General features: G+C 59.5%; 111 protein-coding genes and 4 pseudogenes (2 of these 115 cut by a window edge). 38 read left to right on the top strand and 77 right to left on the bottom strand.

Annotation, left to right across the window (positions count from 1 at the left end):
* Positions 1-101 carry the 3' end of a SufE family protein gene (locus ACIGHL_RS04775; protein WP_128119405.1) on the top strand. The gene continues 313 nt to the left of window position 1, outside the view, so 101 of the gene's 414 nt are visible here — the last part of the coding sequence; its start codon lies off the left edge, out of view; it ends in the stop codon at positions 99-101.
* A 33-nt stretch (positions 102-134) separates the two neighbouring features.
* Here the strand turns inward: ACIGHL_RS04775 and tcdA are convergent, their stop codons facing one another.
* Positions 135-941, bottom strand: coding sequence for a tRNA cyclic N6-threonylcarbamoyladenosine(37) synthase TcdA (gene tcdA / locus ACIGHL_RS04770; protein WP_128119406.1), 807 nt, complete (start codon positions 939-941; stop codon positions 135-137).
* Between the two features lie 160 nt (positions 942-1,101).
* On the opposite strand from tcdA, the gene dapE reads away from it, so the two are divergent.
* The 3 genes from dapE (at position 1,102) to ACIGHL_RS04755 (ending at position 3,539) form a co-directional block, all read left to right on the top strand.
* Positions 1,102-2,250, top strand: coding sequence for a succinyl-diaminopimelate desuccinylase (gene dapE / locus ACIGHL_RS04765; protein ID WP_128119407.1), 1,149 nt, complete (start codon positions 1,102-1,104; stop codon positions 2,248-2,250).
* Positions 2,244-3,047: a putative RNA methyltransferase gene (locus tag ACIGHL_RS04760; protein ID WP_128119408.1), complete on the top strand. Its 804-nt coding sequence runs from the start codon at positions 2,244-2,246 to the stop codon at positions 3,045-3,047. Before dapE ends, ACIGHL_RS04760 begins: the two co-directional genes overlap by 7 nt.
* Positions 3,048-3,167: 120 nt before the next feature.
* The gene (locus ACIGHL_RS04755) at positions 3,168-3,539 is read left to right on the top strand and encodes a hypothetical protein (RefSeq protein ID WP_128119409.1); all 372 of its coding nucleotides are present in this window, start codon (positions 3,168-3,170) and stop codon (positions 3,537-3,539) included.
* A gap of 60 nt (positions 3,540-3,599) precedes the next feature.
* On the opposite strand, the gene ACIGHL_RS04750 is transcribed toward ACIGHL_RS04755, so the two are convergent.
* Both ACIGHL_RS04750 and ACIGHL_RS04745 read right to left on the bottom strand, forming a co-directional pair.
* The gene (locus tag ACIGHL_RS04750) at positions 3,600-4,166 is read right to left on the bottom strand and encodes a DUF1285 domain-containing protein (RefSeq protein ID WP_128119410.1); all 567 of its coding nucleotides are present in this window, start codon (positions 4,164-4,166) and stop codon (positions 3,600-3,602) included.
* A 9-nt stretch (positions 4,167-4,175) separates the two neighbouring features.
* Positions 4,176-4,778, bottom strand: a complete 603-nt coding sequence (locus ACIGHL_RS04745) for a DUF4823 domain-containing protein (protein WP_045428803.1) — start codon at positions 4,776-4,778, stop codon at positions 4,176-4,178.
* 435 nt (positions 4,779-5,213) lie between these two features.
* On the opposite strand from ACIGHL_RS04745, the gene ACIGHL_RS04740 reads away from it, so the two are divergent.
* From ACIGHL_RS04740 to ACIGHL_RS04730, 3 genes and pseudogenes are all read left to right on the top strand, one after another.
* Positions 5,214-5,648, top strand: a complete 435-nt coding sequence (locus tag ACIGHL_RS04740) for a hypothetical protein (RefSeq protein WP_181689957.1) — start codon at positions 5,214-5,216, stop codon at positions 5,646-5,648.
* Positions 5,645-7,106 (top strand): annotated as a pseudogene (locus ACIGHL_RS04735) (ATPase domain-containing protein). The gene ACIGHL_RS04740 and the pseudogene ACIGHL_RS04735 overlap by 4 nt, the downstream one beginning before the upstream one ends.
* A gap of 43 nt (positions 7,107-7,149) precedes the next feature.
* Positions 7,150-8,160: a sensor histidine kinase gene (locus ACIGHL_RS04730; protein WP_128119411.1), complete on the top strand. Its 1,011-nt coding sequence runs from the start codon at positions 7,150-7,152 to the stop codon at positions 8,158-8,160.
* A 196-nt stretch (positions 8,161-8,356) separates the two neighbouring features.
* Here the strand turns inward: ACIGHL_RS04730 and ACIGHL_RS04725 are convergent, their stop codons facing one another.
* On the bottom strand, positions 8,357-8,977 hold the full coding sequence (locus ACIGHL_RS04725; protein ID WP_045428807.1) for a TetR/AcrR family transcriptional regulator: 621 nt from the start codon (positions 8,975-8,977) through the stop codon (positions 8,357-8,359).
* A gap of 73 nt (positions 8,978-9,050) precedes the next feature.
* Between ACIGHL_RS04725 and ACIGHL_RS04720 the strand changes: the two genes are divergently transcribed.
* The gene (locus ACIGHL_RS04720) at positions 9,051-10,184 is read left to right on the top strand and encodes an aminotransferase class V-fold PLP-dependent enzyme (protein WP_128119412.1); all 1,134 of its coding nucleotides are present in this window, start codon (positions 9,051-9,053) and stop codon (positions 10,182-10,184) included.
* 225 nt (positions 10,185-10,409) lie between these two features.
* On the opposite strand, the gene ACIGHL_RS04715 is transcribed toward ACIGHL_RS04720, so the two are convergent.
* The 14 genes from ACIGHL_RS04715 to ACIGHL_RS04650 all read right to left on the bottom strand — a co-directional run bounded on the left by ACIGHL_RS04715 (position 10,410) and on the right by ACIGHL_RS04650 (position 22,196).
* Positions 10,410-11,807 (bottom strand): amino acid permease, encoded by a 1,398-nt coding sequence (locus tag ACIGHL_RS04715; protein ID WP_128119413.1) that lies wholly within the window; start codon positions 11,805-11,807, stop codon positions 10,410-10,412.
* A 188-nt stretch (positions 11,808-11,995) separates the two neighbouring features.
* Positions 11,996-12,781: a TatD family hydrolase gene (locus ACIGHL_RS04710; protein WP_128119414.1), complete on the bottom strand. Its 786-nt coding sequence runs from the start codon at positions 12,779-12,781 to the stop codon at positions 11,996-11,998.
* Between the two features lie 124 nt (positions 12,782-12,905).
* Positions 12,906-13,262 carry a PilZ domain-containing protein gene (locus ACIGHL_RS04705; protein WP_025241024.1) on the bottom strand — a complete coding sequence of 119 codons (357 nt, stop codon included), beginning with the start codon at positions 13,260-13,262 and terminating at the stop codon, positions 12,906-12,908.
* A gap of 34 nt (positions 13,263-13,296) precedes the next feature.
* Positions 13,297-14,286, bottom strand: coding sequence for a DNA polymerase III subunit delta' (locus tag ACIGHL_RS04700; protein WP_128119571.1), 990 nt, complete (start codon positions 14,284-14,286; stop codon positions 13,297-13,299).
* Positions 14,279-14,911 (bottom strand): dTMP kinase, encoded by a 633-nt coding sequence (gene tmk, locus ACIGHL_RS04695; protein WP_128119415.1) that lies wholly within the window; start codon positions 14,909-14,911, stop codon positions 14,279-14,281. Before tmk ends, ACIGHL_RS04700 begins: the two co-directional genes overlap by 8 nt.
* Positions 14,908-15,975: an endolytic transglycosylase MltG gene (gene mltG / locus ACIGHL_RS04690; protein ID WP_128119416.1), complete on the bottom strand. Its 1,068-nt coding sequence runs from the start codon at positions 15,973-15,975 to the stop codon at positions 14,908-14,910. Before mltG ends, tmk begins: the two co-directional genes overlap by 4 nt.
* Positions 15,972-16,787 (bottom strand): aminodeoxychorismate lyase, encoded by an 816-nt coding sequence (gene pabC, locus ACIGHL_RS04685; RefSeq protein ID WP_128119572.1) that lies wholly within the window; start codon positions 16,785-16,787, stop codon positions 15,972-15,974. The genes mltG and pabC overlap by 4 nt, the downstream gene beginning before the upstream one ends.
* 2 nt (positions 16,788-16,789) lie before the next feature.
* Positions 16,790-18,034 (bottom strand): beta-ketoacyl-ACP synthase II, encoded by a 1,245-nt coding sequence (gene fabF, locus ACIGHL_RS04680; RefSeq protein WP_216706881.1) that lies wholly within the window; start codon positions 18,032-18,034, stop codon positions 16,790-16,792.
* 178 nt (positions 18,035-18,212) lie between these two features.
* Positions 18,213-18,449: an acyl carrier protein gene (gene acpP, locus ACIGHL_RS04675; protein ID WP_003283670.1), complete on the bottom strand. Its 237-nt coding sequence runs from the start codon at positions 18,447-18,449 to the stop codon at positions 18,213-18,215.
* 191 nt (positions 18,450-18,640) lie between these two features.
* Complete coding sequence (fabG, locus tag ACIGHL_RS04670; protein ID WP_045428830.1) at positions 18,641-19,384, bottom strand: 3-oxoacyl-ACP reductase FabG; 744 nt, start codon at positions 19,382-19,384, stop codon at positions 18,641-18,643.
* A 14-nt stretch (positions 19,385-19,398) separates the two neighbouring features.
* Entirely contained in the window at positions 19,399-20,337 is a 939-nt protein-coding gene (gene fabD, locus ACIGHL_RS04665; RefSeq protein WP_128119417.1) for an ACP S-malonyltransferase, read from the bottom strand.
* Positions 20,338-20,399: 62 nt separating this feature from the next.
* Positions 20,400-21,470, bottom strand: coding sequence for a phosphate acyltransferase PlsX (gene plsX / locus ACIGHL_RS04660; RefSeq protein WP_128119418.1), 1,071 nt, complete (start codon positions 21,468-21,470; stop codon positions 20,400-20,402).
* Positions 21,471-21,473: 3 nt separating this feature from the next.
* Complete coding sequence (rpmF, locus tag ACIGHL_RS04655) at positions 21,474-21,656, bottom strand: 50S ribosomal protein L32 (protein ID WP_019342480.1); 183 nt, start codon at positions 21,654-21,656, stop codon at positions 21,474-21,476.
* A gap of 12 nt (positions 21,657-21,668) precedes the next feature.
* Entirely contained in the window at positions 21,669-22,196 is a 528-nt protein-coding gene (locus ACIGHL_RS04650) for a YceD family protein (protein ID WP_128119419.1), read from the bottom strand.
* Positions 22,197-22,300: 104 nt separating this feature from the next.
* On the opposite strand from ACIGHL_RS04650, the gene ACIGHL_RS04645 reads away from it, so the two are divergent.
* Entirely contained in the window at positions 22,301-22,879 is a 579-nt protein-coding gene (locus tag ACIGHL_RS04645) for a Maf family protein (protein ID WP_128119420.1), read from the top strand.
* A gap of 7 nt (positions 22,880-22,886) precedes the next feature.
* Here ACIGHL_RS04645 and sppA read toward each other — a convergent pair whose 3' ends face one another.
* From sppA to rluC, 3 genes are read right to left on the bottom strand one after another with little or no spacing between them, the layout of a single operon-like run.
* Positions 22,887-23,870, bottom strand: coding sequence for a signal peptide peptidase SppA (sppA, locus tag ACIGHL_RS04640; protein WP_128119421.1), 984 nt, complete (start codon positions 23,868-23,870; stop codon positions 22,887-22,889).
* Positions 23,860-24,549 (bottom strand): HAD-IA family hydrolase, encoded by a 690-nt coding sequence (locus ACIGHL_RS04635; RefSeq protein ID WP_128119422.1) that lies wholly within the window; start codon positions 24,547-24,549, stop codon positions 23,860-23,862. Before ACIGHL_RS04635 ends, sppA begins: the two co-directional genes overlap by 11 nt.
* Positions 24,542-25,495, bottom strand: a complete 954-nt coding sequence (gene rluC, locus ACIGHL_RS04630; RefSeq protein WP_046161970.1) for a 23S rRNA pseudouridine(955/2504/2580) synthase RluC — start codon at positions 25,493-25,495, stop codon at positions 24,542-24,544. The genes ACIGHL_RS04635 and rluC overlap by 8 nt, the downstream gene beginning before the upstream one ends.
* 550 nt (positions 25,496-26,045) lie before the next feature.
* Between rluC and rne the strand changes: the two genes are divergently transcribed.
* Positions 26,046-29,189, top strand: a complete 3,144-nt coding sequence (gene rne / locus ACIGHL_RS04625) for a ribonuclease E (RefSeq protein WP_196240437.1) — start codon at positions 26,046-26,048, stop codon at positions 29,187-29,189.
* A gap of 225 nt (positions 29,190-29,414) precedes the next feature.
* Here the strand turns inward: rne and murB are convergent, their stop codons facing one another.
* The 8 genes from murB to ACIGHL_RS04585 form a co-directional block, all read right to left on the bottom strand.
* Positions 29,415-30,434 carry a UDP-N-acetylmuramate dehydrogenase gene (gene murB / locus ACIGHL_RS04620; RefSeq protein WP_128119423.1) on the bottom strand — a complete coding sequence of 340 codons (1,020 nt, stop codon included), beginning with the start codon at positions 30,432-30,434 and terminating at the stop codon, positions 29,415-29,417.
* Complete coding sequence (locus tag ACIGHL_RS04615; protein ID WP_128119424.1) at positions 30,431-30,895, bottom strand: low molecular weight protein-tyrosine-phosphatase; 465 nt, start codon at positions 30,893-30,895, stop codon at positions 30,431-30,433. The genes murB and ACIGHL_RS04615 overlap by 4 nt, the downstream gene beginning before the upstream one ends.
* Before the next feature lie 2 nt (positions 30,896-30,897).
* Positions 30,898-31,662 (bottom strand): 3-deoxy-manno-octulosonate cytidylyltransferase, encoded by a 765-nt coding sequence (gene kdsB, locus ACIGHL_RS04610; protein WP_128119425.1) that lies wholly within the window; start codon positions 31,660-31,662, stop codon positions 30,898-30,900.
* On the bottom strand, positions 31,659-31,844 hold the full coding sequence (locus tag ACIGHL_RS04605; RefSeq protein ID WP_128119426.1) for a Trm112 family protein: 186 nt from the start codon (positions 31,842-31,844) through the stop codon (positions 31,659-31,661). Before ACIGHL_RS04605 ends, kdsB begins: the two co-directional genes overlap by 4 nt.
* A gap of 49 nt (positions 31,845-31,893) precedes the next feature.
* Positions 31,894-32,898 (bottom strand): tetraacyldisaccharide 4'-kinase, encoded by a 1,005-nt coding sequence (lpxK, locus tag ACIGHL_RS04600; protein ID WP_216706882.1) that lies wholly within the window; start codon positions 32,896-32,898, stop codon positions 31,894-31,896.
* A complete protein-coding gene (gene pocB / locus ACIGHL_RS04595; RefSeq protein ID WP_045428858.1) occupies positions 32,898-33,326 on the bottom strand; it encodes a flagellar polar localization protein PocB in 429 nt (142 codons plus the stop codon). Before pocB ends, lpxK begins: the two co-directional genes overlap by 1 nt.
* Positions 33,323-33,955 (bottom strand): flagellar polar localization protein PocA, encoded by a 633-nt coding sequence (gene pocA / locus ACIGHL_RS04590; protein ID WP_045428860.1) that lies wholly within the window; start codon positions 33,953-33,955, stop codon positions 33,323-33,325. The genes pocB and pocA overlap by 4 nt, the downstream gene beginning before the upstream one ends.
* Before the next feature lie 71 nt (positions 33,956-34,026).
* Entirely contained in the window at positions 34,027-36,252 is a 2,226-nt protein-coding gene (locus ACIGHL_RS04585) for a DNA internalization-related competence protein ComEC/Rec2 (RefSeq protein WP_216706883.1), read from the bottom strand.
* A gap of 180 nt (positions 36,253-36,432) precedes the next feature.
* On the opposite strand from ACIGHL_RS04585, the gene ACIGHL_RS04580 reads away from it, so the two are divergent.
* A complete protein-coding gene (locus ACIGHL_RS04580; protein WP_045428862.1) occupies positions 36,433-36,948 on the top strand; it encodes a DUF2062 domain-containing protein in 516 nt (171 codons plus the stop codon).
* A gap of 8 nt (positions 36,949-36,956) precedes the next feature.
* Here ACIGHL_RS04580 and ACIGHL_RS04575 read toward each other — a convergent pair whose 3' ends face one another.
* Genes ACIGHL_RS04575 through ACIGHL_RS04565 form a run of 3 tightly spaced genes read right to left on the bottom strand, consistent with a single transcriptional unit; the run spans position 36,957 to position 40,157 of the window.
* A complete protein-coding gene (locus ACIGHL_RS04575) occupies positions 36,957-38,204 on the bottom strand; it encodes a lipoprotein-releasing ABC transporter permease subunit (RefSeq protein ID WP_128119427.1) in 1,248 nt (415 codons plus the stop codon).
* Positions 38,204-38,902, bottom strand: a complete 699-nt coding sequence (gene lolD, locus ACIGHL_RS04570; protein WP_128119574.1) for a lipoprotein-releasing ABC transporter ATP-binding protein LolD — start codon at positions 38,900-38,902, stop codon at positions 38,204-38,206. Before lolD ends, ACIGHL_RS04575 begins: the two co-directional genes overlap by 1 nt.
* Before the next feature lie 7 nt (positions 38,903-38,909).
* The gene (locus ACIGHL_RS04565) at positions 38,910-40,157 is read right to left on the bottom strand and encodes a lipoprotein-releasing ABC transporter permease subunit (protein ID WP_128119428.1); all 1,248 of its coding nucleotides are present in this window, start codon (positions 40,155-40,157) and stop codon (positions 38,910-38,912) included.
* A 100-nt stretch (positions 40,158-40,257) separates the two neighbouring features.
* Between ACIGHL_RS04565 and ACIGHL_RS04560 the strand changes: the two genes are divergently transcribed.
* Genes ACIGHL_RS04560 through ACIGHL_RS04550 form a run of 3 tightly spaced genes read left to right on the top strand, consistent with a single transcriptional unit; the run spans position 40,258 to position 41,858 of the window.
* Positions 40,258-40,830 (top strand): PilZ domain-containing protein, encoded by a 573-nt coding sequence (locus ACIGHL_RS04560; RefSeq protein ID WP_128119429.1) that lies wholly within the window; start codon positions 40,258-40,260, stop codon positions 40,828-40,830.
* Positions 40,831-40,833: 3 nt separating this feature from the next.
* The gene (locus ACIGHL_RS04555) at positions 40,834-41,139 is read left to right on the top strand and encodes a hypothetical protein (protein WP_046161980.1); all 306 of its coding nucleotides are present in this window, start codon (positions 40,834-40,836) and stop codon (positions 41,137-41,139) included.
* On the top strand, positions 41,136-41,858 hold the full coding sequence (locus ACIGHL_RS04550; RefSeq protein ID WP_128119430.1) for a glycerophosphodiester phosphodiesterase: 723 nt from the start codon (positions 41,136-41,138) through the stop codon (positions 41,856-41,858). The genes ACIGHL_RS04555 and ACIGHL_RS04550 overlap by 4 nt, the downstream gene beginning before the upstream one ends.
* 113 nt (positions 41,859-41,971) lie before the next feature.
* Here the strand turns inward: ACIGHL_RS04550 and sthA are convergent, their stop codons facing one another.
* The 10 genes from sthA to ACIGHL_RS04500 form a co-directional block, all read right to left on the bottom strand.
* Positions 41,972-43,366 (bottom strand): Si-specific NAD(P)(+) transhydrogenase, encoded by a 1,395-nt coding sequence (gene sthA, locus ACIGHL_RS04545; protein WP_045428875.1) that lies wholly within the window; start codon positions 43,364-43,366, stop codon positions 41,972-41,974.
* A 190-nt stretch (positions 43,367-43,556) separates the two neighbouring features.
* On the bottom strand, positions 43,557-43,787 hold the full coding sequence (gene nqrM / locus ACIGHL_RS04540; protein WP_045428877.1) for a (Na+)-NQR maturation NqrM: 231 nt from the start codon (positions 43,785-43,787) through the stop codon (positions 43,557-43,559).
* A complete protein-coding gene (locus tag ACIGHL_RS04535; RefSeq protein ID WP_128119431.1) occupies positions 43,784-44,809 on the bottom strand; it encodes an FAD:protein FMN transferase in 1,026 nt (341 codons plus the stop codon). Before ACIGHL_RS04535 ends, nqrM begins: the two co-directional genes overlap by 4 nt.
* Position 44,810: 1 nt before the next feature.
* The gene (nqrF, locus tag ACIGHL_RS04530; protein WP_181689967.1) at positions 44,811-46,037 is read right to left on the bottom strand and encodes an NADH:ubiquinone reductase (Na(+)-transporting) subunit F; all 1,227 of its coding nucleotides are present in this window, start codon (positions 46,035-46,037) and stop codon (positions 44,811-44,813) included.
* A 12-nt stretch (positions 46,038-46,049) separates the two neighbouring features.
* Positions 46,050-46,658 (bottom strand): NADH:ubiquinone reductase (Na(+)-transporting) subunit E, encoded by a 609-nt coding sequence (gene nqrE / locus ACIGHL_RS04525; protein WP_045428883.1) that lies wholly within the window; start codon positions 46,656-46,658, stop codon positions 46,050-46,052.
* Entirely contained in the window at positions 46,658-47,332 is a 675-nt protein-coding gene (locus ACIGHL_RS04520; protein ID WP_181689958.1) for an NADH:ubiquinone reductase (Na(+)-transporting) subunit D, read from the bottom strand. The genes nqrE and ACIGHL_RS04520 overlap by 1 nt, the downstream gene beginning before the upstream one ends.
* On the bottom strand, positions 47,329-48,117 hold the full coding sequence (locus ACIGHL_RS04515; protein ID WP_045428887.1) for a Na(+)-translocating NADH-quinone reductase subunit C: 789 nt from the start codon (positions 48,115-48,117) through the stop codon (positions 47,329-47,331). The genes ACIGHL_RS04520 and ACIGHL_RS04515 overlap by 4 nt, the downstream gene beginning before the upstream one ends.
* The gene (locus ACIGHL_RS04510) at positions 48,110-49,321 is read right to left on the bottom strand and encodes an NADH:ubiquinone reductase (Na(+)-transporting) subunit B (RefSeq protein WP_045428889.1); all 1,212 of its coding nucleotides are present in this window, start codon (positions 49,319-49,321) and stop codon (positions 48,110-48,112) included. The genes ACIGHL_RS04515 and ACIGHL_RS04510 overlap by 8 nt, the downstream gene beginning before the upstream one ends.
* 3 nt (positions 49,322-49,324) lie before the next feature.
* Positions 49,325-50,662, bottom strand: coding sequence for a Na(+)-translocating NADH-quinone reductase subunit A (locus tag ACIGHL_RS04505; RefSeq protein WP_128119433.1), 1,338 nt, complete (start codon positions 50,660-50,662; stop codon positions 49,325-49,327).
* 321 nt (positions 50,663-50,983) lie between these two features.
* Complete coding sequence (locus ACIGHL_RS04500; RefSeq protein ID WP_046161987.1) at positions 50,984-52,435, bottom strand: glyceraldehyde-3-phosphate dehydrogenase; 1,452 nt, start codon at positions 52,433-52,435, stop codon at positions 50,984-50,986.
* 159 nt (positions 52,436-52,594) lie between these two features.
* Between ACIGHL_RS04500 and mfd the strand changes: the two genes are divergently transcribed.
* Genes mfd through ACIGHL_RS04485 form a run of 3 tightly spaced genes read left to right on the top strand, consistent with a single transcriptional unit; the run spans position 52,595 to position 59,861 of the window.
* The gene (gene mfd / locus ACIGHL_RS04495; RefSeq protein WP_128119434.1) at positions 52,595-56,041 is read left to right on the top strand and encodes a transcription-repair coupling factor; all 3,447 of its coding nucleotides are present in this window, start codon (positions 52,595-52,597) and stop codon (positions 56,039-56,041) included.
* Between the two features lie 39 nt (positions 56,042-56,080).
* Positions 56,081-59,365: a DEAD/DEAH box helicase gene (locus ACIGHL_RS04490; protein ID WP_241509021.1), complete on the top strand. Its 3,285-nt coding sequence runs from the start codon at positions 56,081-56,083 to the stop codon at positions 59,363-59,365.
* Positions 59,366-59,375: 10 nt separating this feature from the next.
* Positions 59,376-59,861, top strand: coding sequence for a GNAT family N-acetyltransferase (locus ACIGHL_RS04485; RefSeq protein ID WP_128119435.1), 486 nt, complete (start codon positions 59,376-59,378; stop codon positions 59,859-59,861).
* A gap of 58 nt (positions 59,862-59,919) precedes the next feature.
* Here the strand turns inward: ACIGHL_RS04485 and wrbA are convergent, their stop codons facing one another.
* The 5 genes from wrbA to ACIGHL_RS04460 all read right to left on the bottom strand — a co-directional run bounded on the left by wrbA (position 59,920) and on the right by ACIGHL_RS04460 (position 63,453).
* The gene (gene wrbA, locus ACIGHL_RS04480; RefSeq protein ID WP_128119436.1) at positions 59,920-60,519 is read right to left on the bottom strand and encodes an NAD(P)H:quinone oxidoreductase; all 600 of its coding nucleotides are present in this window, start codon (positions 60,517-60,519) and stop codon (positions 59,920-59,922) included.
* 56 nt (positions 60,520-60,575) lie between these two features.
* Positions 60,576-61,274: a pirin family protein gene (locus tag ACIGHL_RS04475; protein WP_216706884.1), complete on the bottom strand. Its 699-nt coding sequence runs from the start codon at positions 61,272-61,274 to the stop codon at positions 60,576-60,578.
* A gap of 151 nt (positions 61,275-61,425) precedes the next feature.
* Positions 61,426-62,301, bottom strand: coding sequence for an alpha/beta fold hydrolase (locus ACIGHL_RS04470; protein WP_128119437.1), 876 nt, complete (start codon positions 62,299-62,301; stop codon positions 61,426-61,428).
* Positions 62,302-62,380: 79 nt separating this feature from the next.
* Complete coding sequence (locus tag ACIGHL_RS04465) at positions 62,381-63,091, bottom strand: LrgB family protein (RefSeq protein ID WP_128119438.1); 711 nt, start codon at positions 63,089-63,091, stop codon at positions 62,381-62,383.
* Positions 63,088-63,453: a CidA/LrgA family protein gene (locus ACIGHL_RS04460; protein ID WP_045428905.1), complete on the bottom strand. Its 366-nt coding sequence runs from the start codon at positions 63,451-63,453 to the stop codon at positions 63,088-63,090. The genes ACIGHL_RS04465 and ACIGHL_RS04460 overlap by 4 nt, the downstream gene beginning before the upstream one ends.
* A 390-nt stretch (positions 63,454-63,843) precedes the next feature.
* Here ACIGHL_RS04460 and ccoG point away from each other — a divergent pair, with 390 nt between their 5' ends.
* Both ccoG and mapR read left to right on the top strand, forming a co-directional pair.
* Entirely contained in the window at positions 63,844-65,253 is a 1,410-nt protein-coding gene (gene ccoG / locus ACIGHL_RS04455) for a cytochrome c oxidase accessory protein CcoG (RefSeq protein WP_128119439.1), read from the top strand.
* A 69-nt stretch (positions 65,254-65,322) separates the two neighbouring features.
* Positions 65,323-66,732, top strand: coding sequence for a GntR family transcriptional regulator MpaR (gene mapR, locus ACIGHL_RS04450; RefSeq protein ID WP_128119576.1), 1,410 nt, complete (start codon positions 65,323-65,325; stop codon positions 66,730-66,732).
* A 57-nt stretch (positions 66,733-66,789) separates the two neighbouring features.
* Here the strand turns inward: mapR and ACIGHL_RS04445 are convergent, their stop codons facing one another.
* The 4 genes from ACIGHL_RS04445 to ACIGHL_RS04430 all read right to left on the bottom strand — a co-directional run bounded on the left by ACIGHL_RS04445 (position 66,790) and on the right by ACIGHL_RS04430 (position 75,448).
* Positions 66,790-67,569 (bottom strand): PhzF family phenazine biosynthesis protein, encoded by a 780-nt coding sequence (locus ACIGHL_RS04445; protein ID WP_128119577.1) that lies wholly within the window; start codon positions 67,567-67,569, stop codon positions 66,790-66,792.
* 153 nt (positions 67,570-67,722) lie between these two features.
* The gene (locus ACIGHL_RS04440) at positions 67,723-70,845 is read right to left on the bottom strand and encodes a transglycosylase domain-containing protein (protein ID WP_128119440.1); all 3,123 of its coding nucleotides are present in this window, start codon (positions 70,843-70,845) and stop codon (positions 67,723-67,725) included.
* 425 nt (positions 70,846-71,270) lie between these two features.
* Complete coding sequence (locus tag ACIGHL_RS04435) at positions 71,271-74,345, bottom strand: efflux RND transporter permease subunit (RefSeq protein ID WP_128119441.1); 3,075 nt, start codon at positions 74,343-74,345, stop codon at positions 71,271-71,273.
* Positions 74,346-74,350: 5 nt separating this feature from the next.
* Positions 74,351-75,448 (bottom strand): efflux RND transporter periplasmic adaptor subunit, encoded by a 1,098-nt coding sequence (locus tag ACIGHL_RS04430; RefSeq protein ID WP_128119442.1) that lies wholly within the window; start codon positions 75,446-75,448, stop codon positions 74,351-74,353.
* A gap of 95 nt (positions 75,449-75,543) precedes the next feature.
* Between ACIGHL_RS04430 and ACIGHL_RS04425 the strand changes: the two genes are divergently transcribed.
* Positions 75,544-76,209, top strand: coding sequence for a TetR/AcrR family transcriptional regulator (locus tag ACIGHL_RS04425; RefSeq protein ID WP_128119443.1), 666 nt, complete (start codon positions 75,544-75,546; stop codon positions 76,207-76,209).
* Positions 76,210-76,278: 69 nt separating this feature from the next.
* Here the strand turns inward: ACIGHL_RS04425 and ACIGHL_RS04420 are convergent, their stop codons facing one another.
* Together ACIGHL_RS04420 and dgt are read right to left on the bottom strand one after the other, a co-directional pair.
* Positions 76,279-77,487, bottom strand: coding sequence for an ammonium transporter (locus tag ACIGHL_RS04420; protein ID WP_128119444.1), 1,209 nt, complete (start codon positions 77,485-77,487; stop codon positions 76,279-76,281).
* Positions 77,488-77,833: 346 nt separating this feature from the next.
* The gene (gene dgt, locus ACIGHL_RS04415) at positions 77,834-79,330 is read right to left on the bottom strand and encodes a dGTPase (protein WP_128119445.1); all 1,497 of its coding nucleotides are present in this window, start codon (positions 79,328-79,330) and stop codon (positions 77,834-77,836) included.
* 119 nt (positions 79,331-79,449) lie between these two features.
* Here dgt and ACIGHL_RS04410 point away from each other — a divergent pair, with 119 nt between their 5' ends.
* From ACIGHL_RS04410 to ACIGHL_RS04390, 5 genes and pseudogenes are all read left to right on the top strand, one after another.
* Positions 79,450-79,638 (top strand): hypothetical protein, encoded by a 189-nt coding sequence (locus ACIGHL_RS04410; protein WP_128119446.1) that lies wholly within the window; start codon positions 79,450-79,452, stop codon positions 79,636-79,638.
* A 38-nt stretch (positions 79,639-79,676) separates the two neighbouring features.
* Positions 79,677-80,354, top strand: a complete 678-nt coding sequence (locus ACIGHL_RS04405) for an MOSC domain-containing protein (RefSeq protein WP_128119447.1) — start codon at positions 79,677-79,679, stop codon at positions 80,352-80,354.
* 145 nt (positions 80,355-80,499) lie between these two features.
* Positions 80,500-80,820, top strand: a complete 321-nt coding sequence (locus ACIGHL_RS04400; protein WP_128119448.1) for a DUF2025 family protein — start codon at positions 80,500-80,502, stop codon at positions 80,818-80,820.
* 124 nt (positions 80,821-80,944) lie between these two features.
* Positions 80,945-82,009, top strand: a pseudogene (locus ACIGHL_RS04395) (methyl-accepting chemotaxis protein); the annotation flags it as partial.
* A 144-nt stretch (positions 82,010-82,153) separates the two neighbouring features.
* Positions 82,154-82,867: a methyl-accepting chemotaxis protein gene (locus ACIGHL_RS04390; RefSeq protein ID WP_486052051.1), complete on the top strand. Its 714-nt coding sequence runs from the start codon at positions 82,154-82,156 to the stop codon at positions 82,865-82,867.
* Positions 82,868-83,231: 364 nt separating this feature from the next.
* On the opposite strand, the gene ACIGHL_RS04385 is transcribed toward ACIGHL_RS04390, so the two are convergent.
* Positions 83,232-84,128, bottom strand: a complete 897-nt coding sequence (locus ACIGHL_RS04385) for an EamA family transporter (RefSeq protein WP_127838775.1) — start codon at positions 84,126-84,128, stop codon at positions 83,232-83,234.
* Between the two features lie 214 nt (positions 84,129-84,342).
* Here ACIGHL_RS04385 and ACIGHL_RS04380 point away from each other — a divergent pair, with 214 nt between their 5' ends.
* Together ACIGHL_RS04380 and ACIGHL_RS04375 are read left to right on the top strand one after the other, a co-directional pair.
* Positions 84,343-85,047 (top strand): YebC/PmpR family DNA-binding transcriptional regulator, encoded by a 705-nt coding sequence (locus ACIGHL_RS04380; protein ID WP_127838774.1) that lies wholly within the window; start codon positions 84,343-84,345, stop codon positions 85,045-85,047.
* Between the two features lie 32 nt (positions 85,048-85,079).
* Complete coding sequence (locus tag ACIGHL_RS04375) at positions 85,080-85,424, top strand: YajD family HNH nuclease (protein WP_064481893.1); 345 nt, start codon at positions 85,080-85,082, stop codon at positions 85,422-85,424.
* Between the two features lie 21 nt (positions 85,425-85,445).
* Here ACIGHL_RS04375 and ACIGHL_RS04370 read toward each other — a convergent pair whose 3' ends face one another.
* The gene (locus ACIGHL_RS04370; RefSeq protein WP_045428948.1) at positions 85,446-85,877 is read right to left on the bottom strand and encodes a universal stress protein; all 432 of its coding nucleotides are present in this window, start codon (positions 85,875-85,877) and stop codon (positions 85,446-85,448) included.
* A gap of 124 nt (positions 85,878-86,001) precedes the next feature.
* Here ACIGHL_RS04370 and ACIGHL_RS04365 point away from each other — a divergent pair, with 124 nt between their 5' ends.
* From ACIGHL_RS04365 to ACIGHL_RS04355, 3 genes and pseudogenes are all read left to right on the top strand, one after another.
* A complete protein-coding gene (locus ACIGHL_RS04365) occupies positions 86,002-86,445 on the top strand; it encodes a group II truncated hemoglobin (protein WP_128119450.1) in 444 nt (147 codons plus the stop codon).
* Positions 86,446-86,572: 127 nt separating this feature from the next.
* The gene (locus tag ACIGHL_RS04360) at positions 86,573-87,121 is read left to right on the top strand and encodes a non-canonical purine NTP pyrophosphatase (protein ID WP_128119451.1); all 549 of its coding nucleotides are present in this window, start codon (positions 86,573-86,575) and stop codon (positions 87,119-87,121) included.
* 8 nt (positions 87,122-87,129) lie between these two features.
* Positions 87,130-87,920: pseudogene (locus tag ACIGHL_RS04355) on the top strand (SIR2 family protein).
* Between the two features lie 82 nt (positions 87,921-88,002).
* On the opposite strand, the gene ACIGHL_RS04350 reads toward ACIGHL_RS04355, so the two are convergent.
* Both ACIGHL_RS04350 and ACIGHL_RS04345 read right to left on the bottom strand, forming a co-directional pair.
* Entirely contained in the window at positions 88,003-88,518 is a 516-nt protein-coding gene (locus ACIGHL_RS04350; protein ID WP_164863195.1) for a hypothetical protein, read from the bottom strand.
* A gap of 232 nt (positions 88,519-88,750) precedes the next feature.
* Positions 88,751-90,691, bottom strand: coding sequence for a sodium:solute symporter family protein (locus tag ACIGHL_RS04345; protein WP_128119452.1), 1,941 nt, complete (start codon positions 90,689-90,691; stop codon positions 88,751-88,753).
* A gap of 164 nt (positions 90,692-90,855) precedes the next feature.
* Between ACIGHL_RS04345 and ACIGHL_RS04340 the strand changes: the two genes are divergently transcribed.
* Positions 90,856-91,278 carry a GNAT family N-acetyltransferase gene (locus tag ACIGHL_RS04340; protein WP_181689960.1) on the top strand — a complete coding sequence of 141 codons (423 nt, stop codon included), beginning with the start codon at positions 90,856-90,858 and terminating at the stop codon, positions 91,276-91,278.
* Positions 91,275-91,688, top strand: a complete 414-nt coding sequence (locus ACIGHL_RS04335) for an NUDIX hydrolase (protein ID WP_181689961.1) — start codon at positions 91,275-91,277, stop codon at positions 91,686-91,688. The genes ACIGHL_RS04340 and ACIGHL_RS04335 overlap by 4 nt, the downstream gene beginning before the upstream one ends.
* 21 nt (positions 91,689-91,709) lie before the next feature.
* Here the strand turns inward: ACIGHL_RS04335 and ACIGHL_RS04330 are convergent, their stop codons facing one another.
* From ACIGHL_RS04330 to ispF, 8 genes are all read right to left on the bottom strand, one after another.
* The gene (locus ACIGHL_RS04330) at positions 91,710-91,856 is read right to left on the bottom strand and encodes a hypothetical protein (RefSeq protein WP_164863192.1); all 147 of its coding nucleotides are present in this window, start codon (positions 91,854-91,856) and stop codon (positions 91,710-91,712) included.
* Between the two features lie 551 nt (positions 91,857-92,407).
* Entirely contained in the window at positions 92,408-93,406 is a 999-nt protein-coding gene (gene rpoS, locus ACIGHL_RS04325; protein ID WP_128119453.1) for an RNA polymerase sigma factor RpoS, read from the bottom strand.
* Positions 93,407-93,504: 98 nt separating this feature from the next.
* Positions 93,505-94,347 (bottom strand): peptidoglycan DD-metalloendopeptidase family protein, encoded by an 843-nt coding sequence (locus ACIGHL_RS04320; protein WP_413818136.1) that lies wholly within the window; start codon positions 94,345-94,347, stop codon positions 93,505-93,507.
* A 29-nt stretch (positions 94,348-94,376) separates the two neighbouring features.
* Positions 94,377-95,312: a polyprenyl-phosphate transporter gene (locus ACIGHL_RS04315; RefSeq protein WP_128119454.1), complete on the bottom strand. Its 936-nt coding sequence runs from the start codon at positions 95,310-95,312 to the stop codon at positions 94,377-94,379.
* A gap of 17 nt (positions 95,313-95,329) precedes the next feature.
* Positions 95,330-95,965, bottom strand: coding sequence for a protein-L-isoaspartate(D-aspartate) O-methyltransferase (locus ACIGHL_RS04310; RefSeq protein WP_029404859.1), 636 nt, complete (start codon positions 95,963-95,965; stop codon positions 95,330-95,332).
* 38 nt (positions 95,966-96,003) lie between these two features.
* Complete coding sequence (gene surE / locus ACIGHL_RS04305) at positions 96,004-96,753, bottom strand: 5'/3'-nucleotidase SurE (RefSeq protein WP_046162016.1); 750 nt, start codon at positions 96,751-96,753, stop codon at positions 96,004-96,006.
* Positions 96,753-97,793, bottom strand: coding sequence for a tRNA pseudouridine(13) synthase TruD (truD, locus tag ACIGHL_RS04300; protein ID WP_046162017.1), 1,041 nt, complete (start codon positions 97,791-97,793; stop codon positions 96,753-96,755). The genes surE and truD overlap by 1 nt, the downstream gene beginning before the upstream one ends.
* Entirely contained in the window at positions 97,790-98,263 is a 474-nt protein-coding gene (ispF, locus tag ACIGHL_RS04295) for a 2-C-methyl-D-erythritol 2,4-cyclodiphosphate synthase (protein ID WP_046162129.1), read from the bottom strand. Before ispF ends, truD begins: the two co-directional genes overlap by 4 nt.
* Positions 98,264-98,448: 185 nt before the next feature.
* Between ispF and ACIGHL_RS04290 the strand changes: the two genes are divergently transcribed.
* Together ACIGHL_RS04290 and ACIGHL_RS04285 are read left to right on the top strand one after the other, a co-directional pair.
* Positions 98,449-98,751, top strand: a complete 303-nt coding sequence (locus ACIGHL_RS04290; RefSeq protein ID WP_128119455.1) for an ArsR/SmtB family transcription factor — start codon at positions 98,449-98,451, stop codon at positions 98,749-98,751.
* 38 nt (positions 98,752-98,789) lie between these two features.
* Positions 98,790-99,839, top strand: coding sequence for an alkene reductase (locus ACIGHL_RS04285; RefSeq protein WP_128119456.1), 1,050 nt, complete (start codon positions 98,790-98,792; stop codon positions 99,837-99,839).
* Between the two features lie 163 nt (positions 99,840-100,002).
* On the opposite strand, the gene fghA is transcribed toward ACIGHL_RS04285, so the two are convergent.
* Positions 100,003-100,848 (bottom strand): S-formylglutathione hydrolase, encoded by an 846-nt coding sequence (gene fghA, locus ACIGHL_RS04280; RefSeq protein WP_128119457.1) that lies wholly within the window; start codon positions 100,846-100,848, stop codon positions 100,003-100,005.
* A gap of 69 nt (positions 100,849-100,917) precedes the next feature.
* Entirely contained in the window at positions 100,918-102,033 is a 1,116-nt protein-coding gene (locus ACIGHL_RS04275) for an S-(hydroxymethyl)glutathione dehydrogenase/class III alcohol dehydrogenase (protein WP_128119458.1), read from the bottom strand.
* A gap of 143 nt (positions 102,034-102,176) precedes the next feature.
* Between ACIGHL_RS04275 and ACIGHL_RS04270 the strand changes: the two genes are divergently transcribed.
* From ACIGHL_RS04270 to ACIGHL_RS04260, 3 genes and pseudogenes are all read left to right on the top strand, one after another.
* Entirely contained in the window at positions 102,177-103,076 is a 900-nt protein-coding gene (locus ACIGHL_RS04270) for a LysR family transcriptional regulator (protein WP_128119459.1), read from the top strand.
* Positions 103,077-103,207: 131 nt separating this feature from the next.
* A pseudogene (gene hpf, locus ACIGHL_RS04265) lies at positions 103,208-103,507 on the top strand (ribosome hibernation-promoting factor, HPF/YfiA family); the annotation flags it as partial.
* 99 nt (positions 103,508-103,606) lie between these two features.
* On the top strand, positions 103,607-104,773 hold the full coding sequence (locus ACIGHL_RS04260) for a baeRF3 domain-containing protein (protein WP_128119460.1): 1,167 nt from the start codon (positions 103,607-103,609) through the stop codon (positions 104,771-104,773).
* A 70-nt stretch (positions 104,774-104,843) separates the two neighbouring features.
* Here the strand turns inward: ACIGHL_RS04260 and ispD are convergent, their stop codons facing one another.
* The 7 genes from ispD to ACIGHL_RS04225 all read right to left on the bottom strand — a co-directional run bounded on the left by ispD (position 104,844) and on the right by ACIGHL_RS04225 (position 111,855).
* Complete coding sequence (ispD, locus tag ACIGHL_RS04255) at positions 104,844-105,548, bottom strand: 2-C-methyl-D-erythritol 4-phosphate cytidylyltransferase (RefSeq protein ID WP_128119461.1); 705 nt, start codon at positions 105,546-105,548, stop codon at positions 104,844-104,846.
* Positions 105,545-105,832, bottom strand: coding sequence for a cell division protein FtsB (gene ftsB / locus ACIGHL_RS04250; RefSeq protein WP_181689968.1), 288 nt, complete (start codon positions 105,830-105,832; stop codon positions 105,545-105,547). The genes ispD and ftsB overlap by 4 nt, the downstream gene beginning before the upstream one ends.
* Before the next feature lie 167 nt (positions 105,833-105,999).
* Positions 106,000-107,289 (bottom strand): phosphopyruvate hydratase, encoded by a 1,290-nt coding sequence (gene eno / locus ACIGHL_RS04245; RefSeq protein ID WP_046162024.1) that lies wholly within the window; start codon positions 107,287-107,289, stop codon positions 106,000-106,002.
* Positions 107,290-107,322: 33 nt separating this feature from the next.
* The gene (gene kdsA / locus ACIGHL_RS04240) at positions 107,323-108,168 is read right to left on the bottom strand and encodes a 3-deoxy-8-phosphooctulonate synthase (protein WP_102834878.1); all 846 of its coding nucleotides are present in this window, start codon (positions 108,166-108,168) and stop codon (positions 107,323-107,325) included.
* Positions 108,165-109,796, bottom strand: coding sequence for a CTP synthase (gene pyrG / locus ACIGHL_RS04235; RefSeq protein WP_128119462.1), 1,632 nt, complete (start codon positions 109,794-109,796; stop codon positions 108,165-108,167). The genes kdsA and pyrG overlap by 4 nt, the downstream gene beginning before the upstream one ends.
* A gap of 140 nt (positions 109,797-109,936) precedes the next feature.
* Positions 109,937-111,256 carry a tRNA lysidine(34) synthetase TilS gene (tilS, locus tag ACIGHL_RS04230; protein WP_216706885.1) on the bottom strand — a complete coding sequence of 440 codons (1,320 nt, stop codon included), beginning with the start codon at positions 111,254-111,256 and terminating at the stop codon, positions 109,937-109,939.
* 74 nt (positions 111,257-111,330) lie between these two features.
* Complete coding sequence (locus ACIGHL_RS04225) at positions 111,331-111,855, bottom strand: PAS domain-containing protein (protein ID WP_181689962.1); 525 nt, start codon at positions 111,853-111,855, stop codon at positions 111,331-111,333.
* Between ACIGHL_RS04225 and ACIGHL_RS04220 the strand changes: the two genes are divergently transcribed.
* Positions 111,854-112,246, top strand: a complete 393-nt coding sequence (locus tag ACIGHL_RS04220; RefSeq protein ID WP_128119464.1) for a hypothetical protein — start codon at positions 111,854-111,856, stop codon at positions 112,244-112,246. The two genes, ACIGHL_RS04225 and ACIGHL_RS04220, sit on opposite strands and share 2 nt — an antisense overlap.
* Here ACIGHL_RS04220 and ACIGHL_RS04215 read toward each other — a convergent pair.
* The 3 genes from ACIGHL_RS04215 to ACIGHL_RS04205 form a co-directional block, all read right to left on the bottom strand.
* Entirely contained in the window at positions 112,227-112,385 is a 159-nt protein-coding gene (locus tag ACIGHL_RS04215; RefSeq protein ID WP_181689963.1) for a hypothetical protein, read from the bottom strand. The two genes, ACIGHL_RS04220 and ACIGHL_RS04215, sit on opposite strands and share 20 nt — an antisense overlap.
* A 211-nt stretch (positions 112,386-112,596) precedes the next feature.
* Positions 112,597-112,821, bottom strand: coding sequence for a hypothetical protein (locus tag ACIGHL_RS04210; RefSeq protein ID WP_128119465.1), 225 nt, complete (start codon positions 112,819-112,821; stop codon positions 112,597-112,599).
* A gap of 284 nt (positions 112,822-113,105) precedes the next feature.
* Positions 113,106-113,339 carry the 3' portion of a hypothetical protein gene (locus ACIGHL_RS04205; protein ID WP_241509025.1) on the bottom strand. The gene runs 108 nt beyond the window's last position, so only the last 234 of its 342 coding nucleotides appear in the window; its start codon lies beyond the right edge, outside the window — the gene reads right to left on this strand; the stop codon is at positions 113,106-113,108.

Genomic DNA, 113,339 nt, shown 5'->3' with positions numbered 1-113,339 from the left:
GGTTCAGCCAGCTTGGCCTCTCACGGCAGCTTTCGCCATCACGCGCCAATGGGATGAATGCCGTTATTGGCAGAATGCGTGAGCTGGCAGAGGCTACCTGACCGGCGCTAACAGAGGCCAGACAAACGCCGCTATCAGGTTTTCAGACGCTCCGCCGGCCGCCGAGCCCCGGCGACCAGCTTGTCTACTGCCTTAGCCGCCGCGACCAGACCGAAACTGGCCGTCACCATCATCGACGCGCCGAACCCGCCAGCACAATCGAGCTTCACCCCTTCACCGACGAAGCTTTTGCTTTGACAGACGCCACCATCTGGCTTGGGGTAGCGCAGCTGCTCGGTGGAAAACACACAAGGCACGCTGTAGGTACGCCCAGGGGTTCGAGAGAAATTGTATTCACGCCGTAATAGCGAACGCGCTTTCGCCGCGAGGGGGTCGTTGAACGTTTTGTTCAAATCGGCGACCTGTATCTGCGTGGGGTCCACCTGTCCGCCCGCGCCGCCAGTGGCGATGATCTGGATCTTGCGACGTTTGCACCAGGCGATGAGCGCGGCCTTGGCCGGCACGCTGTCGATGCAGTCAATAACGCAATCCAACTGCTCGGTGATGTAGTCGGCCATGGTTTCGCGAGTCACGAAGTCGGCCACGGCGTGAACCACACACGCCGGGTTGATCGCCTTTATCCGCGCCGACATTTCATCCACCTTTGGCTTGCCCACCGCACCCTCTAGCGCATGAACCTGCCGATTGGTGTTGGTGATGCAGACATCATCGAGATCGAACAAACTGATTTCACCGACGCCACTGCGCGCCAGCGCTTCGGCCGCCCAGGAGCCAACCCCGCCGATACCGACCACCGCGACATGCGCAGCCGCTAAACGCTGCAGCCCCTCGGAGCCGTACAGACGGGCAATGCCGCCGAAACGTTGATCGTCGATAGACATGTCATACCTCAAACAAGACGTTAGCCGATTATAGGCCCGAGCCCCACGTCGTCCCAGCCAGGCATACCGAGGCGTTTCGAAAACGGGTCTTTCCGGCCCGCTGCTGCCCTCATTTTTAATTTAATATGGCGCCCTTTCCCCGCCTTGCCCCGGAGCTGTGATGATCGCCGCCGCCCTCTCACCGACCCTCGAACTCGCCTGCGAGCTGATCAATCGGCCATCGGTCACGCCGCTGGATGAGGGCTGTCAGCAACTGATGAGTGAGCGCCTCGCCGCCTGCGGCTTTGCCATCGAGCCGATGCACATTGAGGACGTCGAGAACTTCTGGGCGATCCACGGCAGCGAAGGTCCCGTGCTGTGCTTCGCCGGCCATACCGACGTGGTCCCTACCGGCCCGGTACAGGCGTGGCAGAATCCTCCGTTTGCCGCGCGAATCGACGAAAACGGCATGCTTCACGGCCGTGGCGCTGCCGACATGAAAGGCAGCCTGGCGTCGATGATTGTCGCGGTCGAGCGCTTTACCGCTGAGCATCCGGACCACAAAGGCCAGATCGCTTTCCTCATCACCAGCGACGAGGAAGGCCCTGCGCACCACGGCACAAAGGCTGTGGTAGAGCGCTTGCGTGAGCGCGGCCAGCGGCTTGACTGGTGCATCGTTGGTGAGCCATCGAGCACTACGCTTGTCGGCGACGTGGTCAAAAACGGCCGCCGCGGCTCGCTCGGTGGCACGCTTACGGTTCGCGGCCAACAGGGCCATGTGGCTTACCCACATCTTGCCAAGAACCCGATCCATCTGGCGGCACCGGCACTGGCCGAACTGGCAGGTGAACACTGGGACGATGGCAATGACTTCTTCCCGCCGACCAGCTTCCAGATCTCCAATCTGAATTCGGGCACAGGCGCCACCAACGTCATCCCCGGCACGCTGGAGGCGGTGTTCAATTTCCGTTTTTCCACCGAATCCACCGTCGAAGGGTTGCAGCAACGCACTGCGGCGATTCTCGATAAACACGGTCTCGACTGGAACGTCGACTGGGCCCTTTCGGGCCTACCCTTCCTGACTGAACCCGGTGATCTGCTCGACGGTGTGGCTGCGGCAATCCGCAGCGTCACCGGCCGCGAGACCACGCCGTCCACCAGTGGCGGCACCTCGGACGGGCGTTTCATCGCGACTTTGGGCACCCAGGTCGTCGAGCTGGGCCCGGTCAACGCAACGATTCATCAGGTGGATGAGCATATCCTCGCCAGCGACCTCGACCTGCTCACCGAGATCTACTACCAGACCCTGGTCAACCTGCTCGCATGCTGACCTGTCCTATCTGCCACGCCGAGCTCAGCGCGGCAAACAACGGCGTCGCCTGCCCGGCGAATCACCGATTCGATCGGGCCCGCCAGGGCTATCTCAACCTGCTGCCAGTGCAGCACAAGAACAGCCGCGACCCGGGCGACAACCAGGCCATGGTCGAGGCGCGGCGGCGCTTCCTCGAGGGGGGTTACTACGCGCCGCTGGCGACGCGACTGGCACAGCTGGCAGCCGAACGCTCACCAAATCGCTGGCTGGATATCGGCTGTGGCGAAGGTTATTACACGGCGCAGATTGCTCAGGCTTTGCCCGATGCGGACGGCTACGCGCTGGACATTTCCCGTGAAGCAGTCAAACGCGCCTGTAAGCGCGCGCCGCAGATCGAGTGGCTGGTTGCAAGCATGGCACGGGTGCCACTGGCTGATGCCAGCTGCGATCTGCTGGCCAGTGTATTCAGCCCGCTGGACTGGACCGAAGCACGGCGTCTGCTAGCACCCGGCGGCGGTCTGCTGCGCATGGGTCCGACTCGCGAGCACTTATGGGAATTGCGAGGTCTGCTGTACGACGAAGTCCGCGACTACGACGATCAGAAGCATCTTTCGCTGATCCCCGAAGGCATGCACCTCGCTCACAGCGAGACATTGTCCTTCGAGCTGCAACTGGATGATCCACAAGCTCGTGCTGATCTACTGGCGATGACCCCGCACGGTTGGCGCGCCAGCGCCGAACGCCGCGCAGCAGTCATCCAAGCGCCATTGCACGTACGGGTTGCGATACGCTATGACTGGATTCAGCGAGACTGATCAGGTTATCCAAACGAATACGGCATCGGCTTTTGGTCGATCCGATGCGTCTGATGCAGCCTTCTAGGCTTCAACAGTCAACATCAACCGGCTGCAACATCAGCCAGACAAGGTCATCCCATGCGTCAACCGGATATCGAAATTTACCTAAGGGACGCGAGCCAGGACGCCGTCACTGAGTGGCTGAACCAGGCGGTCGGAAGCTGCTCTGCCTGGCAAGCCAAGGGTAAAACCTTCAAGTGCAGAGCCGGCGACATTCCAGTGACCTGGCTGCCGAAGGCCGTCGGAAAGTGGCACAGCCTATTGCTCGAAAGCGACGCGACACCCTGGGAAGATGACGTCGCCTGCGCCCGCGACGCCTATCAGGCAATCGGAGTAGAGATTCGCTGCGCGCCTGGGGGTTGGCAGGAAGAAGAAACGGTGGAAGACGCCGACCGCTGGATCAGCGTCAGCGAGCGCGGCGAAGCGGAAATCCTCTGGCGGACCGACTGACCCCCCTTTGGCACAGCACGCACGATACGGCTTCCTTCTGTAGCGACACGCTCTATCGAACTACTCGGAGCGGCCGATCGGGAAAAACTGGCCTTGGCTCCAGACCCCCAGCCAGTCGGCTCCATCGATCTCACGCGGCACGGCCAATTCAACCAACTGGTAGAACACGTTGCGATGAATCAGCGCTTCGAGGTTGGCCCGCACATGAACGTAGGGTGCTGGCTCCTGAGTATCCGGATCTAGCTCGACCCGAATTGGGTGCTCTGCTCCCGCTTCGGTTTCGTCTCCGACATTGGTGATAAAGCGGAGCACCTGAGCTTCTCCGCTTCCCTCTGCCACCAGTTCAACCGCCACGAACGGCGCATCATCGACCTTGATGCCGACCTTCTCGACGGGGGTCACCAGGAAGTAATCATCGCCGTCTCGCCGGATAACCGTGGAAAACAGTCGCACCATAGCAGGCCGCCCGATTGGCGTGCCCTGGTAGAACCAGCTACCGTCGCGCATGATCCGCATGTCCAGATCACCACAGAACGGCGGATTCCACAGGTGCACCGGTGGCAAGCCTTTCTTCTCGGCGTTGGGAATCTGACTCAACAGATTCGCAGCTTTTCCCGCATCGCTCATATTGGCTCCTCAGCGCCCCAGGCCTATCAGACGCCGGGCGTAATCACGCAAGGGCGGACCCAACAAGACCTGCGGTGTCGCGTCATAGATGTTTAGCAATCCGCCGCGACTGCGAATACTTGCCGTATCGGCCAGATACCTATTACCGGTCTCGATCAGCATCAACTGAACCGTGCTCGTATCAACACCCAGTCGGTCGAGCGCGCGTTGGTCATCAAACTCATCGAAACTGCCGATACGGTCGTCTGCTGCGGCGAATCGTGTGTACAGCAAGTAATGGGCACCAGCGATTGCCGCCTGGTTCAATGCTTCTTCCAGTCCTACAGGTTCTGGAGCACGCCGGACCAGCGGAAAGTACTGAACAAAGCTCTCAAACGCCTCTTCGGCTACTACGTTCGGGCGCGGATAGGCGCCACCTGGGGGAACGAAGTGACCCTGCGCAATGTAGATGAACGAGTCGGGCTGCAGGCGCCACGAGGCGGACCTGACAGTCTCGCTATGGTCGAGAATGCCAACGTCGCGCAGTTGATGGCGGGTCCCCTCAGCCATGTCGCTTACCTTCATGCAGCCGCTTAACAGGAGTGCGGCCACGATAAGGCTAAACACATTCATCTCTCGCTCCAGACGTGACGGAAAACCGACGATTAACGTAGCAATGCAGCAAACACGCCAGTTCGACGATGCGCCGCTCACAACCGTCTTCCGTCCTGTAGCAATGGAACCGATGCCTTCAATTTGATGGAGTACTCCGATACCTTGCGCAGCGAATATAGCCCACCCTACGCGCAAGACTGGCACGGTAGCTCTGCCGACATATCAACGGCACGAGCGCATTAGCATCAGAAGTGACGAATGCCAGTGTCTGGATGATTGGCATATATCGGTAGCTTCACACTGCCAGTTAATTATTCCCCACTTTTTCTGTTGCTGAAGTTCACCGGTCCCATGACCGAAAAAGGATACGGACCGACGTGATGGCTATTTAACTCTTCGATTCTCGCCCTAGGGTGTACTATCAATACCTGCCCCCATCAGATACAGCTAACCATGTCCACGCCAAGCGAAGAGAGCCATGAGATTTTAGCTTCTCTGATGTGTCGCGTTGGCCCCAACGCTGACGCCGCAGCAGTCGCCCAGGCGATCATCTCCATACTGCAGGACATAGACTCATCGCTGACCCCCATCGTCGGGCAGCAAGGTGTTGCTGCGCTTTATCGCCGTAGCCTGCACCTGTGCCTCTCTAGCCACCCACACCTGGCCAGCACGTATGGCGGGATGCAGGCTTCTCTCGACCTGACCGTTCTGCAGGCCGTGCTCGTTAAGCAAAGCGAAGCCGAAGCGCTGCTTTTTGGTGAGGTGTTGCTAGTTACATTCCACGAGCTGCTGACCACGCTTATCGGGTCCTCGCTCACCACACGCTTGCTTCGCGGTGTGTGGGAACCTTCTTCGAGCGAAACCCCTGCGCAGGAAAAATCGCCATGAGCACCAAAGCGACTATCAACCGCCTAGCCACCGGTGTGCCGGGGTTGGACGAAGTGCTTGGCGGAGGGTTGCCGGAGTTTTCCTTCAACCTGATCGCTGGCCCCCCAGGCTGTGGCAAAACCACCCTGGCTCACCAGATGATGTTCGCGCTGGCGACCCCCGAACGCCCCGCGCTTTTTTTTTACGGTGCTCGGTGAGCCACCGCTGAAGATGCTGCGTTATCAACAGCAATTCGAGTTCTTCGACAGCGAAGCGATTAACAAGTCCATCCGCTACATCAATCTGGCTGACGATACCCTGGCCGGCGATCTGGACGAAGTGCTGCGGCGTATCGTCAGCGAGGTTGAAAGCCATTCACCCGCTCTGGTGTTCGTCGACTCGTTCCGTTCGGTAGTGCTGGCAAGCCAGACCCAGAACAACCCGAACAACAACCTGCCGCAGTTCGTTCAACAACTGGGCATGCTGATGACCACTTGGCAGGCAACGACCTTTCTGATTGGTGAGTACTTCACCGAAACCGATACCAACCCGATTTTCACCGTAGCCGATGGGCTGATCTGGTTGCGCCAGAGCGTTCAGCGCAATTCCATGGTACGTAAGATGGAAATCATGAAGATGCGTGGCCAGCCAACGTTACCTGGGCTCCACACGTTCCGCATTGCCACGTCGGGAATCAAGGTGTTTGCACCCGCGGTGTCCAGTCCCGTCGAGGAACCGCAGACCTTCCCTCTGAAGCGCCTGAAAATGGGCGTACCGCGGCTCGACGATATGCTCGGCGGTGGACTGCCTCTGGGCTATTCCCTGCTCGTGGCCGGACCATCGGGTTCTGGTAAAAGCATTATGGCTGCATCCTTCCTCGCCGAGGGTGTTCGCAATGGCGAAACCGGCGTCATCGCTGTATTCGAACAACGACCCAATCGCTCGCAAAACGCCACCCTTGCCGATCTGATTAAGAACGGCCAAGTCGGTTTGGTCGACAGTCGTGCCCCTGACCTATCCATCGACGAAATCGTTTCTGAGCTGTTGAGCGAGATCGACCGACTGAAGGCGACCCGCGTGGTGATCGATTCCCTCTCGGGCTTCGAACTGGCGCTGGCACCTACATTCCGTGAAGACTATCGTGAATCGCTTTCACGGATGGTCACTGCACTGACCTCTGCTGGGGTCAGTGTGCTGATGACTTCGGAGCTCGAAGATCGCTACACGGACTTGCGATTCAGTCCTTACGGTACGGCCTTTCTCACCGACGCCATCATCGTCCAGCGTTATATAGAAGTTGAAAGCCGCTTGTTGCGCATCATGGCGGTGGTCAAGGTGCGCGCGAGCAGTCATTCGGATGAGTTACGCCTGTATCGAATTGACGATAACGGACTGCAGATCGGTGAGATGTTGTCGGATCAAGAAGGTCTGCTCGGAGGACGACCTACCCAACGGTGTCGCAGTGGGAACGAGGGGTGAATACAAACTCGTGAAAAAGACTAGTGCCGACAACAAGCAAGCTATGGCTACCGCCTCCAGCGAACTGTTCCGGCTCGGGCAGCAAACCGTCGAAGCTCGCGCGGTCCTCGCGGCATTGCATAAAGAGCTCAACGATACCCATAGCCAACTCGTCGACAGTCAGCAGATGGAGCAACTGATCGAGGCCAACCAGCAATTGGTTCTAGCGACCTTGTTAGCGCAGTCGGATGCAAAAAGATCGCAGCTCACGCAAGCAGAGCAGCAGCTATATCAGGATATGCGTGAAGCCAACGAACAGTTGGTTACGGCCGCCTTGAGCGCAAAAGACCTGCAGGCCTCAGCCGAACTCGCCCTGGAGCAGCAACGCAAAGTACTCGCATTGGTAGCTCACGAACTGCGCAATCCCCTGACACCTATCAGCATGATCGCAGGGCGTCTAGGTCGTGTGCCCAGCGAGGAGCTGCCGCGAATGCAGGCCTTGATCGAGGGACAGGTACGCCACATGTCTCGACTGGTAGAGGATCTGCTCGACCTGGCGCGTGCCAGCACCGGCAAGTTTCGACTCAAATGTTGCGTTGTCGATATGGTTCAGATCATCCATGAAGCTGTGGAGCTCTGCAGTCCGGCAATGATCGCGCGCGACATACACCTGAGCACAATACTCCCCGACGGGGTGCTGGCAATAAATGGCGACTCCATGCGGCTCGCCCAGATTCTCGGCAACCTGCTGGGTAATGCGGCCAAGTACACGCCGGTCGGTGGCTCGGTCAGCCTTTTGGCTACTGCCGAAGGGGACATGGTGGAGGTCAGCATTCGCGATAACGGCATCGGGATCACAGCGCAAGCGCTACCGTTCATTTTCGAGCCATTCGTGCAGGATGTGAATGCGATTGGTTTCAACGGTGCAGGGCTGGGCATCGGTCTGACGGTAGTCCGCGAGTTGGTCGAGGCACACGGTGGCACGGTGACCGGCAAGAGTGAGGGAAGCGGTAAAGGAAGTGAGCTGGTAGTGAGGCTTCCTTTGGTGAAGCATGACACTTCGCTGGGACGCTGATCTCTAATCCAAATGCTGAGATGGTTTTCCAACAGTAACGACCAGGGTAGCCGCGAAGGCACGGCAGCGGTCGGAAGTCCGCTGCCCTATATAGTCCGAATGACCCGTTTCAGTCACCAACCTTTATGCGTTCTCAGCTCTAGAGAATGCTCCGCGACCCAATCGTTAGTTACGCCACCACATTGCGGAGACTGGGCTAGTCTCGCTTGCGCTTGTTGCCCATACGCACGCCGATATCCATAAGAAACTGGAAGAAGCCTTCTTGATCCTCCAGCACATTGCTCCAGAACGGCGAGTGGTAGAGCGCTACAGCCCCATGTACCAAGGCCCAGGCTGCGCAATAGTGGAAATAAGGCGGCACGTCCTCTAGCTTTCCTTCGGCAATGCGCCCTTTGATCAGTTGGGTTAGATGCTCGAAGTTGGAGGCCCGGATACGGTGCAGCTCCTCGACCATTTCCGGTACCTGATTACCCTTAACCACCTTTTCCTCGAGCCGGTCGAACAACCGATAGCGCTGAGGATCGCCCATGCGAAACTCGAAGTAGGCGCGAGACAGCGCTTCTTTGTCCTGATCGAGACTCGGTGAATGCAGCAGCTCGTTCAGATCCCGCTCGTAGTCGAGCATCAGCCGCAGGTAGATTTCGGCCTTTGATTTGAAGTGCTTGTAGATGGTGCCTTTGCCGATCCCCACCCTGTCGGCGATCATCTCGACGGTGACGCTGTCTTCTCCCTGTTCGAGAAACAACTGGAGCGCCGTGTCGAGAATCTCTTGTTCGCGACGGCGAAATTCGCGGACCTTACGGGATTCATTTTGCATAAGTGGCTGCAGTGTGAAAAATCGAAGCAGATGATTATGCCTGTTTAGTCAGAAAATGCACGGAAGATTGCCAATGAGTACATTGAATGACGAATTCCCCCAAATCGACGGCTTGCGGTACCTGAATCATGCGGCCGTCTCGCCCTGGCCTCGCCGTGCGAGCGATGCGGTAACCAGCTTTGCCCAACAGAACATCACGATTGGCGCGCGCGACTATCCGCAGTGGCTGGCGGTTGAAACCCGTCTGCGAAATCGCCTGGCCAGGTTGCTGAACGCACCAACCCCAGCAGACATAGCGCTGGTCAAGAACACCTCGGAAGCACTGTCTTTCGTAGCCTTCGGACTGGAGTGGAAGCCCGGTGACCAGGTCGTCATCAGCGACGAGGAGTTTCCCTCCAACCGCGTAGTTTGGGAGGCGTTGCGGCCGCAAGGGGTCGAGGTCATCCAGGTCAGCCTCAAGGGTGAAGATCCCGAAGGCGACCTGCTCGCGGCCTGCGGGCCGAACGTTCGCTTGCTGGCGATCAGCGCCGTACAGTACGCGAGCGGCCTGCGGCTAGACCTGCCGCGACTCGGTGAAGGCTGCGAACGACGTGGCGTACTGCTGTGCATCGACGCAATCCAACAGCTGGGCGCGCTGCCATTCGATGCTCAGCAATGCCGGTGTGCATTTGCGATGGCCGACGGACATAAATGGCTGCTGGGCCCAGAAGGCCTGGGTGTGTTCTATTGCCGGAGCGATCTACGCGATCAGCTCAAGCTTCACGAGTACGGCTGGCATATGCTCGAGCACGCCGGTGATTATGACCGCAGCGATTGGCAGCCGGCGAACAGCGCGCAGCGCTTTGAGTGCGGCAGCCCGAACCTGCTCGGCGCCATGGCATTGGAAGCCAGCCTGTCCTTATTGGAAGAGGTGGGAATAGTCACAGTGGCACAGGCACTGGCCGAACGCATCGATCACCTCCATCGAGAGCTATCGGCCATGCCGGGGGCCGAACTGCTAAGCCCAACCGATCCAGCTCGGCGAGCCGGCATCCTGACGTTCCGGATCGATGGGATCGACAACCCGACGCTGTTTCAACGCCTCAAGGAGGAGCAGGTCGTCTGTGCGCTTCGTGGTGGAGGGATCAGATTCTCACCGCATTTCTACACGCCGCCGGAGGTTATCGAGCAGAGCCTGGCAGTGGTTCGCGGGCTGCTCGCGAAGTGAGCGATCAGCCTGGACGCGACTATTCCAAATCCGTTTAAAAATCGCCGCAATCGCCCAGCAGCTTTGAGGAATCGGACCAATACTGCAATCACTGGCCGCGCAATCCCCCCACTGCTCGGCCAGCTGAGGAAGCGAGGAACGTGACCTCATACTCCTAATGGTCTTGACCCGGCTCCCCGCGACGCCGGGTTTTTTTTGTTCGCTGTGGCCATACGCCTCAACGTATCAACCATGCGCGGCACGCCGGCTCGAAAGCCGCAACCGGAAGCACAGCCAGATAAACAGCGCCCAAAATGGTATCGCGATGATTGAGGTTCGCAGACCGGGCATCGACAACATGATCGCGGCAATCAATGCCACGAACGCCAGGCAAATGTAATTGCTGAGCGGATACCAAAAGGCCTTGAACGAAGGCTCGATGCCCTGCGCTTTCATTGCCTTGCGAAACTTCAAGTGGGCGAGACTGATCATCGCCCAGTTGATCAGCAGCGCCGCAACCACCAACGACATGAGCAACTCAAGCGCTGTTTGCGGCAGCAGGTAGTTCACCAGCACACAGAGCATGGTGACGAGTGCAGAGACAGCGATTGCAAGCACCGGTACCCCACGGCGGTTGACCATCATCAACACCTTCGGCGCATCGCCCTGCTCCGCCAGGCCGTACAGCATGCGACTGTTGCAGTACACGCCGCTGTTATAGACAGAGAGAGCCGCCGTCAGCACCACGAAGTTGAGGATGTGCGCAGCCGTATCACTGCCGATCAGTGAAAAGATCTGCACGAAAGGGCTGCCGCTGTAGGGGTCGCCGGCCGAACCCAGCGTTTCCAGCAGACTGTCCCAAGGGTAGAGCGCCAGCAGAACGCTGAGCGCGCCAATGTAGAAGATCAGAATCCGATAAACGACCTGATTGATCGCTTTGGGAATGACTGTCTTCGGGTCGGATGCTTCAGCTGCGGTGATCCCCACCAGTTCCAAGCCGCCGAATGAAAACATGATGATTGCCAAGGCCATGACCATCCCGCTGATGCCGTTGGGGAAGAACCCGCCGTGGCTCCAGAGGTTGCTGAAGCCAGCCTGTTCACCACCCGCGCCGCTCAGCAAGAGGTACAGGCCGAGCGCAATCATGCCGACAATGGCTCCGACCTTGACGATCGCGAACCAGAACTCAGTCTCACCAAAGGTCTTAACGTTGACTAGGTTGATCAGATTGATCAGCACAAAAAACACCGCAGCGGTGGCCCAAGTCGGCACCTCCGGCCACCAAAACTGGACGTACTTGCCCACCGCGGTCAGTTCGGCCATCCCCACCAGGACATACAGCACCCAATAATTCCAACCGGAGAGAAAGCCTGCATAAGGGGCCCAATATTTGTGCGCAAAATGACTGAAGGATCCCGCAACCGGCTCCTCGACGATCATCTCGCCGAGCTGACGCATGATGAGGAAGGCAATCATCCCACCGATGGCATAGCCAAGGATCATCGACGGCCCGGCGCTGCGCAGCACGCCGGCTGAGCCGAGGAAGAGCCCCGTTCCAATAGCCCCGCCGAGTGCGATCAGCTGAATGTGCCGGTTTTTCAGGCCGCGTTGAAGCGGCCCGGTGTGCAGCGTATCGCTGGACATGGCGTCACCTAGTTTGGTCTGTGACGAAGAAATGACGAGACTGACGGAAGGCTATGCTTTGAGCGCCAACCCAAACCCTCGTATCCGCATGCCGGCTACCGGCATGTGCATTAAGCGGCGCGGATTGTACACGGCATGTGCGGAGAAGGCCCGCCAAGCACACCGCCTTGCACGCGCGCTCGCGCTCGTCAGTTCTTGACGCGCGCCAAGGGAAAAAGCCGCTTGAAGTTATCTGTGGTTTGAGCCGCCAGCACCTCGAAGCCGACCCCGCGCAGATCGGCGAGATACTCGGCGACCTCGCGCACATACTGCGGCAGGTTCGGTTTGCCGCGGTAGGGGATCGGGGCCAGGTAAGGCGAATCCGTCTCCACTAGCAGGCGATCCGCAGGAACACGGCGAGCGACATCCCGCAAGGCATCGGCGTTGCGAAATGTCACGATGCCGGATAGCGAAATATAGAACCCTAGATCCAAGGCAGACTTGGCCATGTCCCAGTCTTCGGTGAAGCAATGCAGTACGCCGGCCTGCGGCAACGAAGCCTCGCGGAGCAGCGCCAGCGTGTCGGCACGAGCCGCACGAGTGTGGACGATGACTGGTTTACCGCTGATCCGCGCGGCATCGAGATGCAGACGGAAGGATTGCTGCTGCAACTCGGCGGCTTCAGGCTCGTAGTGGTAGTCAAGCCCTGTTTCGCCGATCGCCACTACACCGGGCGCGTCCAGTTCCTGCAGCAACCAGTCCATGGCAGGTTCGGCACCCGGCTCGAGGTCCAGCGGGTGCACCCCCACCGAACAATCGACGTCGTCATAGCGCTGCGCAAGCGCTTTGACAGCAGCAGTATTCTCGGCGCTGACACCGATACAAAGGAAATGCCCAACACCACGCTGACGTGCAGCATGCAGAGCTGCATCGAGGGAGTTGTCGTGCAACGTAAGATCGAGACGATCGAGGTGGCAATGCGAGTCGATCAGCATGGAAAAGTACCCGAACCGAAAACGCGCCATTGTAGAGCAAAGCAGCCCATCGGTCGCAGTCAGGTCAGCGCGGCGGAAAAAGCAACGGCAAAAAAGCTAAGCGAACGAATCGCTTGCGATGACGCTACATGGTGTGCGTTGGACGGTCTGATTTCATCGCGCCGGCGAGGTAGGTTTCAATCTTGTTGCGGGCAGTCGAGTCACCCTCATTGAACTGCACGCCAACGCCTGCGGCCCGGTTGCCTTGGGCGCCCTTGGGCGTGATCCACACGACCTTACCCGCAACCGGAATCTTTTCCGGCTCGTCCATCAGGCTCAGCAGCATGAACACCTCGTCGCCAAGCTTGTAACTCTTGTTAGTCGGAATGAACAATCCGCCATGCTTGATGAACGGCATGTACGCCGCATAGAGCACTGACTTGTCCTTGATGGTCAGAGACAGAATGCCGTTACGCGGACCAAGGTTTGCAGGCAGGCTCATGCGGTATTCATTCCTAACAACAGTTCGATGGATTCTAGCTTGGCCCGGGCAAGCTTGCCCACTGCACCAGAAGCGCTTCGAGAAGCAAGACACGATTAAGATTGGCTTTGCCCAGCACCTTCTGTCGATGGGCAAGCAACCAATCCTGCAGCACCAGCAGCCGGTCGGGTGACGACTTCTCCGCCAGGTATTGAATCACCTTCTGCATATCGGCTGCGCCAAGCCCTTCTTCATCGCCGGTCATTTGAAAGCGCAATATCAGATGCGCCCATTCGCAAAACCAATCGAATAACAGGATCAGCGAATGCGAACTCCAGGCCTCAGCCAGCTGACTGGGAGATTGCTGCCGTTTGAGCAGTTTCTTTACCCCGTCGACTACTTGCACCCGCATATCGAGTACGCCCGCACCCTGCAGCTTGAGCGCGGCCAATGGCGAATTGGCAGACAATGCAAGCAGCTCCTCACGCTGCGCGGGCGACACATCTGGAAGTTGAACCGCCAGCCAATCAAGGCTCTGCTGGCGCCCAGGCAAGGGGCAGCTTTGTTGCACGCAGCGACTCTTGATCGTCGGTAGCAGCCGGCTGGGCTGATGACTGATAAGCAACAGAACGGTATCGCCAGCAGGCTCCTCGAGGCTCTTGAGCAACGCGTTGGCGGCGTTAAGGTTCATCGCCTCGGCTGGCTCGAGCAGAACGACCTTACGCCCACCTAGCTGAGCAGTCTGAGTAACAAAACCTACGAGGTGGCGAACCTGATCGACCTTGATCGCTTTGTCGGCCTCTTCCGGTTCCAGAATGTAATGGTCTGGATGGGTATGCGCTGCAAGCAACAGGCAGCCTTTGCAGGTCCCGCACGCACTCAGTGCGGCCGGCCGTTGACACAGTAAAAGTGCCATCAGCTGTTCAGCTAAGGCGCGCTTGCCAATACCGGCGGGCCCGTGCAGCAAATACGCATGAGCATGCTGTTGACGACCGGCCAGCAACTGCCAGAGATCAACCTGCCATGGAAGAATGCCGTCAGCCAAGCGCACGCTCCAACACCTCAGGCAGAAGCCTGTCCAGACTCTGTTGTACTGCGGCTAGAGACTGGCCTGCATCGACCACACGATAGCGCTGCCGGTCCTGCTGCGCCCGATTGAGATAGGCGCTGCGCACGGCCTCGAAGAATTCGAGCCCTTCCTGCTCGAAGCGATCAAGACGTCCCCGTGCAGCGGCGCGGCTCAGACCGATTTCAACGGGCAAATCGAAGATCAGCGTCAGGTCCGGACGCATCTCACCCTGAACAAAGCTTTCAAGCTGCTCGATACGCGGGGTGGGGAGACCGCGGCCACCGCCCTGATAAGCGTAGGTGGCATCGGTAAACCGGTCGCACAGCACCACAGCACCTCGCGCGAGTGCGGGCCGAATGACCTGAGCAAGATGCTGTGCGCGTGCCGCGAACACCAACAACAGCTCCGTATCGCTGTTCATGGGTTCGTCTGCAGGCGCCAACAGCAGTTCACGAATGCGCTCAGCCAACGGCGTGCCCCCGGGTTCACGCGTCAGGACGACGTCTAGGCTGTGTTCACGCAAGCGCTGCGCGAGGTACTCACGGTTGGTGCTCTTGCCCGCGCCTTCGGGCCCTTCCAATGTAATAAAGAGTCCTGTCACTGGGCATTCTCAATCGGCGCCGGGGTTTGCCGGGGCGGTGGGCTGGAACGATAGTCTGCTCGGCGCTTGAGTTGATATTCACGCACCGCGCGATTGTGTTCGCTCAACGAATCACTGAACACGTGGCTGCCATCCCCCCGCGCGACGAAGTAGAGGCTTTTTCCTTCAACCGGGTGCAGCGCAGCGTGAATCGCTTCCCGGCCAACCATCGCGATCGGCGTCGGTGGCAACCCGCTGTTGGTATAGGTGTTGTAGGGGGTCGGCCTGCGCAGATCGCTGCGGGTGATCCGCCCCCTATATTGTTCGCCCATACCATAGATCACCGTCGGGTCTGTCTGTAGCAACATGCCTTGCTCCAGCCGGCGAACGAAAACGCCAGCGATCTCGCCGCGCTCTGACGGAACCCCTGTTTCCTTTTCGATGATTGAAGCCATGATCAGCGCCTCATACGGGTCTTGATAGGGCAAGCCTTCGCTACGCTGTTGCCATTCCTCCGCCAGCACCGTTTCCAGCCGTGAATAAGCACGCTGGAGCAGCTCGAGATCGGTGACACCGCGGGTGAAGCTGTAGGTGTCAGGGAAAAAGCGACCCTCGGGGTGCGAACCGGCTTGGCCGAGTCGCATCATGACTTCATCATCTGACTGACCAACAATCGTCTGCTTTACCGTAGGCAGCGCCTCAAGCGCGGCGCGCACCTGGCGAAAATTCCACCCTTCGACGATGGTCAGGGTATGTTGCACAACCTCGCCACGCTGCCATAGCCCGATCATGTCGCGGGCAGTCATCTCTGGCCGCAGTTGATATTCGCCGCTGTGCAAGGTGTGTCCTGAGAGCTTCAGCCGCCAGTGCAGCCGCAACCAGAACGAGTCGCTCAACACGCCGTCTCGCTCCAGCCGTTGCAATAAGCCACTGGGCGTATCCCCAGACTGAACCTCAAGCGTTTGCGCTGCGCCAAGCTGCAGCGGCTGCCCCAAGGCGGAGTGAAGCTTCCAATAGACCAGGCCGAGCGCCAGCGCAGCGATCAGCAAGGCGCCGAGGAGCACAAAAGACAGTTTTCGAATCACGTATTGCTCGACAGATCAGCCACCAGGCTTTGAAGTTTACGTGTGACAGGCCCCACCGGCCATACACTGGCATCCAATTGGCGAACAGGCCAAATGCCATACAGGCTGTTACAAACGAAGACCTCGTCAGCGCGATAGAGCTGCCCTAGCGACAGATCGCCGACCTGGGTCGGCACGCCGGCAATCCGCGCGCGGTCCAGCACTTCTTCGCGCATCACCCCTGCGACCCCGCAGCGCTCAAGGGACGGCGTCATCAACCTGCCCAATTCGACGATGAACAAGTTACTGAAAACGCCTTCGATGACCCGCCCGGAGGTGTCGCGCATCAAGCCTTCGGCGTAGACCGGATCCTGCCACTCGGCTCGGGCCAGCACTTGTTCCAAACGATTGAGGTGCTTCAGACCGGCCAGAATTGGCTGCTCGGCAAGACGGGTAGTACAGGGGTACAGGCGAACGCCCTGTTCGGCATGTGCTTTCGGGTAGTTCGGAAGGGAGGATCCGGTAAGGACGGTTCGAGGCATACAGGGGACGGGCGGAGCATAGCCTCTCTTGCCCTCCCCTCGACTGACAATGAGCTTGGCGACACCCTCTCCAAGTTCGGCACTGAAAGCGATGAGTTGGCTACCTACGCCATTGATGTCGCAGGGGATCGCCAGACGCCGGCAGCCATGTTCCAGCCGCTGCAAATGCCGATCGAGCAGTTCGGGGCAGCCGGCCAACACCTTGATTGTTTCAAATAGGCCGTCGCCGTAAGCAAGCGCTCGATCATGAATGGGCAGCCCTTCAGCTGGCTGCCCATCCACCCAGCTCAACGTCACTCGGCGAACCGGCGGAACACCAGCGACCCGTTGGTGCCACCAAAACCAAAGGAGTTGGAGACCGCAACATTGATTGTCCGCGGCTTGGCCTCATGCGGGACGAAATCGAGGTCGCATCCTTCGCCGGGTTCATCAAGGTTGATCGTCGGCGGCGCCACTTGGTCGCGTATGGCAAGCACGCTGAAGATTGCCTCGACAGCGCCTGCCGCACCAAGCAGATGACCGACCATCGATTTGGTCGAACTGACCGACAGCTCGTAAGCGTGATCACCGAATACCGTTCTGATCGCAGCAGCTTCCGCCTTGTCGCCGGCCGGCGTCGAGGTGCCATGGGCGTTGATGTAGTCGACCTGTTTGGCATCGATCCGCGCGTCCAATATAGCGTTACGGATGCAGCGAGCAGCACCCGCGCCATCATCAGGCGGTGAGGTCATGTGAAACGCATCTGCACTCATGCCGAAACCAATCAGCTCGGCATAGATCTTCGCCCCGCGAGCCTTGGCATGCTCGAGCTCCTCTAGCACCAACGCGCCCGCGCCGTCGGACAACACAAAGCCATCCCGGTCCTTGTCCCACGGGCGGCTGGCCGAAGCAGGATCATCGTTGCGGGTGGACAATGCACGAGCGGCGGCGAACCCACCTATTCCAAGCCCGCTGGCCGCCATTTCCGACCCACCAGCGACCATCACATCAGCCTCGCCATAGGCGATGTTGCGCGCAGCCATGCCGATGCAATGCGTACCCGTCGTGCAGGCCGTAGCAATGGCGTAGTTAGGGCCTTGCAAACCAAGATGGATCGATAGAAAACCGGAAACCATGTTAATGATCGAGCCCGGCACGAAAAACGGCGATATACGGCGCGGCCCCTGCTCGATCAATGCCTTGCAGCTGTTTTCGATATTGGTCAGGCCACCAATGCCCGAGCCCATGGCGACGCCGACACGCTCGCGATCGGCATCGGTGATTTCCAGCCCGGAATCTCGTACTGCCTGGAAACTGGCGGCCAGTCCGTACTGGATGAAAAGGTCGAGTTTGCGAGCCTCTTTAGCGGGCAGGTACTGCTCGACATCGAAATTCTTGACTGATCCGCCAAAGCGAGTGGAATAGGCGGAAAGGTCCATATGCTCTATTAGGCCGATACCACTGCGGCCGGCGAGAATCCCCTGCCAGCTGCTTGGCACATCGTTACCCAGCGGCGAGAGCATGCCCATACCGGTAATTACGACGCGTCTACGCGACACAGCAATTCTCCTTGCATTCATTCGACTCGCCCTGCTCCGCTAGCATCTGTAACGGAAAGAGAGCCGCCTTCACAGATGTCGGCCACCGGCACGACCAGCTGCATTCAACTAACTCAAACAAAAGCCGCACTGCCCTTTCGAGGCAGTGCGGCTTACTGGTTCGAAGCAGGACTACGACTTACTGCGCGTGCGCGTTGATGTAATCGATAGCTTCTTGAACAGTGGTGATCTTCTCGGCTTGCTCGTCCGGGATTTCGGTCTCGAATTCCTCTTCCAGAGCCATCACCAGCTCAACGGTGTCAAGGGAGTCGGCACCCAAGTCTTCGACGAAGGAAGCGCTGTTGGTAACTTCCTCTTCTTTGACGCCAAGTTGCTCGGCAACGATTTTCTTGACGCGTTCTTCGATGGTGCTCATACCTTGTTTTCACTCCTATGGAAAAATCAGGCAGCTGGTCTGCGCGGTAGTGTATAGAAAGCGTTTTCCGCATTTCAAGCTGAAAGCGGGCAAGCATGAACCTGCTTTCAACCATCTGTCTATAAACAAACCACAGTTTTATAACGAAACTAATCAGCCGTTATGACTGCGTACATGCGTCGGGCGTCACATTAGCTCATGTACATACCGCCATTCACTGGGACAGTGGCCCCGGTGACATAGGCGGCACCGTCAGAAGCTAGGAAGGCGACGACCTTGGCAATCTCTTCCGCCTGACCGAGGCGACCCAGCGGGATCTGCCCCAGTAATGCGTCACGCTGAGCTTCTGGCAGCTCGCGCGTCATATCTGTATCGATGAAGCCCGGAGCCACGGCGTTGACCGTGATACCGCGCGAACCGACTTCACGTGCCAACGCGCGACTGAAACCTTCGAGTCCGGCTTTGGCCGCGGCGTAGTTTACCTGCCCGGCGTTACCCATGGCACCCACCACGGAACCGATACTGATAATTCTCCCCCAACGGGCTTTAGTCATGCCCCGCAGAACACCCTTGGTCAAACGATAAAGGCTGCTGAGATTGGTATTGATCACCTCGTGCCATTCGTCGTCTTTCATCCGCAACATCAGGTTGTCCCGCGTGATGCCGGCGTTATTGACCAGAATAGCCGGCTGACCGAGGTGCTGCTGAATATGCTCCAGGGTGGTGGCAACTGATTCATCACTGGTGACGTCCAACACCAGCCCAGCACCTTCGATGCCGTTCTCTTTGAGCGTCTCAGCAATGCGCTCAGCCCCTGAAGATGAGGTCGCCGTGCCGATCACGATGGCGCCTTGACGTCCAAGTTCAAGCGCTATGGCCTGACCAATACCACGACTGGCGCCTGTTACCAGCGCGACCTTGCCTTGCAAATTCATACCTATCTCCTTATTCAGAGCACTGCGCCACGGGTGGCCGCAAAACCTTCGGGGGTGTCCAGATTGTAGGTACTGAGGCCTTTGACGCAGCGCTTATTGAGACCGGAAAGTACCTTGCCCGGGCCGCACTCGACCAGACCGGTCACACCGTGTTCGCTTAGCACAACAACAGTCTCGACCCAGCGAACCGGACTATAGAGCTGAGCCAGCAGATTGCGTCTAAGCGAGTCGAGATCCGAAACGATTGCTGCACTGACATTTTGCACCAATGGGATCTCGGGGGCCCGCCAGCCGGCGCCGGTCACGGCAGCGGCAAACTGCTCGGCTGCAGGGCGCATCAGGTCGCAATGAGAAGGCACGCTGACCGGCAGCGGCATGGCGCGCTTGGCACCCTTGGTTTTGCAGACATCGATGGCTCGCTCGACCGCCGCAGCGTTGCCGGCAATCACGACCTGGCCTGGCGCGTTGAAGTTGACCGCACTTACGACCTCACCCTGCGCCGCCTCGCCACACGCTGCCAAAACATCGGCATCCTCTAGACCCAAAATCGCGGCCATGCCACCGGTACCGGCCGGAACAGCCTGCTGCATCAGCTGACCCCGCAGCTCGACCAGTTTCACCGCATCGGCAAACGGAAGGCTACCAGCAGCAACCAACGCCGAGTACTCGCCCAGGCTGTGACCCGCGACGAAGGCCGGCTTCGCACCGCCCTCAGCCAGCCACAAACGCCACAATGCAATCGAAGCGGCGAGAATGGCGGGCTGAGTCTTGTCGGTCTGATTCAGTTGGTCCTCTGGACCCTGCTGACAAAGTGCCCACAGATCGTAACCCAACACAGACGAGGCTTCGGCAAAGGTATCGATGATCAGCGATTGCTGGGCGCCATGCTCGGCGAGCATGCCTAGGGCCTGGGAGCCCTGGCCTGGAAAGACGAATGCAAGTGATGCGGACATGAAAACGGCTCTCTTGTGGTTGTTCGTCAGAAAAGAATACGCACTTGGGCGCAACGAATTGTTCAGTTGGATGCCGATCCACCGGGCGCAGTCACATCACCCGGGTCGCTTGTGGACCGATCAGTCACAAGCAAGTGCTCGAGACGGCTGCGCAATTGCGCCGGAAGATTTCGTTCCACATCCTGTGAGGCACGGCGTATAGCCGACCGAAACCCCTCGCCCCCTGCGCTACCATGGCTCTTCACGACAATACCCTGGAGCCCAAGGAAGCTGGCACCGTTGTACTGAGCTGGCCGCAGGTCCGCCCGCAACTGACGCAGCAAGGGCAGAGCCAGCGCACCGACCAGGCGTGCAATCAATGAGCGACGGAAAAGCAGCTCGACCCGCGTAGCTACCATATGTGCCAAACCTTCGCTGGACTTGAGCAAAATGTTGCCAACAAAGCCATCGCATACCGCGACATCTGTTTCGCCGCGAAACAGCCCGTCACCCTCGATGAAGCCTTGATAGTTGATACAGCTAGCCTGCTGCAACAGCCCGGCGGCCGCTTTGACCTGTTGATTACCCTTGATTGCTTCGGTACCAATATTCAGCAACGAGACGCGCGGCTGCTCGATACCAAGACTTTGCGCCGCAACCGACCCCATGACAGCGAATTGATAGAGCTGCTCGGCCGTGCAGTCCACATTCGCGCCGAGGTCAAGCAACAGGCACGACCCCTCAAGCGTAGGAATCGCAGTCACCATCGCCGGGCGATCCACCCCAGGCAGGGTTTTCAATACCTGCCGAGCAAGTGCCATCAGCGCACCAGTATTCCCGCCACTGACGCAAGCCTGAGCCTGCCCATCACGCACCATCTCCAGAGCGATGCGCATGGACGAGCGCGGCTTGGCGCGCAACGCCTGCGCTGGACGCTCATCCATACCGATCACTTCATCGGCATTGACAATCGACAGACGAGCGCGATCCACAGCTGGATGCCGAGCGATAATTTCTTCTAACAGGGAGGATTGGCCAACCAAGGCCAGATGAAGCGAGGGGTATTCAGCCAGACATTGGACACTGGCCGGAACAATGCAGTGGGGACCGAAGTCCCCACCCATTGCATCGATCGCTATGATCGGAGCAGACAAGGTTTACTCGTCAGCGCCCTTATCGATCACTTTACGACCACGGTAAAAACCTTCCGGAGAAACGTGGTGACGCAGGTGAACTTCACCGGTGCTCTTTTCCACGGACAGGGCGTTCGGCTCGAGTGCATCGTGCGAACGACGCATATCACGGGCGGAACGGGATTTTTTGTTCTGCTGAACAGCCATTGGGATCAACTCCTAAACGTTTGGGTCACGCTTTAACTGAGCCAGTACGCTGAACGGGTTGGACCGCGATACCTCGTCCTCTTTCGGCTCGGGCTCATCAGGCCCAGCCGGCGGCTGGCAAACTTCTTGGTCATGGAGTGGAACAATCGGAAGAGCGAGCAGAAGCTCCTCTTCAACTAGCGCCAGCAGATCCAGAGGATCCTCTCCCACTTCCAGCACGTCATAACCCTTAGGCAGGTGCTGACTGCTCGACCCTTCATTCACCACGGCATAATCGCATTCGCTGTGAATAGGCAGAACAACCGGCTCCAGACAGCGCTGGCAAATCATCGTGACCTCAACATCCAGCTCACTGTGGATGACCACAGTGCGCTGCTCGTCGCGCCCAAAATCGAAACTGGCGCGCACCACACCCTTATCATCCTCAAGAGGATCGACGAGCCGCTTCAGCCCAGACAATTGCAGCTCGCCCTTCAGGGAAGCCGCTCGGTCAGCGAGCTTGCGCGGATCTACGTGCGGAGGTATTGGTCCTTTCAACATAAGCGCGGCATTCTAGGGATGCGCCTGTCGACTGTCAAAGGAATTCAGCCGCACAATAACGCTCGACCGACCATCGATCAGTACCTATATATAAAGGAAGAAGAATGCGACCCCTGCTTCTCGCATCAAGCTCCCCTTATCGTCGCGAACTGCTTTCACGCCTTCAGCTTGAGTTCGCTTACAGCGCTCCGGAAATAAATGAAACCCCACTCACCAGGGAGCTACCGGAACATCTCGTACGCCGCCTGGCCCTAGAGAAAGCCAAAGCCTTGGCACCCTCTCATCAGAATCATCTGATCATTGGCTCCGACCAGGTCGCCGTGCTCGGACAAAACATCCTTGGCAAACCTCACACATTCGACCGAGCAAAGAGCCAATTACAGAGCTGCAGCGGCAAAAGCGTAGACTTTCTAACCGGATTGGCACTGCTGGACAGCCGAACCGGGGCCGCCCAGATCGACTGCATCGCTTTTACCGTTCACTTCCGGACGCTTGGTGATCAGCAGATCGAACGCTACCTGCGGGCCGAACAACCCTACGATTGCGCCGGCAGTTTCAAGGTAGAGGGCTTGGGAATCAGCCTGTTCCGCAGCACCGAAGGAACAGACATCACCAGCCTAATTGGGTTACCCCTGATCCGACTGGTAGACATGCTTAACAATGCCGGGGTCGAAGTACCCTGACACTGCACTAACGCAGCTGAGGCCCCTGGAAACCCATCCACAGGGCAAGCTGCGAACCAATACTGACACCGAGCTGCTTGGTAAACCGCTCCAAAGGCGAGTCTTTGACGGTGAAATCCACCAGCTCAGCTTCCCCAATTACCTCGCGTGCGACATAGCTGGCATTGCCAAGACCATCAATCAAACCGAGCTCAAGCGCCTGCTCACCAGACCAGATGAGCCCGGAAAAGAGCTCAGGATGCCCCGCGACTTGCAATCGATCGCCCCGCCCCTGCTTCACGCTGTCGATGAACTGCCGGTGAGTGGTAGCAAGCACGCTGCGCCAGAACTCGGTTTCCTCTGGCTTTTCCGGCTGAAAGGGGTCTAGAAACGCCTTGTGCTCCCCTGAGGTATAGACACGGCGCTCGACGCCCAGCTTGTCCATTGTCTCGACAAAGCCAAAGGTCGCAGCGGTGACGCCGATAGAGCCAACCAGACTCGACTTGTCGGCATAAATTTCATCCGCAGCGCTTGCAATGTAATAAGCGCCAGACGCCCCTAGATCGGCAATCACTGCATAAACTTTGATGGCCGGATACTCCCCACGCAACCGGCGGATCTCATCATAGATATAGCCGGACTGCACCGGACTGCCACCCGGACTGTTGATCCGCAACACCACACCCTTGGTATTTGAATCCTCAAAGGCCGCACGCAACGCACCGACAATGTTGTCTGCACTCGCCGCCTCTTCATCGGCAATCATTCCGCGGACATTGATGATCGCAGTGTGGGTATCACCAACAGCTTTCCCTTCCCCCATGTGCAACAGCGGCGAAAATATCAGCAGCACCCCAAAGAGATAGACGAATGTCAACAGCTTGAAAAAGATCCCCCAACGCCGAGCTCGCCGCTGCTCCTGGACGCCGGCAAGCAGCGTTTTCTCCAACAGCTTTAGACTAGTACGGTCTTCCTTAGACTCATTCACGGGTTTCCCCCATTCATCCGACATATGCAACCACCTCAGCGTGACCAGCAGCAGAGCACAGCCAGTCACCGAGCTCCGAAAAATGATTGATAGCCATGCACGGCGAACACGACAACAGCACCTCGACGGGTTGTGCGCCGTAGGCAACCGCAACACTGTCTACGCCTGCGCGCCTTGCCATCTCCAAATCGAACACCGAATCCCCGATCATCAGAGCCCGCTCGGGCCCGACCCCGCAGTGAGCGAGGATTTCGTGGATCATGAGCGGGTCAGGCTTGCTCGCAGTCTCATCAGCACAGCGGGTCACATCGAAAAAATCAGTCCAACCCTGCCCTGCTAGGACCCTATCCAGCCCGCGCCGCCCCTTGCCAGTCGCCACAGCAAGCTGATGCCCCTGATCACGGAACTGTTGTAGCGCGTGCGCCACACCTGGATAAAGCGCCGACGGCTCAGCCTCCAGTGACAAATAATGGTCGGCGTACGCACGACGGAACGCCTCAACCAACCTTCTGTCGGTGACATTTGGATATAGCGCGGCTATCGCCTCAGGCAGACCCAACCCAATAATCCCCTTGATACTGCCCTCATCCAGCCGCGGCAGGTCACACCGGGCCGCAGCAACCAAAATGGATTCAACGATACGCCCGATGGAATTCACCAACGTCCCATCCCAATCGAAGATCAGCAGTTCGTACTTATTCACCAAGCCTCTCCAGCGTCCGGGCCCAGACATCATCGACCGGCGCCTCCAAACTCAGTTCGCCACCGTCAGGCAAAGGAACCTTCAGCGCATAGGCATGCAGGAACAGGCGCTTACCACCCAGATCACGAATGAGTGCGGAAAACTCTTCATCACCATATTTATTATCGCCAGCGATGCTGTGACCGGCATGGCGGGCATGCACACGAATCTGATGCGTACGTCCGGTTACCGGCTTGGCCTCGACCAGCGTAGCGAAGTCGCCAAAACGGCGCAGCACGCGAAAAAGTGTCAGTGCGTCTTTGCCCTCGTCAGTGACCTCCACCATCCGCTCACCTGAACGCAGGGTATTTTTCAACAGCGGCGCATTTACTTGCTTCTTACCGGTGTCCCAGCGCCCCCGCACGAGAGCCATGTAGCGTTTGTCGACCCCATCGCCCCGCAATTGCAGGTGCAAGTGACGCAGCATGCTGCGTTTCTTTGCGATCATCAGCAACCCGGAGGTGTCCCGATCCAGGCGATGCACCAGCTCCAACTCCTTTGCATCCGGGCGCAACTGACGCAGCGCCTCGATAACCCCGAAGCTGAGCCCGCTGCCTCCATGCACCGCGATCCCTGCAGGCTTGTTCAACACGATCAAGGCTTTGTCTTCGAAAACGATTGCCGCCTCAAGCCGCTCGAGAAGCCCTTGCGCAAGCGGGACTGGCTCGTCCCGCTCAGGCAACCGAAGCGGTGGCACCCGCACGACATCACCCGCCTGAAGCTTGTACTCGGGTTTAATACGGCCTTTGTTTACCCGCACCTCACCCTTGCGCAAAATGCGATAGATCAAGGTCTTGGGCACACCTTTGAGCTGGGTACGGAGAAAGTTATCAATGCGCTGGCCGGCAAGCTCCGGCGAGACCTCGAGCATTTGCACGCCGGAGGTCTGAGAGGGGGTATTGGTCATGCGCGGATGATATCAATTTTCCCTTATTTGAAGCACTTAAACATTACTGTTATAGTCCAGGCGCCGCCAAAAGCGGACAGGTTAGAGAATGCCAGCGAAACCGCCATCCTTGACCCAGCAATGTTCCAGGACGTGAGGCCGTCCAGCGGAGCTTTTCTCAAGCAGCAGAAGCTCCGAAACAAGCCTTGAAGACATGATGCGTGTTCCCGAAGGGGAATCACGATAATCGATAACCCGCTCCCGGATTCTGCGAGCGGCACCCGATTTTCAAAGTATGAGTGTTGGGTGGAGATGTACAGCCCTCGGATTGCGTAGTAAAGGCTTTCATAGACGCTTCATTCCGTCCGCTACCGATTGCTGATTCCTCCTCCCGAACCATTGCTTCTGTTCCGACAGTAAGCAGGAGACGTCGTCGCGACGCCGGCCCAACTGGCCTGAAATCGCTGGACACTGGAGTGCCTTACAACCATTCCTGACTCACCTGACACCGACCGCGAGAGTCGTGTGTGCCGAACGCCGTTTCCGCTGCCTTGGAAACCGACGGTACTACATGAAAAGAATGCTAATTAACGCAACTCAGCCTGAAGAGTTGCGTGTCGCACTGGTCGATGGCCAGCGCCTGTTCGACCTTGACATCGAATCCGGTGCTCGTGAACAGAAGAAAGCCAACATCTACAAGGGTAAGATCACTCGCGTCGAGCCCAGCCTTGAAGCCGCCTTCGTTGATTTCGGTGCCGATCGCCACGGGTTCCTCCCCCTCAAGGAAATTTCCCGCGAGTACTTCAAGAAGTCGCCGGAAGGCCGCGTCAACATCAAAGAAGTCCTGAGCGAAGGCCAGGAAGTCATCGTTCAGGTCGAAAAAGAAGAGCGCGGCAATAAAGGCGCTGCCCTGACCACCTTCATCAGCCTCGCCGGTCGCTATCTCGTATTGATGCCGAACAACCCGCGCGCGGGCGGCATTTCTCGTCGAATTGAAGGCGAAGAACGCAACGAACTGCGCGAAGCACTGAACGGCCTTGATGTCCCTGCCGATATGGGCTTGATCGTCCGTACTGCCGGCCTCGGCCGTTCAAGTGAAGAAATGCAATGGGACCTCGATTACCTGTTGCAGCTATGGAGCGCAGTCAAGGAAGCCTCTCAGGATCGCGCCGCCCCCTTCCTGATCTATCAGGAATCCAACGTCATCATTCGCGCCATTCGCGACTACCTGCGCCAGGACATCGGCGAAGTTCTGATCGATAGCGTCGAAGCCCAGGACGAAGCGCTTTCCTTTATTCAGCAGGTCATGCCGCAGTACGCGAGCAAGATCAAGCTGTACGAAGATCCTGTACCACTGTTCAACCGTTTCCAGATCGAAAGCCAGATCGAGACGGCCTTCCAGCGCGAAGTGAAGCTACCATCCGGCGGTTCCATCGTTATCGACCCGACTGAGGCGTTGGTGTCCATCGACATCAACTCGGCGCGCGCCACCAAGGGCGGCGACATCGAAGAAACTGCCCTGCAGACCAACCTGGAAGCGGCCGAGGAAATCGCCCGCCAGCTGCGCCTGCGCGACATTGGCGGCCTGATCGTCATCGACTTCATCGACATGACTCCGGCCAAGAATCAGCGCGCCGTTGAAGAGAAGGTTCGTGAAGCACTGGAAGCTGACCGCGCACGAATCCAGGTCGGCCGCATCTCGCGCTTCGGCCTACTGGAAATGTCCCGCCAACGCCTTCGTCCATCGCTCGGCGAGACCAGCGGTATCGTCTGCCCGCGCTGTAATGGCCAAGGCATCATTCGCGATGTCGAATCATTGTCGCTGGCCATCTTGCGTCTGATCGAAGAAGAAGCCCTTAAGGATCGTACCGCCGAGGTCCGCGCCCGCGTTCCCTTCCAGGTTGCCGCCTTCCTTCTCAATGAGAAGCGCAACGCGATCACCAAGATCGAACTGCGCAGCCGCGCGCGCATCTTCATCCTGCCGGACGATCATCTGGAGACGCCGCACTTCGAAGTGCAGCGCCTGCGCGACGATAGCCCGGAAATTATCACTGGTCAGGCCAGCTATGAAATGAGCCCAACCGAGGTTGAGGAAGTTCAGCCGGTCAGCTCGACGCGCACACTGGTTCGCCAGGAAGCGGCCGTCAAAACCGCACCACAGCGTACCGCGCCCGCGCCGGCCCCGATCGCTGCGCCCGCTGAGCTGCCTGCACCCGCCACTCAGGAGCCAAGCCTGTTCAAGGGGTTGGTCAAGTCCCTGGTCGGCCTCTTCGCCGGCAAGCAGGAAACGCCAGCCGCCGAAGTCGAGAAGAAACCCGCCGCTAGCAGCCGCCCGCAACGCAACGATGAACGCCGTAGTGGGCGCCAGCAGAACCGTCGCCGTGATTCGCGCAGCAACCGCGACGAAGAGCGCAAGCCTCGTGAAGAGCGCGCCCCTCGTGAAGACCGTCAGCCTCGTGAAGAGCGTCAGGCGCGCCCTCCACGCGAAGAGCGCAAGCCACGGGAAGCTCGCGAACCGCGTGAGTCTCGCGAGCCAGTCGAAGCCAGCGAAAGCACTGCACAGCCGCAACAGCAACCACGTCGTGAGCGCACCCCACGCGAAGATCGTCAGCCGAGAGAAGAGCGCAAACGCGAATTGCGCGCACCGCTCGATGATGTCGCGCAGACCGCTCCAGTCGCGGCGAACGGCGAAGAAAGTTCTGAGCGTAAGCCGCGGCCGCCCCGCGAAGAGCGCAAACCTCGTGTAGAACATGTAGAACAAGCCGAGGAACAGCAGAACGAAACCGCGGAGACCGCTCAGGAGGAGCAGGAGTCGCCAGAAGGTAGCGATCGCCCACGCCGCCGCTCTCGTGGCCAGCGTCGCCGCAGCAACCGCCGTGATCGTCAACGCGACGCCAACGGAAACGAAATCGACGACGAGGCCCAAAGCAACAACGCCGAGGTAAGCGAAAGCAATGCGCCGGTGAAATCTGAACAAGTCGCCATTGCCGCAACTGCCGCCGCTCTCGCAGCGAACACCGCAGACACCGACACCGCACCCACTGAGATTCAAATTGAAGCAAGGGAAGCGGAAGCCCCAGCTCCAGCTGTGGCCGTTAATAACACGCCCGAAGCAACCGAAGTTGACAAGCCAGCTAATGTTCCCGCGACTCAGGATAGCGAAGCCGTGACACCGGTTATCGCAGTAGCGGAGCCAGCTCCGGCGGTGCAGAAAGCCAGCGAGCCCGAAGCGTCAGCAACGGCGCCCGAGACTTCACAGCCTGAGGCTACACCTGCTTTCGAGGAGCCGACCCAGACCGCGACCGAGACTGAAGCGCCGGTCGTGACGGCTAGCGGTCGTGCACCTAACGACCCACGTGAGGTCCGCCGCCGCCGCTTGGAGCAAGAGCGTCTTGCTAAAGAAGCAGCCGAGGCCGAAGCGAAAGAGAAAGCGACCCCCGAAACCCAAGCTCCGGCAGAAATGGCCAGCCCTGAAATCGTTGTCAGCGAACCGGACACCGACGCGACAAATGAGCAGCCAGCCAGCACGGCAAATGGCAATGCAGAGCCAAGCGTTGCCCGGAAGCCGGAAACACCACCTGCCGAACCTGAAGCCGAACAGGCCGTGACCGAGCTGCTCCAGCCCGAAGTGGAGGCGATCAAGCCCGCCACTGAAGCTGACGCGGATGCGCAGGAGGAAGCCGATCCGCAGGGCCTCGACAAGCGTCAAGACTGACAGGACCAGCGATGTAGAAAGGGGATGCTTCGGCATCCCTTTTTTATTTGTTGGCGAACAAATGTGGAAAGATCGCTGCGCCGCTCTTTCGTGGAGCGCCCAGATGACCAGAGAAACACGCCTAGTCAACCCTTACTGTTTCCGCCTGTAGCCGCGGAGATCGGGAGATCCGTCGCCCTTATAGAACGCTAAGAACGGGCACGGCAGATCCGAAACGGGGCTGAGTCAGACGACGTTCGGCTCGATTTCCAAATTCACACCGAAACGCTCTAGGATGTCAGCTTGGATCTTTTCGGAAAGCTGCAGGATTTGCTGGCCGGTTGCTTGCCCGTAGTTGACGAGCACCAACGCTTGCAGCCTGTGGACGCCCACATCCCCCTGTCGATAACCCTTCCAGCCTGCACGATCAATGAGCCAGCCAGCGGCTAGCTTGACCTGCCCGCCACCTTGCGGAAACGCCACCAGATCGGGGTATTGCTCGAGCAACGCGTCAGCTTTCGACTGAGGAACCAAGGGGTTCTTGAAAAAACTGCCTGCATTGCCCAGAACACGAGGGTCTGGCAGCTTTTCACTGCGGATCGAACAGACCGCACGACTCACATCCATCGGTGTGGGGGACTGGACATCATGCTGCTGCAGCCACTTACGGAGCGGGCCATACTCTAGACTTAGTTCCGCAGCCCGATGAAGCATGAAACGCACCCGAAGAATCACATAGCGTCCCGCCTGACGCTTGAACAGGCTGTCGCGGTAGGCAAATTCACATGCCGCCAAATCGAACTCCACCAAACTGCCAGTTTGGCGGTCCAGTGCAGTCAGCCCAGCGAAGACATCCTTTACCTCGACCCCGTACGCCCCGACATTCTGGATGGGTGCCGCACCGACCGTACCGGGGATCAGACTGAGGTTTTCCAACCCAGCCAAACCAAGCTCTAGGCTCCGCAGTACGAACGGATGCCAAGGCTCGCCGGCCTCCGCTTCTATCACTACTTGCTGGCCGTCATCCTCAAGAACTCGAATGCCCCGGCTAGCCATGTGCAGCACCAGTGCTTGTACATCTCCGGTCAGTACCAAATTGCTGCCGCCGCCGAGGATCCATAGCGGAACCTCGAGGCGGCAGGCCTCATTGATCGCTTCGGTTACTGCTTGATCGTCTTGGGCTTCAGCGAAATAGGCGGCACAGGCTTCGACCGCAAAGGTGTTGAGCGCCTTGAGTGAATAACCCGGCTCGATGAGAAGGCTCATTGACGCCCTCTGATCTCATCGAGCAATCCAGCAGCACCACGCTCGATCAGGTCGAGCACCTGCTCGAAGCCGTCCTCCCCGCCGTAATACGGATCGGGTACAGCGTCCGAGCCCAATTTGTATCGGCGCAGAAATAGATCGAGCTCACCGTTTGAGTCTGCTGGACGCAGGGCCTCCAGGCGCTTTAGGTTGTCGTAATCCATCGCCAGGATGAGATCGAAGCGCTGGAAGTCCTCGGCGATCACCTGCCGCGCCCTTAGAGCGCTGAGGTCATAGCCTCGCCTGGCTGCAGCCTGGCAAGCGCGCTGATCGGGCCCCTTCCCGGCATGCCAATCACCGGTTCCAGCCGAATCTATGGTGATTCGGCTGTCCAGCTGAGCATCCTGCGCGTATTTGCGCAGTACAGCCTCAGCAGTGGGCGATCGGCAGATGTTGCCCATGCAAACGAACAGAACCTTCACGCTCAAGCTCCGAGCAGTTTGCGGACGCGGTCAAGATCTTCGGCGGTGTCGACACCAGCCGGAGGCGCCTCGACCGCATCGGCGACATGAATGCGCTTGCCGTGCCAGAGCGCACGTAACTGCTCCAGGCACTCAGTATTCTCCAGCCAGCACGGCCCCCAGCTCACGAAGTCAGCCAAGAACCCGGCCCGATAGGCATAGATGCCGATATGCCGACGGTACGGAACATCACTCGGAAGCGCATCGGGTTTACGAGCGAATTCGTCCCGCGCCCACGGCAGCGTCGCGCGACTGAAAGTCAGCGCCAGCCCATTGATATCGCTCAGCACCTTTACCACGTTAGGGTTAAAGAGCGCGTGCGGATCGCTGATTGGCTCGGCAAGCGTGGCGATCGCGGCTTCGGGGTGAGCAGCCAGATTGAGTGCCACCTGGTCGATCACCGAAGGCGGAATCAATGGTTCATCGCCCTGCACGTTGACGACTATCGCGTCAGCCGTTAAGCCCAGCTGCTCCGCCACCTCGGCAAGCCGATCGGTGCCCGAATTGTGATCGACCCGGGTTAGCAATACCTGCGCACCGAAGCCTTCGCAGGCTTGCAGAATGCGCTGATCGTCCGTGGCGATCACCACCCGCTGTGCCCCGCTCTTGCAGGCCTGCTCCCAGACATGGCGAATCATCGGCTTGCCGGCAATGTCCTGCAGAGGTTTGCCCGGAAGGCGTGTGGATGCGTAACGCGCCGGGATCACCACGGTATAAGCGTTAGTCATTTGTCCAGACGCTCATCCACGTCGAGGGTGCGGGCTTCGCTTTCAAGCATCACCGGGATGCCGTCCCGGACCAGAAAGGCCATGCCGTCGGCCTTGCAGATCAGTTCGGACTTGTCATCGGTCAGCTTCAGCGGCCCCTTACAGAGCGGGCAGGCAAGAATATCGAGCAGTTTGGTATCCATGGTGTGCAGTCCTTGGATGCAGCCGACCGCACCTGGCAGATCGAGCGGCTTAGGGATGAACGAGCAGCAAACGGTCCAGCTGGGAATCAAACCAAGTGACGAAAGCTGCGGAAGGCTCGGCCTGGACTTGGAGATAACACCAGCCCGGCAGCGCAAAAGCCCGGCATTTGACCGCATCCTTCTCCGTCATCACCAAGGGTAGCTCTGGACTGAAACTCAGCTGCTCCAGGCTATAACGAGCGTGATCGGCGAAAGCATGCGGAATCGGCCGCCAGTGTAGCGCCTCGAGCGTGGTGAAGAAACGCTGTGGATTGCCGATTCCAGCGACTGCATGCATCCGCTGGCCTGCAGGAAAATGGTCAAGGGGCCAGACTTGCCCAGTGCTCAACTCGATCAATTTCGATGGCTGCAGGGCGAACGCAAACCCCGAGGGACTGTCTACCTGCGCACCGTTTATCAGCACCGCATCGACCGATTCCAGCCGCTCCAATGGCTCACGTAGCGGGCCAGCGGGCAAACAGCGTTGATTGCCCAGTCCACGAGCAGCATCAATGAGGACGAGCTCCAGATCGCGCCCCAACCGGTAATGCTGCAGTCCATCGTCGGAAAGGATCAGGTCCAGCAGCTCGAGTTCGAGCAATTTACGAACCGCGCGGGAACGATCAGGATCAATCATCACCGGTACGTTTGTTCGTTGCGCGATCAGCAATGGTTCATCGCCAACCTCGGCTGCAGAATGCTCGGGCTCTACCCGCCACGGATATTCCGGTGGTCTGGCACCGTAGCCACGACTGACTACACCGACTTTCAGGCCGCGTCGCTGACAGTGCTCGATGAGCCAGAGAATCAGGGGGGTCTTGCCGGTACCGCCAACGGTGATATTTCCGACCACCACCACAGGCACGGGCGCCCGATAGCAATCGATCACGCCGTTGATGAACCGCTTTCGCTTAGCGGTCACCACGCGGCGGTAGAGCATTTCCAACGGCGCAAGCAGCGCCAAGGCAGGATGCCCTTCGTACCAGGCCCGCTGGAGACGATCAGCAAAGGACATTAGGGCTCCGGCTGGGCCTCAATGGTAGTGATGCGCAGGTGCGCGAAGCCCAGCTTCCCGGCTGCGTCCATGGCGGTAATGACCGCTTGGTGCGGAGTTTTACCGTCGGCACTGATGATCATCGGCAAGCTTGTATCGCCGCCCGACTCCTTGCTGAGCGCCGCCATTAATGTGTTCAGGTCATGCTTGACCAGCGACTTGCCATTGAGACTGAAGTTGCCACTGACGTCGATCACAACCTCCAGCCGCTTCTGCTCAGTTTCTTGTGGTGGCGACCCGCTCGCCGCCTCCGGCAGATCAACCTGCAGTTGGGTTTCGCGAGTAAAAGTGGTGGTCACCACGAAGAACAACAACAGAATGAACACCACATCGATCAGCGGGGCCAAGCCGATGTCGACATTTTCCCGCGCCTTGCGACGAAACTTCACGCCCTGCCCTCACCTAGGTCGACGTCACGGTCACCCTGCACAACTTCAACCAACTTGATCGCTTCCTGCTCCATACCGACTACGAGCTCTTCGACTCGGCGCAGGAGGAAGCGATGGAAGAACAGTGCCGGTATGCCGACCATCAGACCCGCCGCGGTAGTAATCAGCGCTTTGGAAATACCCGCTGCGAGCAACGGTGCGTTGGCCATGCCAGAGCCCATAAAGGCACTGAAAATTTCGATCATGCCCAGCACAGTACCGAGAAGCCCGAGCAAGGGAGCAATACCTGCAATCGTACCCAGCGCGTTGAGATAGCGCTCGAGGTCATGGACGACGCGGGCGGCCGCTTCTTCGATGCATTCCTTCATGATCTCTCGACCATGCTTGGAGTTAGCCAGACCAGCAGCCAGTATCTCCCCCAGCGGAGAATCCGCGCGCAGCTCCTTGAGCTTTTGGTTACTGAGCTTCTTGTCCTTGATCCATTTCCACACCTGGCCAAGCAGGTGTGGTGGGGTCACTCGACTAGGCCGAAGCGTCCATAGCCTTTCGGCAACAATACCGGCGGCTGCGATGGAACACAGGATGATTGGCAGCATTATCCAGCCGCCCGCTTTAACCAGCTCCCACACGAGATGAATCCCCCTCGAAAAAGTGGCGCCACTCTAGCATAGGGCCGCCAGCCAGCCGACGGCCCCGGTTCTCATTTTTCCCGCCAGAATCGACGCTTGGTACGTAATCCTAGAACAGGCTCAAAACGGCCGAGGCGAATCCGAATCGCTCCTAGCTCTGCCGTGTCATAAAGTCGCGCCCCGGCAGTGTGCAGCCGCTGCAGCACTTCCGGATGCGGGTGTCCGAATGCGTTATGCAAGCTGCGCGAGATGAGCGCACCTCCGGCTCCTGTTGCCTCGATGAATGCGGTTGACGACGAGCTGCGACTGCCGTGATGTGGCACCAACAACCAATCGACCTCAAGCGGCATGTCGCTCGTCAGGAGCAGTTGCTCGGTATCCACGTCGATGTCGCCAGTGAGCAGCAGACGTTCGCCGCTCGCCTCGATCAGCAGCACGCAGGAGGACTGGTTTCCATCTCTGGCCCGTGGTGATTGCCAAAGCGTAAAGCGGACCCCATTCCATTCCCAGGCGTCTCCGGAGCGGCACATCTCGGCGCCTAGCGAAGCAGGCAGTCTTGCCGGCTCACCGCTGACCACTCGCCCAGCTCGTATCTGTCGCTGGATCGCCGAAGCGCCACCCGCATGGTCGCTATCGGCATGGCTGAGAATCAGCAAATCGAGACCGCTCACCCCCAGCGTGCGCAACGACGGCAATACAACCCGCTCGCCGATGTCGAAGTCACCATATCGCGGCCCTGTGTCGTACAGCAGCGCATGGTCATGCGTGCGGACCAGCACAGCGAGCCCCTGACCGACGTCGAACAGCCAGACTTCCGCCTGCCCTACTGCCGGCTTGTCGATGGGTGGAAACAGCAGCGGTAGCAGAAACACCAGACCCAACGCCCGAAACGGTATTCCGGGCGGAAGCAGGATCAGCAGCGTCCCAAGCGCAACCAGCAGCCAAGCCCAAAACGGCAATGACGCTGGTAGCCACGCCGGCTGCCAGCCGGCAAGCCATTGCAGCGCATCAAAGAGAATTGCCAATAACCCACCGGCCACCCATAGCACCGGCTCGCCAACGCCTGGCAACCACAACAAGGACGTGCCTAACAACGACAGCGGAACGATTACCGCGCTGACCAGTGGGACTGCAAAGAGGTTGGCAATCGGCCCACTCAGGCTAACCGGCAAGCCTAGCGCCAGCAGGATCGGCAACAGGCCCAGGGCCATGCTCCACTGTGCACGGCCTAATGCGCGCCACCAACTCCAGCTACCAAGCCGGCCGCGGAACACCAGCGCAAGAAGCGCCACCGCCAGGAAAGACAACCAGAAGCCCGACTGCAGCCCTACTAGCGGATCCAACAGCAGTACAGCATCGAGGGCGATCAGCAGTGGCAGCCAGACACCCAAATGCCGATACCGCAAACGCCACAGGAGCACCAGAGCGACCATCACCAGCGCCCGCTGGACCGGGACTTCAAAACCCGCCAGCCAGCCGTACGCAAGCGCTCCAGCCAAGGCCAGGCTACAAGCGCAGGGCAACCAGGCGACGCGCCGCGGCCAGATTCCCCAACGCGCTAACAATGCCACCAGGCCGTAAAGCAAGCCGGCCAGCATGCCCACGTGCTGCCCCGATATAACCATCAAATGAACGGTTCCGGTGTCCTGGAGCGTGCGCCAATCCGTGGTGGACAGGCCGCTATCATCGCCCACCACCAGCGCGGCAATGGCGCCGGAGCGGCCCTGAGCATCGACCGCCAACAAGCGTTGCCGCAGCTGATCGCGCCATCCCGGCCCTCCCGCTGCCACCGACACGCGCTCTCCGGCTTTGATCGTGCCGCTGGCACCGATCCGCCGCGCCAAGAGCCAGGCCTCGTAATCGAAAGAGTGGGGATTAACCAAGCCCCGTGGCTTTTTCAATTTGGCAGCGAGCCGCCATCGCTCACCCGCCTGCATCCTGGGGCCGCCGTACCATGCCAAGCGAAGCCTGGACGGCAGGTCGCTATGCCGGGACGATATATTGACCAGTTCAAAACGCACCACACCGCCACGAACATCGGGCAGGTCGCTCACCGTACCTTCGAGCCAGAACGTACGGCCATCACGCTCGGTTGAAAGGCGGTCATCCAACGCCTCGTGGGCGCTGAGACACGCCCATGCAAACCCGCAGAGAAAACAACCGATCGCTCGCCAGCGGAACGGAAGCAAGACCAGGCCCGCCGCCAATATGAACGGCAACGCTGAGACAGGCGGTAATTGCGGTAAAAAACGCAGCAGTAGAAGGCCTGCTGCCAGCGCCAGCATCGCTGTACGCATCGGTTCTCCTGGATTCCTTTCCCGTGACTGGCCGCTCCGGATAGCTTAACCGCCGAGTCACATAGCCTGACCGACGTCCTGTCGGCGCTCACAGTGTAGAATTTATGTCACAAACTCCTCTCAGCGCCGGGTCTCGTTTCAGGCATAATCGGGCGCGCTTCGCCCCGCCAGAGAATCTTCATGCCGCGTCGTTTTTTTAAACGCTACATGCCTCACCCCGACCGTCTAAAGGCACACAAGTCTTTGCGGTTTCTCGGCACGTTGATCCATGACCCCAACCTGCTCCATCTCAACCGGCACTCGGTTTCCAGAGCGATGGCTATCGGTCTGTTCTGGGCCATGATCCCGATGCCCCTGCAGATGCTGGCGGCCGCGTTGTGCGCCGTGCCAGCAAGGGCAAACCTGCCGATCGCTGTGGGCTTGGTCTGGCTGACTAACCCACTGACGATGCCGCCGGTGTTCTATTGCAATTACAAGGTAGGCGCCTGGCTGCTGGACACGCCGGTTTCCCCGATGCCGATGGAGCTCAGCCTTGCCTGGGTGCGTCAGATGCTCGACAGCCACTGGCAACCGCTCTTCCTAGGCTCATTCGTTGTCGGCGTTGTGGTGGCGATATTGGGCTATATTGCCACTCAGAGCTATTGGCGCTGGTGGGTCGGACGCAGTTGGCGCAAGCGGCAGATGGACCGCCGCTAAGACTGTCCTTATTCGTAGCGCAGCGCTTCAGCCGGCTGTGTCTGTGCTGCCCGCCAAGCGGGATAGACCGTCGCCAGGAAACTGAGCAGTAGCGCCGCCAGCGTTACCAGCAAGACATCTTGCAGCCGCAGTTCAGATGGCAGCGTGCTGATGAAGTACACATCCGAACTGAAGATGTGCTGTCCCGATACCTTTTCCAGCCAGGCCACCAGGGCACTGACGTTCATCGCCCCAAGCACGCCCAGCACCGTCCCTATCAGAGTTCCCGTCATTCCGATGATGCTTCCCTGAACCATGAAGATCGCCATGATTTGCCGTGGCGTTGCGCCAAGGGTACGCAGGATCGCGATATCCGCTCGCTTGTCGGCGACTACCATGATCAGGGTGGCGATGATATTGAACGCTGCCACCGCCACGATCAGCAGAAGCAACAGGCCGATCATGGTCTTTTCCATCTTCATCGCACTGAATAAACTCCCCTGGGTAAGCGACCAGTCCTCACTGCGATAACCCTTGCCGAGACCGGCTACAAGCTCGGTTGCGAGCTGCGGAGCCCGATAAAGATCAGCCAGCCTGACCCTCACTCCTTCGACCTGATCTGGTTGCCAACGAAGTATCTGGGCTGCATCGGCTCGGTGAATCATAGCCAAGCTACCATCCAGCTCAGCTCCCACCTTGAACACCCCGACGACGTTCAGACGCTGCATCCGCGGTGTAATACCACCAGGCGCATCGCTGAGCTCAGGCACGATCAGCGTGAGCTTATCGCCCAGCTTCAGACCAAATCGACGCGCAGTCATCAGCCCGACAATTACGCCGGATTCCCCGGCCTCTAGGTCGTCGAGACTGCCTGCGACCATCTTCGAGCCGAGGATAGACACTTCGCTTTCGGCCTTCGGATCGATGCCCTTGATTTCAATCGGCTGCATCGCCCCCCTGTAAGAAAGCATGCCTTCAAGCTGGGTGATCGGTGCCGTACCGAGCACCCCTGGGTGCGCACGTAGCTGCTCGGCCAGCGATTGCCAGCCGTCCACCGGCCTTCCGTCACCGGCTATCACGGCGTGCGGCACCATGCCCAGGATACGGTTGCTCATTTCGCGCTGAAAGCCATTCATGACGGACAGCACAATGATCATCGCCAGCACGCCCAGCGACAGCCCGATCATGGACGTCAGCGAGATGAATGAAATGAAATGATTGCGACGCTTGGCCCGCGTGTAACGGCTGCCAATGAAGATGCTGAGCGGCCTGAACATTAGCCAGCCACCAACCGGCCATCTTCCAGGCGCAAGATGTGATCCATCTGGCCGGCCAATTGTGGATCATGGGTGACGACGAGGAAGGCCGTACGTAATGAGCTGCTCAGTTCCAGCATCAGGTCTTGAATCCCCTGAGCAGTATGATGGTCGAGGTTGCCGGTCGGCTCATCGAGCAACACCAGCGCCGGACGGTTCGCCAGCGCACGGGCGATCGCTACGCGCTGACGCTCTCCCCCGGACAACTCCGAGGGCTTATGAGCGAGTCGGTGGCCAAGCCCTACTCGTTGCAACAGTTCCGTCGCCCGCATACGTGCTTCCGCTATCGGCGCGCTGCCTATCAGCAGCGGCATGCATACGTTTTCCAGAGCGCTGAATTCAGGCAGCAAATGATGGAACTGGTAAACGAAGCCAAGGGCACGGTTACGCAACAGGCCCCGGTCCTTCTCGCTGAGTGCGGAAAGCTCTTCTCCAGCCAGCCATACGCTTCCTTCGCTTGGCGTATCCAGCCCGCCGAGCAAATTTAGCAGCGTGCTCTTGCCAGAGCCGGAAGTACCGACAATGGCGACCCGCTGGCCGGGAAACAACTCCAACTGAAGCCCGGACAGCACACTGACCGACTCCGGACCCTGCTCGTAGCGCTTGCCCAGGTTGCGGCAGCTCAGTACCGCGGCCTCTTTCGCAGACCGTTCATTCATAAACAACTCACTCATATCGTAACGCCTCGGCCGGTTGTGTCCGCGCCGCACGCCACGCCGGATATAGGGTGGCAAAAAAGCTAAGAATCAGTGCCGCCACGCAGACCTGGACCACATCGGCGGTCATCAGTCGAGACGGTAAATAGTCGATGAAATACACGTCTGCGCTGAGAAATTTATGCCCGATCAACCTCTCTAGCGCCGCGACCCAACTGCTTACGTTGAGCGCCGCGAAGATACCGAGTAATGCTCCCACCAGCGTGCCGACGACCCCTATCACCGTCCCTTGAACCATGAAGATCGCCATGATCTGCCGTGGCGTCGCGCCAAGCGTTCGCAGGATTGCAATATCGCCACGCTTGTCAGTCACGACCATGACCAGCGTGGAGATGATATTGAAGGCAGCCACGGCGACGATCAGCAGCAATAGCAACCCGATCATGGCCTTTTCCATGCGGATTGCCTGGTACAGGTTGCCGTGGGTGCGGGTCCAATCCCGGGAGTAGAAGTCATCACCCAGCTGACCCGCCAGCTCCCATGCAATACGCGGGGCCTGAAACAGATCGACGAAACGCAAGCGCACCCCTTGGACCTGATCCGGCTGCCAGCGGTGCAAGCGTGCCAGATCGGAGATGTTGGCCATCGCCACATAACCATCAATCTCACCGGCCCCGACGTGAAAAATACCGCGCACGGTGAACCGCTTCATACGGGGAAATACACCGGCTGGCGTGACGGTAACCTCAGGGGCGACGAAGGTAACCTTGTCGCCGACCTCTACGCCCAAGGTGTTGGCCGCCTTGTCGCCGATAACAATGCCGAACTCGCCGGGGGCCAGATCGGCCAGAGTGCCTTCGCGAAAAAACTGGCCCACGATGGAGACTTCCGGCTCGATAACCGGGTCCACGGCGTTAATCAGAATTTTGGTGACCTGCCCGCGATGAGTCAGTAAACCTTGCATTTGTATGAACGGCGCGACCGCAGCGACCTGAGGATGCTGCACGAGCCGCTCTGCTAATGTCGGCCAGTCGTCGATTGGGCTCGAGCTTTCGATCGTAGCGTGCGGCACCATACCCAACACACGGCTGCGCATTTCATGATCGAACCCATTCATCACAGACAACACAACGATCATTACTAGCACACCAAGTGCCAGCCCGATCATGGACGTAAAGGAAATGAAGGAGACGAAGAGGCTGCGACGTCTGGCGCGTGTGTAGCGCGCCCCGATATACACGGACAGCGGTCTGAACATAAATCGTTGGGTTCGCTTTCGCTGGCGGGAAATAACAAGCTGAATGACGATGCCAAGCGGCCTGATACACTCAGGTCATCACTGCAGCTCAGGGATCGACATGCCCACTGAAGACACCGAAGATCGCCGCGAATACTATCGTATCGAGGATATGATCGCACTTGAAATCCTGCCGCCGGAACACGCCGAAACAGTCTCAGGTAACGGTTCGACGCAACGGTTCGAATTGCTCGGCGAACTCCATCAGCTCGACTTTGAAGCTCAGCATCTGCTGCGTCAGATAGCCGAGGGCAACCGCACGCTGGCCAACTACCTGAAAGTGCAAAACAAGCGCATCGACCTGATTGGTCAGGCGCTCGCCCAGGACCTGTTGCAGGACCTCGGGCCAGCTCGGGCGACCGTGCTGTCGGAAGGGGGCATTAGTTTCACCAATGACCAGCCGCTTGACGAAGGCTCAACCTGGACACTCAAGCTGGCGTTGATGCCCCAGGGCCTGGGCATGCTGCTGACTGCACGCATAGCGAGCTGCCAAGCACTGGAGGGCGGGCAGTTTGCAATCGGTACATCCTTTGAAGCGTTGACTGATGCACAACGGCAACTCCTCGCGCGGCATATCCTGCAGAAACAGGCGACGGAACGACGCCTGGCTCTTGAAAGCCTGCAAGGAACCTGATGGATGCGCCCTTTTCTGCTCTTACTGCTGATTTTCAGCCTGAACACGTCGGCACGCGCCGAAGACATCAAAATTCCGGTCGGCCAGCAAGGCCCGGCCGACCTCCAGCTGCCCAGCCGCGGCGATGCGAAAATCGACGTACTTGATCGTTTTGGCTTAGCCGATGAGGAGCACGCAGCTGTCGGTCAGCCACCTATCACTCGTTGGGATTACCGCGATTTTTCTGTCTACTTCGAGGGCAACCGGGTCATCAACAGCGTTATTCATCACCGACGCTCCACATCATTGCAATCAGAGAGACAACCGTGACGCTTATCTATGGCCACCGCGGCGCAAAGGGCGAAGCGCCTGAAAACACCCTGGACGGCTTCAAGCAGTGCCTCGCCCATGGCGTGCGCCGATGCGAACTCGACCTGCACCTGTCAAAAGATGGCGAGCTGATGGTCATCCATGACCCCACGCTCAAACGCACCACGGGGCGACGCGGCAAGGTCGTCGAGCGTGATGCAGACGAGTTGATCCAGTACGACGCGCGCCACAGCGGCCCCCACTGGAAACACCCCTGCCCCATCCCGCGCCTAGCGGAGCTATTTGAGCAGTGCGACTTCGAGCATTGGCAATTGGAAGTGAAAAGCGCTTCGAGGGTGCGCGCGGCACGGACTGTCCTGGCGATCAAGGCACTGGCTGAGCACCATGGACTGACCGAGCGGATTACCGTCACATCCGGCTCGAGGGAGGTGCTTAGGGCCTTGAAAAGGCTGACTCCTGAATTGTCGTGCGGCCTGGTGGCCGAGTACGCCTGGCTCGACCCGCTGAAAGTAGCCAAGCAGTACGACTGCTCGCTACTGGCATTGAAATGGACCCTATGCACACCCGAACGAATCGCCAAAGCCCGCCAACTCGGCCTTCATGTATCGGTCTGGACGGTCAATGAGCCAGCTCTGATGCGTCGACTAGCCGATTTCGGCGTCGACAGCCTGATCACTGACTATCCCGGCCTTGCCGTCACGACGCTGCGCAACGCATAAAGCGAGGCCGCCTCATTGGCGGCCCAGCAACCTGCCTTAAAAACTTTCCCGATTAGGCCACCGCCAGCCTCGGGTGTCTTCTCCGACCGGCTCAGGCCACCGGTCGGAGCCGCTCAAAAAAGCCGGTTTAGCCCGTCGAAAGCGGCCACGCGATAGGCTTCGGCCATGGTCGGGTAGTTGAAGGTGGTATTGATGAAATACTTGATCGTGTTCGCCGCGCCCGGTTGGTTCATGATCGCCTGACCGATGTGCACGATCTCCGATGCCTGATAGCCGAAGCAATGCACGCCTAGCACCGCCAGCGTCTCGCGATGGAAGAGGATCTTCAGCATGCCGACCGGCTCGGCTGAAATCTGCGCGCGCGCCATGCCTTTGAAGAAAGCCTTGCCCACTTCGTATGGCACCTTCGCTTCGGTCAGTTCACGTTCGTTCTTACCGATCGAACTGATCTCCGGAATGGTGTAAATGCCGGTGGGCACATCATCGACAAAACGCCAGCTGTCGTTCTCCACGATGCTACCTGCCGCCGAGCGCCCCTGATCGTAAGCGGCACTCGCTAGCGATGGCCAACCAATTACATCGCCAGCCGCGTAAATATTTCCGACGTCAGTGCGGTAGTGCTCGTCGACCTTGATCTGGCCGCGGCTATTGACCTTGAGACCGATGTTTTCCAGGGCGAGCTTGTCGGTATTGCCGGTTCGGCCGTTACACCAGAGGAAAGCATCAGCCTTGATCTTCTTGCCCGACTTAAGGTGCAGGATCACGCCGTTATCCACACCTTCAACACGCTCGTACTCCTCGTTATGACGGATGAGTACGTTGTTGTTACGCAGGTGATAGCTCAGCGCGTCGGAGATTTCATCGTCGAGGAAGCTGAGCAGCTGGTCGCGGTTGTCGATCAAGTCAACCAAGACACCGAGACCGCTAAAGATCGATGCGTACTCTGAGCCGATCACACCGGCTCCGTAGATGATCAGACGACGCGGTGTGTGACTCAGCGTAAGAATGGTGTCACTGTCATAGACACGGGGATGGGTAAAGTCGACATCATCGGGGCGATAGGGCCGCGAGCCTGTCGCGATGATGAACTGGTTGGCCACCAGGGTTTCAACCATGCCATTGGCACTGACCACTTCCACGGTCTGCTCGTCGGCAAAACTAGCGGTTCCGAAGAAGATATCGATGCGGTTACGCGCGTAATACCCCGTGCGGGAAGTGACCTGCTTACCGATGACGCTTTCGGCACTTTTCAGGACGTCGGGAAACGAAAACCAACGGGGCTCCCCGATCTGACGGAACAGTGGATTGGTGTTGTACTGCATGATCTGCCGCACCGAATGGCGCAGCGCTTTTGACGGGATAGTCCCCAGATGGGTCGAGTTACCACCCACATGTGGCCTGCTATCAACCACGGCGACCTTGCGCCCAGCTTTGACCGCGTTCATCGCCGCGCCTTCGCCGGCAGGGCCCGAGCCTAGTATCACCACATCGTAATTGTAGACAGCCATATTCACCCCAGACCACGCAGCAGGCAGCCCTGCCGCTGTTAACGTATTCGGTAAAACCGGGTGACGGAACTTGCTATCGACGCACCGCCGCCTGGATCGTCGCGCCGATGCATGGGTTGCGCCGGCACTGCATGCAAAGACCAACGCCCGGAGCGCTAAATATCCCGGGCCTTTCGATCAAAAACGGCTATCAGCGTCTGGTCGCGTCGTATGCGAGATCTGCTTTGTCACCGTGGCTCGCCTCTTGATTCACCTCTTCACACTTCTCACGGCTACCACCGCAAATCGAGCATTCCTTCTCGATGCCAAGATTGGCGATGCCCCCGCAGGAGCCTGCAATGGGCTTGCGGCCCATGATTACGCCGATGGACATACCGAAGACCACCAGCAACATGACCAGAAACACGATCAACCAAGTCATTTGCTTACTCCCGCACCGAATAGCTCATCAAAGGCCTCAGTGCTTTTGCTAATGAATTCCTGCCCTTCACGAATCACGAAGAACGCTGCAATGTTTCGCTCCCCCGCGTATGCCAAACCTCGTTCGGGCCCCAGCACCATCAACACAGTAGACAACCCATCTGCCCTCAATGTCGAGGGATCGACAACCGTCACGGCGGCCAAGTGATGATCGATCGGCGCACCGGTCAGTGGATCAAGCGTGTGCGAATACCGCTTACCGTCACGCTCGAAATAATTTCGATAGTCACCTGACGTGGAGACACCAAATCCGTCGAGTTCGACAATCCGCTGCGCTACTCGCTCGTTGTCGTGCGGTGCCTCGATTGCGATACGCCAGGGCTCCCCGCCGGGTTTACGGCCGAGAGCCTTGAGCTCGCCGGTGATTTCCACAAGGTAACGGCGGACGCCGGAAGCCTCTAGATGTGCGGTCACCCGGTCCACTGCATAACCCGCAGCGATACTGTTGAAATCAATTTGTACGGCTGCGTCTTTACAGAGCTGCTCGCCATCAATCCGAAGATGCTCATGTCCCATGTTGCCGCGAGCCGTGGCTATCTCTTCGGCAGAGGGCACACGCTCGCCGGTTCCGTGAGGACCGAAGCCCCATAGATTGAGCAACGGTTCAACCGTCAGATCGAAAGCCCCGTCGCTCTCCTCCGACAGCTGCTGACCGGCTCGGAGGAGCTCGAGGACCCCTTCGGGCATGGCCATGCAGGCGCCGGAAGGAAGCGCGTTGAAAGTCTCGATATCCGAATCGGCACGGTACGTAGACATCTGGCTGTCGATCTCGGCCAGAATTGCATCCGTCTCGTTTCGCAGCTGCTCTTTGGACACTGCGACATCACCGGCCACGTACTTCACCGAGTAGGTGCTGCCCATGGTGGGACCACCGAAACTTTCTACCTCGTCCTGAAACAGACAGCCCGTCAGGGCTGCCGCCAGGGCGGCAACGATGACGGGCTGAAGTAACGCAGGGGTCATACTAGCCGCCAAAGTCGTCGAGCAGGATGTTCTCTGGTTCGACGCCCAGGTCGGTGAGCATCTTGATCACCGAGGCGTTCATCATTGGCGGACCGCACATGTAGAACTCGCAATCCTCGGGCGCCGGATGGTCCTTCAGGTAGTTCTCGTACAGCACGTTGTGAATAAAGCCAGTTGGGCCGTTCCAGTTATCTTCCGGCTGCGGATCGGACAACGCCAAATGCCACTGGAAGTTGTCGTTCTCGGCCTGCAGCTGATCGTACTCCTCAACATAGAAGGCCTCGCGCATCGAGCGTGCGCCGTACCAGAAGCTCATCTTGCGCTGGGACTTCAAACGCTTGAGCTGATCGAAGATGTGCGAACGCATCGGCGCCATACCGGCACCACCACCGATGAAGACCATTTCCGCATCGGTATCTTTGGCAAAGAACTCACCGAAAGGCCCGTAAACGGTCACTTTATCGCCGGGCTTCAAGCTGAATACCCACGAAGACATCTGGCCTGGAGGCAGGTCATCCTTACCTGGAGGCGGGGAGGCGATACGGATGTTGAACTTCACCAGTCCAACCTCTTCCGGGTAGTTGGCCATGGAGTAGGCGCGGATCACGGTTTCTTCGACCTTCGACACGTACTTCCACTGGTTGAACTTGTCCCAGTCGCCACGATATTCCTCTTGGATATCGAAATCTTTGTAGCGGACCTCGTGAGGCGGGCATTCCAGCTGAACGTACCCGCCAGCTCGGAAATCGACTTTCTCACCTTCCGGCAGCTTCAAGGTCAGTTCTTTGATGAAGGTAGCGACGTTCGGGTTTGACAGAACCGTGCATTCCCACTTCTTGACCCCAAAAACTTCCTCCGGAACCTCGATCTTCATATCCGCTTTGACCGGGGTCTGGCAGGACAGGCGCCAACCTTCGCCAGCTTCGCGACGCGTGAAGTGCGACTCCTCGGTAGGCAGCATCTCGCCGCCACCGCTCTCGACGATGCACTTGCACTGAGCGCAAGTGCCACCGCCGCCGCAGGCAGACGAGAGGAAGATGTTGTTAGCGGCCAATGTTTGCAGGAGCTTGCCGCCCGCCGGTACCGTAATGGTGCGTTCGCCGTTGATCTCGATGCTCACGTCGCCACTGGAGACCAGCTTGGCGCGAGCCGCGAGGATGATCACCACCAGTGCAAGCACGATGGCGGTGAACATGCCGATGGCGAGGAAAATTTCGTAACTCATCAGTTCATCCCGTCCTTACAGCTGTACGCCAGAGAAAGACATGAAGCCCAGCGACATCAGTCCGATGGTGATGAAGGTGATCCCGAGGCCCTGTAGGCCATCCGGCACATCGCTGTACTTGAGCTTCTCGCGAATGCCGGCAAGCAAGGCGATAGCGAGCGCCCAAGACAGACCAGAACCCATGCCGTAGACCACACTTTCAGCCAGGTTGTAGTCGCGTTCGACCATGAAAAGCGTGCCGCCCATGATGGCGCAGTTCACAGTGATCAGCGGCAGGAACACGCCCAGCGCGTTGTAGAGGCTGGGTACGTACTTGTCGAGGGTCATCTCCAGAATCTGAACGATTGCCGCGATCACGCCGATGTAACTCAGCAGGCCGAGGAAGCTCAGATCGACTTCCGGCAAGCCAGCCCATGACAACGCACCTGCTTTCAACAGATAGGTGTAGATCAGGTTGTTCGCAGGAACGGTGATGGCTTGGACGACAATAACCGCGATGCCGAGACCAATGGCCGTTTCGACCTTCTTCGAGATTGCGATGAACGTACACATGCCAAGGAAGAACGCCAGGGCCATGTTCTCGATGAACACGGCGCGGACGAAAAGGCTGATGTAATGTTCCATTAATAAGCCTCCTTGTTAGAGACCTGAGGCGCCATCTTGAACGACGGCTTCTCGACCTGTTCCCGCTTCCAGCTACGGATGCCCCAAATGAAAAGGCCGATCAGGAAGAACGCAGAAGGCGGAAGCAGCAGCAGGCCATTCGGCAAGTACCAGCCACCGTCATTTACGACAGGAAGAATGGTGTAACCCATCAATTTACCCGCACCGAACAGCTCGCGAATGATCCCGAGCGCAATCAGCATGGCGCTGTAACCGAGGCCGTTCCCAAGTCCATCGAAGAACGAGAGCATCGGTGGGTTCTGCATGGCGAACGCTTCGGCTCGGCCCATCACGATACAGTTGGTGATAATCAGACCCACGAATACCGACAGCTGCTTGGACAACGAGAAGGCGTAAGCCTTGAGCACCTGATCCACCAGGATCACCAATGACGCAATGATCACCATCTGCACGATCATGCGGATGGAGCCAGGGATCTGGCTGCGGATCATCGAGATGAACAGGTTGGAAAAAGCCACAACCAGCGTCAGGGCGATGGACATGACCAGCGCCGTTTTCAGGTTGGAGGTGACCGCCAGCGCCGAGCAAATCCCGAGGATCTGCAGGCCGATGGGGTTGTTATTGAAGACCGGATTGAACAGGACTTCCTTAATGGTAGGTTGCGACATACTCAAGCCTCCCCAGCGCGCAGGTTAGCGATAAAAGGACCGAAGCCGTTCTCGCCGAGCCAGAAGTGCAACAGGTTATTAACCCCGTTGCTGGTCAACGTCGCGCCAGCAAGCGCGTCTACCCGGTACTTGGCGTTCGGACTCTGCGGATCGACTCCACCTTTGACGATCTGGATCGCCAGCTCACCATCCTCGTTGTACAACTTCTTCCCTTCCCACAGGCTACGCCACTTGGGATTGTCTACTTCGCCACCCAGACCAGGCGTTTCTCCGTGTTGGTAGAAACCGAGGCCAGCTACGGTGTTCAAATCTTCCTGAAGGGCAAGAAAACCATAGAGCGTCGACCAAAGGCCGTAGCCACGCACCGGGAGCACCAGCGTGTCGAGTTCACCATCGGTTTCGACGATATACACGACGCTGTACTTTTCGCGACGCTTGATCGATGCGATGTCCTGCTCCGGCGGCAGTGCGTCGGACAGTTGCGGGTCCTTCGCAGCAACCAGGGGGTCAAAGGTATTTGGATCGAACTCGTCGCTGAATTTGCCGGTCTCGAGGTTGACCAGCTTGGCGACAATGCGCTCTTTATACAGCGCCTTCACCTCGGCGCCAGACATACCGGCCTCACCGAGCCCGGCGATCGCCAGAATACTGCGCTGCTTGTCTAGCTGACGGTTCTCCAGCTGGGTCGGACGCAGTGCGACAGCCGCACCTGCAACGAACACCGAGCACACCAGACAAACCAGCAGGGCCACTATCAGCGTACGGGCAGTGGATTCTTTTTGACTAGACATTACGCGCCAGCCTCCGCTTGATGTTGGCCTGGATGACAAAGTGGTCAATCAAGGGTGCACAGAGGTTGGCGAATAGAATTGCCAGCATCATGCCCTCAGGGAAGGCCGGGTTGACTACACGGATCAGCACCACCATCACACCGATGAAAATGCCATAGATCCATTTACCGGTATTGGTCATCGCTGCCGACACGGGGTCGGTGGTCATGTAGATCAGACCAAAGGCGAAACCACCCACCACCATGTGCCAGTACCAAGGCATGGCAAACAATGGATTACTGTCCGAACCGATAAGATTGAACAGCGAGCTCAGCGCGATCATGCCGATCATGGTGCCGGCAACGATTCGCATCGAAGCGATCTTGGTCAGCAGCAGTACCGCGCCGCCGATGAAGATAGCCAGAGTGCTGGTTTCACCCAGCGAGCCATGAATGGTGCCGACAAAGGCGTCCATCCAGGTGATGCCGCTCTCTACGATATTTTCTATGCCACCTGCGAATCCCAAGCTCAATGCAGTAGCGCTGGCATAGCCGTCAACCGCAGTCCAAACGGCGTCGCCAGACATCTGCGCCGGGTAGGCAAAGAAGAGGAAGGCACGTCCGGTCAGAGCAGGATTGAGGAAGTTCTTACCCGTACCGCCGAAGATTTCCTTGCCGATAACGATACCGAAGCTGATGCCGAGTGCGACCTGCCACAGCGGGATGCTGGGCGGCAACGTGAGCGCGAACAGCACCGAGGTCACGAAGAAGCCTTCATTGACCTCATGTTTGCGGATCGAGGCGAACAGGACTTCCCAGAAGCCACCGACAATGAAAGTGACCGCATAAACCGGCAGGAAGTAAGCCGCCCCTTGGATGAAGTTATCCCAGGCACTGGACGGATCGAACCCTGCCAACGCACTGATCAGCGCAAACTGCCAACCTTCCTGAACTGCAAGCAGGTCCGGGCTTTGCGCATAGATCAGGTTGGCTTGGTAACCGGTGTTCCACATACCAAAGAACATTGCCGGGAAGGTGCAGAGCCAAACGGTGATCATCATCCGCTTCAGGTCAATACCATCACGCACGTGGGCCGTGGTCTTGGTCACGCTGCCCGGACGATAGAGGAAGGTGTCCGCCGCTTCGTAGAGCGCGTACCACTTTTCGTACTTGCCGCCCTTTTCAAAGTTGTGCTCGATCTTGTCGAGGAATTCGCGAATGCCCATGCCTTAACCCTCCTTCTCGATACGGGTCAGATTGTCTCGCAGGATCGGGCCGTACTCGTACTTGCCGGCACAGACGTAGGTGCACAGTGCCAGGTCCTCTTCATCAAGCTCGAGGCAGCCCAATTTCTGCGCAACCTCGGTATCTCCGACGATCAAAGAGCGCAGCAACTGAGTCGGTAGAATGTCCAGCGGCATGACCTCTTCGTAGTTCCCAACCGGCACCATGGCCCGCGGGCTGCCATTGGTGGAGGTGGAAAAAGCGAATTTCTTGCCGCCCATCAACTTGGAGATATAGATGTTGAGGATCGAGTGCTTGTCGCTACCGGCACGCAGGTAGTGCAGCATCTCGCGCTCCTTACCTTCGCGCAGGCAGGAAACCTGCTGGTGGTAGCGACCGAGAAACGCGAAAGCGCCATGCGCCGTACGACCGCCCAGAACCGATCCAGATACAACACGGTTTGCACCAGGCTGCAATTCGCCAGCTGTCAGCTCATCGAGATTAGCGCCCAGGCGAGTACGCACCAGACGCGGGGTTTCAACGACCGGACCGGCCAACGACACCACACGTTCTACCGAGAGCTTGCCGGTAAGGAACAGTGCACCGATCGCGATTACGTCCTGGTAACCAATGGCCCACACGCTTTTGGTGGCGCTAACCGGGTCCAGAAAATGAATGTGTGTTCCGGCCAGACCGGCAGGATGCGGACCAGCGAAACTTTCAGTCTTAACCTTCGCAATCTGCTTGCCGGGTAACGAGGCGCCTTCTGCTTTACACAGAAACAGCTTACCCAGATTGCCGAGAACCTTTAGGCCTGCTTCGAAATCAGCAGCGCGCTCCGCTATGATCAATGCTGGATCAGCAGCCAACGGATGAGTGTCGATTGCAGTGACGAAGATCGAGCTGGGAACGGCATCGATTGCCGGAACTTTGCTATATGGACGTGTGCGAAACGCAGCCCATAGACCAGCCTGCTGCAGATTCTCACGAACCTTCTCGTCACCGATCCCTTCCAGCTCAGCCGAGCCGTACTGGTTGAAAGTCACCTCTTCAGCGCCTTCCAAGTCAATGACGACCGATTGCAGGACGCGCTTCTCGCCACGATGAATCGCGCTTACAACACCCGCGCCTGGGGCGGTGAAATGAACGCCAGGCGTCTTCTTGTCCGAAAACAACACCTGACCCAGTTTCACGCGATCACCGACCTGAACTTCCATGGTCGGTTTCATGCCAGGGTAATCAAACCCTACTACGGCGACGCTTCGCACGGGCCTTCCGGCCTCGATACGCTGCGCCGGCGCACCTGCAATGGGCAAATCTAGCCCACGTTTTATATTGATCATCGGCTCGCCTAACCACTGATTTTAAAAGACTTTTTTACAGGCCCAGCGATTTAGCTGAAGGTCGAATTGCACGACGCGCGCCGAAAAATATATCGACGCGACGCTATGCCACGGGCCCAGGTAGAAATCCGCCCGATTATAGAGGCCGCGACCCGTGACTGACCACCCAAGGTCTTCCAATTTTTTGACTAAAGACAAGCGGTCATCCGCAACCGACTATTGACGCTCCAGCCGCCAGCGCATCGACCGCAGCATTATCGAGAACATAAGAAACGAAAACGGGAGCCGAAGCTCCCGTTTTCTTTCAGCAAAAGCCGCCCGTCAGCGCGGGAAAGCAGGCGGGTTAACGCCGGCCATATCTTCCATTACACGCACTACCTGGCAGCTATATCCGAACTCGTTGTCATACCAGACGTAAAGCACGACTCGGTTATCGCTGCAAATCGTCGCCTCGGCATCGACAACACCTGCGTGACGAGAACCTACGAAGTCGCTTGAAACAACCTCCTGCGAATTGACGAAGTCGATCTGCTTCTGAAGATCCGAGTGCATGGCCATCTGGCGCAGATACTCATTGATCTCTTCGCGGTTCGTGGCCTTTTCCAAGTTCAGATTCAGAATCGCCATCGAGACGTTCGGCGTCGGCACGCGAATGGCGTTACCTGTCAGCTTGCCTTTCAGTACGGGCAGCGCCTTGGCGGCAGCCGTAGCAGCACCCGTCTCGGTGATGACCATGTTCAGCGCAGCACTACGGCCACGGCGACTGCCTTTGTGGAAGTTATCGATCAGGTTCTGGTCGTTGGTGTACGAATGCACAGTTTCGACATGACCATTGACGATGCCGTACTGGTCATTGACCGCTTTAAGCACCGGCACGATCGCGTTGGTGGTGCAGGATGCAGCGGAAACGATCTTGTCGTCGGCCGTGATTTCGCCATGGTTGATGCCGTGAACGATGTTCTTCAGCTCGCCCTTGCCTGGCGCAGTCAGCACAACGCGGGCAACACCTGGGCACTTGAGGTGCTGGCTGAGGCCCTCGGCATCGCGCCACTTGCCGGTGTTATCGACCAGCAGAGCGTTTTCGATTCCATACTGGGTGTAATCCACCGAGGCCGGATCGTTCGAATAGATCACTTGAATCAGATTACCGTTGGCGGTGATGGTGTTGTTTTCGGCATCGATGTGAATAGTGCCTTCAAACGGACCATGAACCGAATCGCGACGCAGCAGGCTGGCGCGTTTGACCAGGTCGTTTTCGGCACCCTTGCGCACGACGATCGCGCGCAGACGGAGGCCATCACCGCCGCCTGTCTTCTCGATCAGAATGCGGGCGAGCAAGCGACCAATCCGGCCGAAGCCATAGAGCACGACGTCGGTGCCCTTATGGACGCCCGTGGTGTTGCGCTTGCCAGCAACTTCAGCGAGTTCGTCACGCACGAACTGATCAAGGCTGCGGCCGTTGCCCTCGGCCTTGAACTTGGCCACGACTTTGCCCAGATCCACCGAAGCGGCGCCAAGGTCCATCTGACTCATGGTCGTGAGGATCTGATGGGTTTCGTTGACAGACAGCTCGGCTTCGTCAGCCTGACGGTGACGAGCGAAACGATGCGCTTTGAGCAGAGCGATGACCGAACGGTTGATCAACCCCCGGCCGTAGATGGAAGTCACCACGTTGTTGTTACGATACAGCTGACCAATCAGCGGAATCATCGCTTCGGCGAGGGCTTCTCGATCAATCCATTCACCAAGACACTGGTCGGGCTTCTGAGTCACGGGCAGTTCCTTCCAACATGTAGGGGCTGAGAAAAAGGGCTACATTATGCCGCCGCACCCTAGCGCCGGCAATCTGTGCAGCCGAAACACTGACAGCGTCCCGCGCGGATAGTTACAATCCGGGCGGTCCATTTTTATCGACCGGAGCCACGCCCACTCGTGTCCGTATTGCGCCTTCCGCCCATGCCTGCCGCCAGCGGCAAGCAAACCTGGGGCAACCTTCCTGGTGCCGCGCTGAGCCTGGCCATTGCCGAAGCAGCCAGCAACGCAGATCGATTCACTCTCCTTCTTACCGCCGACAGTCAGAGCGCCGAACGCCTGCAGGAAGAGCTCGCCTTCTTTGCGCCTGACCTGCCGGTTCTGCACTTCCCCGACTGGGAGACGCTGCCCTATGACGTGTTTTCGCCGCATCAGGACATCATCTCCCAGCGGATTGCAGCGCTCTATCAGCTGCCGGAGCTGACGCACGGCGTTCTGGTAGTCCCGATCACCACAGCGCTACACAAACTTGCTCCGAAGCGATTCTTGCTCGGATCCAGCCTGGTACTGGATGTCGGCCAGAAGCTTGATGTCGAGCAGATGCGGGCGCGCCTTGAAGCGGCCGGCTATCGCTGTGTCGATACAGTCTACGAACACGGCGAGTTCGCAGTCCGCGGCGCGCTGATCGACCTGTTCCCGATGGGCAGCCCCCTGCCCTACCGCATCGACCTGTTCGACGACGAAATCGAAACGCTGCGCACCTTCGATCCAGAGAATCAGCGTTCCATAGATAAAGTCGAGTCGATCCGTTTGCTGCCGGCACGCGAGTTCCCGCTGAAGAAGGAGTCGGTCACTGGCTTCCGCGCACGCTTCCGTGAGCGCTTCGACGTGGATTTCCGCCGCTGCCCGGTTTACCAGGATCTATCCACCGGCATCACGCCGGCCGGTATCGAGTACTACCTGCCGCTGTTCTTCGACGAGACCTCGACGCTGTTCGATTATCTGCCGGGAGACACCCAGGTGTTCTCGCTGCCGGGAATCGAGCAGGCTGCGGAGCACTTCTGGAAAGACGTCCGTACTCGCTACGAAGAGCGTCGCGTCGACCCTGAGCGCCCATTGCTGCCACCCGCCGAGCTGTTCATGGCGGTCGAAGACTGCTTTGCGCATCTGAAACTCTGGCCGCGGATCGTGGCCAGCCAGGACAATGTAGAAACCGGCATCGGCCGCGAGCGCTTTCCAGCCAGCCGCTTCCCTGAGCTTGCGATCGACGCCAAGGCACCTGAACCCTTGGGTGCATTGCGACGCTTTCTCGACGAATTTCCAGGCCGCGTACTTTTCACCGCCGAATCGGCTGGCCGTCGCGAGGTTCTGCTCGAGCTGCTCGCTCGGCTGAAGCTGCGTCCGCAGGAAGTTGCTGGCTGGCCGCAGTTCGTTGAAAGCGGCGAGCGTCTGGCGATCACCATCGCCCCGCTCGACGACGGCTTGCTGCTGCAAGACCCGGCCCTGGCGCTGATCGCCGAAAACCCGCTGTTCGGCCAGCGCATCATGCAACGCCGCCGGCGTGAAAAAGGTCGTGATGCCGGCGAGAACGTCATCAAGAACCTCACCGAACTGCGCGAAGGCGCGCCGGTGGTTCACATCGACCACGGTGTCGGCCGTTATCACGGTTTGGTCACCTTGGAGATCGAAGGTCAGGCCGCCGAGTTCCTGATGCTGCAGTACGCCGAAGAGGCCAAGCTCTACGTACCGGTCTCCAGCCTGCACCTGATTGCTCGTTACACCGGCAGCGACGATGCACTGGCGCCGCTGCACCGCCTGGGCTCGGAAACCTGGCAGAAAGCCAAACGCAAGGCCGCCGAACAGGTACGCGACGTAGCCGCAGAGCTGCTCGACATCTATGCCCGTCGCGCCGCGCGGGAAGGCTACGCCTTCGAAGACCCGCAACTCGATTACGAAACCTTCAGCGCCGGCTTCCCGTTCGAGGAAACGCCGGACCAGCAAGCCGCGATCGAAGCGGTACGCAACGACATGCTTGCACCCAAGCCTATGGACCGCCTGATTTGCGGCGATGTGGGCTTCGGCAAGACCGAAGTGGCCATGCGCGCCGCCTTCATCGCCGTTCACAGCGGCCGTCAGGTGGCGGTGCTGGTGCCAACCACTCTACTTGCCCAGCAGCACTACAACAGCTTCCGCGACCGTTTCGCCGATTGGCCGGTTCGCGTCGAGGTGATGAGCCGTTTCAAATCGGCCAAGGAGATCCAGGCTGCTGTGCAGGAGCTGGCCGAAGGCAAGGTCGACATTCTCATCGGTACCCACAAACTGCTGCAGGACGACGTCAAGTTCACCAACCTTGGGCTGGTGATCATTGACGAAGAACACCGCTTCGGGGTGCGCCAGAAGGAACAGCTCAAAGCGCTGCGCAGCGAAGTCGACATCCTCACCCTGACCGCCACACCGATTCCTCGGACTTTGAACATGGCCGTCGCCGGCATGCGCGACCTCTCCATCATCGCCACGCCGCCTGCGCGCCGGCTGTCGGTGCGCACCTTCGTCATGGAGCAGCAGAACTCTGTGATCAAGGAAGCGCTGCTGCGTGAGCTGTTGCGCGGTGGCCAGGTCTATTACCTGCACAACGACGTGAAGACGATCGAGAAATGCGCCGCCGATCTTGCCGAACTGGTGCCGGAAGCCCGCATTGGCGTAGGCCACGGCCAGATGCGCGAACGCGAACTCGAACAGGTGATGGGCGACTTCTACCACAAGCGCTTTAACGTGCTGATCGCCTCGACCATCATCGAGACGGGCATCGACGTACCGAGCGCCAACACTATCATCATCGAACGTGCCGACAAGTTCGGCCTGGCCCAGCTGCATCAGCTGCGGGGACGCGTTGGACGCAGCCACCACCAGGCCTACGCCTATCTGCTGACGCCACCACGCAAGGCCATGACCCCAGACGCCGAGAAGCGCCTGGAAGCCATCGCCAACGCGCAGGATCTCGGAGCAGGCTTCGTCCTCGCTACCCACGACCTGGAGATTCGCGGCGCGGGCGAGCTGCTCGGCGATGGCCAGAGCGGGCAGATTCAAGCGGTCGGTTTCACGCTCTATATGGAGATGCTCGAACGTGCGGTCAAATCCATCCAGAAAGGTGAACAGCCGAACCTCGATCAACCGCTGGGCGGCGGACCAGAGATCAATCTGCGCGTCCCGGCGTTGATTCCGGAAGACTACCTACCAGATGTGCATGCGCGGCTGATCCTCTACAAGCGCATCGCCAACGCCGCCGACGAGAACGGTCTGCGTGAACTGCAGGTCGAGATGATCGATCGCTTCGGTCTGCTGCCTGAACCTGCCAAGCACTTGGTCAGGCTGACCCTGCTTAAGCTGCAGGCGGCCAGCCTCGGCATCACCAAGATCGACGCCGGCCCTCAAGGAGGACGTATCGAGTTCGCTGCGGATACCAGCGTCGACCCGATGGTGCTGATCAAACTGATCCAGAGCCAGCCCAACCGTTACAAGTTCGAAGGCGCCACGATGTTCAAATTTCAGGTGCCGATGGAGCGTGCCGAAGAGCGCTTCAACACGCTTGAGGCATTACTCGAACGTCTGTCCGTGGAAAAGCCGTAACGATGCCGAAGACGCCTGTACTCCCCGCCCGATCCACCGATGCAGGGTGACTTTCTCCCCAACCTGCCCGCCGCCTGGCGATTACCGTTTTCCGAAAACGTAATCGCCAGGGGCCTGCAGTACGCAGCGGAGAATCGCATCAGGATCGTCCGTGAGGATTCACGGTATGTCGAAGCGACCTGCCGCGGTTCAGCTGGCAGCGTCTATCGTCAGTCGCTGGAGTTATCCCGCGACGGCCGGCTCAGCTGCATCTGCAGCTGTCCGGTTGGCCTCAACTGCAAGCATTGCGTAGCCCTGATAGCGTCCCTCGAAGCGCAAGCCGAGCGCCTGCCCGCCAAGCAGAGCGAGCAGTCCGGTGAGCGCTTCCCTGACCGGCTGGAACAATGGCTATCGCAGCTCCCACAGGCGCTAGGTGACAACCTGCAAACTGGCCAAGGCTGGTGTCTGCACTATCTGCTATGCCCTGACTTCTCCGTGGAGGTCTACAAGGTGCGTCAACACAAAGACGGCACCTGGGGCGAGCGGCAGCCCTACTATGGATTGCGTGAAGCCGGCTTTCGCAAGCCGACCTTCATGCAGCCGCTGGATTTGCGCATTGCCGCACTGGTAACGCTGGGCCGCACATCAGGCAATGGATTCAAGCCCAACGGCGAGAACGGCGGCGAAATCCTGCGCCTGATTCTCGAAAGCGGTCGCGCCTTTCTCAGCTGGGATCAGCCCGCACTGCAGCCCGGCCGGCCCCGGCAGGCACGCTTCAACTGGAACGAGCAAACCGACGGGGGTTTCCAGCCTGGATTGGACATGGCCGAACCCCACGGCGAACTGCTTACAGCTGTGGACCCGCTGTACTACGTCGACAGGGCCCGGAACGAAATGGGCATGGTCGATCACGGTTTGCCTATGCCACTGGCTCGGCACCTTCTCGACGCACCCGCGGTTCCATCCGCCCAGGCCGCCCTGTTCAGCCTGACGCTGCATGAAATCGCCCCGCAGCTGCCGGCCCCCGCCAAGCCTGAAGAACATCAGGTCGATGACCTGCTTCCACTGCCCCACCTGAGCCTCGGCAGCCATCAGTCGGTCAACTACCAGCTCAGCAGCGGACGCATGGTGAGCGAGCACCAGCATCGTGCCGGGCTGACGTTCCTCTACGGCCACACCCAGGTTCACGGCAAAGCCAAGCCTGGCCAACGCGTACGCCAGACCGAAGGGGCTCGCGTGTTGAGCATCGCCCGCCGGCCAGACGCGGAACAGGCGCTGCGTCAGCAGTTGCAGCAACTGGGTTTTCGCCCAGCGCTGCGCCAGAGTCAGGCGTTGCCGAAGGATTCGGCCGAGATGTTCGAGCTGTCGAGCGAGGCGGCCTGGCTGAATTTCACCCAAACCCAACTGACCCCGCTGCGCGAGCAAGGCTGGCAGATCGTCATGCAGCCCGGCTTCGCCTACGATCTGACCTCGATTGATGCCTGGTACGTCGACGTCGAAGAGCCGCCCGAGCACAGCTGGTTCGACCTGGAACTCGGCATCATCGTTGAAGGTGAGCGAATAAGCCTATTGCCGGTCCTGCTCGGGCTGATCCGACGCAATCCGGCCCTGCTCTCTGCGCACGCCCTGGCACAACGCGGCGACGACGAAACCCTGCGGGTGCAGATCGATCGGCGCCGCGAAGAAGATGGCCAACCGCTGCAAGTGCTGCTGCCCTTCGATCGCCTGAAACCCATCTTGGCCACCCTCTCGGAGCTTTATCTTCAAGAGCAACCAAACGGCGAGAACTTACGACTGGAGCGAACCGATGCGGCCCGGCTGGCTGGGCTCGATTCGCTCCCACTGCAATGGCATGGCGGCGAGCATTTGCGGGATTTCGCCCAGCGACTGCGCGATTACCGCAAAGAAGACATCAGCCCACCGCGGGACCTGAATGCAACACTGCGCCCCTATCAGCTGGACGGCCTGCGCTGGATGCAAACGCTACGAGCCCTCGAGGTCGGCGGCATTCTGGGCGACGATATGGGCCTGGGTAAAACGTTGCAGACCCTTGCTCACCTGTTACTGGAGAAGCAAGCGGGCAAGCTGGACCGACCCTCTCTTGTGGTGATGCCCACTACCCTCATCCCCAATTGGCAGGATGAAGCGGCCCGCTTCGCGCCATCGCTGAAAGTGGCGACCCTGCACGGGACGACGCGTCGACAGCTCTACCAGCATCTGACCGACTACGATCTGCTGCTCACCACCTATGCGCTGCTGCCCAGAGACATCGACCTGCTCGCAGACGTCCCGCTGCATGTGCTGGTGCTCGACGAAGCCCAGAACATCAAGAACGCCAGCAGCAAGGCCGCGCAAGCTGCCGGACGTCTGGACGCCCGCCAGCGCCTCTGCCTCACCGGCACGCCGTTGGAAAATCATCTGGGCGAGCTCTGGTCGCTGTTTCATTTCCTCATGCCCGGTTGGCTCGGCGATACCAAGCAATTCACCCGGGATTACCGCACGCCTATCGAGAAACACGGCGACGCCGATCGGCTCGAGCACCTCACCAAGCGAATAAAACCTTTCCTGCTCAGGCGACGCAAGGAACAGGTCGCGCAGGAGTTGCCGCCCAAAAACGAGATCTTGCACTGGGTCGAGCTCAGCCCGGCTCAGCGCGACCTGTACGAAACCGTGCGACTGGCGATGGACAGCAAAGTCCGCGAGGAGATCGACCGCAAAGGCCTGGCGCGCAGTCAGATCGTCATCCTCGATGCCCTGCTCAAGCTGCGTCAGGTGTGCTGCGATCTCCGTCTGGTCAAGGGCGACGTCGCCCGGCCAGTCCGGGGCGGCACCTCTGGCAAACTCGACAGCCTGATGGAGATGCTGACCGAGCTGCTCGCCGAAGGCCGACGAATCCTGCTGTTTTCACAGTTCACCTCGATGCTCTCGCTGATTGAAGAAGAGCTGCAGAGCCGCACCATCGACTATGTACAGATCACCGGCGAAACCAAGGATCGGCGCACTCCCGTCAAGCGGTTCCAGAATGGGGAAGTCCCACTGTTTCTGATCAGCCTCAAGGCTGGCGGCACCGGTCTGAACCTGACGGCTGCCGACACCGTGATCCATTACGATCCCTGGTGGAACCCGGCCGCGGAGAACCAGGCCACCGACCGCGCGCACCGTATCGGCCAGAGCAAACCGGTGTTTGTCTACAAGCTGATCGCTCGCGCTACCGTCGAAGAAAAGATCCAGCAACTGCAGCAACGCAAAGCCGAACTGGCTGCAGGCGTGCTGGATGCCGGTGATCAAGGCGGCTGGCAACTGGAGCCGAGTGATATCGAGGCGCTGTTCGCGCCCCTGCCCTAGGAGGATGGATATGCGCCGACTGGTCGCGCCTACCGATTTTGATCGGGTCTACGACATCTACATGCACGAATCAGTGGTGCCCTTCCTGGGCTTCGATCCGATGACGCGCGAGGCGTTCGGCAAGGTGTTCGACCCGTTGTTCGAGAGTGGCTGTTTCTACGTATACGAAGTCGATGGGGAAGTAATGGGCTTCTACAAGGCGCAGCGGCACGTCGGTCGTGCTGCCCATGTCGCCTACCTTGGAACCTTGGCCGTGGCGCCGGAAGCTCAAGGCCGAGGTATCGCCATGGGAATGATGCAGGACGCCCTTGCGCGGCTGCAGCGAGCGGGCATCACGCGTGTCGAGCTGACAGTCGAAGCGGACAATCCCCGCGCCATCACCTTTTATGAACGTCTGGGCTTCGTTCACGAAGGCACTCAGCGGGCGGCCTACAAACGTGCCAGCGACACCGGCTATGTCGATGAGCTGATGTACGGGTTGCTGCATGACGGCTGATAGGGCCAGGACGCCGGGCGAGCCAAGCCACCCGGCACCTTCACAGCCGATCAGCCTTTCAGCCTTTCAGCTTGACCGTGGTCTGGGCCACCAGCTCGCCCTGGTAACGGGCAATGGTCAGTTCTTTATTGGAAGGTTGACGCGAGCCGTCACCGCCAGCGATGGTCGAGGCACCGTACGGCGTGCCGCCATTCACTTCCGAAATGTCGAAGAACTCGCCGATACCGTAGCCGGTGGGCACGATGATCATTCCGTGGTGCGCCAAAGTGGTCCAGGTCGAGGTAATGGTCATCTCCTGACCGCCGCCGGTGCCGGTCGAAGTAAACACGCTGGCAACCTTGCCGTGCAGCGCGCCCTTGGCCCAGAGCCCACCGGTCTGATCGAGGAAGGTACGCATCTGCCCGGACATGTTGCCGAAGCGAGTCGGCGTACCAAAGATGATCGCGTCGTAATCGGCCAACTCGGCCGGATTGGCGACCGGTGCCTCCTGGTCGACCTTGCCGCCGGCATTCTTGAAAGCCTCTTGCGGCATGGTTTCCGGCACGCGCTTGATGGTCACTTCAGCGCCTTCGACACGACGCGCACCTTCGGCCACTGCATTGGCCATGGTTTCGATGTGGCCATACATTGAGTGATACACCACGAGAATCTTCGCCATTTTCAGTTTCCTCTTCCTGGGTTGTGTTTCGGTTCGAGTAGTGGAAGTCGATACGTTCAGCGAACGTCGACCAGCACGATTTCACTGTCTTCCAACGCCTTGATGCTCAGCTGCTTCTCATCTCGCACTGCCACCCCATCACCTGCCGCCGCGATTCGCTCCCCGACTTCGATACGCCCACTGGCCGCAACCATGTAGACCTTCCGGTCCGCGCCAATCTGGTATTCGGCAACCTGACCGGCAGAAAGTGTCGCCGCAACCAGGCGGGCATCGGCTCGAATGGACAAGGCATCGCCGTCCTCTGCCATCCCGCTGGCCAAAGTGACGAAGCTGCCGGCGCGCTCACCGGCCGGGAAAGGCCGGGTGCCCCAGGCAGGCGGCAAGCCGGACTGATCCGGGTAGATCCAGATCTGGAAAATCTCGGTGGTCTCGTCTTCCAGGTTGTATTCGCTGTGGGTGATGCCGGTGCCGGCGCTCATCACCTGGACGTCGCCGGCCACGGTTCGGCCGCGGTTGCCGAGGCTGTCCTCATGGGTGATCGCGCCTTTGCGCACGTAGGTGATGATTTCCATGTCGCGATGCGGGTGGCTCGGGAAGCCGGAATGCGGTGCGATGCTGTCGTCATTCCAGACCCGCAAGTGTCCCCAGTGCATGCGGGCCGGGTCGTGGTATTCAGCGAAGGAAAAGTGATGACGGGTATCCAACCAACCATGCTGAGCGCTGCCGAGCTCGGCGCGGGGGCGAATGTCGATCATTTGAGAGACCTCTAAACGGTGGCCGCCTCGGCGACAGGCGCGCCGAGTGACGGAATGAGGTGATCTTCTATTGAATCGCCGATTACATGGTTGGATTTTTCTGTACGAACCTATCGCCATGATCGATATATCCGCCGCGCGATGGACGATTTCAGGCGAGAAACGCCAGCACTTCTTCCAATAGCAGCTCGGGCACTTCTTCCGGCAGGTAGTGCCCACCTGGCAGGGCCTTGCCCTGAACGTCTGACGCAACCGCGCGCCATTCCTCAAGCGGATCGAAACAACGCTCGATCACACCCTTGGCACCCCACAGCACCAGCAACGGCGCGGCGATCATTCGCTTGGCGGCACGGTCTTCGCGGTCATGGTCGAGATCAATGCCGGCGCTGGCCCGATAGTCCTCGCAGAACGCATGAACGGTGCCGGGCAGCTTCATGCATCGCAGGTACTCGGCGAACGCGCCCTCGCTGAACGGATGCACATGATCGGCGCGGGTGGCCACGGCGGTGCGCAGGATAAGTTCGGGGTCGGCCTCGAGCAGCGTTTCCGGCAGCGGCGCCGGACGAATCAGGAAGAACCAGTGCCAGTAGGCGCGAGCAAAGGTTTCGTCGGTCTGGCTGTACATCGCCAGGGTCGGCGCGATATCCAGCAGGATAAGCCGCCGCACGGCCTGCGGGTGATCCATGGCCAGCCGATGACTGACCCGCGCCCCGCGGTCGTGGGCGAGCAGGTCGAAGCGCTCGAAGCCCAACGCGCGCATCAGCTCCACCTGGTCGCGCGCCATCTCGCGCTTGCTGTAGGCGATATGATCCTCGCCGCCTTCGGGCTTGCTGCTATCGCCGTAACCGCGCAGGTCAGCCGCCACAACGGTGAAGCGCTGAGCCAGCTGATCGGCCACCTTGTGCCAGATTACGTGCGTCTGCGGGTATCCGTGCAGCAAGAGCAGAGGCGGACCGGAGCCGCCCTTGCGATAGTTGATCCGAACGCCGTTGACCTCACACTCGTTACGCTGGAACTGCTCGAACATGGGACTGCTCCTGAGGGAAGAGCCCTAAGCCTAGGCGTAGCCGGGCCAACCGCAACAGCTGCCGATGCAACAGAAACCCTCAGCCCAGCACCAGCGGCAGGAACAATGCGATCAGAATGCCCAGCAGACTCATCCCCAGCGCCGCGAATGCTCCGCACTCGTCACCTTCCTCCAGCGCCCTCGCCGTGCCGATGGCGTGCGCGTTGATGCCATAGCTCAAGCCTCGTGCCGCCGGATGATCGACGCTGGCCCAACCCAGCAACAGCGGCCCAAGCGCGGTGCCGATGACCCCGGTGAGCATGACGAATACCGCTGCCAAAGACGCCAGACCACCCAGCTGTTCAGCCACCAACATCGCGATCGGCATGGTCGCTGCCTTGGGCGAGAGGCTCATCAGCACCGACAGATCCGCACCCAGCGCGCCAGCGATCGCCAGGGTCAGCGCAACGCCGAGTACACCACCGGACACCAGCGTGATGAGGATCGGCCAGAACAGCTGCTGGATGCGGCGGATATGGCGGTACAGCGGCACGGCCAGCGCCACGGTCGCCGGACCGACCAGCACGGCGATCATCGAGGCGTCGGCGCGATAGCTCGCATAGTCGATGCCACACAGGTAAAGCGTGCCAACCACCAGCAGCATGCCGATCATGACCGGCTGCAACACCAGCCAACCACTGCGTCGGTACAACGCCAGTGCCAGTTGAAAGGCAATCAACGTCAGCGCCACTGAGAACAGCGGATGATCAAGGGTCACCGTCCAAACGCTATGCCAGTCGACGCCGCTCATGCCTGGTCCTCCGTTCGGCGGTCCATGCGTCGGATCAGCCGCTGCATCAGCCAGCCGCAGAACGGCACGGTCACCACCAGCGACAACACCAGCCCGGCGGCAATCGCCGGCAGGTCTGCAAGCAAGGCCTCGCTGCTGGTCATGATTCCCGCCGCCGGCACGATCAACAGCAACGGCAGATACTGCAGCAGCAGCGCGGCGGTCTTTTCCAGCGGCTCGGGAATGCCGCGGCGCAGCAACAGCAGCCCGAACAGCAGCACCATGCCGATGATAGGACCGGGCAGCGCCGGCAGCAGCGAGAGATGGATGACGCTGCCAAGCAGCTGCAGTACGACCAGCCAGGTCAGGCCTTTGAGAATCATTGAGGGTCCTATCAAAACGGTTGAGCGGAACGGGTAATCATGCAGGGAACGGCCGCTGACAGCACGCATCGGCCACACGCGAGCGACTATGACTTGCCTCGCTCGCCTCGAAACAGGTGCAGATGCGCACGGAAAAACCGCATCAGCTGATTGCGCGGACTGTGGCCTAGCGTCGCACGGTGCAGGCACGGTGCAGCGACCACATTACCGAGGTCGTCGCCAAACCCCTACGCTACGAGGGCGCACGCCTTGGATGGCCCGTCGGATGCAGATCCAAACCAGCGCAGCGACCATCTGATGCGTATTTTTCAGCAGTACCTGAGCCTGTTATGCGAAACACCCTGATCAGATCATCGGCGCCGCCTGATATAGCCTGACAGGGGCACCCCAATGACCGAACGCATCCGCGCAACAATCATCGACACCGTTGATCCACGCAAGCCGATACGCCTGACCCCGGCACAGGCGGGCGGGCCGATTCACACCCGCAGTTTTGCCGGCCTGTTCCGCAATCTGCGCCTGGTCGGCGGCGGACTATTGTTTCTGCTCTATTTCGGCACCCAGTGGCTGACCTGGGGCGGACGCCAGGCGGTGCTATGGGATTTGAACAAACAACAGTTCCATATCTTCGGGGCGACATTCTGGCCGCAGGATTTCATCCTATTATCGGCGTTGCTGATCATCGCCGCCTTCGGCTTGTTTTTCATCACTGTGCTCGCGGGTCGAGTCTGGTGCGGCTACGCCTGCCCACAAAGCACCTGGACCTGGGTGTTCATGTGGGCTGAGAAAGTCACCGAGGGTGATCGCAGCCAGCGAATTAAACTGGACGCCGCCCCGCTTTCAATCAGCAAGCTGTTACGACGCGCTGCCAAGCACGCCGTCTGGCTTGCCGTAAGCCTGGCCACGGCGATTGCCTTCGTCGGCTACTTCACCCCGGTCCGTGAACTGGTCATCGATCTGTACAGCCTGCAGCTGGGCGGAACCGCCGCGTTCTGGCTGTTCTTCTTCACCGCCGCGACCTACATCAACGCCGGCTGGCTGCGTGAACAGGTGTGCATGCACATGTGCCCCTATTCGCGCTTCCAGAGTGTGATGTTCGATGCCGACACGCTGGTGGTGTCCTACGATGCCGCCCGGGGTGAACAACGAGGCGCGCGGCGTAAAGACGCCAATCCACAAGCCGAGGGCCTTGGTGACTGCATCGACTGCACGCTGTGCGTGCAGGTCTGCCCCACCGGTATCGACATCCGCGACGGCCTGCAACTCGACTGCCTGAGCTGCGGTGCCTGTATCGACGCCTGCGACAGCGTCATGGACAAGATGGGCTACGCCCGAGGGCTGGTTCGATATACCTCCGAACGTGCGCTTGAAGGCGGCCAGACCAGGCTGCTGCGACCACGCCTGATCGGCTATGCCGGAGCGCTGGTGATTATGATCGGTGCCTTCGTCTGGGCGTTGGAAGCGCGACCGACGTTATCCCTGGATGTAACCAAGGACCGCACCCTCTACCGAGAAAATATCGAGGGCCAGATCGAAAACATGTACAGCTTGAAGGTGATCAATAAAACCCAGCAGCCGCACGACTATCTGATCACCCTGGGCGAAGGCCCCTACGAGCTGCACGGCCCGCACCAGATCAGTCTCGCCGCAGGCGAGATCGTCGATATCCCGGTCAGCGTGGCGCTCGTTGACGACAATGTGAACGCGCACGAGAAGCTGCACTTCTCGGTCACTGACGCGAGCGACCCGACACGCCAGATAACGGCTCCGAGTAGCTTCATTGCACCAAGGGTTCGATAGGATGGTGGCAGTTCGCATGCGCCCGCTCACGCGGCTGACCGATATTGCCCCTTGCTGAAGCTGAAGCAGATGAAGCGCTACGAGAAATTCGCTGACGAAATTGCCGAACTGATCCGCTCCGGCGTGCTGGCGCCGGGCGAAAAGGTGCCGTCCGTGCGCCATGCCAGTCGCACCTACGGCGTTAGTCCCTCCACCGTGTTCCAGGCGTACTACCTGCTGGAGGATCGCGGATTGATTCAGGCCCGGCCGCGCTCGGGCTATTTTGTTCGCGAGCACGCCAGACGCCTGCTTCCCGAGCCTGAGATCAGCCCACGACTGAGCGAAACCACCGATGTCGACGTTAGCGAACTGGTGTTCTCGGTGCTCGCCTCGCTGCGTGATCCGGACACCGTTCCGTTCGGTTCCGCCTTCCCCAGTCCCGACCTGTTTCCCCTGCAACGCCTGGCACGCTCCATGGCGCAGACCGTGCGCGAGATGCCGGGGCGTGAAGTGATCGCCGAGATGACCACCGGTCACCCTGACCTGCGCCGACAAATCGCGCTGCGCTATATGGTCAGCGGAGTCATGCTGCCGTTGGACGAACTGGTAATCACCACCGGCGCGATGGAAGCGTTGAATCTCTGTTTACAGGTGGTCACCCAGCCGGGGGATCTGGTCGCCATCGAAGCGCCCGCGTTCTACGCCACCTTGCAGGTGCTGGAGCGGCTCAAACTTAAAGCTGTGGAAATCCCGGTGCATCCGCGTGACGGAATCGACCTGGGCACCCTGGAAAGCCGCCTGGGCAGCCTGCCAATCAAGGCCTGCTGGTTCATGAGCAGCCTGCAGAATCCGCTCGGTGCGAGCATGTGCGAGGCAAACAAAGAGAAACTCTATGCGCTGCTGCAGCGCCATCAGGTCCCGCTGATCGAAGACGACGTCTACGCCGAGCTGTACTTCAACCAGGAGCCGCCGAAACCGGTCAAGAGCCACGACCATGACGGATGGGTAATGCATTGCGGGTCTTTTTCCAAAAGCCTGGCGCCGGGTTACCGGATCGGCTGGGTGGCAGGCGGGCGCTATGCCGAACAGATCAGCCGCCTCAAGCTGATGACGACGATTTCTCCCTCGGTGCCGGCCCAAGCGGCTATCGCTGATTATCTGCAACATGGCGGCTACGACCGCCATTTACGTAAGCTGCGTCATGCACTGGAACGTCAGCAGGGCGAAATGCTTGCCTCCGCCGCGCGTCACTTCCCTGCCAGCACCCGGGTAACGCGGCCCAGCGGCGGCTACTTCCTCTGGTTCGAATTCCCCGAGCGGGTCGATTCGCTGCAATTGTTGCAACTGGCGCTCGCGCAGGGCATCAGCCTCGCTCCGGGCCCAATCTTTTCAGCCACCCGGCGCTTTCGCAATTGCGCACGCCTGAACTACGGCCATCCTTGGGACAAGCGCAGCGAGAACGCGATGGAGCTGCTCGGGCGGATCGTGAAGTCGTTCTAGCGCCCGGCTTGATAGCGGCGCTGCATGACGCGAGCGCCCCTGTTCCCTAACCGGGAACTAGACCTCAATCGTGCCCTGTAAATACAGCACCGCATGCCCGGCGACAAAAACCCGCTCGCCTTCGACCCGGCAGTGCAGCAAACCGCTGCGGCGCGAGGCCTGCAGCGCCAGCAACTGCGTCTTGCCCAGCCGCTGGCTCCAGTACGGGGTGAGCCCTGCATGGATGGAGCCAGTGACCGGATCTTCATCACCGCCATTGGCCGGCCAGAAATAGCGCGAGACGAAATCCTGCTGGCGACCCGGCGCAGTCGCCACGACATCCAGGGGCGCCAATGATTTGAGTAGTGAGAGATCGGGAGCCAGCTGGCGCACCTGATCTTCATCTTCATACACGGCGAACCAGGCCTGGCGGTTTTTCAGGACTGTCTGCGGCAAAGACCCAAGGCCGCTGAACAGCTCGACCGGCGGGTTTTCGACGGGCTCCGGAGCACGGTTGGGGAAGCTCATCTCCAACAAGCCATCATCCAACCGAGCGACGCTGATATCGCCTACCGCAGCCGCACGGAAGACCAGCGGAGCCGTCGCCAGCTTCTGCCCCAACAGAACGAAAGCACTGGCCAAGGTGGCGTGCCCGCAGAAATCGATTTCGGTGATCGGCGAGAACCAACGAATGTGAAATGCCCCATCAGGCTCACGCACCAGAAAGGCGGTTTCGGACAGGTTGTTTTCCACGGCAATGGCCTGCATCTGCGCGTCGCTCAGCCAATGCTGAAGCGGCACGACCGCCGCGGAGTTGCCTTTGAACAGCTCATGGGTAAATGCATCGACCTGATAGATCGGCAGTTTCATCGTCGCCCCTCAATCCCATGCAAGGCCCCCGATTGGGCCCGCGAAAAGGATGAGTGTCGCCGAGCGCGGAGTCTTCGGCAAAGGCAACTGCGAGAAGGGATCAGAGCGGTCAGGTATCCCCGACCGCTCGACCCGCTATCGTCAGGACTTCTTGGTGCTCGCCGTCAGCGTTGGCTCCAGCGGCGCACCAACCGGCTGGCATTGCGTCTGCGCGCCGGGTTGCAGGTACGGTTGCAGGATCGGCGCCATGCCTTTGAGCACCTGCACCGGCAGCGCCGAGGTAAAGCGGAAGCTGTCCGCGCCGCGCCCCGGAACATAGGCGGTCAGCGTGCCGAAGTGGTTCGGCCCGAGGTAGAACACGAAGGTTGCGGTGCGATTCAGCGCCAGCGAGCTGATCAGCCGGCCGCCGGCCCCAACGGTCTGGATCCGGTTGTCACCCGTTCCGGTCTTGCCGCCAACACGCAGGGCTTCACCGTCAGCCTGCACAAAGCTGCCACGCAGGCGCCGCGCCGTGCCGCCCTCGACCACAGTTGCAAGCGCTTCGCGCAAAGCCGTCGCAACCTCACTCGGCAGCACCCGCACACCCACATCCGGCTGGATGCCGAGGCGAGTCTCGTACGGCGTGTCACTGGCGAAATGCAGGCTGTCGATGCGCACGCTCGGCAGCCGCACGCCGTCGTTGACGATGATGCCCATCAACTCGGCCAGCGCCGCCGGACGATCACCTGAACTGCCCAGCGCGGTGGCCAGCGACGGCACCAGATGGTCGAACGGATAGCCCAGACGCTGCCAACGGCGATGGATATCAGTGAACGCCTCAACTTCTAGGATGATGCGGATGCGGCTGTCCCGTGCGCTCTTGTGGCGACTGCGGAACAGCCAGCCATACACTTCCTGGCGCTCGGCGCTACTGGCCGCGATCACTTCGGTAATACCCGCCTCGGGATGCTTGATCAGATAACCCAGCAGCCATAAATCCAGCGGGTGGACCCGGGCTATGTAGCCTTGATCCGGCAAGCTGTACGACCCCGGCGCATAGCGCTCGTACAGCGAGTCGAGCGCCTTGTCGGTGAGGTCCGCAGTCGGCAGACGGGCCTTGAGGAATCGCTCGAACGCTGCTCGATCTGCCTCGGGCATCAGATAACGATGCACCGCAGCCAGCCTCGATGGTGTTGGCCGCATGCCGTCCAGCAGTGCTTCGATGCGTTCGTCTGCACTCTTGACGCGGTACTTGCGCCAGAAGCGCTGGAGAAACACCGAGCCCTCACGGTCGGCAAAGCGCTGCAGGTATTCCCGCCGCTCGGGATTGTCGTCAGTTCTGAGCAACTCGGCGCCGTTGGAAGTCTGATAGGTGCTGTAGCTCACCAGATCACGCATCAACCGAACAAAAGGCAGGTTGATCGACTCCTGTAGGGCTTCACGCATGGTCGGCAGGCGGCCATCGTCCTGATGACGGAAGTTGCCGAACCGGTGCATGCCGGCGCCCGTGAAGAAGCGCTCGGTCGGGCTGGCCGAGTAGCGCCGTTCCAGCGCGGCATCAAGCATCGCCGGCAAATTGCGATCCTCATGCTGAATAAGATACGCCAGGGCCCAGCGGGTCAGCGGATCCAGCGCCTCGGCCTTGCGCAAGGTGGCGACATCGCTCGTCGCGTAGCGCTCGTGCAGCTCGGCAACAACCTCGAGATAGGTCGTCAGTACCCGCAGCTTCGCGGTCGAGCCCAGCTCCAGCTTGCTGCCCTCGTTGATATCGAACGGCTGGTTGGTGTTATCGGTCTGCACCCGCACGCGAAAGCCCTGCTCGCCGCGCTCGAACAGTGTGAAGCTGTAGCGCACGTCGCCGGTACGCTCAGGTGACAACATGCGCTCGCCGAACAAACCAGCCTCGCCCGCGAACGCCGGATCGGCCAGTCGATGCAGGTAGTTGCTGATCTGCCCCTGCAGTTCACCGTGCAGCGGCGTGGTCGCGGCCAGATCGAGACGATCGAGTTCATACAACGAAACACCCAGCAGGTTGCTGAGGCGCATCCGAGCCGCCGTGATGCCTTTGCTGGAAGGCACCTCTCGGATACCCGGCTCGAGGCGCAGGTCCCGGAACACAACCTTCTGCTGCAAGGCGGCATTACGCAGCCGTGTATTGATGACGCCGCCGTTGGCCAACAGGCGGATATGACTGTCGGTGAGTTCCGCCATGGCGTCGCGCCCTGCCCCGAGGTAATACGACGGGCGCCGCTGAGCGATCAGCAGCGAGAGCACCTGACGCAGCGCCAACCCCTGCGTTTCATAGCTGACGCCCGCGTTACGGCGAGCATCGAGTACCCGGTTGACCTCGGCAAAATCGGCGCCGTACCAGAGGCGCAAACCGTCGGCGATGCCGTGCACCTCGCCGTGACCGTAGGCGGCCGAGAGCGGCACGCTGTTGAGGTAGTCACGCACGATGCGCTGCCGGGTGACCATGGTCTGCTGGCCTTCGCGGTAGGTACGGACGCTGGCCGAAATCATCTGCCGAATCTTTTCCTCAGCGTTGCCCGTGCGCCCTTCTGGCGAATGACGGTATTTCTCCACCTGCGTTGCCAAGGTACTGCCGCCAGCCGCCTGGACCGGCAGGCCGAGCTTCTTCTCGACCTGGCTGACCGCCGCCATGGTGAAACGTGGCCAATCCACCGCGGGGTTGGCTCGTGGGCGGCCGGCGTCGGGCAGCCCGCGATCCTCGATGAACAGCAGGCTCATCGCGATGACCGGCGGTACGTCGTCGAAGGTCTCGTAGTATTGGTGCGGATAACTGTTGGCATACAGGGGCTCGCCTCGACAATCGTCGATGGTCAGTCCTGCCTGGGATTTTTCCGGATAGGGTACGAAGAAGCCACGGTTGACGTAGCGCAGCAACGCGGGCGAAAAACTCACCTGCTGCTGCACACTGAACCCCCGTTGGGTCAGCCGTTCCAGGAACGTCGGCAAGGCCGCATAGCCCAGACGGCGGTCGAATGGTCCTGCCTCGGGAAACTTGATACTGCGGCTCGCACCGGGCTCGAGCTGGTAGTCCAGATTCTCGGCGTAACGGTTAAGCCACAGCGCCTGCAGTTTCGAGGTGTGCATCTCATGCCAGGCGGCATAACCGCCCCCGGCAAGCAATGAAACGCCCAGGAACACACCCATGCGGCGCGCCAGACGGCTGCCGTGCGTACGTGTTCGCCCAGGCTCGTTAGCAGATGGCGCGCGCTTGCTGCCCTCTGCCCGAGATGTGTCGTTTCGCCATACTGCGCCCATCGTTTCCGGCCTGGCTTCTGATAGAAAAATACAGGCTTAAGCTTAGCTGTCGACGCATCGCTCGACGTGCTCGAACAGACGAACGGAAGGGCTCAAAACGGCGGTCTGCGAACGAATTTCAGGGCTAATTCAATGGCGCAATCACTCGACCCAACGGGGATAGAAACCGAGGCGAGCCTGCAGCCGGACATCCTGCAATCGGTAGACCTCGGCGGGCAGCGCCTCCGCGCGGTTTTTGGCGCTACTGCCCCCCTCCGCACGAACAAATGCCGACCGCCATGAAGGGCTGGTCAACAGCCTCAGGACACCGTGTGCGATGGGTTTCACCGGCTCCAACCGTTCGTCGCCAACCGATCGGACGCGCCCTGAATATGTAAAAAGACGGCACTCGAAGCGAAGCGGCGGCTACCGACTGACCCCCGCCTTTAACGCTGAGGCGGTTCCTTTACCCGGAACCAGGCGGCGTAAAGCGCTGGCAAAAACAGCAATGTCAGCGCAGTCGCGACGATTAACCCGCCCATGATCGCCACCGCCATCGGTCCGAAGAACACACTGCGTGACAGCGGTATCATCGCCAACACCGACGCCAGCGCTGTCAGCACGATGGGCCGGAAGCGCCGCACCGTGGCATCGATGATGGCATTGAAACGATCCTGCCCCGCGCCAATGTCCTGCTCGATCTGATCCACCAAAATCACCGAGTTGCGCATGATCATGCCGGACAGCGCGATAGTGCCGAGCATCGCTACGAAACCGAACGGCTTGCCGAACAGCAATAGGAACAGTGCTACGCCAATCAGCCCCAGCGGTGCGGTCAGGAACACCATCGCCGAACGTGAGAAGCTTTTCAGCTGCAGCATCAGCAGGCTCACCACAACAATGATGAACAGCGGCATTCCGGCATTCACCGAGGCCTGGCCGCGACTGGAGTCCTCGACGGTACCGCCGACTTCCAGCAGGTAACCGCTGGGCAGCGCCTCGCGTACCTCACTCAGGGTCGGCTCGATCTGTTGCACCAGCGAGGCCGGCTGCTGATCGCCATAGATGTCGGCACGCACCGTTACCGTCGGCATCCGATTGCGATGCCAGATCACACCCTCTTCGAAGCCGTATTCCAGGGTTGCGACCTGCGACAAAGGCACACTGCGGCCGCTGGCTGTGGGAATCGCCAGGCTGGGCAACATGGACAGGGTTTCGCGTTCGCGTGCAGTGCCACGAATCAGGATCTCGATCAGCTCGTTATCTTCCCGGAACTGGCTCGCCGTGGTGCCGGTAAAGGTGCGCTTGAGGAAGTTCGACAGTTCAACCGTACTGACGCCCAGCGCACGGGCACGATCCTGATCCACGTTCAGCCAGACCACCTTGCTCGGCTCCTGCCAGTCGAGATGGACGTTAGCCACATAGGGGTTCTCGCGCACCTTGGCCGCGACCTGACGTGCCAGCTTGCGCACCACATCGATATGCTCACCAGTGACCCGGAACTGCACCGGATAGCCCACGGGCGGACCGTTTTCCAGACGACTGACGCGGCCGCGCAAGGTCGGGAAATCTTCCCGCAATCGCTCGATCAGCCAGCTACGTAAGGCCTCACGCTGCTCGATACTGTCAGCCAATACCACGATCTGAGCGAAGCTGGTGGCCGGCAGCTGCTGATCCAGCGGCAGGTAAAAACGCGGCGACCCGCTACCGACATAGGCCACGTAATTGTCGATGCCGGCGCGGTCCTTGAGCATCTCCTCAAGGCGATGGACCTCGGCTTCGGTAGCCTTGAGCGAGGCACCTTCAGCGAGCTTCAGATCGACCATCAGCTCCAGACGACCGGAGGCGGGAAAGAACTGTTGCGGCACGATACGAAACAATCCGATCGCGCCGACGAACGCCAACAAGGTCAGGATGATGACCGTCTTGCGCCGCTGCACACACCAATGGATCACGCGCCGCACGCGCTGGTAAAACGGCGTCGAATACGGGTCGTGTCCCTGTTCGCTGCCGCCATGCTTTTGCGCATGACGCTTGGCCAGATCGGGCAGCAGTTTCTCCCCCAATAACGGCACGAACACTACGGCGGCGATCCAGGAGGCGATCAGGGCGATGGTCACTACCTGAAAGATCGAACGGGTGTATTCGCCCGTGCTGGACTGCGCGGTGGCAATCGGTAGAAAGCCCGCGGCGGTGATCAGCGTACCGGTGAGCATCGGAAAGGCCGTACTGGTCCAGGCATAACTCGCGGCCTTGAGTCGGTCGAAGCCCTGCTCCATTTTGATCGCCATCATTTCCACGGCGATGATCGCGTCGTCCACCATGAGTCCCAACGCCAGCACCAGCGCACCCAGGGAAATCTTGTGCAAACCGATGTCCAGGTAATGCATGGCCGCGAAAGTCATAGCCAATACGAGTGGGATCGACAGCGCGACCACCAGCCCCGTACGGACACCCAGCGAGAAGAAGCTCACCAGCAGCACAATCACCAGCGCCTCGATCAGTACCTGGACGAACTCGCCCACACCTGTCTTCACGGCCGCAGGCTGGTCTGAGACCTTGCGCAACTGCATGCCCGCTGGCAATTCCTGCTGCAATCGTGCGAACGCCTCTTGCAGCGCCTCGCCGAGCACGAGGATGTCGCCTCCGGGTTTCATCGACACCGCCAGGCCGATCGCCGGTTCGCCCATGTAGCGCATGCGTGGCGCGGGCGGATCGTTGAAACCGCGATAGACCTCGGCGACATCACCGATGCGGAAGGTGCTGCCGGCGACCCGGATGGGGAAGTCGCGAATTTCCTTGACCGTCTCGAAGCTACCGGTGACGCGTAGCTGAACACGGTCACTGGGTGTCTCGACGAATCCCGCCGACATGACGGTGTTCTGCGCTTCGAGCGCCTGTTTGACTGCCTCCAGCGGCACGCCGAGATTGGCCAGCTTAACGTTGGAAAGCTCAATCCAAATCTTCTCGTCCTGTAGACCGATCAGCTCGACCTTGCCGACGTTTGCGACACGCTGCAGCTGTAACTGGATGCGATCGGCGTAATCCTTGAGCACGGCGTAATCGAAGCCTTGGCCAGTCAGCGCATAGATGTTGCCGAACGTGGTGCCGAATTCATCATTGAAGAATGGGCCCTGCACACCGGCGGGCAAGGCGTGGCGGATGTCGCCGATCTTCTTGCGGATCTGATACCAGAGGTCAGGGATCTGCTCGGAGTGCATCGAATCGCGCGCCATGAACGTGACGTTGGATTCGCCCGGCCGTGAAAAGGACACGATGCGCTCGTACTCTCCCGTTTCCATCAGCTTCTTTTCGATGCGCTCGGTGACCTGCTGCGAGACTTCTTCGGCGGTCGCGCCGGGCCACTGGGTCTGAATTACCATCGCCTTGAAGGTAAAGGGCGGGTCCTCGCTCTGACCGAGCTTGCTGTAAGAGAGCGCCCCGACCACGGCCATCAACAGCATAAGATAGACAACGATCTGCCGGTTACCCAGCGCCCAGGCGGAAAGATTGAAGCGCATCGTGATTACTCCTGCGCTGCCAGCACGACCGGACGGTTATCACGATCGACCGCCCTCACCGCCTGGTTCTCGTGGAGCATCTGCACACCCGCCAACACAATCCAATCGTCGGCATGCAAGCCTTTGAGAATCGGCACCGAGGATTCACCGAAGGCCCCCGTTTGTACGACGACGCGCTCAAGAGTGGCGTCCTCCCTGACTCGCCAGACGTAAGCGTTGCCCTGCTCGGCCGTGACCGCCGAAAGCGGCACAGCCAAGGGCACCTCGCCATTGCTGCGGATCGAAACCAGCGCGCTCTGGCCAAGTTCGGCAGGCACCTCGGCATCATCGAAGGCAACGCGCGCTGAGTAGGTCCGGGACTGGGCGTCGGCAGCTGGCGATAGCTCGCGGATGTGGCCGGCATACGTCTTGCCCGGCTGCGACCAGATTTCCACCGACACCGGTTGGCCGACCGAGTAGCGTTCCAGTGCCTGTTCCGGCAGGTTAATGGCCACCTCGCGTTCGCCATCGGCTGCCAGGACAAACGCCGTCTGACCAGCGCCAACCACTTGCCCCACCTCAACCCGACGCTGAGCAACCACGCCTTCGTGCGTCGCTCGCAGGATGGCGTAGCCGACTTGGTTGTTGGCCACGTCGAATTCCGCACGGGCTTGTTGCAGCCGTGCCTGTGCGGAGCGATAGGCGTTTTCAGAAGAGTCGAATTGCGAGCGACTGACCAGTTGGCGATCCATCAAGGTCTTGTAGCGCTCATGCTCGGCACGGGCGACCCGCAAGTTGGCTTCCGCCGCCGCCACCTGAGCACGCATACCCTCGAGTTGCAGTCGCACATCCTGCGGATCGAGCTTGGCCAATGGTTGGTCCTTGCTCACCCGCTCGCCGGCTTCGACCATCCGCTCCGTGACCTTGCCTGCAATGCGAAACGCCAGTTCGGGTTCGTAGCGCGCATGCACCTCGCCCGGATAGCTTTCAAAGGCCTCACTGGCAGGCTGTGGCTGAACCACCATCACCGGCCGCGTCGAGAGTTGCTCAGGCTCGCCATTGCCGCAACCGGCAAGCAAAACGAAACCAAAAACACCGAGGAAGGGCAAGGCATGTCGGAACACGTCGAATCTCTCTCTGTCGCGAGGCGGGTTCTAATACTTATACTGCGCGGTATAGTAAAAATACCGAACTCACCAGTCTAGTATTAAAAACGCCCATGACCGAAAGCTCACCCGTACCGTCTGGCCCAGGCCGTCCGAAGGACCCCGCCAAGCGCGAAGCGATCCTGGCGGCTGCCCAAACTCTGTTCCTCGGCAATGGCTATGAAGGCAGCAGCATGGACGCCATCGCCGCCGAAGCCGGCGTATCGAAGCTCACGCTGTACAGTCATTTCAAAGACAAGGAGGCGCTGTTCGGCGCTGCGGTAAAGGCAACCTGCGAGACGCGTCTGCCGCGCCGGCTGTTCGTGCTGGAGCATGGCCGTGAGTTCCGTTCGGTCCTGCTGGACATTGCCCAGGCTTTTCACGAGCTGGTCATCAGCCCCGAATCCATCGGCCTGCACCGACTGATGGTGGCAATGGCGGCGCAGAACCCGACGCTGTCGCGGATGTTCTTCGATGCAGGCCCACAGAAGCTGTTGCTCGATCTGGAGCAGCTGCTCGACCAGGCACACCGGTGCCAGTTGCTGGATGTGCCCGAGCCGATGCGCGCAGCGGAACATTTCTGTTCGTTGATTAAAGGCGCCGCTCATTTTCGTCTGCTGATCGGCTATGCCGAGCGACCGGACGCCGAAGATGGGAAGCGCCATGTCGAGGATTGCGTCGCTCTGTTCATGCGCGCCTATGCCGGCGAGACCGACACGGTCGATCGAACGGGCAGCTAAGGGATCGCACAGCGGCAATCAACCCGAATCACCAAAAGCCGGCCGCATCGTGCGGCCGGCATCCTCAAGTCAGTCGTGGCTCAACGCACCGATGCGGTGGATCGACAGGTCGGCACCGTTGAATTCTTCTTCCTGGCTCAGACGAATGCCAACAGTGGACCTGAGCACGCCGTAGACCAGGAAGCCGCCCCCGAGCGCAACCAGTACACCCAGGCCCGTGCCTATCACTTGACTGATAAGGCTGATGCCGCCCAGTCCCCCGAGGGCATGCTGACCAAAGATCCCGCAAGCCAGCCCGCCCCAAACGCCGCAGAGGCCATGCAATGGCCAGACGCCGAGCACATCGTCGATCTTCCATTTGGCCTGGGCCGCGGTGAATGCCCAGACGAACAAGGCGCCCGCTACCACACCCGTAGCCAAAGCACCGATGGGATGCATCAGGTCTGAGCCTGCGCAGACCGCTACCAGCCCAGCCAACGGCCCGTTGTGCAGAAAGCCTGGGTCGTTGCGGCCAACCGCCCATGCGGCCGCCGTTCCGCCAACCATGGCCATCAGCGAGTTGATCGCCACCAGCCCGCTGACGCCCTCAAGCGTCTGGGCACTCATCACGTTGAAGCCGAACCAGCCCACGATGAGGATCCATGATCCCAGTGCCAGGAAAGGTATGTTCGATGGGGCGAAGGCCACCAGACGGCCATCGCGGTATCGACCGTTGCGTCGACCGAGCAGAATCACCGCGCCGAAAGCGAGCCAACCTCCCATACCGTGCACCACTACCGAGCCGGCGAAATCATGGAACGGGGCACCAAACTGCGCTTCCAGCCAAGCCTGAACGCCGAAATTGCCGTTCCACATCATGCCTTCGAAGAACGGGTAGACGAACGCAACGATCAGCAAGGTAGCGCACAGCTGCGGCCCGAATTTGGCGCGCTCGGCAATGCCGCCGGAAATGATCGCCGGTATCGCTGCAGCGAACGTCAGCAAGAAGAAGAACTTGACCAGTGAATAGCCGTTTTCGGCAATAAGCTGATCCGCAGGCCGCAGAAAGGTCACACCGTATGCGACCCAATAGCCGATAAAGAAATACGCCAATGTCGAGACGGCAAAGTCGGCGATGATTTTTGACAGGGCATTGACCTGGTTTTTCAGGCGTACGGTCCCGACCTCGAGAAAGGCAAAACCGGCATGCATCGCCAGGACCATCACAGCGCCCATCAGGATGAACAGGGTATTGGCACCGTGAATCAGGACTTCTACTGCACTGCTTGGGTTATCCATCTACTACGTCCTATGGAAAGCGCACCAAAACAGCAATCCACACCAATCAAGCGCACCAACTTGCGTCACGATTGGTTGAAGGCTTGCCATCAACTGTTGCGGCGGACTTTCGAGATTGACGTCTCTCGAAAACCGAAGCGTTATTTTTCAGACACTTACGGTTAATCCCGCCTGATTTCGCAGTCGATCGTTGCGCCATTTCGGGGCTACGCTCGATCCGCACGCACCAGACAAATGCAAGCGCTATACCAACGAAACGGCAGCGCGAGCAATTTTGGCGCGTCGGAGGTGAGCTCAAGGCGAAGCGGACGATGATGCCTGCCAGAACAGCAGGCATAGACGGACGTTATAAAGCGGAGAGCGTGCGGTATTCGTCCTGTGCCAGCTGGTCGGTCATTCCGCTGACAAAGTCCTGCAACATCCGGCAGCGGTAGTAGAACTCCCACAATGGCTGCTCTTCACTGCCTTCAGGGTGCGCTTTCAGCGACCCGTGGTAGGCCTTGATCAGTTGGCTGGGCAGTCGGCGGGCAAGCATCTGCAAGTGCGGCTCGCTGCGACAACGGCCTTCCGTCAATGCCTGGAAGGTCTCCGGTGCGACAGCCAGCAGTGGCGAATAGGCGTCGAGCAGCCCTTGCAGAATCCGGTAGCCCTGCAGTTGCAAGGTTTCGACCTCTCGGTGACAGAACACCCGATCCATCGCGACATCCTTGAAGGTCTGCACGATGGCGTTGGCAAGACTTGCGTCCTCCAACAGTGCACGATCGAGCGTGCCGTCGTAAACCGCCTCGATATGCTCGATGAACTGCTGGGCGGCGTGCTGCACCAGCGGGTGTACCAGATTCACACGCAGCCAGATGAAAAATTCGCCCACCTTGTTGATCGGTTCCTTTGCAGCACGCGCTTGGGCGTACTCGACCATGCTGCGAAAACTGCGGCCGGTGTTCGCGACCGGCTCGTCGGGCGAGCCGTGTTCGGTGAATTTGGCGATTAGCAGCAGTGATAGCTGTTCGATGGTGAAGATCCCCTTCTCCACCGAGTCTTCAATATCTGCCAGGCAATAGGCGATGTCATCGGCTGCCTCCATGATGTACGCAACTGGGTGCCGCGTGCCTGGCTGCAACCCCAACGCAGCCTGCAGCTCAGCGACGAAAGGTTCCTCTGACAGGTAAAAGCCTGGCTTCTTCAGCAGATAGGCACCAGGTGTCCCCTTGGCCGGCTTAGGCGCGTAAGCGGCTCGCACGTATTTGAGCAGGCCCGCCGTCTGTGTGTAAGTCAGATTGAGCCGCAGCAGGCTGACCACCAACCGAATCGCTTGTGCATTGCCTTCGAACTGTTCGAGATCGATCAGCATGCGGCTGCGCAATCCGTTGTTGCCCTGCTCGTCCGGCACCGCCGCGTCGAACAGCTTTTCCAGGTGCCGCTTAAACCACTCACCAATGGCGAACTCGCCAAAGTGCCCGAACGGTGGATTGCCGATGTCGTGCATCAGACACGTCATTTCCACCAGGCTTTCCAATGCGCCTTCCAGCTCATCCAGGCCGTAATGCGCCGCTCGCTCACCAAGCTGCTTGTACAAGGTGCGCACGATGAAACGGCCCGTCTGCTGGACCTCAAGGGAATGCGTCAAACGACTGCGCACCGCCGCATTGCGCTCCAGCGGAAAAACTTGAGTCTTCTGCTGCAGCCGGCGCACCGCTGCGGAATTGATGATACGGCCGCGATCGCTTTCAAACTGATCAATGATCAGCGACAGCTCACCCTCTGAGGCTTTGAGACCCGATTCGACGCGTCCATAAGGTCGCTGGCGGGAAATCTTGTCCTTGAAGTTGACGGACCGCGGCATGATTCGAACTCGATTGACGACAGAACCGCGAGCCTAGCGCGGCTCGGAGGCTTTACCAAGCAATCGGGCGACAACGGGGCTCGTCGTTTAGAATCGCCCGCTCAGCTAAAGGAGCAGACATGAGCCGGTCGGAGTTTCATCAGCAACATGCCGAGCGGGCAACAGCCGAAGCGCGACGGCTATTGGAACACCGAGAGATAGTGGGTCCGCGCTGGCTGGCCTGGGTCGCCACCGAGCTGTATCAGCTGAAGCCGCCGGAGTTTGCCGCCATGGTGCGCCGAGAGCTGGCCCGACTCAACGAAGCTTGAAAAGCCCTTGCCCTTGTTCATCCAATCAGAGCACCGTCATGCAATGGCCGGTTGAAGGCCCCTTCCAACGCGACCTACTGCTGCGGCTGCCGGGCACCGAGAAGCTTTCGGGCATAGACAAGCAACGCGCCACGAATGACGTCTGGCTCGATCTCAACGGGCTGCAAGGTGACCGTGTCGCCGATCACCGTTTCCATGGCGGGCCGGATCGCAGCCTTTGCCATTACCCGGCCGATCACTACCGGCATTGGTGCAAGCTTTACCCCCACTTGCAAGCGATCGGCCCAGCCGCGTTTGGCGAGAATCTTTCAACGTTGGGCCTGGATGAACGTCAGGTCTGCATCGGGGACCGCTTTCGCTGGGGTGACGCCCTGATCGAAGTCAGCCAGCCCCGCTCGCCTTGCAGCAACCTGGACCGACGACATGACGCCCGAAGCCTAGCCCGGCAACTGGCCAAAAGCGGCAGAACCGGATGGCTGTACCGAACCCTGGAAGCTGGCGCTGTTCGCCCTGGCGCTGATCTGCATTTGATCGACAGGCCGTGCCCGACCGCCAGCGTCTTGCGCGTCTGGCGCGGATTCATGAACGGGGACATCAGCGATACCGAACTCGCCTGGCTGGCCGGTCTGTCGCCGCTTGCAAGCGAATACCGCACGCGCTTTCGTCAACGCCTGGACAGTCGACGCAGGCAACAGGATCAGGGTGCGTTGTTCTGATGACGGCAAGCGGCGTCGTGCCGCTGTTCAGACGCAACGCTGACCGCGACAATGCCTTCCATCGAGCGACCTCAAAAGTAAGGTCGCCAAGCACATCAAACGCCTGCCCTGCGTGTAAACCACCCGAATCGATACCGAGGTTTACATGAGCATCACATCCGCCGACATCTGCCAGGCCGCCGACTGCCTGCAAGGTTTTGTGGGTTTCAACGGCAAAAGCGGCAAGCACATCGTCCGGTTCAGCGAAGACTCGTTCGGCATGGATGTCGCCGATACCAGCATCACACCGGCGAGCGAATTCGTCTGGCAGACCGTCGACAACGAGTTGATGATCCTCAAGCGCGAGCTGATCCAGTTGCTGCTGGACCAGAACATCAATGATCGGTTGGCTGTCACAGAGCCGTTACTGGCGTATATGCGCAGGCGGGATCTGCCCGAGATCCAGGCGCAACGTGTCAGGCAATGATGCACAGCCACTAACGAGCGAAAACGGAGTCAAGTCATCAGACAACCGCCTCAAGTATTGGCAGATCGGGCCGATGTCATTGTACGACCCATCGTCATCGGCACTGCCAGCCTGAGGAACAACAATGAAAAATCTCAAAGTCAGCTACAAGCTGGCGCTGGGCTTCGCTGCGGTATTGCTGCTCACCATCTGCGTTGCCGCTATCGGCGTGCTCAGCATGGACGCCCTGATTTCACGAAGCGATAAAGCGCAAACCGCTGAAAACCTGCTCAACGAGGCCAATCAGATACGCTATGCGCAGGTGCGCTTCGAAGAGCGTGGCGACCAGAAGTACGTCGCTCAGGTCACCGACTCGGTGGCTAAAATCGCTCAGCTTGTAGAGCAGAAAAAGGCCAGCTTTTCGGAGCCGCAGGACCGCGAGTATCTGCAAGCCATCGTCAACCAGGCTCGGGACTACCAGGCAGCATTTGAGAACCTCGTCGCGCTGCATGCACTGAAAAAGCAGACGCGTGCCAACTGGGTCGATGCTGGCAACACCACCGACAAGCTGATTGCCAATCTGGAACAACGCTGGAACGGCGTCCAGGGGAACCCGGTCCTGCACCCGACCAGCGACATCGCCAACATTGCCCTAATGACCACCGAGCTTTCCAAGCAGAACCGCCTGCTGCGCTTCACCGTGCGCGGTTATCTGATGGAAGAATCCGAAGCCGCCCTGCAGACCCTGAGCCAGCAATTCGAGGCGTTGAACGCGGCCATTTCACCGCTGGAAGAAGAGCTGATCGGCCCTCAAGCCGAAAGCCTGAAAACGCTCAAGGCCAGCGCTACCGAGTACGTCGATCTGGTAAAGAAGCTGCCGCCCATCGTAGCCAGCCAACAACAGGCGCGTCAGGACATGGAGGCCATTTTTGCCAAGCTCTACGACCAGGCCCGCAGCATCATCTCCAGCCAGACGGAGAAAAGCGCCAATGATGCCCAGACGAAGAAGATTCAGGTCATCGGCATCACCTTGGCGGCGGTTGTCCTGGGCGTCCTGATCGGCTGGCTGATCGTCCGTCAGATTACGCAGCCACTCAACCAGGCAGTGCAGATCGCCGAGCGCATCGGCGCTGGCGACATGACCGGTCAGGCTCCGGAGCCGCGCCATGACGAGTTCGGCCAATTGCTTCAGGCACTGAGCAAGACGCGCGGTAACCTGCAAACGCTGATCGGGCATATCGGCGGCATCACCACGCAGCTGGCCACTGCATCGGAGGAATTATCTGCGGTGACCGAGCAGACCAGCGCAGGCGTCAGCAGCCAGCGCCAGGAAACCGATCAGGTCGCCACGGCCATGCATGAGATGACCGCGACGGTGCAAGAGGTCGCGCGCAATGCCGAAGAAGCGTCGAGCGCAGCCCAACGCGCCGATCAACAGGCCGCCAAAGGCAATACCGTGGTCCAGCGCGCCCTGTCGCAGATCGATCGGCTCTCCAGCGAAGTCACGCTTTCGGCTGAGGCCATGACCCAGCTAAACCAGGAAACTGACGGCATCAGCACCGTGCTTACCGTGATCAACGGCATCGCCGAACAGACCAACCTGCTTGCACTGAACGCCGCCATCGAGGCTGCCCGGGCGGGTGAAGCCGGTCGCGGTTTCGCAGTGGTTGCCGATGAGGTACGGGGACTTGCCCAACGCACGCAGCAATCCACGGCGCAGATCGAAGCCCTGATCGCCAACCTACAGAAAGGCGCCCGCACGGCATCCGGAATGATGGACAGCAGCAGCACCCTGGCTCGCGATACCGTCACCCTCGCTCGAGAAGTGGGCACGGAGCTGCAAGCCATTACCGAAACTGTCTCGGTCATCCAGGCGATGAACCAGCAGATCGCCACCGCCGCCGAACAGCAGAGTTCGGTGGCCGAAGAAATCAATCGCAGCGTGCTCAGCGTGCGCGACGTCGCCGACCAATCCGCCGAAGCGGCTCGGGAGACCGCCACCTCTACCGCCCGCCTCGCCCAGCTGGGCGGTGAGCTGCAGACGCTGATCGGCCGGTTCAAGATCTGATTTTTCGCTCACAAGGGTTTGGTTAGCCACGCCGCTAGATGTCGCTATCCATTCCTGCATGGCAGGCGTAGTCTCTGCCAGACTAATTCAATCTTCACGCTCACGCCGAGGTGCACTGGCCACAGAGCAGACCCACGCACGGATGCATCACTAAGCCACCCATCAGCGAGGCGACATCATGAGCAAAGGTATGGATACAAAGAAGAATGCGAAAAAGAAACCCCTCAAGACTGCGCAGGAAAAGCGCGCGGCCAAACGGGATAAAGCCAGCGGACCCGCACCTTTATTGGGCAGTCACGCCGCTCGCTAGATCACAACGCTGGTATAGCGCCCCGCCCGGACACCGTCGCGGGGCGTTTTGCTGTCAGGCCGCTGGACTGCCGAAAGCCGTGCGCAGTCGGCCAACCACCCATCCCCCGCCTACGTTGATCACCAGACCCAGCATGACCAGCAGCGCGCCAACCGCCTGGAGCAGGCCCAGGTGCTCGTCCAGCAGTACCGCGGCAGAGGTCAGCCCAACGACGGGTACGAGCAGCGAGAACGGCGCAACGGTATTGGCCGGATAGCGCGACAACAGACGACTCCAGAGCCCGTAGCCAAGAATGGTCGCGCCGAACGCTAAGTAGATCAGCACCAGCGCTGAATCCATCCCGAAACCACGCAATGCACCCCCGATCGCTTCCGGCCCCTCCAGCACCCACGACAGCGCGAAGAACGGAATCGGTGGAATTAGGCTGCCCCACACTACCAGCCCGACCAGATTCACCTTGCCCACCTTGCGGGTAACGATATTGCCCAGTGCCCACATGGATGCCGCGCAGATGGTCAGCAGGAAGCCTGCCAGCGTCATGCTGCGGTCGCCTTGCATGCCGATCAGCAGCAAACCGCCAGCGGCAATCATCAGCCCGACCAGATTGCTTGCACGGAGCCGTTCGCCAAGAAATAGCACGGCGAAGAACAGCGTGAAGAACGCCTGCGACTGCAGCACCAACGAGGCCAGGCCAGCCGGCATGCCGACCTTCATCGCGGAGAAGAGAAAGGCGAACTGACCGAGCGAGATGGTCCCGCCATAAGCCAACAACCAGCGCAGCGGCATCTGTGGCCGCTTGATAAACAACACCGCCGGAAATGCCGCGAGCAGAAAGCGCAGCGACCCCAACAGCATCGGCGGGATGTCATCCAGGCCGACCTTGATCACGACGAAATTCATACCCCAGACGACAATCACAACCAGGGCCAGCATCAGGTCCTTCGGTGCCATGGCACAGTTCCCCAGACAAAAACGCATTAAAGCCGCCTGTAGCGACCCGGTACTCATACAGCAGGCAGGCATTTGGGCGTTACAGTCGACAGGCTTACCCGCCATACGTCCCTCCGCGGCGCTCGAGTTACGTACAGCCCGTGCCTGCTGCCGCAGCAACGGCTAGAATCGCGGTCAGTCGATTTCAACAACCTCAGCCATCACGAGAGCATTCATGGGCGCACAGTGGAAAGCGAAACATAAGGAAGCGGCAGCCAACGCCAAAGGTCGTACCTTCGGCAAACTGTCGAAAGAAATCATGATCGCGGCGCGCAGCGGCGCCGACCCGGACATGAATCCTCGCTTGCGCCTGGTGGTAGAGCAGGCCAAGAAGGCCTCGATGCCCCGCGAGACCCTCGAGCGCGCCATCAAGAAAGGTGCAGGGCTGCTAGGTGAAAGCGTCAACTACGAGCGCACCACCTATGAAGGCTTCGCGCCGCATCAGGTTCCGGTGATCGTCGAGTGCCTGACCGACAACGTCAACCGCACCGTGGCAGAGATCCGAGTGCTGTTTCGCAAGGGCCAGCTCGGCGCCTCCGGCTCGGTCGCCTGGGACTTCGATCACTGCGGCATGATCGAAGCCGCGCCGGCGACTGCCGATGCCGATCCCGAACTCGCCGCCATCGAAGCCGGCGCGCAGGATTTCGAAGCTGCTGAGGATGGTGCCACGCTGTTCATCAGCGACGCCACGGACATGGACGTGGTCTGCCGCGCCCTGCCGGAGCAAGGCTTCACCGTACAGTCCGCGCAGCTCGGCTACCGCCCGAAGAATCCCGTGACGACGCTGTCCGAAGCCGAGCTTGAGGAAGTCGAAGCCTTCCTCAGCGCCATCGACGCCCATGACGATGTGCAAAATGTCTACGTCGGCCTGGCCGGCTAACGCATATCAACCGTTGAGCTAGAGGCACAGCGATGAGTACGAACAAACCCAACACCCCCTATGCCCAGCGCGAACAGGGTTATCGTGAAAAGGCCCTGAAGATGTACCCGTGGGTCTGTGGGCGCTGTGCTCGGGAGTTTTCCGGCAAGCGACTGAGCGAGTTGACGGTCCATCACAAGGACCACAACCACGACAACAACCCGGAAGATGGTTCCAACTGGGAGTTGCTCTGCCTGTACTGCCACGACAACGAGCACTCGCGCTATACCGACAACCAGTATCACGCCGAAGCCCGGCCGGGGAGCGACCTGGGGCCGAAAGAGACGTTCAAGGCTTTTGCCAATCTGGCCGACTTGCTCAAGCGCAAGCCGGACTGAGGATGACAAAACAGGTGTCGGTCACTTCACCAGAAGGACCGGCACCGAGACCTCATGAACCACACGATTGGCGACCGAGCCCATCAGCATGCCAGTAAAGCTGCCCAGGCCGCGGGTGCCCATCACTACGGTGTCGCAACCAAACCGTTGCACGGCATCGTTCACCTGCTCCGCCACGTTGCCCAGGATGGCGTGAGTCTGGTGCGCAATTCCCGCTGTCTTGAGTGCCGCAGCGGCTTCTGCAAGGGTTCGGTTCGACTTGTCGATAAAACTCTTGTTCAACTCATCAACCGTACCCGCAGTGACGAACTCGCCGTAGAGCACCGGCTCCTGCTGCACGTTCAGCACATGCACCTCGGGCGGCTTAGGCGCGTCGGTGGCGAAATCGATGATGTATTGCAAGGCCCGTTTGGCGTTGTCCGAACCGTCATAAGCGAGAAGAATGTTGCGCATAGCGAGTCTCCAACCAGTTTTGTCGACAACAGCATAGACCATCATCCCGGCGCGCCCGACTGCCAAAATCGCATCCGTTGCTCTGGATCAATCTCCACGGTTGTCGCCATTTCGAGGCCTTACCATGAGTACAACTCTCAGCGTTCCGTTTGGCGTAGGCGATGCTTCGTTCCAGGCAGCGGGTGGCGAGTCTGGGCTGACCCGCCTGGTCGAAGCGTTCTACCAGATCATGGACGAGCGCGAAGACGCGATCTGCGTCCGCCGCCTGTATCCACGCGACCTGATCGAAGCGCGCAAGCGGCTCGCAGCCTTCCTTTGCGGCTGGTTGGGCGGCCCACGTCGCTACGCGGAACACTACGGCAGCATCAACATCCCGCAATTTCACACCCGCTGGAAGGTCGGCGAAGCCGAGCGCGATGCCTGGCTCGGATGCATGGCTCTGGCGATCGCCAAGCAGGGATACTCCGCAGACTTCGCCGATTACCTGCTGGCCCAGTTGCAAATTCCTGCAGAGCGTATTCTCCAAGCAGGCCAGCACACCTGCCCCCAGCAGTCGGCTCCGCTGTAACCTCGCTGTACCTCGGCTCGAGTAGTCTGGCGTCTGCACGCCGCCGAACGCCTTGCACCTAGCTGCGTCATACCTTGTGAGGCCGTTGCGAACACGGCGGCACTGAACCACGCAAACAGGGGATTCCATGAAGATCCGCTTTGCCTCGGTGAACGAGCAGAAGATTCGCGATGCAGAAGAATTTCTAGGCAAAAGCGGTATCGAGATCGTCAAGTTCCCGGTGCGCATCGTTGAAACACAGACCGAGGACCTGAACCAACTGGTCAGTGACAAGCTGTTGGACGCATTCAAGCTAATTGGCAAACCGGTGTTCGTCGAGCATTCCGGCCTGTTCATCAACAGCCTGAACGGTTTTCCTGGCGGCCTTACACAGACCTTTTGGGATCGTCTGCACGCCGTACGTTTTTCCGATCTGATTGGCAGCCTCGACGACCCATCTGCCGTGGCACGTACCTTGATCGGCTACTGCGACGGCCGCAAGCGGCACTTCTTCAAGGGCGAGGTCACCGGCAAGATCTCCCGTACTCCTGCCGGCGACCGGGGTTTCGAATGGGACAACGTATTCGTGCCAGACGGCTATTCGTGCACCTTCGCAGAACTGGGCGGTGTACATAACGACCTTTCGATGCGCAGGCGCGCTCTGGATGCCTTCATCACGCACTTGCGACGGGGCTGAGGGAGTTGATGCAAAAGCTTCTGGAGGCATACAGAAATAACCGCCTGATTCTCTTTGTTGGCTCGGGGGTGTCCGCCAACATCGGGCTGCCGCCATGGCGCGAGCTTATCGATGAGATTGCCGCTCAGCTCGAGTACGATCCCGACGTATTCGATACGTACAGAAACTTCCTTTCGCTTGCCGAGTATTACCGCATCAAGAAAGGCAACATCGGGCCGCTGCGCAGCTGGATGGACCGTGAATGGCACAAGAACATCGATATTCGCGACTCGGAAATTCACCGGTTGATTGTCCAGGGCCGGTTTCCTGCCATTTACACCACCAACTATGATCGCTGGCTAGAGAACGCGCACGACGCTCACGGCGTCAGCTATCTGAAAATTGCCAATGCAAGCGATCTGGTCAAGGCGCGAGACGGCGTGCGACAAATCGTCAAGTTCCATGGCGACTTCGACGACGATAACTCCATCGTGCTGGACGAGACTAGCTACTACGAAAGGCTGCAGTTCGAAACACCGCTGGATATCAAACTGCGCGCGGACACCTTGAGCAAGCCGTCCTGTTTATTGGCTACAGCCTTTCCGATACGAATATCAGATTGCTGTTTTACAAGCTTTCAAAGATCTGGAACCAACACGAAACGCTAGGCGTCCGGCCGATCTCATATGTTTTCTCGCATAAACCCAACCCCGTGCAGGAAGAAATCCTCAGTCAATGGGGCATCCGCATGATCACCTCTGAAGATGACGAACCAGGGCTGGCATTGCAGAACTTTCTGAAAGAATTGGTGGAGGGCTGAGGGAGGTTGCGCGCAGCTTGAATCCCGCCCAGCGCAGCGAAAATAGCAAGTGCGATGCCGTTAAACATCGCACTTGTTGGCTTCAGTAGTTGTAGCCAATACCGACGCTGTAGAAGAACGCGCCGTCATCGTAACGATCCCGCGCATCGCTTCCACTTTTGAAGAGGAATTGATACTCGGCCATTGCAGTGATGAAGGTTTTGTCCTGAACCCAGTATTTAATACCGACTTCCGGCCCCCCCATAAAGGTTTCATCAACCTCCTCGCCATAGATCCCACCAACACTCACCCCGACGAACGGACGAGTGTTGCCACTACCGAAGTGATAGTCGTAGAACACACGGGTCGAACCGTCGAACTGCACGCTCTCCCCCTCCGAGTCACGGGCATTTACGGTTTGCCGAACACCCCACATGGAAGCCTCGTCCAGATATGTGCCCCAACTACCTTGTACGGAAAGCACTGTATCGTCGAAGTCCTTATCGCTGCTGCCCGCGCCACCCAGCGTAACTTCACGATCACCTGCCACCGGAGCGGCAACTGCGATGGCGGGAAGCATGGCGGCGACCAGGAGGGAAGTTTTGAAAAGTCTGTTCATGACAACACCTCTTGTTCTTGCTAACTATGGCGGAATGCGCAACTTATTCGATGCGCACTGTTAATGACAGGAACACATCATGACTGTTCATTTTATTTTAGGTATATAATGCAAGCACCTATTTATAAAGGGATTTTTTATCAGTAAATCTCGCCACAACAGATACTTTCTCAGCCATATAAAACAAACGAAACGGGCAACTAGCGAAACGGCAATTCACTCGGCACGGTGATCAGTAAGTGCTGTTTTCGGGTGTCGCCATTTCATCCGGCAGCGGTTCGTCTTCGGGGTCGCTATCGAACTCATGTCCCATGGCGATCCGCAACCAGACCGGTACCAGCAACAGGCCCACCGCTATGCATACCCAGCTGATCACTGAAGAACCATCCGGTGGCGGAAACATCAAGCGCCCTACACCGACCAGCAGGGAGAACAGCGAAACGGCAGTCACCGCAACAGCAAAAAGACGTGTACCAAGGGCCTTGACCGAAACGGCGCCTGCGACCCCATTGAGCATCGCCGCACGCCGCCAGAAGCCAAACGGACGTACACGACTGTAGAAGCGCTTAAGTGTGGCGTCGTCGGTAGCGGGGGTAATGAAGGTCACCAGGATTGCGGCGGAGGTGGTCGTCAGTGCCATGATTCCAAGGCGCACCCACTCACGATCAGGGTCGGTGCCAAGGTAATAGAGCAGCAGTGGTGCCGTTATCAGCGACACCGCCATCGCCGTTAACTCTGAATAGAGGTTTATCCTCTCCCATAGCCAGCGCAGCACCAATACCGAGCCCATTCCCGCACCGAATAGCAGTGAAATGAACCAGGCGGTCTGGATCGATCCAAGATTGGCCATGATGATCATCGCGATCACCAGGATCAGTACATTCGACAACCGTGCGACCAACACTAGCTCGCGATCCTTTGGCTTGCGCTTGAGCACGTGTGGCGCGAACACGCCTCCATAGACATCATTGCTCCAATAGGAAGCCCCCCAATTGAGGTGCGTATCGACAGTTGAAGCCAGCGCAGCCAGCAAGCCGACAAGCATCAAGCCCCTTACGCCTGGTGGCAGTAGGTCCTCGATACCCTGCACGAACAAGGCCTCTCGCCCAGCAGTGAAACCGTCACCGGCCATGTCACCGGGGGTGAAGGGATACAACACCAGTAATCCAACGGCAATCGCCATCCAGAACAGGCTGCGCAGGAATATCTGCAGCCAGGTGAACACCAAGCCGGCAATCCGGGCGTCACGGTCGGTGGGGCATGCCATGCTTCGCTGCGCCAAGTAGCCGGTACCGTCAGCGTTCATCTGGAAGAACCATTGCAGACCAACGATCACCAGAAACGGCATCAACGCCTCGCCCGCATCTGCAGGCGGGGCGAAAGACAACATCCTGCTCGCCTGTTCGCTGCCGTAGAGTTCGACGATGCGGTCGGTCAGCCCGCTCAAACCGCCCGCTGCGTCGACCACGAACCAGGCGTAGAGCAGTGTGCCGATCATCGCCAAGCTGAACTGCATAACGTCAGTCTGTACCACAGCACGTAAACCGCCCGTGATCGAGTACATCGCGGTAAATGCGAGGATCAGCAGGATCGAAATCAAGTTGTTGGCACTCATCATCGCCGGATCGAGTCCAGTAATGCTCTCGCCAAGCTGGATGCCCAGATTGGCGATCAACGCGACGATAGGCTCATAGAGGCCAGCCGGTAACCACAGATGCCACGGTAGGAATACCTCAGCGATACGAATGGCAGCTACCAGGACCATTGCCAACACCACACAGTTGATCACCGTGCCGTAATAGATAGCCTTGAGCAGACGCAGCGGCGTGACACCTTTGCCGCTATAGCGCACACAGGTCAGCTCTGCGTCGGTCAGCACTCCGGCGCGGCGCCAGCCCACCGCAAAGATGAATGCCATCAGCAGGAACGCGAGGCCGTAGATCCACAGACGCCATAGCGCAAAGACGCCCGCCGTCGCGACCAGACCGGTCACCAACAGCGGCGTATCGGCCGCGAACTGGGTCGCCCCCATGGAAAAGCCTGCCTTCCACCCTTTGATAGTCCTGCCTGCAAGAAAGTATTCGTTGAGGCTTTGGGACGCCTTACCCCGTGCGCGCAGGCCGGAACCCAGACCGTAGAGAACGAAGGCCATGACGATCAGTAGGTCCAACATTTTGTTATGTCCTAGCTGGAGGCTGTTCTTCTGAGAGCGCGAGCTATGGTGGAAAATTGCAGGCGCCGGATGAACGGAGCGAACATCGAATCCGGCTCGGACTCATGGCCCGCTGGTCCGAAGAGCATCGATTAATATCCGACAGCATTGATGGAGAACAGCTCATGGAGGCACCTCAGTTGCGTCAGTTGCCAGACCAAAGCCGACCTTTGCTTAACAAATTCTACCGAGCCCATCGCAGCCATATGCGGGCGCCAGCCGGTGCTCGCTACTGGGTCGCACAGCATGTGGAGATTATTGCGGGGCTATGCCTCACAGGCGTCGATGGCGGCCATTGGCTAACCGGTTTGCTGGTCGCGCCAAGCCACCGTAACCAGGGCTTCGCGACACGCTTGGTGGCCCAAACGCTGGCCGCCTGCGAAGGGCCTGTATGGTTATTTTGTGAGCCGGGGTTAGCGTCTTTCTACAAGCAACTGAGTTTCGGTGAGACCACTGCTTTGCCAGAGTCACTCGCCCTTCGCCTGCAACGCTATAACCAACACAAGACGCTTGTGGCGCTATGTCACGATAAGGAGCAAGCGGCATGACATTAACCGTTCTGAAAATCGCCACTGCCTGCCTGCTTGATGAGGCGGGACGCGTATTGATCGTACGCAAGCGCGGCACCCAGGCGTTCATGTTGCCTGGCGGCAAGATCGAGGGTGAGGAGACACCTCGGCAAGCGCTGGAGAGGGAACTGCATGAGGAACTGGATCTGCTGATCGAGCCGTCGAAGCTGGAGTCGCTCGGCCATTTTCAGTCGCGGGCGGCAAACGAACCGGACCATTGGGTGGAAGCGGACGTGTTCGTTGCGCGCCTAGAAGCCTCGGTAAAGGTACAGGCGGAAATCGACGCGCTGGACTGGCTGGAAGTACATGCAGAGCGGCAGGGACATCTGGCGCCCCTGCTACGAGAGCAGGTACTTCCCGCACTGCGCCGAAGGCTGCTTACAGACTAAAGGTAGGGCACCAATCAGCAGCTACGGAGAAATAGGATCGCTTGCCGGGAAGGTCTCTTCCAAGGCCTCATCCAGCTGGTCTTCATTAGCCTCATCTGGATCACGTTTGACCGGGTCTTCTTCATCTCGCCCAGGCTGGGCAGGTTGATTCGGTTCGTTGCCGTTCATGGTGAGCACCTCTGGTTAGGTTACGGCTATTAGTCCGTTCACCCGCGCAGTCGTTCGCGCACCCACCTCTACAAAAAACTCTACACAAAAAAAGGGGCGGGGGTTAACCCCCGCCCGCCTCCTTCCCTACTTCCCTTTTTTTCCTACTCATCATCCTGATGAAACCGCATCCAGCGGCTGATCCTGCCCGACATCCTTGCCGGCTGTGCTTGTCCCTGAGCACGGTTGCGATATTAAGGATTTGAGCGGCAACGGCAACTCTGAAAAATGCATGATGGCAACGGAGCCACCATCTTAATAAAAACTATTACTCAGCTAAATCAAGGACTTAGACATCTATTTTTCTTGGAATGGCGATCCGCCCGGTCAACGCTACTAGCTTTGCTTACACACTCTGTAAGCAAATGCTTACGTGAGGAATCGTCTAAGCAGAAGTCGTGAGAATCGAGAGTTAAGCCCGCTTTTTCAATCGACAGCCGCTAAGCTGCAGTGCAGCCGGCATAACGGATGGAAATCTTGCCCCTTACCGCGCAGGTAAGGGGCAACGGGGCCTAGCGGAACAGCGATTCACTGGAAAGACCGTTACGCTCCAGAATTTCACGGAGCCGTTTGAGTGCTTCGACCTGAATCTGCCGAACCCGCTCTCGGGTCAAGCCAATTTCCTGGCCGACCTCTTCTAAAGTGCAGCTTTCATGGCCGCGCAGACCAAAGCGTCGGATAACCACTTCCCGCTGTTTTTCAGTTAGGTCGGATAGCCACTGATCGATGCTCTCGGACAGATCGTCGTCGAGCAAAAGCTCGCAGGGGTCGTTTGGCCGGTCATCGGTCAGGGTATCGAGCAAGGTCTTGTCGGTGTCCGGTCCTAGGGAGACGTCAACCGAGGTCACGCGCTCATTCAGCCCGAGCATCCGCTTGACCTCAGCAACAGGTTTTTCAAGCAGGTTAGCGATTTCCTCGGGGCTAGGCTCATGATCGAGCTTCTGCGTCAGCTCGCGCGCTGCCCGCAGGTAAACGTTCAGCTCCTTGACCACATGAATCGGCAGACGAATGGTCCGAGTTTGATTCATGATCGCCCGCTCGATGGTCTGCCTGATCCACCAGGTTGCATAGGTCGAGAAGCGGAAACCACGCTCAGGGTCGAATTTCTCGACCGCACGGATCAGCCCAAGATTTCCCTCTTCCACCAGATCCAGCAGTGACAAACCTCGATTGACATAGCGCCGAGCGATTTTCACGACCAGCCGCAGATTGCTTTCGATCATGCGCTTGCGCCCCGCCGGATCGCCCTTCTGCGCGAGACGCGCGAAGTGCACTTCCTGTTCGGGTGTCAGCAGGGGGGAAAAACCGATTTCGTTGAGGTAGAGCTGGGTGGCGTCGAGCGCGCGGGTGTAATCGATGAACTTGTGTTGCTTGACCGTTGCGGTCTTGGACTTGGTGCCGACTGAGCCGACGCGGGAGATCTCGGTAATCGGATCTGTGTCCGCGGACGGTTCCATGAGTAGAACTGCATCGTCTACGTCAAACTCCGGCACTTCTTTTTTGAGAGCCATTATTGTTTTCCTGTTCTGAGTTCGACAACAGGCTTGGGCGGCACGCGTTCCCTGGCATCGCTCAAGCCCCTCCTAGTGCTAGAACAGGCAGCATCAAATCATCGCTTTGGCAGATATTGCAGCGGATCTACAGGTTTGCCTTGGCGGCGAATCTCAAAGTGCAGCTTCACCCGGTCGGTTCCAGTCGATCCCATCTCGGCAATAGTTTGCCCAGCTTTGACTTGTTGACCCTCCTGAACCAGCAGCCTGCGGTTGTGGCCGTAGGCACTTACATAGGTATCGCTGTGCTTGATGATCACAAGTTCGCCGTAACCCCGTAAACCACTGCCGGCGTACACAACAGCCCCATCAGAAGCAGCTAAAACAGGCTGTCCTAATTCCCCGGCGATATCAATGCCTTTATTCAAACTTCCGTTTGAGGAGAAACGGCCAATAACCGTGCCGCCTGCAGGCCAGGCCCAGCCGCTTGCGGAGCGGGTAACCGGCTTGATCGGGGTGTTCGGCGCAGCAGGCTTGGGCGCCGCTACGGTGGGTCGTGTCAAAGGCGGCGGCGTCGGTACCGGGTTCGTCACGATGGGCGGCGTGCTGGGCGCAGACGCGGGGGGAGCGGTTTCCGGACGAGTGGCAACGGCACGGGGTACCTGGCCACTGAAGCGAATCGTCTGGCCTGGGTAGATCACATGCGGTGGACGGATATTATTGACCCGTGCCAGATCGCGCCAGTCCCAGCCAAAGCGGAAAGCGATCGACCAGAGCGTGTCTCCGCGCTGAACGGTGTAGTGCCCGCTGGTTACACGGTCCCGGTTGTTACGATCGACGACACTCACGCCGCCTGACGGCGAGCTGGCGCACCCGACCAGTAACGAACCCGCCAACAAGGCGACAAGCGCGCAACGGACTGATGAACTGCGTATCCATTGCGTGCTGGCTGTGAGCTTCAATACCCGCTCCCTATGATCGACAAGTCGGTTCAGACGCTTTGTGCGACTGGCTGGTGACGCCCGGCAAACCACTCCAGCCCAAGCACCAGCGCGATGCCGGCGCCCGCCAGAAGGATCGCCAGCAGCAGCTGCGGATCCTGCCCTGTCAGATCGCCATAAGCGCCCGGCAGCAGGTTTTGCTCTAGTAGCGGCACGGGCACACCGTGCGAGTTGGTGCGCCAGGTCAGCGTCTCTTTCCAAGGCCATACCTTGTTCAGCGAGCCGAGCATCAGCCCGGTTAGAAATGCCAGGGTAAGGTCGCGCCAACGCCGCAGAACCCAACTCAACACACGCGCAAAGCTCAACAAGCCGACCAGACAACCGGCGGCAAAGGTCAGCATGATGCCTAAATCCAAGGCTTTAACCGCGCCCAGAATTACGGGGTACAGGCCGAGAAGAACCAGAATGAAGCTGCCGGATATCCCCGGCAGGATCATGGCGCAGATCGCGATGGCGCCAGCGAAGAACAGGCTGACGCTGCTCGTGCTCCACTGCATGGGCGACGCGACCGTAATCCAGTAGGCAAAGCCGATACCCAGGCACAGACTGATCAATCGTGACAGGTTGCGACGCTGGATCTCCTTGCTGACCAAATGCACAGAGACCAAGATCAGCCCAAAGAAGAACGACCACACCGGAATCGGGTGCTGCTCGAGGAGGTACGTAATCAGTTTTGCCAGGCTGAGCACGCTGGTCAGAATCCCAGCGAACAACACCAAGAGAAAGGTCCCGTTAGCGGTGCGCCATGCTTCGGCGATGCGCCCCTTGAGCAGTACGGGAATGGCGTTCGGCACTGCGCCGATGGAGCGCAGCAATTCATCGTAGATTCCGGTTATGAATGCGACGGTACCACCCGAGACGCCAGGCACCACATCCGCAGCCCCCATCGCCATGCCCTTGGCGTACAACAGCAACGCGTTTTTCATGCTTCCATCCGCTGTGATCAAACTACAGGCCCATTGAGCAGCGGCACGAAGCGCACGGTATCCAGCAGATGGCGGGAAAAACCGTCTTCCTCTCGAATGATCAGCATCAATTGCTGGACTTCGCCAACCCCGACCGGGATCACTAACCGCCCGCCGGGAGCCAGTTGATCGAGCAGAGCCTGGGGCACGTCGGCTGCCGCCGCGGTAACGATGATGCCGTTGTAAGGGGCCAGCGCAGGCCAGCCCTCCCAGCCATCACCCCAGCGAAAGACCACGTTACGCAACTTGAGTTCGACCAGGCGTTCTTTTGCGCGGTCTTGCAGCGCCTGGATTCGCTCTACCGAGAACACCCGCTCTACCAGCTGTGCCAGTACAGCTGTTTGATAGCCGGAACCGGTGCCAATCTCCAAGACCTTGTCAAGCGGGCCGTCAGCGAGCAGCAGCTCGCTCATACGCGCCACCATGAAGGGTTGCGAGATCGTCTGGTTGTGGCCGATGGGCAGCGCGGTGTCTTCATAGGCGCGATGAGACAATGCCTCATCGACGAACAGGTGGCGGGGCGTGCGACGAATCACCTCAAGCACGCGAGGATCGGAAAGCCCTTCTTCGTACAGTCGCTGGATCAGCCGGTCCCGGGTGCGTTGTGAGGTCATCCCGGTACCATGGCGCAGCAGGTCATCGGATCCGCGGTTCACAACACGCCCTCCAGCCAACTGTCGAGGCCCTCGAAGGCCTCATGAAAGGTTCGGTCCAGCTGCAATGGTGTAATCGAGACGTAGCCCTGCATGACAGCATGAAAATCAGTGCCTGGCCCGCCATCTTCAACGTCGCCGGCCACCGAGATCCAGTAACCGTCCTTGCCACGCGGATTCGCCTGCTTCACTGGAGGCTTGGCCCTGCTGCGATGGCCCAGGCGGGTCAGCTGGATGCCGCGAATGTGGTCCAGCGGCAGGTTTGGGACATTGACGCTCAATACAGTACGCGGCGGAAGCTCAAGCGACGCCTGATGCTCAACCAGCTTGCGCGCGACATAGGCCGCAGTCGGCAGGTTATCGGTCAGCCGCGACACGAGGGAAAAAGCGAAGGCCGGCTTGCCGGTAAACCGGCCCTCGATAGCTGCGGCGACGGTACCGGAGTACAACACGTCGTCGCCGAGATTGGCGCCCAGATTAATACCGGAAACCACCATGTCAGGCGCGTCTTCAAGCAAGCCGTTAATGCCTAGGTGGACGCAATCCGTAGGAGTGCCGTTCACGCCGATGAAACCATTCGGCATGGTTGTGGGATGAAGCGGGCGATCCAGGGTCAGTGCACTGCTGGCGCCGCTCATGTCCTGAATTGGGGCAACTACCCTGCACTCGGCAAAATCCGCCAGCGCGTCATAAAGCGCGGCGAGCCCAGGTGCATACACCCCGTCGTCGTTGGCGATCAGAATACGCATCAGATGTCCGTCTGCCCTGCCAGGCTGACCAGTTCGCGCACCACAGCAGTGGCAAAGCATCCGGTCGGCAGGACGAATTCAAGTTGCAGAATGTCAGGCTCGGGATAATGCCACGACAAGCCGCCTATTGGGAGGCGAAGAATGCGCCGTTCATGCTTCATTCCGGCTTCTGCGAGCCACTTGGCGATTGACGGCTCCGTTGCAGCTGCCTGCATCTCTAGTGCTTGTACAACGCCTGCAGCAGGCGATTCGCCGGCGCCCCACAGCGGACCGGTCGGATGCAGATCCAGCACGGCCAGCCGTGGGTCGCTGCACTCGGCTTCACCTGCCGGGAAAAAGCTGCGGCTATCGGTGAACGCCAGCAGATCACCGACTTGGGCCTGGTTCCAGCTACCCGCGGCAACTCGCTCAGCTAATACGCGATTGAATAGGTAACTGCGCCCCGCCGATAGCAGACGTGAGCGGAGATTGCGCTGCACGGGCAGCTCTTCCCTATCCGCGTACTCGCGGGCGCCGTGGACATTCCCCCCCTCATAACCGAAGCGCTGCAAGCCAAAATAGTTGGGCACACCGTCGATCTTGATCCGCTCTAGACGCGCATCGAGTTGGGCATGTTCAGCCTGCAGTTCCGTCAGACGCAGGGTAAACCCATTGGCCGAATGGGCGCCGCGTTGCAGTTTTCGCTGATGGCGGCTGCTCTGGAGAATCTTTAGGGTTTCGTCTTCGGCCCTAGCCAGTGCGGGATCAGCTTTGCCTGGCAGATGCAGGCTGAACCATTGACGGGTCAGAGCCTGACGATCTTTCAAGCCGGCATAACTGATGTTGCGCACCGGAACGCCAGCGGCACGCGCCAGGCGTCGCGCGGCTTCTTCGGTATTGAGGTTGCGCTTTTCCACCCAGAGCCAAAGATGTTCGCCCGCGCCAGACAAGGGGATATCGAGCACCTCGTCGACCTGGAAATCCTCCGCCACAGCTTTGAGCACCGCGGAGCCACAGGCCCCTCCGTGCGCCCTTGGGCCGAGTAACTGGTCTTCGGTCATGCGCTGACCAGCAGCGCGACAGCGTGAACGGCAATGCCTTCTTCACGCCCGGTGAAGCCGAGCTTCTCGGTGGTGGTGGCCTTGACGTTGACCTGATCCAGATCGACCTGCAGGTCCTCAGCGATTAGGGTTCGCATGGACTCGATGTGCGGAGCCATCTTGGGTGCTTGCGCAACAATGGTGGCGTCAACGTTACCGACCTTCCAGCCTTTGCTCTGCACCTGCTTGAGCACGTGCCGCAGCAATACCCGACTGTCGGCGCCCTTGAAGGCCGGATCGGTGTCCGGGAAGTGCTTGCCGATATCGCCAAGCGCAGCGGCGCCGAGCAATGCGTCGCTCAAAGCATGCAGCACCACGTCGCCATCCGAATGCGCGAGCAGACCGAACTTGTGAGCAATCCGCACCCCACCGAGGGTGACGAAATCGCCCTCACCGAAACGATGCACGTCATAGCCATGGCCGATACGCATAGTCATTTGCACCTCGAAAAGATCAGCCGGCGATTCTACAGGACAGCAGCAGACGTTGAAGCCGCAGCGGTAAGAACCCCTGCAGATCAACGCAGCCGATAAGCACCATTAACCGAATCGATCATGTATCGCTTTTTACCGATATATAGTTCGCTCCATCGCGATATACCGAACCGGACGACACCATGCCCGACGAACTGGACGAGATCCTCAAAGCAATCGCCCACCCTTTGCGGCGGGAGATTCTGGGTTGGCTGAAAGAACCACAACGCTATTTCTCCGAGCAGCATCACTCGTTGGAAAACGGGGTGTGTGCCGGACAGATCGACCAGCGCGCCGGGCTATCGCAATCAACAGTGTCGGCCCATCTGGCGACCTTGCAACGGGCCGGCCTGATTACCAACCGCAAAGTTGGCCAGTGGCATTTTTTCAAACGCAATGAGCCGGCCATCGCCGCTTTCGTGGCCCGCCTCGGCCAGGTCCTCTGAGCCCACCAACCCTTACCGTGTAAAGGAGCAGCATCGCTATGCCTACACTTTTCGACCCGATCAAGATTGGCGAACTGGAACTGGCCAACCGCATCATCATGGCCCCGCTGACCCGCTGCCGTGCCGAGCCGGGCCGCATACCGGGTGATTTGATTGCCGAGTACTACACCCAGCGGGCCGAGGCTGGACTGATCATCAGCGAAGCCACATCGGTCACGCCGATGGGCGTCGGCTATCCGGACACGCCGGGCATCTGGTCCGCCGAGCAGATACAGGGCTGGAAAAAGGTAACCGATGCGGTCCATGCGAAAGGCGGCAAGATCGTGCTGCAGCTCTGGCATGTGGGTCGGATCTCCGATCCGATCTACCTCGACGGTCAACTTCCGGTCGCGCCGAGCGCTATCCAACCCGCCGGGCACGTCAGCCTGGTCCGGCCGATGAAGAATTTTGAAACGCCACGAGCGCTGGAAACCGAAGAGATCGCAGGCATCGTCGAGGCCTACCGTAAAGGGGCCGAGAATGCTCGCGAAGCAGGGTTCGACGGCGTCGAAATACATGGCGCCAACGGTTACCTGCTTGACCAGTTCCTGCAAGACAGCACCAACCAGCGCACCGATCAGTACGGCGGCTCGCTGGAAAACCGGGCACGTTTGATGTTGGAAGTTACCGATGCGGCGGTAGGGGTCTGGGGCGCTGGCCGCGTAGGCGTTCATCTGGCACCACGCGCCGACGCTCACGACATGGGCGACTCGAATCGTGCCGATACCTTCGCCTATGTCGCTCGTGAACTGGGCAAGCGCGGCATCGCCTTCATCTGCACTCGGGAGAAAGCCGGCGAGGACAGCCTCGGCCCACAGCTGAAGGAGATCTTCGGTGGCGTTTATATCGCCAACGAACGCTTCACCAAGGACCAGGCCAACGCCTGGCTGGCCGAGGGTAAGGCCGACGCCGTGGCCTTTGGCATTCCCTATATCGCCAACCCCGACCTGGTCCAGCGCCTGCGCCAGGACGCGCCGCTCAACGAGCCGCGGCCTGAGCTGTTCTACGCAAAAGGCGTCGAAGGTTACACCGATTATCCATCGCTCTAGCTCCTTGCGATGGAAGGCCCGCCCGGAATTCCGGGCGGGCCTTTTTTCTTTCCTCACAGCTATTTATGCAACATTCCAGTGGCATACGAGCGTTTCCCTTGCACGCCCCATCAACAAAACGGACTCAACCAAACGCGTGGATGAGGCTTCGCCGTCAGCCACCCTACGCTTTCAGTGCCTGGGCATGATGGCGAAGATGGTCATCGATAAAGGTGCTGATGAAGTAATAGCTGTGATCGTAGCCCGGCTGAATACGCAACGTCAGCGGATGATCCGCCGCGTTTGCAGCTGACCCAAGCGCTTCGGGCTTCAACTGATTGGCCATGAAATCATCCCGATCGCCCTGATCGACGAGTATCGGCAATTTCTCCTGCGCCTTGGATATCAGGGCACAGGCGTCCCATTCACGCCAGCGTGAGCGATCTTCTCCGAGATAATTGGAGAAGGCCTTCTCGCCCCATGGGCAATCAGCCGGATTGGCGATCGGCGCGAACGCCGACAGCGACTGATAGCGACCAGGGTTCTTCAACGCGCACACCAGCGCACCGTGGCCGCCCATCGAATGCCCACTGATGCCGCGCTTGTCGGATACGGGAAAGTTCGCCTCGATCAGCGCCGGCAGCTCATCGACCACGTAATCGTACATGCGGTAGTGCTGAGCCCAGGGTTCCTGGGTCGCGTTCAGGTAGAAACCTGCGCCAAGACCGAAGTCATAGGCAGCGTCCGGATCGTCCGGAACCTCGGAGCCGCGCGGGCTGGTATCTGGGGCGACGATAATTAAGCCGAGCTCCGCAGCAAGCCGATGCGCCCCTGCCTTCTGCATGAAGTTCTCGTCGGTACAGGTCAGACCGGACAACCAGTACAGCACCGGAAGCTTTTCGCCTTGTTCTGCCTGAGGCGGTAGATAAACCGCAAATACCATGTCGCAGTTCAAGCTACTTGAGCGGTGACGATAGCGCTTGTGCCAGCCACCGAAGCTCTTCTGGCAAGAAATGTTCTCGAGGCTCATGGGCCCTCCTGAGCCGGCCCGTAGCACTCGCACCATCGCAGGCGGAGCGCTGCGGCCCGACGTGCTGAATCAGTAGTGGATGACGGTTCGGATGCTCTTGCCTTCGTGCATCAGGTCGAATGCCTGATTGATTTCATCCAGCCCCATATTGTGAGTGATGAAGGTATCCAGCGGGATCTCGCCGGTCTGAGCCTTCTCCACATAGCCGGGCAGCTCGGTACGCCCTTTGACGCCACCGAAGGCGCTGCCACGCCAGACGCGGCCGGTTACCAACTGGAACGGACGGGTGCTGATTTCCTGACCGGCTCCAGCCACACCAATGATCACGGACTCGCCCCACCCCTTGTGTGCACACTCCAGCGCGGCGCGCATCAGCTGGACATTGCCGACGCATTCGAAGGAATAGTCCACGCCGCCGTCTGTCATCTCCACGATGACCTCCTGGATCGGCTTGTCATGATCCTTGGGGTTGACGAAGTCTGTCGCACCCAGCTCTTCGGCAATAGCGAACTTGGACGGGTTGATGTCGATCGCGATGATCCGGCTAGCCTTGGCCATCTTCGCCCCGATGATCGCAGCCAGGCCGATGCCACCGAGCCCGAAGATGGCCACGGTCGCGCCCTCTTCCACCTTGGCGGTATTGAGTACCGCGCCGATGCCGGTGGTGACGCCGCAGCCGAGCAGGCAGACCTTATCCAAGGGCGCTTCCTTGGGGATCTTCGCCACGGACACTTCAGGCAGCACCGTGTATTCGGAAAAGGTCGAGGTGCCCATGTAGTGATAAATCGGCTCGCCGTTGTAGGAGAAGCGTGTGGTGCCGTCTGGCATCAGCCCCTTGCCTTGCGTGGCGCGCACTGAGCTGCAGAGGTTGGTCTTGCCAGATTTGCAGAATTTGCACTGCCGGCATTCGGCCGTGTACAGCGGGATTACGTGATCGCCCACGGCAACCGAAGTGACGCCCTCGCCTACCGCCTCGACAATCCCGCCACCTTCATGGCCGAGGATGCAAGGGAATACACCTTCCGAATCTTCACCGGAGAGCGTGTACGCGTCGGTATGGCAGACGCCCGTCGCGACGATGCGCACCAACACTTCGCCAGCCTTGGGCGGCTCGACGTCCACTTCGACAATTTGCAGAGGCTGGTTCGGGGCAAACGCGACGGCGGCGCGGGACTTGATGGTCATGGCTGGCGGTACTCGTGGATGGAAAGTAATACGCAGTGTAGTTTCATCTATGGATAGGGTTAATAAGCTGTTCGTGGAAACATTATTGCTGGCCAGGGACAATCGAGACGCGCCGCTCTCGGCGAATCGCAAAAGGAACGCCTATGAATCGATGGGAAGGACTGGATGAATTCGTTGCCGTCGCTGAGTGCGGAAGCTTCATGCAGGCCGCAGGGCAACTGCGCGTGTCGTCATCTCACGTCAGCCGCCAAGTGGCACGCCTCGAGGAACGCCTTCAGGCACGGCTGCTCTATCGCACGACCCGCCGGGTTTCCCTGACCGAAGCCGGTCATACCTTTCTCTCGCGCTGCCAGCGCCTGATCGAGGAGCGTGATGAAGCCTTTCATGCAATCAGCGACTTGCATGCTGCGCCCACTGGCCTGCTGCGTATGACAGCTGCGGTCGCGTACGGTGAACGCTTCATCGTGCCGCTGGTGAACGAATTCATGGCGCAGCATCCGCAGCTGAGGGTCGATATCGAACTCTCCAATCGCACCCTTGATCTGGTCCAAGAAGGCTTCGACCTGGCCGTACGCCTGGGGCGGCTAAGCGAATCGCGGCTGGTCGCCACACGCATTGCCCCGCGCGCCATGTATCTATGCGCGGCGCCAAGCTATCTCGAGCGCTACGGCCGCCCGCATACCCTGTCCGAGCTATCGCGACACAATTGCCTGGTTGGCACTGGCGATACCTGGATGTTGCAGGTCGACGGCCGCGAGCAGCCGTTCAAGCCCTCGGGCAACTGGCGCTGTAACAGCGGGCAGGCGGTACTGGATGCTGCGCTTCGGGGCTTCGGTCTTTGCCAGCTACCGGACTATTACGTCCAAGAGCCACTACGCCGCGGCGAGCTGGTGTCCCTGCTGGAAACGCATCAGCCACCGAACACGGCCGTGTGGGCCGTCTATCCACAACGGCGTTATCCGCTACCGAAGGTCCGCCTGCTGATTCAAGCATTGAAGGACGGCCTCGCAACTCGTCCCGAATATCGGAACGAACGCGATTGAGTTACGACTGCGCCGCGCGTCCGACTGCCGACTTGAGGCGGAACCCGACTTAACCCACCACGTCGAAATTCTGAAGCCGGTGCCTCCGGCCCTCTGCTTGAGCGAGCCGGCCAATCAATCAGGAGGACATCATGCAGATTCTGGTGAACAGCAATCATAGCGTCGACGTGACCAGCAGCCTTGAGGAGCACGTGAAAGCGACGGTCGAGAGCGAACTGGAGCGCTTCGACGATCAGCTGACCCGAGTCGAAGTTCATCTCAACGACGAAAATAGCGGCAAAAGCGGCCCGCAGGATAAGCGCTGCCAGATGGAAGCGCGGGTCAAGGGACACGAACCTATTTCGACCAGCCACAAAGCGGACTCGCTGAATCTTGCCATTGACGGCTGTGCCGAAAAGCTCAGCCATGCCCTTGCCCATGCGCTAGACAAGAAACTCAACCACCACTGAATGCCGCCTGATGCGACCCGCTGAAGCGGGCCGATAGAGACCATGAGGAACTGAATCATCTGACCACGAGTGAGGCCGTACATGAACAGATTGCTCGATCGCGAAACCATGTCCCAGTTGCTGGCAAAACGCGAAGCGCCTTGCCTTTCGCTTTATCAGCCCACCCACCGCAGTTTTCCCGAGCGTCAACAAGACCCGATTCGCTTCAAGCACCTTGTCCGCGAGCTTGAAGACTCCCTCAAGCAACAAGGCCGTGGCGACCAGGCCAAAGCGCTGCTGAAGCCCTTCCACAATCTGATCGACGATCCCGATTTCTGGAATTCCAACCGCGATGGGCTTGCTGTATTTGCTGCCACGGATTACTTCGAGGTCTTCCGCCTGCAGCGCAGCGTTCCAGAGCTCGCCGTCGCCAATGACCGTATGCACCTCAAACCGCTGCTGCGTATCGCGCAGTCGGCCGACCGCTATCAGATATTGGCGATCACGCTGGACTCGGTTCGCCTGTTCGAAGGCAACCGCGACGGCGTTGACGAAGTTCGCTTGGGTGAAAGCGTTCCGAAAACCGTTGAAGAAGCGCTGGGCCGCGAGCTGACCGAGAAAGGTCAGACCGGCTTCCCGCAAGGCTACAGCCGCGCCAGCGAGCGTGGTGATCCGATGCAGGTGGAGAGCGGAGGCGCCGGGCGCCAGGAGGAAATAGATCGAGACCGAGAACGCTTCTTCCGCGAAGTGGATCGCGCGATTCTTGAGCATCACAGCCGCAAGTCGCGACTGCCGCTGATCCTCGCAGCACTTCCGGAGCACCAGTTCCACTTCCGCAAACTCAGCCACAACGAATTTCTACTGCCGGAAGGCATCGAGAACGATGCGTCGTTACTGAGTCATGACGAACTCCGCCAGAAGAGCTGGATGGTCATGCAGCCGCGCTACATCAAGCGACTGGAAGGCTTTATCAACCAGTACGGCGAGTCGCGAGGCCAGGGACTCGCGACCGATCAGCTTGAGCAGATCGGCCAGGCCACACTTGAAGGTCGTGTAGCGACCCTGCTGGTCGAGGCGGAGCGTCGAATCCCGGGGGTGGTCGACAAGGAGCAAGGCAAGGCAGTTGCGGTGGAAGATGACTCAGCCACGACACCCGACCTGCTCGATGAATTGACCATATGGACATTGGAACAAGGCGGGGAGGTGATTGCTGTGCCTACCGAACGCATGCCGACCGAAAGCGGCGCTGCTGCGATCTACCGCTATTGATCGCAACCGCCTTGCCTCCGCTATGCGGGATGAATCGGCGCTCTGCATAGTGGACTGAACAGCGCTGGGCTCAAGATTTCCAGCGCTGTTCCAACCACTGAAGATCCTCGGGTCGGGTAATCTTGAGGTTGTCAGCACGCCCTTCGACTAGACGCGGGTGGTGCCCCGCCCATTCAAGCGCGGACGCTTCGTCAGTTACGGCAACTCCACTGCCGAGGGCATCCGCTAACGCCTCACGCAACGATCCAAGCCGGAACATCTGTGGCGTGAACGCTTGCCAGATGACGCTACGATCCACCGTCTCCTGAACGCGCCCATCCGCATCAGCACGCTTGAGCGTATCGCGAGCTGGAACAGCGAGCAGCCCACCGACAGGATCGTCCGCGAGCGTCTCCAACAAATGATTTAGATCTGTGACTGCCAGGTTGGGCCTAGCGGCGTCGTGCACCAGCACCCAGTCGCCGTCTGAGGCGCCTAACCGGGTCAGCTCTCGCAGCCCACCCAGGACCGAGTCGGCTCGCTCACTGCCGCCATCGGCACGGTGAACACGTGGATCTGTCGAGCAAGCGAGATCGGGCCAATAGGCGTCATCGCCCGCTACGCACACAACCAGCCCCTTGAGCTGAGGATGGCCTAGAAAGCAATCCAGGGTGTGCTCAAGGATGGTCTTTCCTGCCAACTGAAGGTATTGCTTGGGCCGATCGGCTCGCATGCGACTGCCAATGCCGGCAGCCGGAATCACGACCCAGAACAGCGGAAGATGGGCTGCACTCATTCGGTGAGCTGAAAGAGAGTCTCGCCCTCTTTGACCATGCCCAACTCATTCCGCGCACGCTCTTCTACAGTTTCCATGCCTTGCTTGAGCTCCTTGACCTCGGCTTCGAGAATCCGGTTTCGCTCAAGCAATCGCTGGTTCTCGCCCTGCTGCTCGGCGATCTGCTTGTTCAATCCACTCACCTGGGCGAGGCTGCCCTCGCCCACCCACAGGCGATACTGCAAGCCACCCAGCAGCAAAATCAGGACAACAAACAACCAGTAGGGACTGCGTATGGAAGGCATGGATCGAATTCGATTGGGTTCCAGTGGCACTGTATAAGCGGCGGTCAGCAACATGGTCCGGCTTTCCTTTGCTGGCTAGCGCATCGCCGTGCGGCGACCTTAACAGCGCTGACCGTTATCCACAAAAAAAGGGCGACTAACGCCGCCCCTTTCTAGCATGCTTGGGTTTAGCCGCGGAACTCGGCACGGCCCTTGTAAGCTGCTTTTCCGCCGAGCTGCTCTTCAATACGAAGCAGTTGATTGTACTTGGACACGCGGTCCGAACGGCACAGCGAACCTGTCTTGATCTGACCGGCAGCCGTTCCCACAGCGAGGTCGGCGATGGTGCTGTCTTCGGTTTCGCCGGAGCGGTGCGAGATCACCGCCGTGTAACCAGCGGCCTTGGCCATCTGAATGGCTTCCAGGGTTTCGGTCAGCGAGCCAATCTGGTTGAACTTGATCAGGATCGAGTTACCGATGCCCTTCTCAATGCCTTCCTTAAGGATCTTGGTGTTGGTCACGAACAGATCGTCGCCAACCAACTGAACCTTGTCGCCGAGTTTGTCAGTCAGCACCTTCCAGCCAGCCCAGTCGGACTCGTCCATACCGTCTTCGATGGAGATGATCGGGTAGCGCTCGGCCAGGCCAGCCAAGTAGTCGGCAAAACCAGCGGCGTCGAAGACCTTGCCTTCGCCGGCCAGATCGTACTTGCCATTCTCGAAGAATTCGCTGGAGGCGCAATCGAGCGCCAGGGTCACGTCGTCACCAAGCTTGTAACCGGCGTTAGCCACTGCCTCGGCGATAGCGGCCAGCGCGTCTTCGTTGGATGCCAGGTTCGGTGCAAAACCACCTTCATCACCGACAGAAGTGCTCAGACCACGAGCCTTCAGCACGGCTTTGAGGTGATGGAAAATTTCGGCACCCATGCGCAGGGCATCAGCGAACGTCTTGGCACCGACCGGCTGCACCATGAATTCCTGGATATCGACGTTGTTGTCGGCATGCTCGCCGCCGTTGATGATGTTCATCATCGGAACCGGCATGGAGTACTGGCCAGGCGTGCCATTGAGGTTGGCAATGTGAGCGTAGAGCGGCAGATCCTGATCTTGCGCGGCAGCTTTGGCGGCAGCGAGAGATACCGCAAGAATCGCGTTGGCACCCAGTGACGCTTTGTTCTCGGTTCCGTCCAGCTCGATCATGGCGCGGTCCAGCGCCTTTTGATCGAGCGGATCCTTGCCCAGTAGCAAATCCCGGATCGGGCCATTGATATTGCTGACAGCCTTCAGCACACCCTTGCCCATGTAACGGCTCTTGTCGCCATCGCGCAGTTCCAGCGCCTCGCGGGACCCAGTGGAAGCACCGGACGGCGCACAGGCGCTGCCGGTAATGCCGTTATCCAGGATAACGTCCGCTTCAACAGTGGGATTGCCACGGGAGTCGAGAACCTCACGCCCTTTGATGTCGACGATCTTTGCCATTTTTATTAACACTCCGTAGATAGCTTCAAGGCTTCAAGCTGTTTCGATTGGCGCAAAATTCTTGATCAGATCATCCAGCTGCTTGAGCTGGGTGAGGAAGGGTTCGAGCTTGTCCAGACGCAGCGCACAGGGTCCGTCGCACTTGGCATTTTCCGGATCCGGATGGGCCTCAAGGAACAATCCGGCTAGGCCCTGGCTGAGGCCGGCCTTGGCAAGATCCGTGACCTGGGCACGACGACCACCAGCCGAGTCGGCGCGGCCACCCGGCATCTGCAGCGCATGTGTGACATCGAAGATCACCGGATATTGCATCCGCTTCATGATGTCGAAGCCGAGCATGTCGACGACCAGGTTGTTGTAGCCAAACGAGGAGCCGCGTTCGCAGAGAATCAGTTGATCATTGCCGGCTTCTTCACACTTGGTGAGGATGTGCTTCATTTCCTGCGGCGCAAGAAACTGGGCTTTCTTGATATTGATCACCGCACCGGTCTTCGCCATCGCAACCACCAGGTCGGTCTGGCGCGACAGGAAGGCAGGTAGCTGAATGATGTCGCACACTTCGGCCACCGGCTGTGCCTGGTGCGGCTCATGCACATCAGTGATCACTGGGACGCCGAAGGTCTTCTTCACTTCTTCAAAGATCCGCATCCCCTCTTCCAGGCCAGGGCCACGGAAAGAGTTGATCGAGGAACGATTAGCCTTGTCGAAACTGGCCTTGAAGATATACGGGATACCGAGCTTCTCGGTGACCTTCACATAGGTTTCGCAGATCTGCAGTGCGAGATCCCGGGACTCCAGTACGTTCATCCCGCCGAACAGCACGAACGGCTTGTCGTTGGCGATCTCGATACTGCCGACGCGAATGGTCTTCTGGCTCATGCCTTGCCCGCCTTGTAGTCCAGCGCCGCCTTGACGAAGCCGCTGAACAGCGGATGCCCGTCGCGAGGGGTGGAGGTGAATTCAGGGTGGAACTGGCAGGCTACGAACCAGGGATGATCCGGCGCCTCGACCACTTCGACCAGCGCACCGTCACCGGACCGACCGGTGATCTTCAAGCCGGCGGCCTGCAGTTGCGGCAGCAGATTATTGTTTACCTCGTAGCGATGACGATGGCGCTCGATGATGCGCTCCTTGCCGTAGCAGGCGAACACATTGGAGCCCGGCTCAAGGCCGCATTCCTGCGCGCCCAAACGCATGGTGCCGCCCAGATCAGACGCGTCGTTGCGGGTTTCTACAGCGCCAGTGGCGTCTTCCCACTCGGTGATAAGACCAACGACCGGATGGGTGCTGTCCTTGTCGAATTCGGTGGAGTTGGCGTCGGACCAGCCCAGCACATCACGGGCGAACTCGATCACTGCGACCTGCATGCCGAGGCAGATACCCAGGTAGGGAATCTTGTTCTCGCGGGCATATTTGACGGTGGCAATCTTGCCTTCCACGCCACGCAGACCGAAACCACCCGGAACCAGAATCGCATCCATGCCTTCCAACAAGCTGGTGCCCTGGTTTTCGATGTCTTCGGAATCAATGTAGCGAAGATTCACTTTGGTACGGCTCTGGATGCCAGCGTGGCTCATTGCCTCGATCAGAGATTTGTACGCATCCAGAAGTTCCATGTATTTGCCGACCATGGCGATGGTGACTTCCTTCTCCGGGTTCAGCTTGGCATCAACAACCCGGTCCCATTCGGAGAGATCGGCACCGCCACATTCCAGGCCGAAACGTTCGACTACGAAGTCATCCAGGCCCTGCGCGTGTAGCACACCGGGAATCTTGTAGATGGTGTCGACGTCTTCCAGGCTGATGACCGCACGCTCTTCAACGTTGGTGAACAGCGCAATCTTGCGGCGTGAAGAGATGTCGATCGGGTGATCGGAGCGGCAAACCAGCACATCCGGTTGCAGACCGATCGAGCGCAGCTCCTTGACCGAATGCTGGGTCGGCTTGGTCTTGGTTTCACCAGCCGTGGCGATATAAGGCACCAGCGTCAAGTGCATGAGCATCGCGCGCTTGGCGCCCACTTCGACACGCAGCTGGCGGATCGCTTCAAGGAAGGGTTGCGACTCGATGTCACCGACGGTGCCGCCAACCTCTACCAGCGCGACGTCGGCATCGCCTGCGCCCTTGATGATGCGGCGCTTGATCTCGTCAGTGATGTGCGGAATGACCTGAATGGTCGCGCCCAGGTAATCACCACGGCGTTCGCGACGCAGTACGTCTTCATAGACGCGGCCGGTGGTGAAGTTGTTGCTCTTGGTCATTGTGGTGCGGATGAACCGCTCGTAATGCCCAAGGTCGAGGTCGGTCTCGGCGCCGTCATGGGTGACGAACACCTCACCGTGCTGGAACGGGCTCATGGTGCCCGGATCCACGTTGATGTAAGGGTCCAGCTTGAGCATCGTGACCTTCAGGCCCCGCGCCTCCAGGATGGCCGCCAATGAAGCCGAGGCGATGCCTTTCCCCAATGAAGAAACAACACCACCCGTGACGAAGATGTAGCGCGTCATGAAAAACCCTAGAAGTCTGCGTTAAGCGGTCAGCGCCGCCGGGGAAAAGCGAAGGTGCCATCGCGCCAAAGGCGGCAATAGCGGAACTGCCACGGTTTTCGAAGAAAGCCGCAGAAGCTGTATTGGGACGGGAGCGTAGTCTACTTGAAAGACCCTATCAGCTCAAACCTGGCGTCGGCCGGCGGCGTCCACTGAAGCGACAGGGCTTGCGTATCGAACTGCGGCAGATTGGCTACCGCAACAAGCTCACCTTCTCGAAAGAGCAACGGTAGACGTGAGCGCACGAAACCTGGCACGCCGGCCTCGTTGAGCAGCCGTTTGAGATCACGGCGACCACGGCCGGGAATATTCAGCGACTCGCCGCCCTGACGATAGCGTATTTGCAGCCCGCCCCGTCCATCATGGCCGGTCAAGCGCAGCAGGCCGTTTCCCGGCAACTGCAGATCGATGTTCGGCTGCAGCCAGTCGACCGCCCCTTCCGCCGTGACCAGCCAGGGTCCCGAAAGCCACCAAACGCAACCATCGCCTTTGTGTAGTTCGCCAGAGGCCAAGCGCCATACAGGCGCGGCATCCGGGGCAGCATTGCGCAACGCATCCCAGCCAGCCCAATGATCGCTGTCAGGAAGCGCTGTTAAATCAGCCAGCCAGTGGCGCAGCGCATTGCGCTGCCGGGCGGGACTGAGCGACTCCAGTGACGACAAGGAGAGCCTCGGCATCGGTAACCACTGATACCGAGACTGAGTGCGGGCTTCGCGCAGATCAAGCTCGGCCAGCTCATCCAGCAAATGCTGCGCCTCGCCTAGATGGGCTGCGGTGCGCGCGATGTTGTCAGCAGCTCGCGGCCAGCGCTGCTGAAGCACCGGTATGACCCGGTGACGAAGGTAATTTCGCGCATGGTTGGTGCACGCGTTGCTTGGGTCCTCAACCCAAGTGAGCCCCTGCTCGCGGGCATAGGCTTCCAATTCGTAGCGCCCGACATTCAGCAAGGGCCGAACCAGCCAACCTTCACCCAGCGCGCGCACCGCAGGCATGCTGGCAAGCCCGCGCACTCCCGCACCGCGTAGCAAACGAAACAACAGCGTCTCAGCCTGATCGTCCCGGTGCTGGCCAGTGAATAGCACGTCGGCAGTATTAAGGTACTCACTGAAGGCCGCATAGCGCGCAGCTCGGGCGGCGCTTTCTAGGCTCGGACCAGCCTCGACCTGCACGCGCACTACTTCGAGAGGCACGCCATTGGCCGCGCACACCTCACGGCAATGCGCCGGCCAGTTGTCCGCCGCCGCCTGCAGACCGTGATGAACATGAATCGCGCTGATTGGCGGCACTGCATGACGCTGCGCCAGTTGCACGAGCGCATGCAACAGTACGGTCGAATCCAGACCGCCTGAAAAGCCGACCAACCAGCGTCGCGCGGCAAGCCACGGGCGCAGTGCATCGAGCAGACGGGATTCGAGTGGCATAAATAGATGGTTTCTCCAGAACGGCTGGCAAGCATAAGCCAGAGTGACGCTGGACTACAGCCACGTGCGGCGCGCTAGCGAGGTAGTTCGAGCACCACGCCTTCCAGCCCGAGCACGCCACCGTTTTCCGAATAGATGCCGCTGCCACGTTCAAGCACGGGCTTGTGTCGGCCGTCGGCACACAGCAGCCGGTACTTGAAAGCGAAAGGCCCTCGCTCGACGAGCCCGGCCTGCACTTCGGCCCAGACGCGGTCACGGTCTTCGACATGAATCAGGCTGTCAAAGGTGAGGCTGCGGCTGTTGACGAGGCGCTCTGCCGGGTAACCGGTTAGTTCGAGGCAGCCGGCGCTGACGTACTCCATGCTCCAGTGTCGATTGTTGCGGCAGCGGTAGACCATCATCGGCAGTCCATCGAGCAAGTTGCTCAGGCTTCGGTGACTGGCCTGCATATAGTGGCGCCACTGCATCTGTCCGCTGACATCGGCAAGACTGACGATGAAGCCATCCGCGAGCCGCCGCAGACGTGCTTCGACCCGGCGCGACTCGCCCGTGCGGATCAGGCAGCGCAGCAGCAGCAGCTCGGTATTTAGCGGCGCCATGCCGCGCATTCGCTGCATCGCCAACGCCCAGGTCTCCCGCTCTGCAGGGTGTAGAAAGTCGCCCTTCGGCGACCAGCACGTGGTCGAACCTGGGATCGATCTGCACCGGCACGCCCTTGAAGTTGGGCAGCGGGCTGCTGGCGTGGGCGCGCAGGCTCAGGCCCATGACGCCTGTGAAAAAGCTCAGCGCCGCCAGGCTCAGGCCGCCCTTGAGCACGTTACGCCGCGCCGGGTCGACCAGTTGCTCAAGGGCCGGGTTGGCGCTGGGGTTGATCGACTGGTCGTCGTGGGCCTCAAGGCTGGCGCCGAATTGGCTGTGGTCGTGGCTCATCGGTGGCTCTCGCTGCTTATCGGTTGGCTGGCGGCGTGGTTTATTCGATGCGATAGGTAAAGGTGTTCTTCACATTGGGCACGGCGACGGCGCGGCCGTAGATTTCCGGCAGTTGGTAGCGGAAATTTTTACTGGCGATCAATGACGGATTGACGGCACTCGCCGGCCACCTGAGGATCTTCCATCCGGCCCAGAGCATTGCTGGTCGGCGAGGATATACGCCACGCTTGGCGATGATCTGCTCGGTGCTCTGCCTCGCAGGGTGGGCTTCAGCCCACCGTTTGCACCTCGCGCAATGTCCATCACAAGGTAGTCGCACGGCAATGGCCGTTTGACTGGTGGGCTCAAGCCCACCCTACCGGCTGGCGGCAGGATTCGGGGGCGCGTTCATATGCGAGGGGGTGTCAGCTTTAGCTGCGGCCTCTGCCGCCGACTACCAGAAGAAGCCCACCAGCGAGGATGGCTCCGATGCCTGCCCAGAGTGGGATATTGACCGTCTCCTTCTCCCGGACGGAGAGTTCGATCGGGCCAAGTTTCACAGCCGTTGTGTCTTTGGTGTAGCTGAAGCCGCCGTAAGCGAGGCCAAGCGCACCAACGACAATAAGAGCGACTGCAACGAGTTTGATAGCGTTCAAGGATGGACCTTCAAGAGTGAGTCTCGTCCGCACGTGCTAGCGGCGCAGGCACGTCAGAGCGGGAGACATTGAAGCACAGTCGAAAAGAAAACCGGAACAGCCCTCGCCGTCCCGGTCCTAAATCCGATTTCGCCCAAATCAGAAAGACTTTTTCAGCGCTGTCCCACCGCCGTTGAAAACAACTTCAAACTGACCATGCTGGCGACGATCAGGCTCGGGCAGGCGATGCGGGCATCACGATGGTTTCGGTGGGCTGAAGCGGAGCGCCGCCCGGTTTTGTGCAGCTAACCCAGATCTTCGATGTCGTAGGGCTGGATCGGCTTGAAACGCGAGGAGCGGTCGAGGCCGAAACGGGCATCGAAAGTCGCGAAGGTTGCCGCCGGATCAACGGCATGCAGGCGCTCGAAGTCGATGCGCTGCCACTGCGCGCGGTCGATGATGGCCGATATCACATACTCGTCGTATGGATGACCGGTTGCCTGGTCGATGCGCTGGATGTATCCGGAAACCAGCAGCCG

Source organism: Pseudomonas sp. NPDC077451 (genome assembly GCF_044543345.1).
Classification (GTDB): domain Bacteria; phylum Pseudomonadota; class Gammaproteobacteria; order Pseudomonadales; family Pseudomonadaceae; genus Stutzerimonas.
Note: the sequence above shows the minus strand (reverse complement) of the source record. Positions and strands in the feature narration are given on the sequence as shown.

Excerpts from the sequence above, each read along its gene's own strand:
- truD (WP_046162017.1), bottom strand. The coding sequence starts at position 97,793 with ATGACCGAAGACCAGTTACTCGGCCCAAGGGCGCACGGAGGGGCCTGT.
- ACIGHL_RS04715 (WP_128119413.1), bottom strand. The coding sequence starts at position 11,807 with ATGTCCAGCGATACGCTGCACACCGGGCCGCTTCAACGCGGCCTGAAA.
- ACIGHL_RS04335 (WP_181689961.1), top strand. The coding sequence starts at position 91,275 with ATGACATTAACCGTTCTGAAAATCGCCACTGCCTGCCTGCTTGATGAG.
- ACIGHL_RS04575 (WP_128119427.1), bottom strand. The coding sequence starts at position 38,204 with ATGTTCAGGCCGCTCAGCATCTTCATTGGCAGCCGTTACACGCGGGCC.
- sppA (WP_128119421.1), bottom strand. The coding sequence starts at position 23,870 with ATGTCGGATGAATGGGGGAAACCCGTGAATGAGTCTAAGGAAGACCGT.
- rpmF (WP_019342480.1), bottom strand. The coding sequence starts at position 21,656 with ATGGCTGTTCAGCAGAACAAAAAATCCCGTTCCGCCCGTGATATGCGT.
- ACIGHL_RS04465 (WP_128119438.1), bottom strand. The coding sequence starts at position 63,091 with ATGAGCGGCGTCGACTGGCATAGCGTTTGGACGGTGACCCTTGATCAT.
- lolD (WP_128119574.1), bottom strand. The coding sequence starts at position 38,902 with ATGAATGAACGGTCTGCGAAAGAGGCCGCGGTACTGAGCTGCCGCAAC.
- wrbA (WP_128119436.1), bottom strand. The coding sequence starts at position 60,519 with ATGGCGAAGATTCTCGTGGTGTATCACTCAATGTATGGCCACATCGAA.
- ACIGHL_RS04225 (WP_181689962.1), bottom strand. The coding sequence starts at position 111,855 with ATGGCGCCGCTAAATACCGAGCTGCTGCTGCTGCGCTGCCTGATCCGC.
- ACIGHL_RS04580 (WP_045428862.1), top strand. The coding sequence starts at position 36,433 with ATGCCGCGTCGTTTTTTTAAACGCTACATGCCTCACCCCGACCGTCTA.
- ACIGHL_RS04420 (WP_128119444.1), bottom strand. The coding sequence starts at position 77,487 with ATGGATAACCCAAGCAGTGCAGTAGAAGTCCTGATTCACGGTGCCAAT.
- kdsB (WP_128119425.1), bottom strand. The coding sequence starts at position 31,662 with ATGACTAACGCTTATACCGTGGTGATCCCGGCGCGTTACGCATCCACA.
- ACIGHL_RS04720 (WP_128119412.1), top strand. The coding sequence starts at position 9,051 with ATGAGTACATTGAATGACGAATTCCCCCAAATCGACGGCTTGCGGTAC.
- ACIGHL_RS04475 (WP_216706884.1), bottom strand. The coding sequence starts at position 61,274 with ATGATCGACATTCGCCCCCGCGCCGAGCTCGGCAGCGCTCAGCATGGT.
- ACIGHL_RS04535 (WP_128119431.1), bottom strand. The coding sequence starts at position 44,809 with ATGACCCCTGCGTTACTTCAGCCCGTCATCGTTGCCGCCCTGGCGGCA.
- nqrE (WP_045428883.1), bottom strand. The coding sequence starts at position 46,658 with ATGGAACATTACATCAGCCTTTTCGTCCGCGCCGTGTTCATCGAGAAC.
- ftsB (WP_181689968.1), bottom strand. The coding sequence starts at position 105,832 with ATGCCTTCCATACGCAGTCCCTACTGGTTGTTTGTTGTCCTGATTTTG.
- tcdA (WP_128119406.1), bottom strand. The coding sequence starts at position 941 with ATGTCTATCGACGATCAACGTTTCGGCGGCATTGCCCGTCTGTACGGC.
- ACIGHL_RS04730 (WP_128119411.1), top strand. The coding sequence starts at position 7,150 with ATGGCTACCGCCTCCAGCGAACTGTTCCGGCTCGGGCAGCAAACCGTC.
- ACIGHL_RS04710 (WP_128119414.1), bottom strand. The coding sequence starts at position 12,781 with ATGCTGATCGACTCGCATTGCCACCTCGATCGTCTCGATCTTACGTTG.
- ACIGHL_RS04485 (WP_128119435.1), top strand. The coding sequence starts at position 59,376 with ATGCGCCGACTGGTCGCGCCTACCGATTTTGATCGGGTCTACGACATC.
- ACIGHL_RS04275 (WP_128119458.1), bottom strand. The coding sequence starts at position 102,033 with ATGACCATCAAGTCCCGCGCCGCCGTCGCGTTTGCCCCGAACCAGCCT.
- ACIGHL_RS04760 (WP_128119408.1), top strand. The coding sequence starts at position 2,244 with ATGCTGACCTGTCCTATCTGCCACGCCGAGCTCAGCGCGGCAAACAAC.
- ACIGHL_RS04425 (WP_128119443.1), top strand. The coding sequence starts at position 75,544 with ATGACCGAAAGCTCACCCGTACCGTCTGGCCCAGGCCGTCCGAAGGAC.
- ACIGHL_RS04755 (WP_128119409.1), top strand. The coding sequence starts at position 3,168 with ATGCGTCAACCGGATATCGAAATTTACCTAAGGGACGCGAGCCAGGAC.
- ACIGHL_RS04555 (WP_046161980.1), top strand. The coding sequence starts at position 40,834 with ATGCGCCCTTTTCTGCTCTTACTGCTGATTTTCAGCCTGAACACGTCG.
- acpP (WP_003283670.1), bottom strand. The coding sequence starts at position 18,449 with ATGAGCACCATCGAAGAACGCGTCAAGAAAATCGTTGCCGAGCAACTT.
- ACIGHL_RS04470 (WP_128119437.1), bottom strand. The coding sequence starts at position 62,301 with ATGTTCGAGCAGTTCCAGCGTAACGAGTGTGAGGTCAACGGCGTTCGG.
- ACIGHL_RS04645 (WP_128119420.1), top strand. The coding sequence starts at position 22,301 with ATGCGACCCCTGCTTCTCGCATCAAGCTCCCCTTATCGTCGCGAACTG.
- ACIGHL_RS04345 (WP_128119452.1), bottom strand. The coding sequence starts at position 90,691 with ATGTTGGACCTACTGATCGTCATGGCCTTCGTTCTCTACGGTCTGGGT.
- ispF (WP_046162129.1), bottom strand. The coding sequence starts at position 98,263 with ATGCGTATCGGCCATGGCTATGACGTGCATCGTTTCGGTGAGGGCGAT.
- ACIGHL_RS04505 (WP_128119433.1), bottom strand. The coding sequence starts at position 50,662 with ATGATCAATATAAAACGTGGGCTAGATTTGCCCATTGCAGGTGCGCCG.
- ACIGHL_RS04260 (WP_128119460.1), top strand. The coding sequence starts at position 103,607 with ATGAACAGATTGCTCGATCGCGAAACCATGTCCCAGTTGCTGGCAAAA.
- ACIGHL_RS04220 (WP_128119464.1), top strand. The coding sequence starts at position 111,854 with ATGCCGCGCATTCGCTGCATCGCCAACGCCCAGGTCTCCCGCTCTGCA.
- rne (WP_196240437.1), top strand. The coding sequence starts at position 26,046 with ATGAAAAGAATGCTAATTAACGCAACTCAGCCTGAAGAGTTGCGTGTC.
- ACIGHL_RS04750 (WP_128119410.1), bottom strand. The coding sequence starts at position 4,166 with ATGAGCGATGCGGGAAAAGCTGCGAATCTGTTGAGTCAGATTCCCAAC.
- ACIGHL_RS04285 (WP_128119456.1), top strand. The coding sequence starts at position 98,790 with ATGCCTACACTTTTCGACCCGATCAAGATTGGCGAACTGGAACTGGCC.
- ispD (WP_128119461.1), bottom strand. The coding sequence starts at position 105,548 with ATGAGTGCAGCCCATCTTCCGCTGTTCTGGGTCGTGATTCCGGCTGCC.
- ACIGHL_RS04270 (WP_128119459.1), top strand. The coding sequence starts at position 102,177 with ATGAATCGATGGGAAGGACTGGATGAATTCGTTGCCGTCGCTGAGTGC.
- ACIGHL_RS04290 (WP_128119455.1), top strand. The coding sequence starts at position 98,449 with ATGCCCGACGAACTGGACGAGATCCTCAAAGCAATCGCCCACCCTTTG.
- kdsA (WP_102834878.1), bottom strand. The coding sequence starts at position 108,168 with ATGAGCCAGAAGACCATTCGCGTCGGCAGTATCGAGATCGCCAACGAC.
- fabD (WP_128119417.1), bottom strand. The coding sequence starts at position 20,337 with ATGTCCGCATCACTTGCATTCGTCTTTCCAGGCCAGGGCTCCCAGGCC.
- ccoG (WP_128119439.1), top strand. The coding sequence starts at position 63,844 with ATGACCGAACGCATCCGCGCAACAATCATCGACACCGTTGATCCACGC.
- ACIGHL_RS04490 (WP_241509021.1), top strand. The coding sequence starts at position 56,081 with ATGCAGGGTGACTTTCTCCCCAACCTGCCCGCCGCCTGGCGATTACCG.
- ACIGHL_RS04725 (WP_045428807.1), bottom strand. The coding sequence starts at position 8,977 with ATGCAAAATGAATCCCGTAAGGTCCGCGAATTTCGCCGTCGCGAACAA.
- ACIGHL_RS04460 (WP_045428905.1), bottom strand. The coding sequence starts at position 63,453 with ATGATTCTCAAAGGCCTGACCTGGCTGGTCGTACTGCAGCTGCTTGGC.
- fghA (WP_128119457.1), bottom strand. The coding sequence starts at position 100,848 with ATGAGCCTCGAGAACATTTCTTGCCAGAAGAGCTTCGGTGGCTGGCAC.
- fabG (WP_045428830.1), bottom strand. The coding sequence starts at position 19,384 with ATGAATTTGCAAGGCAAGGTCGCGCTGGTAACAGGCGCCAGTCGTGGT.
- ACIGHL_RS04705 (WP_025241024.1), bottom strand. The coding sequence starts at position 13,262 with ATGAGCCTGCCTGCAAACCTTGGTCCGCGTAACGGCATTCTGTCTCTG.
- ACIGHL_RS04510 (WP_045428889.1), bottom strand. The coding sequence starts at position 49,321 with ATGGGCATTCGCGAATTCCTCGACAAGATCGAGCACAACTTTGAAAAG.
- tilS (WP_216706885.1), bottom strand. The coding sequence starts at position 111,256 with ATGCCACTCGAATCCCGTCTGCTCGATGCACTGCGCCCGTGGCTTGCC.
- ACIGHL_RS04390 (WP_486052051.1), top strand. The coding sequence starts at position 82,154 with ATGCATGAGATGACCGCGACGGTGCAAGAGGTCGCGCGCAATGCCGAA.
- murB (WP_128119423.1), bottom strand. The coding sequence starts at position 30,434 with ATGAGCCTTCTCATCGAGCCGGGTTATTCACTCAAGGCGCTCAACACC.
- pyrG (WP_128119462.1), bottom strand. The coding sequence starts at position 109,796 with ATGACGCGCTACATCTTCGTCACGGGTGGTGTTGTTTCTTCATTGGGG.
- ACIGHL_RS04585 (WP_216706883.1), bottom strand. The coding sequence starts at position 36,252 with ATGCGTACAGCGATGCTGGCGCTGGCAGCAGGCCTTCTACTGCTGCGT.
- ACIGHL_RS04400 (WP_128119448.1), top strand. The coding sequence starts at position 80,500 with ATGAGCATCACATCCGCCGACATCTGCCAGGCCGCCGACTGCCTGCAA.
- nqrM (WP_045428877.1), bottom strand. The coding sequence starts at position 43,787 with ATGACTTGGTTGATCGTGTTTCTGGTCATGTTGCTGGTGGTCTTCGGT.
- ACIGHL_RS04560 (WP_128119429.1), top strand. The coding sequence starts at position 40,258 with ATGCCCACTGAAGACACCGAAGATCGCCGCGAATACTATCGTATCGAG.
- ACIGHL_RS04410 (WP_128119446.1), top strand. The coding sequence starts at position 79,450 with ATGAGCCGGTCGGAGTTTCATCAGCAACATGCCGAGCGGGCAACAGCC.
- ACIGHL_RS04605 (WP_128119426.1), bottom strand. The coding sequence starts at position 31,844 with ATGGATACCAAACTGCTCGATATTCTTGCCTGCCCGCTCTGTAAGGGG.
- ACIGHL_RS04440 (WP_128119440.1), bottom strand. The coding sequence starts at position 70,845 with ATGGGCGCAGTATGGCGAAACGACACATCTCGGGCAGAGGGCAGCAAG.
- ACIGHL_RS04340 (WP_181689960.1), top strand. The coding sequence starts at position 90,856 with ATGGAGGCACCTCAGTTGCGTCAGTTGCCAGACCAAAGCCGACCTTTG.
- ACIGHL_RS04350 (WP_164863195.1), bottom strand. The coding sequence starts at position 88,518 with ATGAACAGACTTTTCAAAACTTCCCTCCTGGTCGCCGCCATGCTTCCC.
- rluC (WP_046161970.1), bottom strand. The coding sequence starts at position 25,495 with ATGACCAATACCCCCTCTCAGACCTCCGGCGTGCAAATGCTCGAGGTC.
- mapR (WP_128119576.1), top strand. The coding sequence starts at position 65,323 with ATGAAGCGCTACGAGAAATTCGCTGACGAAATTGCCGAACTGATCCGC.
- ACIGHL_RS04330 (WP_164863192.1), bottom strand. The coding sequence starts at position 91,856 with ATGAACGGCAACGAACCGAATCAACCTGCCCAGCCTGGGCGAGATGAA.
- ACIGHL_RS04740 (WP_181689957.1), top strand. The coding sequence starts at position 5,214 with ATGTCCACGCCAAGCGAAGAGAGCCATGAGATTTTAGCTTCTCTGATG.
- ACIGHL_RS04310 (WP_029404859.1), bottom strand. The coding sequence starts at position 95,965 with ATGACCTCACAACGCACCCGGGACCGGCTGATCCAGCGACTGTACGAA.
- ACIGHL_RS04565 (WP_128119428.1), bottom strand. The coding sequence starts at position 40,157 with ATGTTCAGACCGCTGTCCGTGTATATCGGGGCGCGCTACACACGCGCC.
- sthA (WP_045428875.1), bottom strand. The coding sequence starts at position 43,366 with ATGGCTGTCTACAATTACGATGTGGTGATACTAGGCTCGGGCCCTGCC.
- surE (WP_046162016.1), bottom strand. The coding sequence starts at position 96,753 with ATGCGTATTCTGATCGCCAACGACGACGGGGTGTATGCACCTGGGCTC.
- ACIGHL_RS04385 (WP_127838775.1), bottom strand. The coding sequence starts at position 84,128 with ATGGCACCGAAGGACCTGATGCTGGCCCTGGTTGTGATTGTCGTCTGG.
- ACIGHL_RS04365 (WP_128119450.1), top strand. The coding sequence starts at position 86,002 with ATGAGTACAACTCTCAGCGTTCCGTTTGGCGTAGGCGATGCTTCGTTC.
- ACIGHL_RS04650 (WP_128119419.1), bottom strand. The coding sequence starts at position 22,196 with ATGTTGAAAGGACCAATACCTCCGCACGTAGATCCGCGCAAGCTCGCT.
- eno (WP_046162024.1), bottom strand. The coding sequence starts at position 107,289 with ATGGCAAAGATCGTCGACATCAAAGGGCGTGAGGTTCTCGACTCCCGT.
- ACIGHL_RS04515 (WP_045428887.1), bottom strand. The coding sequence starts at position 48,117 with ATGTCTAGTCAAAAAGAATCCACTGCCCGTACGCTGATAGTGGCCCTG.
- ACIGHL_RS04370 (WP_045428948.1), bottom strand. The coding sequence starts at position 85,877 with ATGCGCAACATTCTTCTCGCTTATGACGGTTCGGACAACGCCAAACGG.
- dapE (WP_128119407.1), top strand. The coding sequence starts at position 1,102 with ATGATCGCCGCCGCCCTCTCACCGACCCTCGAACTCGCCTGCGAGCTG.
- ACIGHL_RS04315 (WP_128119454.1), bottom strand. The coding sequence starts at position 95,312 with ATGAAAAACGCGTTGCTGTTGTACGCCAAGGGCATGGCGATGGGGGCT.
- ACIGHL_RS04405 (WP_128119447.1), top strand. The coding sequence starts at position 79,677 with ATGCAATGGCCGGTTGAAGGCCCCTTCCAACGCGACCTACTGCTGCGG.
- rpoS (WP_128119453.1), bottom strand. The coding sequence starts at position 93,406 with ATGGCTCTCAAAAAAGAAGTGCCGGAGTTTGACGTAGACGATGCAGTT.
- ACIGHL_RS04360 (WP_128119451.1), top strand. The coding sequence starts at position 86,573 with ATGAAGATCCGCTTTGCCTCGGTGAACGAGCAGAAGATTCGCGATGCA.
- ACIGHL_RS04435 (WP_128119441.1), bottom strand. The coding sequence starts at position 74,345 with ATGCGCTTCAATCTTTCCGCCTGGGCGCTGGGTAACCGGCAGATCGTT.
- lpxK (WP_216706882.1), bottom strand. The coding sequence starts at position 32,898 with ATGTCCTTTGCTGATCGTCTCCAGCGGGCCTGGTACGAAGGGCATCCT.
- dgt (WP_128119445.1), bottom strand. The coding sequence starts at position 79,330 with ATGCCGCGGTCCGTCAACTTCAAGGACAAGATTTCCCGCCAGCGACCT.
- ACIGHL_RS04215 (WP_181689963.1), bottom strand. The coding sequence starts at position 112,385 with ATGCTCTGGGCCGGATGGAAGATCCTCAGGTGGCCGGCGAGTGCCGTC.
- ACIGHL_RS04375 (WP_064481893.1), top strand. The coding sequence starts at position 85,080 with ATGAGTACGAACAAACCCAACACCCCCTATGCCCAGCGCGAACAGGGT.
- ACIGHL_RS04380 (WP_127838774.1), top strand. The coding sequence starts at position 84,343 with ATGGGCGCACAGTGGAAAGCGAAACATAAGGAAGCGGCAGCCAACGCC.
- ACIGHL_RS04745 (WP_045428803.1), bottom strand. The coding sequence starts at position 4,778 with ATGAATGTGTTTAGCCTTATCGTGGCCGCACTCCTGTTAAGCGGCTGC.